Origin of the sequence: Pseudomonas sp. LBUM920, assembly GCF_003852315.1 — a bacterium.
Taxonomy (GTDB): Bacteria; Pseudomonadota; Gammaproteobacteria; order Pseudomonadales; family Pseudomonadaceae; genus Aquipseudomonas.
The window spans coordinates 1,244,168-1,359,510 of record NZ_CP027762.1 but is presented as its reverse complement, the minus strand read 5'-3'; the positions used below and the strand labels follow the sequence as shown (position 1 = coordinate 1,359,510).

Sequence of the window (115,343 nt, the reverse complement as noted above, 5' to 3'; positions counted from 1 at the left end):
GCGCTTTGCAGCATGTAGCGTTCAAAGCCGGGAAACTGTTTGAAATAGCCCATCACATCCCTGAATCCACCCGAGGTGGTCACGCGATGCTCTCGACCGAAAAGTCTGGCGAGCGAGCCTGATAGCAGGACCGTTCGCATTGTGTGGTGTTCGACTGCCAATCCCATGAGTGCTCTCCTGGTCCTTTCAAAACGATGGTTAGAGCTGGTCCTGCGCGTAGATCCCGGCGCTGACCACGGCACTGCCCACCGTCAGCTCGCCATACAGCAAGCCCACCGGGCTGCCTTGGATGCTGGTATTCACTGGCCCGTTGAAACTGTAGCTGGACCGGTTTTCCGGGCGGTCCATGGTGCCCAGCCCCTTGGGCATAGGTGATATCAGTTGCATGACACCGCCCATGGCCATGGACATCCCCATGCTCGCGGCAAAGGACCACCCGGCTGTGGACGTGCCGCCGATCAGGCTTGAACCACCGGCAGCCAGGCCACCGGAGAAGTACGACGCGGCCACGATCAGCGCCACGCCAATAATGGTTTGCATCGACCCTGCGCGCTTGCTGCCCATCAGCACCGGGGCAATACGGATATCCGACGCACCGGCGGGCGCCTTGAGGCGATCGTGGCCAATATTTTCCTGGCCCAGGAAAATCGAATAGCTCACCCCACGGTCCTTGGACTCCATCAGGAAACGCTCAAACCCGGGCACCAGAATGCACAACGCGTGTATCGCTTCCGAGGCATTCCTGACCGCCAACCGATGCACGCGCCCGAAGCTGGCGCCCAGGCTGCCGTAGAGGCGCACCGTCCTGACTTTTTCGTGATGCATGGCATCCTCCAGGCGAATGAACCGCCTATGTGATTAGTGTTTGACCCGCAGGCGATGTCGCCAAAAACTCACCGTCACCTCGCCCCAATAGCCGCCATAGGTGTCGCGCTTGCTGTCGCGACCATAGAGGTGGTGCAGGATCGAGCCGGGGGCCGGGTAATGTTCGGGTTCACTTTGCAGCACGCCATCGGCCAGGTAGATGGCGGCATGGTTGGGCACCGGCGAGCGAATCTGCATCAGCACGATGTCGCCCTGTTGCAGTTGGCTGACCTGCACAAAGCCGGCGGCCGGCAGGTTGTCCAGGTAGAGATTGCCGCCCTTGTCCCACCAACCGTCTTCGCGCTGATAATCACCCAGCTCGATACCCAACTCTCTGCGGTAGTAGTCCAGCACGATGCTCAGGCAGTCATGCACGCCATGGGCAAAGGCGCGACCGATCAAGGGCGCCTGGTAGCCGGTCGGTGTGCAGCTGGCCCATTCACCTGTGCGGACAATTCCGTCGTCGCCACGGCGCACGTCGACAATATGCCAAGGCAACCCGGAGGCTTCACACGCCACGCGATCCGCTTCGCTCGGCGTTGCCGGGCAATCGGGATGGCTGTGCACCACCGCGAGGATTTCGCCGCGCTCTTCGGCGGCTGCATAGTCCTCGGGCGCCAGGCGAAAGTGCTCGCTGGGCGTACTCGCGGTGTTGCGACACGGCACGTACACGCGCTTGCGCCCTTCGCGAATCAGCAGGCCGCAGCATTCGTGCGGGTAGTCGGCCACGGCGTGGCGGGCAATCGCCGCCAGGTTGGTCTTGTTCATGCTCAGCTCCGCAACAGGCCCGCGGCCGGGAAGGAGCCGTAGGGCAGTGGGTTGTTCTCGCCGAAACGCAGCTTGCAACTGGTCAGCCGCCCACCGCATTTGTCCTTGGCCGCGTCCGTGACAATCACGTCGTTGGCATCCGCCACCGGGCCACCGTTGTAGCCGCAATAAGGGCCGCGATAACCGCCGCAGCTGAGCCACCAGCACACGTTGGCGACGATCTGCCGGCGCGGCAGTTGCACGCCGTTAAAGTCCAGTGCGCTGGCCAGTTCGAACTTTACCGTCTCGCTGCTTTCGGCGACCTTGCGTTCGATGTACCAGATGTCCGGCGGCAGTTCCTCTTCCGGGTCCGCCTCGGGTTGGCCATCGAGGTACTTGCCCAGGGTGCGGTGGCGGATCAGCCGCGCGCCTACCAAATCTTCGAAATACAGCACCAGCGCCGTGATGAAACCGCCGACGTTGCCTACAGCCAGGGTCGGTGTGGGCTGCGTGCCCTGCCCCGACATTTCAAACCCTTCGGCCTGGATCGGCCAGGGTGAATATTCCTGGCCCTGCCAGACGATCGACGACGCCTGTGCATAACCGTGAAAACGGTACATCTCGGCGCCCAAGGCGGTGGCGTCGAGTTCAAAAAGCTCTACCCAGGCCCCGGGTTCCAGGGTCTGGATATCTGCGGTAATGGACATGTGATTCTCCGCGCAAAGAAAACCCCGAACTGGGCGGGGTGTGGGCGCCGCTGTTGGCACTAGGGATGAAAGGCCTGCTCGAACGTCGCCGTCAGGGAGTAAAGCCCGGCGCCCATCGGCGTCGGTTGATACCCCTTGCAGCGAAACAGCGCAGGCGTGGCCAACGGCGCGGTCCAACTGAACGCTTTGGCGCCGGCGTGGCGGTCGAGGAACGCGACAATTGCCTTGATTCGCGCCTCGTCACCGACGAACGTCAGTGGCCACGATTGGGTTTTGCTATTGATGCCGTCAGCGGCTGTTTGCTGGTAGCCGTCGCCGAATTTGGCCGTTTTCAGGCGAAACTCGACGCTGCCGACCGGCTCCACTTTGGGCTCCCAGGTGAAGGTTTCTGTGCTCATGTTTTCTCCCGGCGTAAGCCGTTGGTTGTCAGCGGCCGTTAATGGCCGACCAGATTTGCCCGCCCGGTTTGAGGTCGCGTGCAATTTGCTCGGCGGCGCCTTGGCGGGCGGAGCCGGCATAAGCACGGGCGACGTTCTGGGCATTGCCATCGGTGCCGGCACCCTGGCCGTCGGCAACGTTGATGGTTTGCTGGATGACGACCTGGTTGCTGCTGGTACTGCCCGACTGGCCAGCGCCCAAGGCGCGCACGCCCAGGGAACCGTCGGAACCGCGGCTCAGCGGCATGATGGCTTCGGGGCCGGCTTCGCCGAACAGCGCTAAAGGCGCCAATGTCGGGCCAGTGGCGACGCTGTTGGTAAATGCTCCGCCGTTGGCGAACGCTTTGACGCCCGCGTTCCATGCGCTCCCTTTGGCGTTGTAATGAACACCCGCCGTATTGATTTGAGGGGTGAAGGTGTTGCTGAAGGGGCCAACACTGGTAGTCGTCGAAGTGGGCGTGCTGCCCCCGCTCCACCATGCGCTGATCGCCGAACTGGCAAGCCCGAACAACGAACTCAACGCACTCGACGCCGCCGTCTTCGCCGCCATCGTGGCCATGTCCTTGAGCACGGACGTGGCAAAGTCCGAAAAGTTGAATTTGCCTGTGGTCGCAAACGTGAGGACCGCTTGGTCCATTTTTTCGAAAGCACTGGCAAACACCGCTTTCGATTGCTCGGCCGCGGTGCCGGCCTTGTTCGAATACTCTTCGAACGCAGCGCTTGCGCCCTGCTGCCAATCATCCAGCAAACGCGTCATCTCGGCGAAGTTGCCCTTCACTTGGCGAGTTTTTTCATCGTCCAGAAATGCCATCACCTCCTCGTCACCCGAAGGCTTCGGCGCAGGTACATCCCCATACGGCCCACCCGTTGGAAACGTCAAACCCGCCCGCTCGGTATAACTCGACGGCCCATCCAACCCACCAAAAAAGTCACTTTGCGCACCCTGGCTCTGCTTGAGCACCTCCACCAGCTGCGCATTTTTCTGGATAAATTTTTCCGCCGCATCCGTGGCCGGATCATAGGACTTTTGGAAGTCCTTGAACTGGCCGGACGTGACCTGTAGCGCCGCTGCAGCAGACGCGCTGACCTTTTTACCGGCGTCCTCGATCTTCTGCTGCATCTCGCGCATGCTGTTTTCGGTAATCCGTGACGCCTTCGCCAGGGCCTGCTCCAGGCTGCCGAGGTTGAGCGTCAGATTACCCTGGGAAGCAGTTGCCATAGGTTTCTCCGGGTCATGGATAAAACCCGCTTGAGGCGGGTTTCAAGGAAAGTGGCGTCGTCCTTAACGCCACTCGTTCATCGCACGTTCGAGTGATACGCCCCGACGCAGCTCATGGGGCATGAAATCAATCAACTCGGCCGTGCCACCGCCCAGCCGGTGGGTCTGCAGCGCCACCAACGCGCTGCCCGCCTCCAGCCGCCTACCGGCGTGCAGGGAGCCATATCGGTCGATATAGCGGCCCCAGGCCAGGGCTTCGTGGTAGGTCATGCGTTCCTTGGCTTGCGCAATCGTGCGGCCGCCCACTCCGTTCAGCACCAGTTCGTGCCAGAACTCATCGGCGACCGTCAGCTCTTTACGCCGCCACCGCTGGTGCCATTCACCTCATTGACTGCATTGAGGATCACAAACCCCAATGACGGCTCAAGGCCGAAGGCATCGTCGTAACTCAGCGCTTCAGTGCCGTCGTTACCCAACGACACCGAAGCGGCGAGGTAACTGGCATTGCGGCTCTGGGCAGATTCGCCCTGAGTAAAGAGGCGCTCGATCACACCGAACGACTGGCGGCGGATGTGCAGCGTGAAGGTGTCAGTCACTTCCTTGCCGGTTTTGCTGTCCAGGTGCGTCCAGCTGATGTCTTTCTTCACCGGCTGGCCATCAACGATGCCGCCCTTGGCTTTCAGTTGTTTGAGGTTCATGGCTTCTCTCAGGCTTTCTTGATCCAGGCGCTGCCGCCGGTGCGTTGGATGGTGACGGTGGTGGTGACGACCGCGTTCAGTGCGAAGTTGAACGGGAAGTCCGAGACGTAGCCGTCGAACGTGAACCAGGTGCGGGTCGCCGGCAGTTCAAAGCCATCACCTTTGGTGTTGACGGTAGGCAGTACGTCCTTGCCGTCGGACCAGCCCACGGCCCACTTCACGCCGGTGTCACCCTTGGCTTCGGACAGTTGGTGCAGGCGGATATGGCTGGCGTTGGTAGGGTCGGCGTTCAGGCCCAGGCTCGCGGTGCCTGGGGTGCGCAGACCCTTTTTGTAGCTGCGCTCTTCGGCATTCAGGCTGGTGTCTTCGATCTGTTCGGCCGGCGCACCGCCCGGTTCGAACGAGGTGGCGTGCTCGATCTCCAGCACGGTGTAAGGCCCGGTGCCGGAGACCGGCGGGACGAGGGCAAAAATCTGGGTACCTTGGGTAAGAATCGACATCGAGTGTTCTCCATGAACATTAAAAAACCCGCAAAGGCGGGCTGTGGGGTGCAACGGATGCAGGGCTTTGGTCGAGGTGAATCAGGGCGCCGGTTTGCCATCCAGATAAGGCGGAGCATTCGGGTCCGGTTCACGGCTCTTGATCACGTCGACCAATGCCTGGTTGCTCTGGGCCAACAGGCGCAGGGCGGCATTCAGCGCCACCTGGCCGTCGGTTTGGGTTTGCAGGGCGGCGACCAAACGGTTGATTGCGGCCAAATCTTCGTCGTTCATAGGCATCTTGGTTCCTGTCTTGCTTCAGGTAGGCAGTGTGGTGAGAGGGGTTCAAACTTCAATAACGCGTGACGGCGACCATCAAGACGACAACCCGCTGGCTGTGATCGAACTGCGATAGCCCGTCGCCATGTCGCCGACATGGGTCACGGTGGTAATCGACCAACGCCCCTGCATATACGAAGGCCAGGTCTCATCCAGCACCAGCAAGCCCTCGGCCGCCAACAGGGGATTGCCTGGGCAATCGATCAGCAATTTCAAATCTTCACGCCCGACACGACGCAGTTCACTTTCGGCCACGGCACGGGCCTCCGCTTCGTTCTGGTAGCGTTGGCGCAAGGTTTTGAACGGGGCATTTCCCACCTGAACCACGCGCTGCCTGCCAATGGCGGCATCCCACCAGGTGACGCGGCAGCCCTCGTATTTTGCGCGGGACTTTTCGTCGAGCTTGGCCGTGATGAAAGCCTGTTCACCGGGACGGTTGTCTTCGGTCACGGACAACTTCACTTCCGGCAGCATCTGGCCGGAAAGCGACGTGACCCGTCCGGCTTCGGCCAGCACATACAGTTCATTGAAGGGTTTGGTGACCGCGCAATAACGTTTGGCAAGGCGCGTAATGAACGCCATGTCGCTTTCGTTGGACTGGTCGATGTGCGCGATTTGCACCCCTTCAAGCGACGGTGCGACACGCGGTGAAAAGCCATGACGACTGACCAATTGGCGGAACAATGCACCCAACGTCGTGGGCCCATAACTGGCGGACCGACGTTGGCGATAACCGCTTTTGTCGGACATGCTGAACGGCGCAGCCGTGGCCACGATCATCAAACTCATGGGAAACAGCACCGGGGTACGTTGGGTGACGACAAACTCGCCCTTCTCCACCAATCCCGATTCCAGATAACCGGCACGCAAGCCAATCTTGCCGTCGAGGGTGGGCAACCCTTCCAGCCCCTCGATATTAAGGGTCAACTCAAGCCGATCACTTTCAATACCTGCGGTGTCGGTGTGACTCCAGCGCATCAACCGCTGGTTGAGCAGCGCCGCGTTGGCGCCGTAAAACTCCACGATCGGTGTGAATCCCTGTGCCATGCAGCCTCCTTAATCCCAGGCCAGAACAGGTCGCACGGCAGCGGGCCGCGCTTGCATTTCAGGCACCATGACCCACACACCAGCCGGCAGTACCGGACCGTATTCGGCCAGTAAGGGGTTGTGGCGCCAGAGGGTTTCTTCCGCCGCGTCATCGCAACGTCCCAACTCGCGGTAGAGCAGCAGGTTGACCGAATCACCGGCAATACTTCGCACTCTACGCATTGACGAACTCCTCTAATTCCAGGGTCCAGGCCATGTGCATGGCGGTGCCGTCGTCGATCACATTGCTCTGGGTTTCAATCACCGAATTGATCCGCCACAGGCCCCAGTTGCGGCCGATACCATCGACCAGGGGCAATGGCGCCCGCGCATTTTGCAGCGTGCGCAATTCATCCAGCCGCTGCATGCCGATGGCGTACATCGCCGTGCCGCTGAACGTGATTTTTTCCAGCTTTTGCCCGCTCTGTCGTGACAGGGGTTTGCTGGCAATAATCGCCAGGTCACTCCAGCCGCCGTCGCTGGTACGTACCAGCGAGGAATAGGCAAAGCCTCGGGACAGACCAAAAATAAAGTCGCCGAGGACCATCTGTTGTCGCATCAATCACCTCCTGGAGGATCGGCCAGTGCCGCGTTGCGCCGGATCCCCAGGCTGTCGGTGACCATCGGCATGCATTGGAATTGCAAAGCCTGAATCACTTGGTTGACGACCTGCTGGGCATCGGCGGGGTTGACGCCAGTGATCTGGATGCTCGGGGCAATCGTGACTTGCACATTGTCCGTGCGCGCAGCGTTGAGCTCCTTGCTCACCGCAGCGGGCGCAGGCAGGCGATCACTTGAACTGAACAATTTTTCACCGAGCCAGGCGCCCGCCTCACTGCCGAGCAAACCGCCGATTGCACCACCGACAGCCGTGCCGACACCGGGAAAAACCAGCGTGCCGATCGCGGCGCCGGCAGAAGCCCCAGCCCAGGCGCCACTGGCCGTGGTGAGTCCTGCACCGACAGCTTTGGCGTCACCGTTGCGTACGCCCTGCACCACGTCCATAGCGGTGTCGACGTACTTCAGTGGGCCGAGGCGGCGGGCGGCGGACGACTCCAGTTTGCTCATCGCGCCCCACAAGCCTGGAACAGGCACCTTAATTGAGCGGTGGGCCGGGGCTGGCAGACGTTCACGACTGATAGGTTGAGCCTGTGAAAGGGTGTCTCGGTGACCTTCGAACGGCAGGGGCACAAGGCCCCGCTCCAATGCTTCAAGCAGCCCGGGCGCTCTGCCCGAACTCAATCGCTGGGTGGCACTTTTTTTCGTTCGACTGTTTGTCCCGGCCGCGCGCGGCTGTAACCCTGGGGAAATGTCACCCGCAAACCCAAGAGACTGCTGCTTCGGAAACCACCTCGAAAGGCGTTCGCCCACGCCATACAGCGATGCAACCAAACCAACACCTTTTGCACGTGAGCGCTTGGCGGCGGATGGCTTCGCAGCAGGCGTTGGCTTCTTGTGCGAGGTTGGAGACGTCTGCGTTGTTTGAGCCTTTCGTACTGACGCAGACTTTTGTGTTATTTGAGGCTTTCGTTCTGGATGAGACTTTTGCGTTGTTTGAGCCTTTCGCGCTGGCGGGGACGTTCGTGTTGTTTGAGCCTTTCGTGCTGGCTGGGACTTTTTTGCCGCCTGAGACTTTTTTGCCGCCTGAGACTTGGGCTTTCCGGGCTTCTGCTTCCCCGAAGACCCTCCGTGCGCCGAGTCCCTGCTCGAAATTGATTTTTCGCCCGCCGCTGCACAGCAGCATGGCTTGTCTTTTTCAAAGCCACCGTCCTGGAAAAACTTCCCAATCAAGGGAATCTTGCCAAGCGTCACATCCACCACGTTGCCTTTGACTCTGGAGGTGACTGTCTCCGTCAACCCCGAAATCACGGCCTCTGCCGTTTTAACCGTCTTGGCCCCGACCGGCGAGTCGCTGGCCCAGTTATTGGCTTTATCCATTACCTCGGTTTTGGCCTGCAACCATGTCGCTTCCAGCAATATCGGCGCAGGCTCCAGGGTCTTGGTAAGACGACTTGCGCTTTCAGTGGTTTCCTTTCGTAAAACCGTTATCGACTTCTCCGAAGTGGCCTTTGTATCAAACGAAAGATGGGCATTCGAATATCGCTGCGATGCCACCGGGTCGAGAGGTTGCCCAGCGCCCAGCGACATGGATTCACGGGTAAGGCGCAGATCTTCGGATTGGGTCGATGTGAATTCAGCGACCGTCTTCGATTCGCTGTGTTCGTCGGTTTTCAACGGCTGCACATCAGCCGTCTTCAGTGTGGATAAAGACGTTTCAAGCGCGTCCACCCCCTCACGCAGTACCTGCAGGGATTGCGCGAGTTCGTTAAGCCGCAAGTCTGCACTGGCCAACGCCAGGCTAATCCCCGTCGCGCGCTCGGGGGCGAGGGGTGCCAAAGTGCCTGGATTGACGAGACTGGCATCATTTGCGCCATCTGCACTGCCGAAAACACCCTGACCATCCTTGGCCATGGCATACGCGAGCGAATACTTGTCTTGCATCCCGCTTACTCCTGTTTAACGCCAAGGCGAGTGATCGCAATGTCGTAGCGGCGCAATGCTTTGCCGGCGTCCCAGTCGAGGATTTCCGCCTCATTGACCGAGTAGATCAGCGGCACCACATCGAGGATTACTTCGATGTCGCGCTGCGAAAGAAGTCCGCCGGTTGATTTAAAAAATCGTCGATGCGCTCCTGCAATTCCGTCCAGTCGGGCACGCTGAGGCTGGCGAGATCAGGGATCATCAAACCGGTGCAGTGCGCAGTGATGAACTCGGCGCGCTCTTTGTTGGTGGCGAGCTTTTTCATCACTTTAGTGGCGCGCAGGGCGGGCATTTCCAAGGGCAACTCGGTCAGGGTGCGACCGGCTGTATCGAGCGGCAGCAACAGTTGGACCGGCTGGTCGTGGGACGTTTCTTCACGCGCATCCAGGAAGAAAGACGCAGGCCGCGTCGACATTTCATGCACGTACTGAGCGATGCTCACGTAGTCCGGGCGCTTGAGTTGGTCGAGCTCTTTTTCCGACAGGCCGGTGGCGAGTTTCGCCAGTTCAAAAAACTGGTCGTCCTCGTCATCACCGGCCCGGGCCAGCGCGGCTTTTTGCGCGGCGTAGAACAGCGGTTTGAGCTGAACCTGCTGGATCGTCGCGCCGGTGTCGGCGGTGATCGGGGACAGCAGACTGTGCAGCGGTGGCATCCAGGCCATGGGGCAATTCCTTGTAGAGCGTTGTTGAAAAGCAGCGCAGATCTAAAGCTGAGCGCGGTCAATGTGGGAGCTGGCTTGCCTGCGATGGCATCAACTCGGTACACCAGGTACACCGAGTCGCCTGCATCGCGGGCAAGCCCGGCTCCCACATTGACGGTGCCCATTTCAAAGCACGGTCGCCCTTAAGGCATGAGTACCGCTCGGCGCGCATCGCCAAGAATATCGACGCCGTTGAGCACAAATTTCTGGGTGCGCACGTCGATGTCGATCACCGAGATGCCATTTTCCAGACGGTTGTAGGTGCGGCAGGACAATTCCAGGGTGGTGGTGACCTTCTCGCCCATCTTCAGCTTCGCCTCGACCAGAGATTTGAGCTTGCCGCCGACCGTGTGGTAGGTGAAGTAGGTCTTGCCGTCCTGGTCTTGCCCGGCTTCACGCACGTTGAGCAAGATGTCGTCACCTAGGCGCACGCCCAGGGCCAACATGATTTCCGGCCCCGCACCTTGCAGTACCAGCGTGGCACCGAGCACCTTGCCGCTCTTGGCCATTTCTTCGGCAATAAAGCGCCCGCCGGACATGGGCTCCATCTCGAATTCAATCTTCGGCGGATCGAACTCTTCCACCGTCGCGGACAACGGCAGGCCTTGAAGGGTGGCCGCAATGGCCTGTCTTACACGGTTGGTAAACATTAGAGAACGTCCTCCAGGAACTGCTCGATGATTTCGTCGCGAGCATTGAGTTGATAAATCATGTGTTCATTCGGCGCATAGCGGCCGTAGTCGATGACGATGAACCAGGTGCCGTTCTTGTACTTCTCGACACTGTTCAATTCCGGGTGCAGGTACACGCTGCCGCCTGGGATGGTTTCGTCGGCGACCAGGGTTTGCAGCCAGTCGTTGATGCGCTTGACCTCCTGGTCCATGAAGGACTTGGTGAGGTTCTTGGCCATGGCTTTCTGGCCGGCCTTGACCAGCTTGCGGCTGATCGCATCTTCCAGGCCCACGTAGCTGATGAACTTGCCAGTGATGGAGCGGTTACCCAGCAGCGAGAAACCGCCGAGGATGGTGCGTGCGTAGTAGCTCACGCCGTAGCGGTTGAGCAGGTCGCCTTCGGTGGAGGTGTCGAGGATGTTGTACTCGACCACGCGGGAAACGTCCTCGGCGAACGTCACCTGGTTACCTGGGCTTTCCCACTGCTTGACCTTGGCCAGCGCGGCGATGGCCAGCGAGGATGGCGACAGGAACACGTTTTTCTTCGCCGCCTTGGAATACACCGACGGCATGTTGTGCACCAGCAGGCAACGGTCGAAACCGAGGTCGGCACCGCCCAGTTCGCCGCTGTAAGTCACTTGGTCAGCGACAGACGCATCCTTGCCATCCAGCACCACACGCGCCTTGATGCGCTTGCCGAAGGAGGCGAACTCACCCGCCACAGCCTTGGTGCCGGTGAAACCCGGGGCGCCGATGATGGTCAGGTCTTCAGGGACGCTGCTCAAGGCCGCCAGGCCCAGCTTGCGGCCGGTGGTCGGCTCGTTGCCGCCGATCACATTGTTGATCGTATCGGTCGGGGTTGCGCCCTCCTCCACGATGACCACATAGACCGGCACCTTCACCACTTTGAGGATTTGGTACACCGCCTGAAACAACGTGCCCGACTCGGCGCCGGTCGGGTCCAGCAGCGCCTGGGTGGTGAAGCTGTTGATGCGGAACGGCGCGTTTTTAGGGATCGACGCGTGGGCATTCGGCGCAGTGCCAATCAGGCCGATGACGTTATCGCCAAGGCCACCCATGGCCTCCGGGGATTCAGTGGCATTCACGGTGATGCCGTTGTGCTCGAAGTTCAAAACCTCAGCCATGGTTAGTCAGCCTTCTTGGGGGTGGAGTTGAGGACGCTGGTCAGTTCCAGGCGGCCAGCGGTGCGTAGAGCGGATGCTTCGACGTCGAGCAGTTCCAGCTCCTCGCCGACGGTGGACCAATGGCCACCTCCGGTGGGGAATGGGATGAGGACGGTGTAGGTTTGGCGGTTGGCCATAGGTGGATCTCCGGGCATAAAAAAAACCGCAGCGCGGTTTTTTGTTGGGGGAATAGAAAGGAAATTGCCCTGTTAGCACAGGGCGCTTATTGGCTCTGAGTTAAAAACCAAATGGGGCCGAACGGACGGTGGTCAAACAATGGAAAGTGCTCACTTTCCGGCCAGGAGCGCAGCAGACGTCGGTACGTCTGGAGTTCGTTATATTGCTCGGTCGACAAGGTGCTTTTCAAACCGGCCTCCAACTCATCGCGATGCCGTGCTATCACGCCATCGGTTTCTTTAAGCTGTGTATCACGCCAGGCACGCTCATTGATTTCCTGGACCTCGATAGAGGCCGCGAGTTGATCAACAAGAATGGGATACCCAGCGCTATCCGCGGCAATTCGTTTTTGCTTGGACTGCCCTTCAAAAAGCTCAGCGTAAGCATTGACTGAGATTTCAACGGCGCCCTCAGGCACCTCAGAACCTCGCTCGGCCAGCACATCAAAGCCGAGTGTCTTTTCATAAAAATAGATATTCATCTCACTTCCCCCAAACCCGAATGCGCCCCATGATTCCAGGCGCGACTGAAGGGCCGGCCTGCGTCACGTTTCTTACACGAGCAGCAGCAGTCGACAAAGTGCTTGCAGGTGCATCAAACGCCCAAACAGTCACCGTGCTGAGTCCCCAGCCGCTTGGATTTGCCTCGTTGGCGATACCACCGAGAACCGCCGTCGGAAACTGAATCGGCAGTGACACAAGCATGACCCCATTAGCATCAGAGCCTCCGGTGACCCACTGCTCGATCAGACCATTGGGATGTTTTATGTAACCGGAAGCAGCCAAAAGCGCCGTACCGCTGCCACCGAAAGACAACCAGCCCGTTCCCGTGTTAACAAACTCGGACGAAACACCCGCCACCAACTTTATTGATGGGCTTCCGAATACGTCGCTGTTGGAACCACCAAACTGTGAATTAGGCGTAGTCACCGTGATGTAGGCGGCACTCGCGGCTGCCTGGATAATCAACCTAGCGCCTGCAGGGTGAAGAAGCGGATCCGGCAGCGCTAGCACGATGCCCGTTGTCAGCCCTCTGATGTAAAATCCGATGTCCATGGCTGTTAGCGCAGCACTCTGCGAGTAGTCCACATACCCGCGCATGCTGCCCATGGCGGACAGAGGTGTGAAACCTTGAGTAATGTTCTGAAAAACCAGCGCCGTGGCCCCCAGGACAATCACTCCATCCGTGACCAGCTGCCAAATCGTATCGCCAAGCGTCGCACCCTGCTCAACCGACACCGTCATCGCCGATGTCACCTTAGCGTTGGAGTCAGCATCTTTAGCCCGAACCCACGCCGCATTTGACACAACATAAAGCCCGTTGTCTTTCGCAGCAGTCTGGTTTTTGACGAGAACCCGATCACCCGCAACTACGGCAACACCATCAATGGTTTGTGCCGCACTCAGGGAGATATTTGCCGTGGTCGCCACGCGCACCGATTGTTTCGCATCCAGCTTGGCCAACTCATCCGCCACATAACCGGTCACCCAAGCCCGCGTCGCCTTGACCACCGTGTCATCAATCAACAACGTCACCAGCGACGCATTACTGGTCTCGAAAATCGAGCGGATATAAAACTCTTTTCCCGAACCGGACGTCGCCAACACCGGCTTGAACGACTCCGGGTATTTAACGATAGCGTACAGAACCCCGGTGTCCGTCCAAAGCCCGGCTTCGCGTACGTACCAGCCGCCAACCTCGGGTGGAATCGTCACCTCAGCCAGCAACCAGCTCGGGTTTTTCTCATCCTGAAACAGCGCATTCAACGTCCCGCGCCATACTTCTCGCTTTAGCGCTTTTGCAGTGGCGTCGGGGTTGTAGACCGCGCCATTGCCATCACCGACCGAAATCTGCGCGAGTTTGATCGGTACGCCGGCAGCCTTGCAGGCAGTTTCATAAGCAATCCCTGCATTGGTTAGCAGGGTATAAAAATCGGCCATTTAGGACCCCTGTGGATAAATAGTGGCGGTTTCGACGGTGTAATGCCCGGCAGCCATAAAGGCCATGCCAGACACTTCGAGTCCCGCGATAACAATGGGATAAATAGTGGTCAGCTCACCGCAGACAGTCGCAACACCAATGGAATGGCTGCCAAAGGCGCTCAAACCCACCGTGACAGTGAAAACATCGCGCTCGCTTTTGGCTTCCGCCAGGCGCCGGTCCAGTCGTGCATCGATTTCTTCGCTGTAAGGCAGCTCGGAGAAAGCCCTGATCGCAAAGCTGTATGGTTTGCCCTGCGGTGACTGTTCGTACCAGGCCCGCACTTCGGGGATCAGTTGCAGACCTTTGGCCGCGTTCTCAAGCGCTTTACGCGTGCCCGCCTGCCGAGCTGTTGGCCAAGCAAGTTTTACGGTCGCGCGCTTTTCAGCCTCGACGGCGGTAGCGCTCCACTCGTTCACGCCTCGGTCAGCCGCCAGATACGGCAAAAACTCGGCAGGTGTTTGCGTCGGGTCCATCAACTCGGGAAAAGGCAGGGTGATTCGCTCAAGTAATTGGCCGAAGCCTTGATCCAACGCCTTTTCCAGCGGCGAACTATTGGCCGGCAACAAACTCACTTTAGGCTCACTCATAGCGTATGCACCTCCACTTCAACCCCCGTGCAATACGGCGCCTGAAATGCGGTGCAGATGATCGGCGCCAGGGGTTCGAGGATTTGCAGTTGCGCAGCCCCCGCACTGTGAATCGCATAGTCAATCCAGCTCGGGTCCACCCGCCCTTCCAGGCGATGACAGGACTGTGCGTAGTCCTGCAGCAGTTTCTGCGCGGCGACTTGCGTCAGCCCCGAATCCGGGCCGGCGTTGATCTTTGCGACCACGCGGATTTTGTAAGGCAAAATTTGCGCGCCTTGTACGCTGACCAGATCGGTCTCCGGTCGTACATCCGGCCGTGCGAAATGGCGACGCACGCCGTCCAGCAAATCGGCGGATGGTGTTCCGTCGGCTTCCCGCGAAAGCACAGTGACCATGACTTCGCCGGGGGCAGTGCGTCGGCCGTTGCCATCCTTGATCTGTGCCGCATAACCGTCCGGGTCAAAGGTGTAGCTGACGGTCACCACGCCCGGCGTCGCGCTCTGCACTTTCAGCGACGGCCGCTCGCCCAGCGTGAACACCTCACGGCGGTACTGCATGCGCGAGCCCGCCGCCGGCGCATGCGGCGCCAGGTAATAACGCAGGCGAGCGTCGTCGTCGCTTTCCAATGTTGGCGGCACAGGCGGGAAAGCCGCCGGGTCGCCGGGGTCGAGCACTTGGCGTTCCAGGCCCATGTCGGCCAAGCGTGCATCCAGGTTGCTGCCGGTGGCCCACCACGCCAGCATCTGCTTGATGCGTGCATTGTATTTGCGCTCGTGGGTTTGCAGCCTTACGCAAAAGGCTTCCAGGGCCAGGGTCAGCAACTCGCTCTCGTTGTCGAGGCTGACCTTGAGTTTGGCCGCGCTTTGCGGTGCTCGGGCGGCGACGTAATCAACGACAAACGCCTTGAATTCGGCCAGCAACGGCTCGAACTCATCCACCGCGATGATGGCCGGTTCCGCCAGTTGGTTCTGGCCGGGGATCAGCATGCTCATGTCACGACCTCAAAGGTTTGTTGGCGGTTTTTCCAGGTGCCGGCGAAACGCAAGAGCAGGCCGGCGCCTTGGCGGGTGGCGACGATGACCTGGGGTTGAAAGTCGCCGATGCCGTTCTGGGTGTTGTAGAACGCTTGCGCGGCGTGGCTTTGGGCGAGGATCAGCAGGTCATCGCCGAGGTTTTGGCCGAGCAGCTGCGGGATCTGCGAGCCGTACAGCGGGCGTTTTTGGCGAGTGCCCACGGGGGTGGTCAGCGCTCGGGTGGCGCGCTGCACGAATTGCAGCCAGTCATCAACGGCTGCGCCGGTGTTCCTGTCGATTCCGATCATGCGGTGTCCTTATCGGGGGCTGATGACGCGGCCTTGGTGGTCCACTACGGGGCCGCTGAAGTGTGCGCCGCCGGCATCGAGCAACAGGCGGGTGCCGCCGATTTGCAGGGTGATGCCCTGGGCGCTCATGGTCAGGCTGGCGGCGCCGACCTTGACGTCGACCTGCTCGCGGGAGCCGGTAAAGGTGGTGGGGCCGTTGACCCAGTTGAACGTGTGGCTGGCGTCGTCGTAATCGCTTTGAGTGCCGTCCTGATGGCGGCGCCGGGTCAAGCTGGCAACGCTGGAGACCGGCGGAAACTGACTAGTGTTCAGGCCGAACAAGGCCACAGACTGGCCGCCGCCTTCGCCGCCGCCGTAGTTGAGCAACAGGCATTGTTCGCCCACGGACGGAATGCGCGTTTCAGTCTGTGCACCGGCGCTAGGGTTGAAAAAACGGATGGCCGGCGTGAGCAACTCACCGTGGCTGACCTTGCAGGTATTGCTGGCGGCGTCGACCTCCTGACACACGCCAATGCGGCAGAAGCTTTCGGCACGCCGGTAAAGGTCTTCAAGTTGGGTTTCCATTTCCACCAGGCGCTCTACGATCGGCCCCAGTTGCATGCGTAACAGCGCGTCGAACATGGGCTACTCCGCCAGTGGTTTGTATTGATCGGGGTCGTTGATGTTCGAGACTTCCCAGGTGCGAGCGAACAGCGGTTGGCCTGTGGGATCGGTGAGTAATACAGGTCCCAAGTAAAGGGTTTGGGTGAAGGAAACGGTCCAGGTGTCGTAGTCCGTTTCCGCCGTGGTGCGCACAGACGGCGCGGCGACGATATTCATCGGCAAATCACACTGTGACTGCGGCAGGTTCCAGCGGTTATCCAGCACCAGGTCCATCAGTTGGCTGGCCAGGTCGCAGGCATCAAATGGCAATGCCCCGGGCGCAACCATGGCCTTGAGCGAAAGGGTCAACGCGTGAGCCTTGCGCCCTTCTCGGGAGCGAATGCCGGGGCCATTGCCCTCGACCGTGATCAATACGCCGGTGTTATCCCCGGTGCCGTTAAGGTCCTGGTGATTGCCGATCTTCAGGTCCGGGAAGGCCGCTTGCAGCGCCTCGCCAATGGCGAGGGGCAGTTGAGAGGGCTTTTCGATGAGCATCATTTTAAGTAGCGTCCTTGCAACAGTTACTGCGGGTCCTGACGGGAGTTTTCGTTGATTCCGATGCGCTTGGCCGCCCACCGCTCATACAGGCCGATGGCTACATCGGCACCGGCCATGGCAGTCAGGCAACCGATGGCGCCGGCTGTCCAGATCGACATGCCGGCGGCGTAGCACAGCATCAGCGCTGAAACGCCGCACACCATGCAGGCCCCGGAGCGCAGGGCCAGACGGCGGATCAGCGACCAACCCCGTGCGCCCTCTTTGTCGGCGCGCCACATTTCACCGGATACCCCGCCGATCACTGCCAATACGATGACCAGCCAGATAGGCATTTCCGCTAACGCTTGCTGTTCATTTGTCATGTCACGCCTCCTGGCTGAGCAATAGATAGTCCGTTTTTCATTTACAAATGCTTCGATAGGTAGGCATTCCAAAAAGCCCGGTCGCCCGGGCTTTTCAGTAATGCGGTCCAGATTCGGTCTTTCGGCGCTACTGGCGCGGTACGGACCTTTCCTCAATGTTTTTCCGACCACGATCCCTGTCTGCCGGATAACTGCTTCTGGTGCTTTACGCTGCACACCCGGGTCAGTTGCCAACCCTCTGAACCGTTATTAGGCCGGTTCATCGCTGCCTGTTTTGAAAAGTTGAAACTAAAGAGCGTCGGCATCCTTGCCGGTGTTGCCTGGCATCCCTGCCATCGCTTCGATGGCGTCCTTGCCCATGTTGCGTGCCGTCCTTGGCACCTTCCTTGGCAGCATCCTTGCCGCCTCCACCACCTTGTTGGCTGGCTTGAGACGAAGAATATGCATGTATGCATATACAGTCAATGCACAAATGCATTTATTTTTGCCATGGAAATGCATGCGTGCATTCGCGGCCTTGCGGGCAAAGGGCTTGGTGGTTTTCTGCAGGCGAAAAAAAGCCCGCGCAATGGCGGGCGTTGTCTTACGTAAGGAGGTTAACGGGCGTACATGCCCCACCAGAACACATGACCGAGGATGCTGATCTGCTCATCCTGGATATCCTGGAAACTGTAGTCCTCGTCCGGGTGTTCATCGCGATTGAAGCTGCGCAGGCGAATCCCGGTAGGCAGACGGTAGAGCTGTTTCACCCGCAACTGGCCATTGTGGTTGATGGCATACAAATCGCCATCGACGATATCGCCAATGCCACTCTTGCCTGCGTTCACCCCGACCGTGGCGCCGTCGCGCAGCACCGGCAACATACTGTTGCCGCGCACCGTCACACACTTGGCCTGATCGAACTGCACCCCGTTATGGCGCAGGCTGCGCTTGCCGAACCGCAGGCTGGCCTTCTCGCTTTCCTCGATGACGAATCTTCCTGATCCAGCAGCCAATTCAACCTCGCGCAGAAAGGGGATCGACACCTCGTCATCATTAACGGGCGTGTCGTCGTCCCACAGGCTTATGTCCTTGAGTTCCGAATGCATCGGGTCGCGCCCGTCATCGCGCAAAGCCCCCGCCGCCGCGCGCCCGCGCAGGTGGTCGGTGCTGACGCGAAAGTACTCGGCGATGCGCGAGATGTGCTTGTCCGACGGGTCAACGATCTTGCCGCTGAGGATCCGCGAGAGTGTGGATTGAGGCACGCCGGTACGCCGGTGAAGCTCCGTGGGGGAGATCCGGTCGCGGTCCAGCAGTTCTCTTAAGACGATAGAAACGTTGCGTTTTTGCATAACGCGGATAGTGCCGGGAGTTTTAGGGGTTGGCAAATGCTAATTTGCATAATTTATGCAAATCAGAAAGCGACAGCCAAAAGGAGTCATTCATCTGATCTTCAAACAAGAGGTATTTATACGGAGAACGACAATCGAGAAATTATGAGGCACCGGCGGTCGGACTCGTCTCAAGCACCGCTCTGGAAGGCCGATACCACAGGTGTTAATTTGCGCGGCTCCGGCCACGAACCGGAACCGCAGACAGGGATGTTTGGACGTCTTTCACGCCCAACCAGGCGTGCCTAATTTCTGTCATGAGTATCATCCGATGCTGCAAAGATCCCTAAGAACCCAAATTCTCGCGCTGCTGAGCGGCAGCCTGTTGGCGATGTTGCTGATTGCTTTGGCATGCTTTCATTTCCTGTCCAGCGGGGTGCAAAACTACGCCAACCTAATCGAAGGTCCGCTGCACACGTCGCAATTGATCGACGAGGCCAACCTGCAATTCAAGGTGCAGGTGCAGGAATGGAAAAACGTATTGCTACGGGGAAAGCAGCCGGCAGACCTGGATAAATACTGGAAGCAATTCGAAGAACGTCAGCGCGACGTACAGGGGATTCTCGGCGAACTGGCTAACCAGAAAGGCCTGGACGGCCAACTCAAGGCCCGCATCGAACGCCTGCGTGACGAACACCGTCAGCTGGGAAGCGCTTACCAGAAAGGTCGCGATGCCTATATCGCCGCGGGTGCAGACCCCACTGCTGGCGACGCCGCCGTTAAAGGCGTCGACCGTGCTACCAGCGACCAGATGAGCGAACTTGTCGGCGAACTGCGCAAACAGGGCGCCGAGCAATCGACGCTGATCAGCGCTGCTGCAAAACGCACGGTGATGCTGGGGATTATCGTAATGCTCACCTCGGGTCTGTTGATCGGCCTGTTGAGCCTGTGGCTCATCAACCGCAACTTGGTTGACCCCATCCGCAAGCTGATCGACTACGTGGCGCAACTGAGCCAAGGCAAACTGACCGAACGCGTGGTCAGTAGCCGTGAAGACGAGTTGGGCAAACTGGCCATGGCCGCCAACACCTTGCGCGACTTTCTCGCCGAAACCTTCAACCGCTTGCAGCGCAGCGCCAAGGATCTGGACAGCGCAAGTGGCGAGTTAAACGCCATCGCCGGTCTCATGGCCAGCGGTACCAACGAGCAGTTCAACCGTACCGATCAGGTGGCTACGGCGATGAACGAAATGTCCGCCACCGCCCAGGAAGTGGCTCGTCACGCAGCCGATGCCGCACGCGCTGCCGATGATGCCGACCAATCCGCGCAGCAGGGCGAAAAAGTCATGCGGGGCACCATTCACACCATCACCCAAATGCGTGGCGAGATCGCCAACACAGCCACGGTGATCCGTCGCCTGGAAACCGACAGTGGCCGCATCGGCAAGGTGCTGGAAGTGATACACGGCATCGCCGAACAGACTAATTTGCTGGCGCTGAACGCGGCGATCGAAGCGGCCCGCGCCGGTGAAGCCGGACGCGGTTTTGCGGTCGTGGCCGACGAAGTGCGAAGCCTGGCCCAGCGCACAGCGGCGTCGATCATCGAAATCAACCAGATCATCCAAACGGTGCAAACCGGCGCGGTGGACGCGGCTCAGGCGATTGAAAGTGGCCAGTCGCGCAGTGAAGAAAGTGTCGCGCAAGTGAATGAGGCCGGCGCCATGCTGGAGCGCATCACCCATGCCGTGGAAGCCATTCGCGACATGAACCGCCAGATTGCCACCGCCGCCGAAGAGCAAACCTCGGTGGCGGAAGACATCTCGCGCAACCTCACCGAAATCACCACGATTGCCAGTACCAACCTGGACAGCATGCAGCGCACCGAAGCGGCAAGCCGCAACCTTCACGGGTTGTCAGGGCAGTTGAATGAAGTGACGGCACGCCTGAGTGCTTAGCCGGACCGTTAGCCGTTAGATCGGCTTCGGGCTGAGCAGACATGTTGGAAGACCGAGCCCCGTATTTAGTCATAGCCTTACACGGGGCAATGCTCAGACCAAAGACTCTCAGCATTTGCGTGACCTTGCGGCGGTGATACCTAATCGACGAAACGTAGGCTTTTTTTGCGGGCACGCTGGACAGCTTTTTTGCCAGGCACTTTTGGCAGCAACTGCGTTAGATCCGATAATTGCGTCTCCGCTTTTTCGAGCGCGTTGATTGAGTAGCGCTGCCAAACCTTTTCAACTGGCCACAGGTCAGGTTCAGTCGACCTCTCGCGACGGGCATCTTTTGTCCGTTTCCACTTGATCAGTCGATTGATCGGTAGTGGCCTAAAGCTGCTTTCACCTTTAAGCCACTGACCAGGGCTCTTATCTTCAGGTGATCATTGGCGGGGCGTATCCCCCCGCATGGGCCCGCTGGCAAATGGCAAAGCAAAGAGGCCCCCCTTTTCCCAGTTGCACCCACCCCAGCACCACGCTACCCTCCTTCCCGTCGCTGCCAATTCAGCGATCGGGCCTGAGAACCCGGCAAGATGCAGGCGCACCAAGCGCCCCCAAACCCGATTTGCAGGCGTTTTTTTTCGCCTCACAATTCGTGCAATGGCGGCTGTGCGTGGGAGACCTTCGGGTCTGCCGGGTTCCTGTATCTCCGGTTTCTCAGCCTGCGCACAGCTGCCACCCATTCGCCTGAGAACGAACGTGGTAGCTCTCCACTGATATGGGAGTTTTACCGATGACCGCTACAGATCCGTCTGCGTTAACCACCCTCGGCGTCACCCCCTTCTCCTTTCATTCCGACCAACCGCTATTCCGTGTAAACAGCGGTGTTTCCCTGCACGAAGCCTTGCACCATGCCTCCGACCTCCTCCATGTCGCCAAGCAGCTCGCAGAAGATGCGGCGATGACCAGGGAGACGGACCGTTACGCCTGGGCGTCGCATTACTTGCAGGAGATGGTGAAAGCGGTGGTTGATGATGCAGTGAAGGTGTTGGATTCGCCCGGCAACATTCAGTAAGGGGCAACCGTAAAAAAGGGCGGTGCTTTATATAAAGGCGCCGCCCTTTTTTGTGTTTTACCTGGCCGTTTGCGACCTGCGAAGGGCCGACTTCACGTGTTAACCTTGCGCCCATCGCAACAAATGCTGGGCCAAGCGCCCAATGCCGTTTAGTTAAGCGCCCCCGATTGGGCACGATGTTGAGCTTTCGATCTTCAGCGATGCAGGGGCTGCGGCCTGCAGGTACAGCGCGGCGATCCCTTCGCAGCCTCGCTAAGGCTCGACAGCTCCCACATTCGGCCTGCGTCGTTTGGAAGCCTGCGCTGCGCAACTGATCGACACTGGACCACGCGCGCCCTTTGCCCCATCACTTTCAACGAATTTGCCTACTATCCAATGAGTAAAAACACCGCCGATCTGTCCTCCCACACGCCGATGATGCAGCAGTACTGGCGTCTGAAAAACCAGCACCCTGATCAGTTGATGTTCTATCGCATGGGCGACTTCTACGAGATCTTCTACGAAGACGCGAAGAAGGCCGCCAAGTTGCTGGACATCACCTTGACCGCGCGCGGGCAGTCGGCGGGGCAGTCGATTCCGATGTGTGGGATTCCTTACCATTCGTTGGAAGGCTACTTGGTCAAGCTGGTGAAGCTGGGCGAGTCGGTGGTGATCTGTGAGCAGATCGGCGACCCGGCGACCAGCAAAGGGCCGGTGGAACGTCAGGTGGTGCGCATTATCACGCCGGGCACGGTGAGTGATGAGGCGTTGCTGGACGAGCGTCGTGACAACCTGATCGCGGCGGTGTTGGGCGATGAGCGGTTGTTCGGCCTGTCGGTGCTGGACATCACCAGCGGCAATTTCAGCGTGCTGGAGATCAAGGGCTGGGAGAATCTGCTGGCGGAGCTTGAGCGCATCAACCCGGTGGAGTTGTTGATTCCGGATGATTGGCCGAAGGACTTGCCGGCAGAAAAGCGTCGTGGGACCAAGCGTCGTGCGCCGTGGGATTTTGAGCGTGATTCGGCGCTGAAAAGTCTGTGCCAACAGTTCTCGGTGCAAGACCTCAAAGGCTTCGGCTGCGAAACCCTGACCCTGGCCATCGGCGCCGCCGGTTGCCTGCTCGGTTATGCCAAGGAAACCCAGCGCACCGCCCTGCCGCATTTGCGCAGCCTGCGCCACGAGCGCCTGGACGATACCGTGGTGCTCGATGGCGCCAGCCGGCGCAACCTGGAGCTGGACACCAACCTGGCCGGTGGCCGCGATAACACGCTGCAATCGGTGGTGGACCGTTGCCAGACCGCCATGGGCAGCCGCTTGCTGACCCGCTGGCTGAACCGTCCGCTGCGCGACCTGAGCGTGCTGCAAGCGCGCCAAACCTCTATTACCTGCCTGCTGGATGGCTATCGCTTTGAAAAGCTGCAGCCGCAGCTGAAGGAAATCGGCGATATCGAGCGCATCCTGGCGCGGATTGGCCTGCGTAATGCGCGGCCGCGTGACTTGGCGCGTCTGCGCGATGCCTTGAGCGCCCTGCCGCAGCTGCAAGTGGCGATGACCGAGCTGGACACTGCGCACTTGCAACAACTGGCCGTGACCGCCGGCACATACCCGGACCTCGCGGCGCTGCTGGAAAAAGCCATTATCGACAACCCGCCGGCCATCATCCGTGACGGCGGCGTGCTGAAAACCGGTTACGACACCGAGCTGGATGAACTGCAATCGCTGAGCGAAAACGCCGGGCAATTCCTGATTGATCTGGAAGCCCGCGAAAAGGCCCGCACCGGCCTGGCCAATTTGAAGGTCGGTTACAACCGCGTGCACGGCTACTTTATTGAGTTGCCGAGCAAGCAGGCCGAGTCGGCGCCGATCGACTATCAGCGTCGTCAAACCCTTAAAGGTGCCGAGCGTTTCATTACGCCGGAGCTGAAAGAGTTTGAAGACAAGGCGCTGTCGGCCAAAAGTCGCGCTCTGGCGCGCGAGAAAATGCTCTATGAAGCGCTGCTCGAAGACTTGATCAGCCGCCTGGCGCCGCTGCAGGACACCGCCGCGGCCCTGGCGGAGCTGGATGTGTTGAGCAACCTGGCCGAGCGCGCGCTGAACCTTGATTTGAACTGCCCGCGGTTTGTCAGCGAGCCGTGCATGCGTATCGTGCAGGGTCGTCACCCGGTGGTTGAGCAGGTGTTGACCACGCCGTTCGTCGCCAACGACCTGTCGCTGGATGACGACACCCGCATGCTGGTGATCACCGGTCCGAACATGGGCGGTAAATCCACCTACATGCGCCAGACCGCGTTGATCGTGCTGCTGGCGCATATCGGCAGTTTTGTACCGGCAGCCAGTTGCGAGCTGTCGCTGGTCGACCGCATTTTCACGCGGATCGGTTCCAGCGATGACCTGGCCGGTGGCCGTTCGACCTTTATGGTGGAAATGAGCGAAACCGCCAACATCCTCCACAACGCGACCGAGCGCAGTTTGGTGCTGATGGACGAAGTCGGCCGCGGCACCAGCACCTTCGACGGGCTGTCGCTGGCCTGGGCGGCGGCCGAGCGATTGGCGCATCTGCGCGCCTATACCCTGTTCGCCACGCACTATTTCGAGCTGACCGTGCTGCCGGAAAGCGAGCCGCTGGTGGCCAACGTGCATCTCAATGCCACTGAGCACAACGAACGTATCGTGTTTCTGCACCACGTGCTGCCAGGGCCGGCGAGCCAGAGTTACGGCCTGGCCGTGGCGCAATTGGCCGGTGTACCGGGCGATGTGATCACCCGCGCTCGCGAGCACCTCAGCCGCCTGGAAACCACGGCCTTGCCCCATGAAACCGTGGTGGCAAGCCCGAAAAAAGCCAGCAGCAAACCCGCTGCGCCACACCAGAGCGACATGTTCGCCAGCCTGCCTCACCCTGTCCTGGATGAGTTGGCCAAGCTGGACCTGGACGACATGACGCCGCGCAAAGCGCTGGGAATGCTCTATGCACTAAAGACACGGGTCTAACGCAGACGCTTGCAAGCTGATAGAATCTCGCGCGGTTTGGGATGCTGCGGGCTTTTAGCCTGGCCTGCAGACTATCGCTCCCGAACCTCGCGAGCCCCACCACAAGGGGTTTCGCTGCCGCCGCCTGAGGAGAGAATTAGAAATGACCTTCGTCGTTACCGACAACTGCATCAAGTGCAAGTACACCGACTGCGTCGAAGTGTGTCCGGTGGACTGCTTCTACGAAGGCCCGAACTTCCTGGTTATCCATCCGGATGAGTGCATCGACTGCGCCCTGTGTGAACCAGAATGCCCGGCCGTCGCTATTTTCTCCGAGGACGAAGTCCCGGCAGAGATGCAGGAATTCATTCAGTTGAACGTCGAATTGGCGGAAATCTGGCCCAATATCACCGAACGCAAGGATCCGATGCCGGATGCAGCGGAGTGGGATGGCAAAAAAGGCAAGATTGCAGACCTCGAGCGCTAAAGCGCCGCCGCCCAATAAAAAAGGCCCCTTGCGGGCCTTTTTGCGTTTCTGCAGTGCAGGTTTCACTTTTCTGCAGGCAAAAAAAAGGGGCGGTATGACCCGCCCACATTTTTTCCCTAGTCCCTGTATTCCTTTTTCATCATCCTGATGAATCGCATCCTGCGACGTTCCTTCAACCATCGTTCCTTGATGGCTGTGTCAATCCGTGGACACAGGGCTGATCTTAGAGAGTTCCAAGGGAAGTTCAACGGGATCCAACGGCTGGGCTGAAGAGCTTCATCGCTAAAACAACAATAAATAATTGTTATATTTCAACAAGATAGAAAATTCTCTCTCCATTTCGAGATGTCCACGTCCGGTAAAAAACCCAAACACTTACGAAAAAGTAAGTGAATGCTTACACGCGCCAATGCGTAAAAGCGCAACAGCGCCCGGTTGACCTTCCTGCGGACAAGAAAAAGCCCCGACACTGTCGAGGCTTCTTTTCCTTCAGGCTGATCAGTCGTCGCTGACCGTAATCGTCGGCATTGCCGGCGCAGCCGCTTCCTGCAGGACGATGCGCGCGCCTACATGACGGGCCAACTCCTGATAGATCATAGCGATCTGCCCGTCGGGCTCAGCCGCCACGGTCGGCTTGCCGCCATCCGCCTGTTCACGAATCTCCATCGCCAGCGGCAATGAAGCCAGCACTTCAACGCCGTATTGCGTGGCCAGCTTCTCACCGCCGCCTTCGCCGAACAGGTGCTCGGCATGCCCGCAATTGGAGCAGATGTGCACCGCCATGTTTTCCACGACGCCCAGCACCGGGATGTTGACCTTGCGGAACATCTCGACGCCTTTTCTCGCATCAAGCAGCGCCAGATCCTGGGGCGTGGTCACGATCACCGAGCCGGCCACCGGGACTTTCTGCGCCAGGGTCAGCTGAATGTCGCCGGTGCCTGGCGGCATGTCGATCACCAGGTAATCCAGGTCGCCCCAGGCGGTCTGAGTGACCAATTGCAGCAAGGCGCCGGACACCATCGGCCCGCGCCACACCATCGGCGTGTTGTCATCGGTGAGGAAGGCCATGGACATGACCTCGACGCCCAGCGATTCAATCGGCACGAACCACTTCTGATCCTTGACCTTGGGACGGGTGCCTTCGGCGATACCAAACATCACGCCTTGGCTTGGGCCATAAATGTCGGCGTCGAGAATGCCAACGCGGGCCCCTTCGCGGGCCAGCGCCAGTGCAAGGTTGGCGGCCGTGGTGGATTTGCCCACGCCGCCCTTGCCGGATGCCACGGCGACCACGTTCTTGACGTTGGCCAAACCCGGAATCTGCGCCTGGGCCTTGTGCGCGGCGATCACGCACTGGATGTCGACCTTGGCCGAACGCACACCGTCGAGACCCTCGATGGCCATTTGCAGCATCTGCGCCCAACCGCTCTTGAACAGGCCGGCGGCATAACCCAGCTCCATCTGGACCGAGACCTGGTCGCCCTGGACGTCGATGGTGCGTACACAGCCGGCGCTGACCGGGTCCTGGTTCAAATAGGGGTCGGTGTATTGGCGAAGAACGGCTTCCACCGCTGCGCGATTGACGGCGCTCATGGGCTACTCCCGAAAAAAGACTGACTGAAACAGGCGGCTATCCTAACCGTTCCAGCCGCCAAGCGGCATGCTTTCGCGCCCCGGGAGGATTCAGAAACAGCGCCACGGGGTGAAATATATTTCCCGGCGCTTTATAGTGGCCGACCTCCGTTTCATCAAGTAGCCGAGCCCCATGTCCGAGCCACGCAAGATCCTCGTCACCAGCGCCCTGCCCTATGCCAATGGTTCTATCCATCTTGGCCATATGCTTGAGTACATCCAGACCGATATGTGGGTGCGCTTCCAGAAGCATCGCGGCAATCAATGCATTTATGTCTGCGCAGACGACGCCCACGGATCGGCCATCATGTTGCGCGCCGAAAAGGAAGGGATCACCCCGGAACAACTGATCGCCAATGTGCAGGCTGAACACAGCGCCGACTTTGCCGAGTTCCTGGTTGATTTCGACAATTTCCACTCGACCCACTCCGATGAAAACCGCGAGCTGTCGAGCCTGATCTACACGCGCTTGCGCGACGCCGGGCACATTGCCACGCGTTCGATCACGCAATATTTCGACCCGGAAAAGAAAATGTTCCTGGCCGACCGCTTCATCAAGGGCACCTGCCCGAAATGCGGCACTGAAGACCAGTACGGCGACAACTGCGAGAAGTGCGGTGCCACTTATGCACCGACTGACCTGAAGAACCCGCGCTCGGCCATCTCTGGCGCCATTCCGGTGCTCAAGGATTCCCAGCACTTCTTCTTCAAGCTCCCGGACTTCCAGCAGATGCTGCAAACCTGGACGCGCAGCGGCACCCTGCAAGACGCCGTGGCCAACAAGATCGCCGAATGGCTGGATGCCGGCCTGCAACAGTGGGACATCTCCCGCGATGCGCCGTACTTCGGTTTCGAAATCCCGGACGAGCCAGGCAAGTACTTCTATGTGTGGCTGGACGCGCCGATCGGTTACATGGCCAGCTTCAAGAACCTGTGCGACCGCACGCCGGAGCTGGACTTCGATGCGTTCTGGGCCAAGGATTCCACCGCCGAGCTGTACCACTTCATCGGCAAGGACATCGTCAACTTCCACGCCCTGTTCTGGCCGGCGATGCTTGAAGGGTCGGGCTACCGCAAGCCAACCGGCATCGCCGTGCACGGCTACCTGACGGTCAACGGCCAGAAAATGTCCAAGTCCCGTGGCACCTTTATCAAGGCGCGCACCTACCTGGACCACTTGTCGCCGGAATACCTGCGCTACTACTACGCCTCCAAGCTGGGCCGTGGCGTCGACGACCTCGACCTGAACCTGGAAGACTTCGTACAGAAGGTCAACTCGGACCTGGTGGGCAAAGTCGTCAACATCGCCAGCCGTTGCGCCGGGTTTATCCACAAGGGTAATGGCGGTTTGTTGGTGGCCGAGAACGCCGCACCGGAACTGACCGAGGCCTTCCTGGCCGCCGCGCCAAGCATTGCCGACGCCTATGAAGCGCGCGACTTCGCCCGCGCCATGCGCGAAATCATGGGCCTGGCCGACCGTGCCAACGCGTGGATCGCCGACAAGGCGCCGTGGTCGCTGAACAAGCAGGAAGGCAAGCAAGCTGAAGTCCAGGCGATCTGCGCCACGGGCGTCAACCTGTTCCGCCAGTTGGTGATCTTCCTCAAGCCGGTGTTGCCATTGCTGGCCGCCGACGCCGAGGCGTTCCTCAACATCGCGCCGCTGACCTGGAATGACCACGCTACCTTGCTCAGCAACCATCAATTGAACGAGTTCAAGCCGCTGATGACCCGTATCGACCCCGTCAAGGTGCAGGCGATGACCGATGCTTCGAAAGAAGACCTGGTCGCCAGCCAGACCGACACCGGCGAATCGGCACCGGCCGGCAACGGCGAGTTGGCCAAAGACCCGCTCTCCCCGGAAATCGACTTCGACGCTTTTGCCGCCGTTGACCTGCGCGTTGCGCTGATCATCAAGGCCGAAGCCGTGGAAGGTGCCGACAAGCTGTTGCGCCTGACGCTGGACATCGGTGATGAGCGACGCAACGTATTCTCCGGAATCAAGAGCGCTTACCCGGACCCCTCCAAGCTCGATGGTCGTCTGACCATGATGATTGCCAACCTCAAGCCACGGAAAATGAAGTTCGGTATTTCCGAAGGCATGGTGATGGCGGCGGGCCCTGGCGGTGAAGAGATCTACCTGTTGAGCCCCGACAGCGGTGCCAAACCGGGTCAACGGATCAAGTAAAACGATGTGGCAAGCAGCGTTGTTGTGGCGAGCGGGCTTGCCCCGCGTTGGGGCGCGTAGCGGCCCCTGAACCAAACACCCGGTTCTACCTTTGGAAACCGGGTGGCCTTGGTGGGGCCGCTTCGCAGCCCAACGCGGGGCAAGCCCGCTCGCCACAACAGCCCGGCTCGCCATAGAAAAGCCGCCCGGGCTCACCCCTACAGGCCCTGTTTGTCTAACCGGCATGCCAATGATCACCCCATGACTCTGATCCAACGTATCGACGCGCTGCTGCCGCAGACCCAATGCGGCAAATGCGGGCACCCGGGCTGCAAGCCTTACGCCGAGGGCATTGCTCAGGGCGAGGCGATCAACAAGTGCCCGCCCGGTGGGCAGGAAACCATTGCGGGCCTTGCGCAGTTGCTGCGCGTGCCGGTGCTGGAACTGGACACCAGCCGAGGCGAGGCTCCCGCTCAGGTCGCCTATATTCGCGAGGCCGAGTGCATCGGCTGCACCAAATGCATCCAGGCTTGCCCGGTGGATGCGATTGTCGGCGCCGCCAAGTTGATGCACACCGTGATCATTGATGAGTGCACCGGTTGCGACCTGTGTGTGGCGCCCTGCCCTGTCGATTGCATTGAGATGCGCCCAGCGACGAGCGTGCTGCCGATTGTCGGCGGCCTGGCTGCCAATGATCAGCAGCGCCATGCGCGTGCCCTCAAGCGCGACCGGGCGCGGCGGCGCTATGAGCAACGCAACGCGCGGCTGCAACGCGAAGATGCACATAAACTCGCCGAGCGCCTGGCGCGAGCCAAACGCCCGATACCCAGTGTGCCTGTGCACACCGACAGTGCTCAGGTAGCCCAGGATGCAGCGGTCAAGAAAGCCAAAATCACCGTGGCAATGAGTCGTGCCCAGTTGCACAAATCCTTAAAGGCATTCGGTCATCCGCCGACGTTTGAGCAACAGTCGCAGCTGATCGTCCTGCAGCAGCAGTTCGAAGCGGCAGAGCAGGCGCTCAGCGCACTGGAGGCGAACTGTCCGCCTCCACCGCCGACCGCCAAAGACCCTGAACTCAAGCGCGCGAAAATCCAGCTGGCGATGCGCCGCGCCGAATTGAAGAAGGCCCAGGACCGCAATGCTGACGAGCAGCAATTGGCAACCTTGAGTGCCGCGCTGGCCACCGCGGAGCAAACCCTGCATGACGCCGAGGCTGTCAGGGAGCAGCCAAGACCTGAGTTGCAGCGTGTGGAAAAACGCCCCATCGACACTCAGCTGCGCCAGCTGAAAACCGCCTTGGCGTACGCGCGCGCGGACGCCAGCAGGTTGCTACGCCAGCCGCAAACCACCGCGGATGAGCTCAAAGCCGCACAACACACGCTCGAGCAAGCGCAGCGCCAAGTGGACGCGCACACCGGCGATTGATCCGCGACAGTCGCTGCCGGGCAGAGTGGCGATGGTTTATCCTGCAACGCCTGCACTTTTGAAACTACGACGACAGCCTGCAAGGAAATACCCGCCCCATGAACGCCGCAAAACGCCTGGAAATTTTCCGCAGGTTTCACGAAGACAATCCGGAGCCCAAAACCGAACTGGCCTACTCGTCGCCATTCGAGTTGCTGATTGCGGTGATTCTGTCGGCCCAATCCACGGACGTTGGCGTCAACAAGGCCACCGCCAAGCTATACCCGGTGGCCAATACGCCAGAGGCTATTTATGCACTGGGTGTGGACGGGTTGTCGGAGTACATCAAGACCATCGGTTTGTACAACAGCAAGGCCAAGAATGTCATCGAGACCTGCCGCCTGCTCGTCGAGCTGCATGGCAGCGAGGTGCCCCAAACTCGCGAAGCCCTTGAAGCGCTGCCGGGTGTGGGTCGCAAGACGGCCAATGTGGTGCTCAACACTGCGTTTCGGCAACTGACCATGGCAGTGGACACGCATATTTTTCGTGTCAGCAACCGAACCGGCATCGCTCGCGGCAAAAACGTCGTTGAGGTGGAAAAACAGCTGATGAAGTTCGTGCCCAAGCCCTATCTTCTCGACTCCCACCATTGGTTGATCCTTCATGGACGTTACGTTTGCCAGGCCCGCAAGCCTCGCTGCGGCAGCTGCCGGATCGAAGACCTGTGTGAATACAAGGACAAGACGTCCGACGATTGAGCAATCATTGGTTTTCTCGATCAGTCGATTGAAAAAATCTTTTTTACCCGTTCATGGATTATCGTTATAAGGAGCGCCAATGGCAGTCTTAGCCTGGAGTGAACCTTATGAGCACTGGCAAAGAACAACTGGATGTAGAAGACGACCTCGTTGCAGAGTCGGATGACGATGGGGACGCACCTGTTGCAGAGGTGGCCAAGACCAATTTGAGCAAACGCCGCACTATCGATAACCTTCTGGAAGAGCGACGCTTGCAAAAACAACTGGCCGATTACGATTTCGACCTCTGATCAGCCCGTTCACGACCGGAAGCCTCCCTGATGGAGGCTTTTTTTTGCCGACTATTTCTGCGCCCCGCCCTAGACCAGGCCGTTGCGTTGAGCCAGCTCGATCAGGTCCACAAGGGACCGGGCATTGAGCTTGAGCAACAGGCGAGTCTTGTAGGTACTGACGGTCTTGTTGCTCAGGAACATGCCGTCGGCGATTTCCTTGTTGGTTTTGCCACGGGCCAACTGCTGCAGCACCATCATTTCGCGCCCCGACAAGCGCTCGACCATGTCCGCCTCGCTGGCGTTGCCCATGGTTGAACGCACGGAATTGAGCGCCTGGTTGGGGAAATAGCTGTAGCCGGAGAGCACGGCCTTTATCGCGCTCAGCAATTCGGTCAAATCCTGCTGTTTGCACACGTAGCCCGCCGCTCCCGCCTGCATGCAGCGCATCGAAAAATGCCCGGGCGCCTGGGACGTCAGCACCAACACCTTGAAAGGCGCGGGCTGCTTGGCAGACGCCAGGCGGCAAATAACTTCCAGCCCATCGAGTTTGGGAATCCCGATATCCAGTATGACAATGTCCGGTACATGTTCCCGTGCAAGTTGCAACGCATCGACACCGTTATCAGTCTCGGCAACGACTTCATAACCATGACGCTCCATTAGCATGCGCACAGCAAGACGAATGACGGGATGATCATCCACGATCAGCACTTTATTCATGAGAAAGTCCAATTTCGCTGTTCGAATTATTTAGAGCAAGCACAATAGCGTAGTCGTTTCCTAGTTGGCATAGCATTACCCCCCAAGCAACAGCAAGCAGAGACCCACCCCACAGCGATATAGGAATTAACCTACAAAAAAACATTAACTCGGACAGTTTGGGCTTTATGGCGCCTTTCAGAACTTTCCGGGGGCTGACATGTTTTGAGTGAAATAACCGCCGCGCAAGGGGTTCAGGGTAAACGTGCCGCACAGGACTTTCAGGAAATACCCATTGCTCATCACCCACAAGCGAATGAGCAGACGCAAAAAAACCGCCTGCATTAGTTCCTTTGAACATATTCATTTACACCCCTGCTTCCTACAGAACTTTCCATGCCTTACATACCTTTCTTACTTGTGTAGTGAATTTTCTGTAGGACATAGTTCCTAGTCAGGTGTTAAAAATTCATTCAACAACGCAAAACATGAATTCGAACTGAAAAATAAACCCATCAACTTTCCTGACCGACAAAAACTTAAACATCCCCCTGAGTTTTTAAACATTGTGTTCGGTTCAACCCCCGCGACTTAATCGGCAGGCAAAAAAAATGGCCCCTTAACAGGGGCCATTTCTAACAACGCAGATCACTCAGAACAGCTTGCGACCCTTGTTGGCAGCAATGCGCATGCGCAGTGCGTTCAACTTGATGAAGCCTGCAGCATCCGCCTGGTTGTAGGCGCCGCCGTCTTCTTCGAAGGTAGCAATGTTGGCGTCGAACAGCGACTCATCGGACTTGCGGCCGGTGACGATCACGTTGCCCTTGTACAGCTTCAGGCGGACAACGCCGTTCACGTGGGCCTGGGAGGCGTCGATCATCTGTTGCAGCATCAGACGCTCAGGGCTCCACCAGTAGCCGGTATAGATCAGGCTGGCGTACTTGGGCATCAGCTCGTCTTTGAGGTGAGCCACTTCACGGTCCAGGGTGATGGACTCGATGGCGCGGTGAGCGCGCAGCATGATGGTGCCGCCTGGGGTTTCGTAGCAACCACGGGACTTCATGCCCACGTAACGGTTCTCGACGATGTCGAGACGGCCGATACCGTGTTCGCCACCGATACGGTTCAGGGTCGCCAGCACGGTGGCCGGGGTCATTTCGACGCCGTCCAGCGCGACGATGTCGCCGTTGCGGTAGGTCAGTTCCAGGTACTGTGGCTTGTCAGGAGCGTTCTCCGGGGAGACGGTCCATTTCCACATGTCTTCTTCGTGCTCGGTCCAGGTGTCTTCCAGCACGCCGCCTTCATAGGAGATGTGCAGCAGGTTGGCGTCCATCGAGTACGGGGACTTCTTCTTGCCGTGACGCTCGATCGGGATCGCGTGCTTTTCTGCGTAATCCATCAGCTTTTCACGGGACAAAAGGTCCCACTCACGCCACGGAGCAATCACTTTCACGCCTGGTTTGAGCGCGTAGGCGCCCAGTTCGAAGCGCACCTGATCGTTGCCCTTGCCGGTCGCGCCATGGGAAATGGCGTCGGCGCCGGTTTCGTTGGCAATTTCGATCAGGCGTTTGGCGATCAGCGGACGTGCGATGGAAGTACCCAGCAGGTACTCGCCTTCGTAGACGGTGTTGGCGCGAAACATCGGGAAGACGAAATCGCGGACGAATTCTTCGCGCAGGTCGTCAATGTAGATCTCTTTCACGCCCATGGCTTGCGCCTTGGCACGTGCAGGTTCGACCTCTTCGCCCTGACCCAGGTCAGCGGTGAAGGTCACCACTTCACAGTTATAAGTATCCTGCAGCCACTTGAGGATCACCGAAGTGTCCAGGCCGCCGGAATACGCGAGAACGACCTTGTTTACGTCGGCCATGCCATCACTCCACGGGGTTGTACGGAAAGGCGTCGATTCTACCGACCAAAACCGTGAATTTACAGAGGCGCGACAGCAAATGAAGATAAAGCGACAGATTATGTCGAGCGGGCGACCGAGGGTCGCACCTTAAGACGTGTGTGCCGGGTTGCTCGGTGCAGTGGCCTGCGGCGCCGGTTTCTCGGGGGCTGCCACGCGTTCCAGCTGGATATTCACGCGGCGATTGCGCGCCCGGTTGGCGGCATTGGTGTTGGGCGCCAGTGGGTAGCTCTCGCCGTAAAACCGCATGGAAATCTGCGATTCCGGGATGCCATTGGCCTTTAAGTAGTCCGTGACCGCCAACGCCCGGCGGCGCGAGACATCACGGTTGGTCAGGCGATTTCCGCTGTTGTCCGAATGGCCGTTCAACTCGACATGGTTGACGGTAGGATCGGCTTTCATGAACGCCACAATCACGTCCAGCTTCTTCTTCGCGGCCGCGTCCAGTTCAATGCCGCCACCGGGAAAGCCGACTTCGGTCTGTTTGACCTGGTCGTAATTCATCGGCAACAGCTTGGTGGTGCACAATTGGTAGTCGTTGTAGGCCTTGTTGAACTTGACCGGCAACAGACGGATTTCCGAGTAGCCGCCTTCGCGCCCGTAATGCCGCACGGTCGGGCTACGTCCTTCCAGCAAACCGGTGAACAGCCGCCCGGCCTGAGCTTGGGAGCTGTTGAACAACACCTCGCCACTGCCTGCACGCACGGCGCCAAGGTTGATGTCCCCGCGGCCCGGCTGCCAGGGCGCAGCGGCGGCCAACAAGGTCGCCGAGCCCGCACCCAGCGCGCCGTTGTAGGCTTTCAGACGAAACGTCGCCTGCTCGCCGGCCCGGCGCACGAACTCACCCGAGCCGAAATCGGTGATCGGTTGGGTCAAGCGGCATTCGAACTGGTCGCCTTCCACCTTCCACTCAATATTCTCCAGACGTGTCTGGAACGTGAGGGCCATCGCAGGCAGGCTGGCGAACACACTGAGCAGGGCTAGATAATGCTGGCGCACGGGAGGCTCCACTGGTTTCTACAACACTTCAAAGCGTCATACGTCGTTAAGGCATACCCAGGGATATCGGTAGCGTCCTGCAAAACTTGATAGCGAGTGCCTGCAAGAGTCTTTTCCGGTAGCATTCCCACCAGATTGACCCGCCTGGAATCCCCAATGTCCGACCGCCTGACCCTGCTGCGTCCCGACGACTGGCATATTCATCTTCGCGATGGTGCTGCGTTACCCCAAACTGTGGCCGATGTAGCGCGCACATTTGGCCGCGCCATCATCATGCCTAACCTGGTACCTCCGGTGCGTAATGCCGCTGAAGCCGACGCCTATCGCCAGCGCATCCTCGCTGCACGGCCGGCCGGCAGCCGCTTCGAACCGCTGATGGTGCTTTACCTCACTGACCGCACCCAGCCTGACGAAATTCGCCAGGCCAAGGCCACCGGCTTCGTGCACGCCGCCAAGCTGTATCCGGCGGGCGCGACCACCAACTCCGATTCCGGCGTGACCAGTATCGACAAGATCCTGCCGGCCATCGAAGCCATGGCTGAAGTCGGTATGCCGCTGCTGATTCACGGTGAAGTCACGCGTGGCGATGTCGACGTGTTCGATCGCGAGAAGGTCTTCATCGACGAGCATATGCGCCGCGTGGTCGAGCTGTTCCCGACGCTTAAGGTAGTGTTCGAACACATCACCACGGCCGACGCCGTGCAGTTTGTGACCGAGGCTTCGGCCAATGTCGGTGCGACCATCACCGCGCATCACCTGCTCTACAACCGGAACCACATGTTGGTGGGCGGGATTCGGCCGCACTTCTATTGCCTGCCGATCCTCAAGCGCAACACTCACCAAGTGGCCTTGCTGGACGCCGCCACCAGCGGCAGCCCGAAGTTCTTCCTCGGCACCGACTCCGCGCCTCACGCTCAACACGCCAAAGAAGCCGCGTGTGGCTGTGCCGGCTGCTACACCGCTTATGCGGCGATCGAGCTGTACGCCGAAGCGTTTGAACAGCGTAATGCCCTGGACAAGCTCGAAGGCTTCGCCAGCCTCAACGGCCCGCGTTTCTACGGCCTGCCGGCGAATACCGACCGCATTACCCTGGTTCGTGAAGACTGGACCGCCCCTGCCAGCCTGCCGTTTGGCGAGCTGACTGTTATCCCGCTGCGCGCCGGTGAAACACTGCGCTGGCGCCTGCTGGAGGAAAGCAAGTGAGTGAAGACCATTACGATGACGAACACGAGCACAGTGGCGGCGGTTCCCGTCACCCGATGGCCGAGCGGTTTCGCGGCTATCTGCCGGTGGTCATCGATGTAGAAACCGGTGGCTTCAACTGCGCCACCGACGCCTTGCTGGAAATTGCCGCGACCACCATCGGCATGGACGAGCAGGGTTTTGTGTTTCCCGAGCACACCCACTTCTTTCGTGTCGAGCCGTTCGAGGGCGCGAACATTGAAGCAGCCGCTTTGGAATTCACCGGCATCAAGCTCGACCACCCGCTGCGCATGGCGGTGAGTGAAGAAGCGGCGCTGACCGATATCTTCCGTGGCGTGCGCAAGGCATTGAAGGCCAATGGTTGCAAACGCGCGATCCTGGTCGGCCACAACAGCAGCTTCGACCTGGGCTTCCTGAATGCCGCCGTGACGCGGTTGGACATGAAGCGCAACCCGTTTCACCCGTTCTCCAGCTTCGACACTGCTACCCTCGCGGGCCTGGCGTATGGCCAGACCGTGCTGGCGAAAGCCTGTCAGGCGGCCGGTATCGACTTTGACGGGCGTGAGGCTCACTCGGCTCGCTACGACACCGAGAAGACGGCCGAGTTGTTCTGCGGCATCGTCAACCGCTGGAAGCAGATGGGCGGCTGGGAAGACTTCAACGACTGAGGCCTGCCCGAGCGCTGTTGTGGCGAACGGGCTTGTTGTGGTGCGGGCTTGTTGTGGTGAGCGGGCTTGCCCCGCGTTGGGCTGCGCAGCGGCCCCAGAACCAAACAACGCGGTCTGCCAGGTAAATCGTGGCGGTCTAATTGGGGCTGCTTCGCAGCCCAACGCGGGGCAAGCCCGCTCGCCACAACTTACTCACTCACCACAACCTACCCACTCGCCACAACAACCCATTGCCACAACAATCCTCCAGCCACTGAACACCAGTCGCCACAAGGTCATTTCCCGCGCATAAAAAAACCGGCCTTCTCAGGCCGGTTTTTTTGCTTCGAACGTGGCTTACAGCTTGCCAGCGTTCTCGGTCAGGTAAGCCGCAACACCTTCGGTGGAAGCGGTCATGCCTTTGTCGCCTTTTTTCCAGTTGGCAGGGCAAACTTCGCCGTGCTCTTCGTGGAATTGCAGCGCGTCGACCAGACGGATCAGCTCTTCCATGTTACGGCCCAGCGGCAGGTCGTTGATGATCTGCGAGCGCACAACGCCCTTGTCGTCGATCAGGAACGCGCCACGGAAAGCCACGCCGCCTTCGGACTCAACGTCGTAGGCCTTGGCGATGTCGTGCTTCATGTCGGCAGCCATGGTGTATTTGACTTTGCCGATGCCGCCATCATTGATGGCGGTGTTGCGCCAGGCGTTGTGAGTGAAATGGGAGTCGATGGAAACGGCTACCACTTCAACGTTGCGCGCCTTGAAATCGTCCATGCGGTGGTCCAGAGCGATCAGCTCCGACGGGCAGACGAAGGTGAAGTCCAGCGGGTAGAAGAACACCAGGCCGTATTTGCCTTTGATGGCTTCAGACAGTTTGAAGCTGTCTACGATTTCGCCATTGCCGAGGACGGCAGGTACGTCGAAATCCGGGGCTTGTTTGCCGACGAGTACGCTCATTGGTTATCTCCTGATGCAGGGGTGACGATTGAAGTAAAAGGACCGGCCCAGTCTGACGCGAATAAGCGACAGCCCTGTGACGCGGTCACGCTTCGTGAAGACCGACCATCATACACTGAAAAAACCGTTCGTCAGCGCACGGGCAGTGCCGGGCAATACCCTACGAATCTACTTTGACAATCATTCTCGTTAACATTAAGATCCATCGCACTTAAGCCTTAACCCGCGATGGTTCTCCCTTATGTATGTCTGCCTCTGCACTGGCGTCACCGACGGACAAATCCGCGAAGCAATCTACGAAGGTTGCTGCAGCTACAAGGAAGTACGTGAAACCACCGGCGTTGCCAGCCAGTGCGGTAAATGTGCTTGCCTCGCCAAGCAAGTGGTACGGGAAACCCTGACGCAGCTGCAAACTGCTCAGTCAGCACTCCCCTACTCAGCAGAATTTACACACGCTTAAATAGCGTGTTTTGAAGAACCGGACTTAGTGTCCGGTTTTTTTATGTCCGCAATTCAATTAGTTAGCGTCAAGACGCGGAACACAAACATTCTTATTCCGATTAATTTTCATTTATTATTCAATAACTTAGGTTTGACACTAGGGATTTCGCCGCTCAAACTCCGCCTTATACACAGCTAATACAGGGCAGGACCCCAGTCATGAAAGGCGACATCTCAGTCATCCAGCAACTCAATAAAATCCTTGCCAATGAACTGGTCGCGATCAATCAGTACTTTCTGCATGCACGCATGTATGACGATTGGGGCCTGGAAAAGCTCGGCAAGCGCGAATACAAAGAATCCATCAAGGCCATGAAAGACGCGGACGCGTTGATCAAGCGCATCCTGTTCCTGGAAGGCCTGCCGAACGTGCAGGACCTGGGCAAGCTGAACATCGGCGAGCACACCCAGGAAATGATCATCAGCGACCTGAAGTTCGAACAAAAGAGCCACAGCGACCTCAAGGCCGCCATTGCGCACTGCGAAACCAAGGGCGATTTCGGCAGCCGTGAACTGCTCGAAGACATTCTGGAAGACCAGGAAGAACACATCGACTGGCTGGAAACCCAACTGGGCCTGATCGACAAAGTCAGCCTGGAAAACTACCTGCAATCGCAGATGGGTGAATAACCCGTAGTCAACAGGCCATAAAAAAGCCCCGCTCTCTTTCGAGAAGCGGGGCTTTTTATTGACTGACGCACTGAAGGCGCCGGCTAGCCGGCGCCTTCAGGGTTACGCGTCGGTCTTGGCGGCTGCGTTTGCCGCTGCTTCTTTGATCAGCGCTTGCAGCGAACCATCCGCAGCCATTTCAGTGATGATGTCACTGCCGCCGACCAGCTCACCGGCGACCCACAACTGCGGGAACGTTGGCCAGTTGGCGTACTTCGGCAGGTTGGCGCGGATTTCAGGGTTTTGCAGGATATCCACGTAGGCGAATTTCTCGCCGCACTGCATGATGGCCTGGGAAGCCTTCGCGGAGAAACCGCACTGAGGAGCGTTTGGCGCGCCCTTCATGTAAAGCAGAATGGTGTTGTTGGCAATCTGCTCTTTGATCGTTTCGATGATATCCATGGAACACCTCGGCTGGAACTTTGCGACTCACAGGTCGGCACGGTGGCGCATTGTAACGCAAAATTCCAGCCCGGTGGTCGGGCGCCTCAGGCAGCCGCTACCTGCACCGGCACACCGTTGAGCGCAGCATTGCCGGATAACTCGTCCAACTGCCGCTCGTCGGTCAAGTCATTCGCACTCGCCCCCGGCTGCCCGCTGGCAATGCTCATCTGCACGCCTGGGCGTCCATGCCCCCAGCCGTGGGGCAGGCTGACCACGCCGGGCATCATGTCCAGGCTGGCCACTACTTCCACTTCGATCATGCCGATGCGCGAACTGACGCGCACCCGCTGACCATCGCTCAATTGTCGACTGGCCAGGTCATCAGGGTGCATATGCAACTGGTGCCGAGGCTTGCCCTTCACCAGACGATGATAGTTATGCATCCACGAGTTATTGCTGCGCACATGACGACGGCCGATCAACAGGAGTTCATCCAACACCGGCCCGGGGTGTGCTGCGAACCGCGCCAAGTCAGCAAGGATCACCGCTGGCGCTGCCTGCACTCGGCCGTTGGCGGTCTTCAAGCGCGCGGCGAGATTGGGCTTGAGCGGCCCCAAATCCACGCCGTGCGGATGGTCGGCAAGCATCGCCACCGACAACTTGTGATCGGAAGCGTCACCGTAAGCCCCGGCACGCAAACCGAAGTCAATCATCTGCGCCGGCGCCATGGTCGGTTTGAGCGCCACGCCTGTCTGCGCCGCGAAGGCCTTGGCCAGGCCGACAAAAATTTCCCAGTCGTGCAGCGCGCCTGCGGGCTTGGGCAGGATCGCGCGGTTGAACCGAGTGACGTTGCGCACGGCGAACATATTGAACGTGGTGTCGTAGTGATCGTTTTCCAGCGCCGAGGTGGACGGCAGGATGAGGTCAGCGTAACGCGTGGTCTCGTTGATATAGAGGTCGATGCTGACCATGAACTCAAGCCCGTCCAGCGCCTGCTCCAACTGGCGACCGTTTGGCGTCGACAACACCGGGTTGCCGGCCACGGTCACCAGGGCGCGGATCTGGCCTTCGCCTTCGGTGAGCATTTCCTCCGCCAAGGCGGACACCGGCAATTCACCGCCATATTCCGGGCGCCCGGACACGCGACTCTGCCAGCGATTGAAATGCCCGCCACCGGTTGACGCCACCAAGTCCACGGCCGGCGAGGTGCACAAGGCGCCGCCGACACGGTCCAGATTGCCGGTCACCAGATTGATCAATTGCACTAACCAATGGCACAGCGTACCGAAGGCTTGGGTGGACACGCCCATGCGCCCGTAACACACCGCCTTGTCCGCTGCGGCAAAGTCCCGCGCCAGCTGGCGGATCTGTTCGGCAGGCATTGCACATTGGCGGCTCATGGCTTCAGCGGTAAACCCGGCAATCGCGCGACGCACGTCTTCAAGACCGTCGACCGGCAAATGGCTTTCACGCGTCAGGTTCTCGCTAAACAAGGTGTTGAGCAACCCGAACAACAACGCCGCATCGCCTCCGGGCCGCACAAACAGATGCTGATCGGCGATCGCCGCCGTCTCGCTGCGTCGTGGGTCAACCACCACCACGCTGCCGCCCCGCGCCTGAATGGCCTTGAGACGCTTCTCTACGTCAGGCACGGTCATGATGCTGCCGTTGGACGCCAACGGGTTGCCGCCCAGGATCAGCATGAAATCGGTGTGATCGATATCCGGAATCGGCAGCAGCAGGCCGTGGCCGTACATGAGATGACTGGTGAGGTGATGAGGCAGCTGGTCCACCGAGGTCGCGGAAAACCGATTGCGCGTCTTGAGCTGGCCAAGGAAGTAGTTGCTGTGAGTCATCAGCCCATAGTTGTGCACGCTGGGGTTGCCCTGGTACACCGCCACCGCATTCTGCCCATGCCGGGCCTGGATACCCGCCAGGCGCTCAGCGACCAGCGTGAATGCCTCGTCCCATGGGATCGGTTGCCATTCGTTGCCCACGCGCAACATGGGCTGGCGCAAGCGGTCCGGGTCGTTCTGGATGTCCTGCAATGCCACCGCTTTGGGGCAGATGTGCCCACGGCTGAAGGTGTCCAGCGCGTCAGCCTTGATTGAGGTGATCGCCAGGCTGCCGTCGTCGGCCCGGGTGGTTTCCAGGGTCAGGCCGCAGATGGCTTCACACAGATGGCAGGCACGGTGGTGGAGAGTCTTGGTCATGGCCAGTCTCTTTATTGGGCTTTGAGCCAACTATGGCCCGTCACCTGAGCGCGTACCAGTAAGGTTCGCCCCGTGAATCGAGAGGCATCAGGCCAGACCATGAGCAAATGTTTCAAAACCTTGCGAAGAGCCGCCGAAACCGACCCGGCCTAGCCTGCGCCCGCCCCCACGCATTGCAAAAGGTCTCAGCGCCAGTGTACAAATGGCCCGCTGCTGTCAGGAATCAGTCTTCAAAAGCGCTTCAGCGCCCTTCTTGAACACCCTTAAAAACCGTAGCCCTATTGGTAAGACGCGACATTTAATTATAAGATCGCGCCTTCCCCTATTTCGTCGCCCCGTGCGGCTTTCGCCGCAGGTCTCGCCCGTTGTCACAATAAACAAGGCTTTGAGTATCTGCGGTCTGTTGCAAAAAGGTAGTTAATGATGAGCGCAAGGCACTTTCTCTCCCTGATGGATTGCACGCCCGAAGAGCTGGTCAGCGTGATCCGTCGAGGCATTGAGCTTAAAGACCTGCGTAACCGCGGCGTACTGTTCGAGCCTTTGAAAAACCGTGTGCTCGGGATGATTTTCGAGAAGTCGTCGACGCGCACCCGCGTGTCGTTCGAAGCCGGCATGATCCAGCTGGGTGGCCAAGCCATCTTCCTGTCCTCGCGCGATACCCAACTGGGCCGTGGCGAGACAATTGCCGACAGCGCCATCGTGATGTCGAGCATGCTCGATGCGGTGATGATCCGTACCTTTGCCCACAGCACCGTAACCGAATTTTCCGCCAACTCCCGAGTACCGGTGATCAACGGCCTGTCCGATGACCTGCACCCGTGCCAGTTGCTGGCCGACATGCAAACCTTCCTCGAGCATCGCGGTTCGATCCAAGGCAAGACCGTGGCCTGGATCGGCGACGGCAACAACATGTGCAACAGCTATATAGAAGCGGCGATCCAGTTCGACTTCCACCTGCGCATCGCATGCCCGGAAGGCTACGAGCCTGACGCGCGCTTCCTGGAACAGGCCGGCAGTCGCGTCACTGTCGTGCGTGACCCGCGTGACGCGGTGATCGGCGCGCACCTGGTAAGCACCGACGTCTGGACCTCCATGGGCCAGGAAGAAGAAACCGCCAAGCGCCTGGCCCTGTTCGCGCCGTTCCAGGTGACCCGCGCCCTGCTCGACCTGGCCGCGCCGGACGTGCTGTTCATGCATTGCCTGCCCGCGCACCGTGGCGAAGAAATCAGCCTTGACCTGCTCGACGATGAGCGTTCGGTCGCGTGGGACCAGGCCGAAAACCGCTTGCACGCCCAGAAAGCGTTGCTTGAATTCCTTGTCCCGCCGTCGTACCACCACGCATGAGCCAGCCATTACTGCTGAACCTGCGCAATCTGGCATGCGGCTATCAAGACCAACGCGTGGTGCAGAACCTCAACCTGCACCTCAACGCGGGCGACATCGGCTGCCTGCTGGGCTCTTCGGGCTGTGGCAAAACCACTACCTTGCGCGCGATCGCCGGGTTTGAACCGGTGCACGAAGGTGAAATCAGCCTGGCCGGCGACGTGATCTCCAGTGCCGGCTTCACCCTCGCACCGGAGAAACGCCGGATCGGCATGGTGTTTCAGGACTACGCGCTGTTCCCGCACTTGAGCGTGGCCGACAACATCGCCTTCGGCATTCGCAAGCACCCACAAAAAGACCGCGTGGTCGCTGAGTTGCTCGAGTTGGTCAACCTGAAGAACCTGGGCAAACGATTTCCCCATGAGCTTTCCGGCGGCCAGCAACAACGCGTCGCCCTCGCCCGCGCCCTGGCGCCGGAGCCGCAACTCTTGCTGCTCGATGAGCCGTTCTCCAACCTCGACGGCGAACTGCGGCGCAAGCTCAGCCACGAGGTGCGCGACATTCTCAAGGCGCGCGGCACCAGTGCGATTCTGGTCACCCATGATCAGGAAGAAGCCTTCGCCGTGAGCGATCAGGTCGGTGTGTTCAAGGAAGGCCGCCTGGAGCAGTGGGACACGCCCTACAACCTCTATCACGAACCGCAGACGCCGTATGTCGCGAGCTTTATCGGCCAGGGTTATTTCATCCGTGGCCAGTTGAGTTCGCCGGAATCGGTCAGCACCGAACTCGGCGACCTGCGCGGTAATCGTGCCTACACCTGGCCCACCGGCGGCGCGGTGGACGTGCTGCTGCGCCCGGATGACATCGTTTATGCACCGGAAAGCGCGTTGAAAGCGCGGATTGTCGGCAAAACGTTCCTTGGCGCTTCGACCTTGTACCGCCTGCAATTACCGACCGGTGCACAACTGGAGTCGATTTTCCCCAGCCATGCAGATCACCAGGTCGGCGCGGATGTGGGGATCCGAGTGGCGGCTGAGCATCTGGTGTTGTTTCAGGCATCGGGCAGCGTTGCGGCGCAGATTCCGCAGTCCGAGTCCGGGGTAAGGCGTTACAGCCCCGTTAACTGACGAAACCGACTCAACAGGTGGAAGCTGGCTTGTGTGGGAGCTGGCTTGCCTGCGATAGCATCACCTCGGTCTGACTGAAAGACCGAGGCGCTTGCATCGCGGGCAAGCCCGCTCCCACAGTGGATGTCATGCTCTTCAACAGTGAAATTCAGGCCCGGCCAATCGGCGCGAATGTGGCCTGGGTATGCTCAGCCAGCACCGCCGCCGGCAGCTCAACTTCCAAACCCCTCCTCCCGGCACTGACAAAAATCGTCGCGAACGGCTGCGCCGTCACATCAATAAAAGTGCGCAGACGCTTCTTCTGCCCCAACGGGCTGATGCCTCCCAACAAATAACCGGTCGAGCGCTGAGCCGCCGCTGGATCAGCCATTTCGACCTTTTTCACCCCGGCCGCATGGGCGAGCGCCTTTAAATCCAGACTTCCGACGACCGGCACCACTGCCACCAACAATTCCCCTTTCTCACTGCTGGCCAGCAAGGTCTTGAACACCTGCGCGGGGTCAAGCCCCAACTTTTCCGCAGCCTCCAGGCCATAGGAGGCTGCCTTGGGGTCATGTTCGTAACTGTGGATGTGATGTTCGGCACGAACTTTTTTCAACAGGTCCAGTGCGGGGGTCATGGCTACTCCGGGCATGGCAAACAGAGGGCCAATTCTAGGCCAAGCGTAAGCAAAACGCTCTAGTGCGCCACTCCCGCGAGACGTACCAATCGGCGTAAGCGTGATCATTCACCAGAACAATAGTTCGAAAATGACCAATGGTTCACTTTCGACCTTTGACAGCCGTCATTCTTGTCTATATTTTTTCGTTTCCGAATACTGTAGGAATAGCACCTGCGGTACTCCAGCAATAAGCCATGTCCTGGATGGGGATCCTCGCCACGGTGAAAATCGCGCAACAGCCCGTTGAGGCCGCGCGCCAAACAAGAACAACAATTGAGGTTTTCCATGACAACTGCTCTTCAACAGCCTTCACTTTCGAGCCAATGCATGGCCGAATTCCTGGGGACTGCGCTTCTGATCTTCTTCGGTACAGGATGTGTCGCTGCGCTCAAGGTCGCGGGTGCCAGCTTTGGGTTGTGGGAAATCAGTATCATCTGGGGGATCGGCGTCAGCATGGCGATCTACCTGAGCGCCGGTATTTCCGGGGCTCACCTCAATCCGGCGGTGAGCATCGCCCTGTGCATTTTTGCCGATTTCGAAAAACGCAAACTGCCCTTCTATATCCTCGCCCAGGTCGCCGGCGCCTTTTGCTCCGCCGCGCTGGTGTACACGCTCTACAGCAATCTCTTTTTCGATTACGAACAAACCCACCACATGGTTCGCGGCTCCCAGGCCAGCCTGGAGCTGGCGTCGGTGTTCTCCACCTACCCGCATGCCCTGCTGAGCACAGCCCAGGCGTTTCTGGTGGAAATGGTCATCACCGCCATCCTGATGGGCGTGATCATGGCCCTTACCGACGACAACAACGGCCTGCCACGCGGCCCGTTGGCCCCGCTGCTGATCGGCCTGTTGATCGCGGTGATTGGCAGTGCCATGGGCCCACTGACCGGCTTTGCGATGAACCCGGCGCGGGATTTCGGGCCCAAGCTGATGACCTTTTTCGCCGGCTGGGGTGAAATGGCCTTTACCGGTGGCCGCGATATTCCTTACTTCCTGATTCCGATTTTCGCGCCGATTGTCGGCGCCTGCCTCGGTGCTGCGGCCTATCGCGGGCTGATTGCCCGTCATCTGCCGAGCGCCACACCTGCTATAGATGAAACACCTGACACGGCTGTCAACGGCAAGACGCGTATTTCCTGATAGCGCCAGCCTGGTCCCTCTGCCCCTTTGCGGCCCAGGCTGATTCCTTACTCTCTTATTTTCCGTCCAAGGCAATCGACATGACCGATATTCAGAATAAGAACTACATCATTGCCCTTGATCAGGGCACCACCAGTTCGCGGGCGATCATCTTTGACCGTGACGCCAACGTGGTCTGCACCGCCCAGCGCGAATTCACTCAGCATTACCCGCAAGCCGGCTGGGTCGAGCATGACCCGATGGAAATCTTCGCCACCCAAAGCGCGGTGATGGTCGAGGCCCTGGCACAAGCCGGCCTGCACCATGACCAGGTCGCTGCCATCGGTATCACCAACCAGCGTGAAACCACCGTGGTCTGGGACAAGATCACTGGCCGTCCGATCTACAACGCGATCGTGTGGCAATGCCGGCGCAGCACCGAGATCTGCCAGCAGCTCAAGCGTGATGGTCACGAGCAGTACATCAATGACACCACCGGCCTGGTCACCGACCCGTACTTCTCCGGTACCAAGCTCAAGTGGATCCTCGACAACGTCGAAGGCAGCCGTGAGCGTGCGCGCAACGGCGAGCTGCTGTTCGGCACCATCGACAGCTGGCTGATCTGGAAATTTACCGGCGGCAAAACCCACGTTACCGATTACACCAACGCCTCGCGCACCATGCTCTTCAACATCCACACCCTGGAGTGGGATGCGAAGATGCTGGAGATTCTCGACGTGCCGCGCGAAATGCTGCCGCAAGTCAAATCGTCTTCGGAAATCTACGGCCGTACCAAAAGCGGTATCGCCATCGGCGGCATCGCCGGTGACCAGCAAGCGGCCCTGTTCGGCCAGATGTGCGTAGAAGCGGGTCAGGCCAAGAACACTTACGGCACCGGCTGCTTCCTGCTGATGAACACCGGCGACAAGGCCGTCAAATCCCAGCACGGCATGCTCACCACCATCGCTTGCGGTCCCCGCGGCGAAGTGGCCTACGCCCTGGAAGGCGCGGTATTCAACGGTGGTTCCACCGTACAGTGGCTGCGTGACGAGCTGAAGATCATTGCCGATGCAACCGACACCGAATACTTCGCCGGCAAGGTCAAAGACAGCAACGGCGTATACCTGGTCCCGGCCTTCACCGGCCTGGGCGCGCCTTACTGGGACCCGTATGCGCGTGGCGCGCTGTTCGGCCTGACCCGTGGCGTACGGGTTGATCACATCATTCGTGCAGCCCTGGAGTCGATTGCCTACCAGACCCGCGACGTATTGGACGCCATGCAACAGGACTCCGGCGAACGCCTCAAAGCCCTGCGTGTGGACGGTGGCGCAGTCGCCAACAACTTCTTGATGCAGTTCCAGGCCGACATCCTCGGCACTCGGGTCGAGCGCCCGCAAATGCGCGAGACCACCGCGCTGGGCGCCGCTTACCTGGCCGGCCTGGCCTGTGGTTTCTGGGGCAGCCTTGACGAGCTGCGCGGCAAGGCCGTGATCGAGCGTGAATTCGAACCCACGCTGGACGAAGCCGCCAAAGAAAAACTCTACGCCGGCTGGCAGAAAGCGGTAAGCCGTACCCGCGATTGGGAACCGCACGAAGGCGCTGAATAAGCCAAGCGCCGGACCCACATAGGGTTGTAACTGGCGGGGAGCGGCGTGCTGCGTCATCATGGGCCACTTTTGTATGGCAGCCCAAAGGACGCCCCATGAATCTGCCTCCCCGCCAGCAACAAATCCTCGAACTGGTCCGCGAACGCGGCTATGTCAGTATCGAGGAGATGGCGCAGCTATTCGTTGTCACCCCGCAAACCATCCGCCGCGATATCAATCAGCTGGCGGACGCCAATCTGCTGCGCCGCTACCACGGCGGCGCGGCCTATGACTCCAGTGTCGAGAACACCGCGTACGCCATGCGTGCCGACCAGATGCGCGATGAGAAACAACGCATCGGTGAAGCCATTGCCGCACAAATTCCTGATCATGCCTCGCTGTTCATCAATATCGGCACCACCACCGAGTCGATCGCGCGCGCGCTGCTCAATCACAATCACCTGAAAATTATCACCAACAACCTCAACGTCGCCACCATGCTCAGTGCCAAGGACGACTTCGACGTACTGTTGACCGGCGGCAATGTGCGCCGTGACGGTGGTGTGGTCGGTCAGGCGAGCGTCGATTTCATCAACCAGTTCAAGGTCGACTTCGCCCTGGTGGGCATCAGCGGTATTGACGAAGACGGCAGCCTGCTCGACTTCGATTACCAGGAAGTGCGGGTTTCCCAGGCGATCATTGCCAATGCGCGCCAGGTGATCCTGGCGGCCGACTCAAGCAAATTCGGGCGCAATGCCATGATTCGTTTGGGGCCGATCAGCCTGGTGGACTGCTTGGTGACCGATCAGCAGCCGGTGCCGGCGCTGGTGCAGTTGTTGAACCAGCACAAGGTTCGGCTGGAAGTCGTTTAGCGCCGTTACTGGCGCTATCGAGGGCAAGCCTCTCCCACACTGGAATGCGATCAATCTGTGGGAGGGGGCTTGCCCCCGATGGCGATCTATCTGCCACCCTCATGTTCACAAATTTTCCCTTTGCCCCCCTTCGATGAGTTTTTTCAATCGAAGTTGGCTGGCTGTGCGCGCGTTTATCAGCTACCATTTTCGCAAATGAACATTAATGTTCGAATTCCAAGACGAAAAGATCGCGAGGCTAGCCGATGAACCCTTCCACCTTGCCTGCTCCACCGCTTGCCGAAGTCTATGACGTTGCCGTAATTGGTGGCGGGATCAATGGCGTCGGCATCGCAGCAGACGCAGCCGGTCGCGGTTTGTCGGTATTCCTTTGCGAAAAGGACGACTTGGCCAGCCACACGTCCTCGGCCAGCAGCAAGCTGATCCACGGTGGCCTGCGTTACCTCGAACATTACGAATTCCGCCTGGTGCGCGAAGCCCTGGCCGAACGTGAAGTGCTGCTGGCCAAGGCCCCGCATATCGTCAAGCAAATGCGTTTTGTGTTGCCACACCGCCCGCACCTGCGCCCGGCGTGGATGATTCGTGCTGGCCTGTTCCTGTATGACCACTTGGGCAAGCGTGAAAAACTCGCCGGTTCCAAGAGCCTCAAGTTCGGCCCTGACAGCCCGCTGAAAAGCGAAATCACCAAAGGCTTCGAATACTCCGACTGCTGGGTCGATGACGCCCGCCTGGTGGTGTTGAACGCCATGGCCGCTCGCGAAAAAGGCGCGCATATCCACACCCAGACCCGTTGCATCAGCGCGCACCGCAACAACGGCATGTGGGAAATGAACATGGAGCGCGCCGATGGCAGCCTGTTCTCGATCCGCGCCCGCGCCCTCGTGAACGCCGCCGGCCCATGGGTCGCCAAGTTCATCAAGGAAGACCTGAAGCTGGATTCGCCTTACGGCATCCGCTTGATCCAGGGCAGCCACCTGATCGTGCCGAAACTGTATGAGGGTGCCCACGCACACATCCTGCAGAACGAAGACCAGCGCATTGTCTTCACCATTCCGTACCTGAACCACCTGACCATCATCGGCACCACCGACCGCGAATACACAGGCGACCCGGCGAAAGTAGCGATTACCGAAGGTGAAACCGACTACATGCTTAAAGTGGTGAATGCCCACTTCAAGAAGCAGTTGAGCCGCGACGACATCGTCCACACTTACTCCGGCGTGCGCCCGTTGTGCAACGACGAGTCGGATAACCCGTCGGCCATTACCCGCGATTACACCTTGTCGCTGTCTGGCGGCACTGGCGAGGCGCCAATCCTGTCGGTGTTCGGCGGCAAGCTGACCACCTACCGCAAACTCGCCGAGTCGGCGATGGCGCAGCTGGCGCCGTTCTTCACCCAGATGCGTCCAAGCTGGACGGCCACGGCCAGCCTGCCGGGCGGCGAGAACATGACCACGCCAGAAGCGCTGGCCGAGGCAATTCGCGCCAAGTTCAACTGGGTTCCGGCCGAGATCGCGCGTCGTTGGTCCACCACCTACGGCAGCCGCACCTGGCGCTTGCTCGAAGGTGTGCAGTCGCTGGCTGACCTGGGCGATCACCTGGGTGGCGGCCTGTACACCCGCGAAGTCGATTACCTGTGCGCCGAAGAATGGGCAACGCAACCGCAGGACGTGTTGTGGCGCCGTACCAAACTTGGGCTGTTCACCACCCCAGAGGAACAGGCCAACGTGCAGCGTTACCTGTCCAAGGTCGAGCAGAACCGCGCGAAGATCGAAGCGGCCTGATCAAGCCGTCGTGAAAAGCCCCTGTGCCGAAAGGCCAGGGGCTTTTTTTATGCCTGCAGCGCCTGGCGCTGATACCGCAGGCCCATGTCACGAATGCCGCTGAGGGCGGAGCCCAGCAACACCGGATAAGCCGCCTGCAAAAACCCGGGTGTTGCCGTCGCCAGTGCGCGCTCCAGCCACAGGCAGGCCTGCGACTCATCGCCGGTTTCGGCCAGCTCGGCAGCGTGGTTGTATTGCCCGCGAAAATCGCCCGCCTCGGCTGAGCGCTGATACCACTGCCGCGCCAGTTGCACATCCTTGGACACCACGACGCCTTCATGGTGGAACCGCCCCAGCAGGTTCATCGATTTGGCATGCCCTTTGGCCGCCGCCTGCTCGAACAACTCATACGCGGCGACAAGGTCGCGCTCGACACCGCGACCGCGCGTCAGCAACTGGCCGTAGTTATACAGCCCCCAATCCAGCCCAAGGTCGCCCGCTTTGCGGTAATGCTCGGCGGCGTCCGGCAGGTCGATTTCGCAGCCCCAGCCGTTTTCAAGGCAGCGCCCGATCATGTTGATGGCCATCGGGTGGTCCTGACGTGCGCTGATGCGAAACCAGCTCAGCGCCAACGCTTCGTCCTTTTGTATGCCCCGACCCTCCAGCAACAACTGACCCAAGGTCGCCTGCGCATCGGCATCACCCAATTGCGCAGCGTGCATCACCCATCGCGCATACGCGCGCGGGTTATCACCGATTTCACCCGATTCATTGCCTGGCCGCGCGCTCTGCATGCTCGTCTGCACTCTCTCAAGCTGACAAAAATTTCATGAATCATCCTGTTACAAACTATTACATTTGAGATCGTTTATCAATTACGATCACCTCTCAATTCCAACAACACGAGACTATTCAATGGCTACCGGGATCAGTTCTGCCCCTCATTCATCGCGGCATTTGCTCGCATCGGCGGTGGGTTTGGCAGTGGCTGCGCAAGGAGGATTCAGCTATGCAGCGGAGACTGCAGATGACGGCACAGGGGTAATTCAGCTCGGCGCGACCAGTATCGAAGGTCAGGCCCCAAGCCAGAGCGTTTACAACCCCGTAGCGCCTTCCTCCCCCAAGTACACCGAGGCGCTGCGTGATACACCGCAGACGATTACCGTGGTGCCCAAGGAAGTCATTCACGATCAAAACCTGCTGACCCTGCGCGACGTGCTCAGCACCGTGCCAGGCATTACCTTCGGCGCCGGCGAAGGCGGCAGCGGTTACGGCGACAGCATCAACCTGCGCGGTTTCTCGGCCAGCGGCGACATCTACGTCGACGGCGTGCGCGACAGCGCGCAGTACAGCCGCACCGACCCGTTCAACCTGGAACAGGTCGAAGTCGTCAGCGGCGCAAGTTCGGTGTACTCAGGTTCCGGCGCGGTCGGCGGCACCATCAACCTGGTGTCCAAGCAGCCGGAATTACGCGACAAAACCACGATCAGCGCCGGCATCGGCACCGATAACTACAAGCGCACCACGCTGGATACCAATCAGCAACTCAACGACACCACAGCGTTCCGGCTCAACCTGATGGCGCATGGTAACGATGTGCCGGGCCGCGATTATGAAGATTACTCGCGCTGGGGCATTGCACCCTCTATCGCCTTTGGCCTGGGCACGCCGACCCGCGTTACCGTCAGTTATGAACACCAGAAAGATGACAACACGCCGCAGTACGGCATCCCCATCTACAACGGCAAGCCAATGCCGGGTGTGGGTTGGAGCGACTATTACGGTTACCACAACATCAATGACCAGCAAATCACCTCGGACGCGTTCAGCCTGAAACTCGAACACGACTTCAACGACGCCGTGTCAGTGCGCAACTTCACCCGCGTCGAGCGCGTGCGCCAGGACCTGCGCGCCTCCGGCCCCGAAGGTGCCCAGGCCGGCTGCCTGGCCAGCGGCACCCAGATAACGGGCGCGCCCTGCGCCACCGGCCTCAAGCCTGGCTATTTCCAGCCAAGCGGCGGTTCGCTGGGCAACGAGCGCAACACCCAGAACAAAATGTTCACCAACCAGACTGACGTAACCAGTCACTTCAGCACGGGCTTTATCGACCACACACTGGTGACCGGCATCGCCATCAGCCGCGAGGAATACGAGGCGGATACCGGAAAATGGCTGACCAACAGCAACGGCAGCACGATCGTTCCACCGCCGGTCAGCTTCAGCGACCCCAACTCGGACTGGACCGGCCCCGTCAACTTCACCCGCGCAGCCCACGTTGACGGTGCGCTGAACAACCGCGCCGCCTACGCCTTCGACACGCTCAAACTTAATCCGCAATGGGAAATCAACGGCGGTTTGCGTTACGAGCACAATGCCGGCAGTTCGGTCACCAATGCCTACTCCAGCACCGGCGTGGAAACGCCCGGCGTTCGCTACGGCCAAGCGGATGACCTGACGTCCTATCGCCTGGCGCTGGTGTACAAACCGGTGGAAAACGGCAGTTTCTATATCGCCTACGGCAACAGCAAGACGCCGTCGCAAGCCAGCGTCAATGGTGGCTGCTTCACCCCGGCGAAAACGTCCAGCGCGCCCACCAACAACTGCAACGTTGCCCCGGAAACCGCCGTCAGCTATGAGATCGGCACCAAATGGGACTTCCTCGACAATGCCTTGTCGGTCACCGGCGCGATCTTTCGCAATGACCGCACCAACTACAAAGTCGCCGATCCCGACCCGACCAACCTGAGCGGCACGCAATCGCTCGACGGCAAAGCACGCGCAGACGGCGTGGCACTCGGCCTGAGCGGTGCGATCACGGATAAGTGGAAGGTCTTTGCCAACTACACCTACCTGGATACCCGCGTGTTGCGCAGCGCCAGCGACTTCACCCTGGCCACCACCGGCTTCGACGCGCAGAAAGGCGAGCCGCTGCCGTTTACGCCGAAACATGCGGCCAGCCTTTGGACGGTGTACGACCTGCCCTACGACTTTCAGGTGGGCTACGGCATCACGGCGCAATCCAAGCAGTACCTGGTCAGCGCCGCCGGGGCACCGACTGCGCCGGGCTACGCCGTGCAGCGCGCGATGCTCGGCTACAAGGTCAACAAACAGTTGAACCTGCAGTTGAACGTTAACAATCTGTTCGACAAGGAATACCTGACGCGCATCCGTAACAACGGTTGGGCGGTGCCGGGTGATGGGCGTGCGGCGGTTGTTTCGGCTGACTATACGTTCTGATTGTGGGGGGTGTTTTGGGGGGCATATCCGTTGGTTGGGTGATGGCGGGTATGGGTTCCGCCCTTACGGCGGGTCACTTTGGAAAAGCCCCAAAGTAACCAAAGGGCTCTTGCCCCACCACTCGGCACCTCGCCTGGGCTCGGTGTGCCCTCACTCCGGTACTACGGAGCGGGCCGCCGCGACGGGGCGTCCCTGCCCCGTCGCGGCTAAACCGGCGTCCTGCCGGTTTACCCGCTCCGTACTACCTGCGTTCGGCCAGCGTGGTTTAACGGGGCGCCTAAGATCAAGATCAAGATCAAGATCTACAGCACGGCGGCCTAGTAGCCGACCTGAGTGGTAGAAGCAAAAGCAAAGCCGAGGCGGCCTGACAGCCGACCTGATTCTCGAAGCTGTACTCAATCAAATGTGGGAGCTGGCTTGCCTGCGATGGCATCGACTGGGTGTTACTGATACACCGAGTTGCCTGCATCGCAGGCAAGCCAGTTCCCACAGAAAAGCCAAGCAGTGCGGTGGTGGCGGTCTGTACTCGGTCAAACTGTGGGAGCGGGCTTGCTCGCGAAGGCGGTGGGTCAGTCAACTCATGTGTAGCTGAAACACCGCATTCGCGAGCAAGCCCGCTCCCACCTTTGGATCTCTGTGCATCAGACAGAGATGTGTTGCTGTGCTTTTGATCCGCTTTTGCTTCAACCACTCAGGTCGGCTACTAGGCCGCCGTGCTCTGCTTTTGATCTTGCTCTTGATCTAACAGGCCCCGTCAACCACGCTGGCCGAACGCAGGCTTGAATTCGTGGGTAACCCGGCAGGACGCCGGGTTAGCCGCGTTGGGCCATGGATGGCCCGTCGCGGCGGCCCACGGATTCAAGCCGGAGTGAGGGCACACCGAGCCTGGGCGAGGTGCCGAGTGGTGGGGCAAAGACCTTTTGGTTACTTTTGGGGCGTTTGCCAAAAGTGACCCGCTGTAAGAGCGGAACCCTAAGCCGCCGTGACCGCAGCAACGGATATACACCCCCCACCGCAGCCATTCGGTTTTCCGAACACCACACCCCAAACCATTCGGTTTGCCGGACCAAACCGCCAAACCCCTCCCGTCATACAAACTTAATACCCATATAAATCAACCAGATAACCTTTTATCCCTGGTATGGCACGACTCATGCTCTACACTCCCTGACGATTGCCTGCGACGCTTCAGGAGCCGTCACGGGCATTCGCTGTACAAAAGAGAGCCGTCTAGCCGGCTTCATAAAAAAAACAAATGTCGAGGAAGTATTGATGCGCATCGTTCCCCATATCCTGGGCGCAGCTATCGCTGCTGCTCTGATCAGCACTCCAGTTTTCGCCGCCGAACTCACCGGCACACTGAAGAAAATCAACGACTCCGGCACCATCACTCTCGCTCACCGCGACAGCTCCATTCCGTTTTCCTACATCGCGGACGGCTCGGGCAAACCCGTGGGCTACTCCCACGACATTCAACTGGCCATCGTTGAAGCCCTGAAAAAAGACCTGAACAAACCCGATTTGAAGGTCAAGTACAACCTGGTCACCTCGCAAACCCGTATCCCGCTGATCCAGAACGGCACCGCGGATATCGAATGCGGCTCCACCACCAACAACGCCGAACGCGCTCAACAAGTTGATTTCACCGTCAACATGTTCGAAATCGGCACCCGCCTGCTGGTCAAGAAAGACAAGGATGGCAAGCCGTCCTACGCTGACTTTGCCGACCTGAAAGGCAAAAACGTCGTGACCACCGCTGGCACCACGTCCGAGCGCATCATCAAAGCGATGAACGCCGATAAGCAAATGAGCATGAACGTCATCTCCGCCAAAGACCACGGCGAATCCTTCCAGATGCTGGAAAGCGGCCGCGCCGTCGCCTTCATGATGGACGACGCCCTGCTCGCAGGCGAAGAAGCCAAGGCCAAGAAGCCGGACGACTGGGTCATCACCGGTACGCCACAGTCTTTCGAAGCCTATGCGTGCATGGTGCGTAAAGACGATCCAGCCTTCAAAAAAGCTGTCGATGACGCCATCGTCGGTCTGTACAAATCCGGCGAAATCAACAAGATCTACAGCAAGTGGTTCGAGAGCCCGATTCCTCCAAAAGGCCTGAACCTGAACTTCCCGATGAGCGACAAGGTTAAGGAGCTGATCGCTAACCCAAGCGACAAACCAGCCCCTGACGTAAAAATCTGATACCTGACTAAGCTTATCTCCTGAGGGAGCCAACCCTCCCTCAGGCGTCTGTTACTACCTGCTGGCTTTAATTTGGAACACTCGACCTGGCGGTTTTCGAGCCGATCGCGTGTGCCTGGCGTTCAACGTCGGGCGGGAAAGGATCTTCCCCAAGCGGGTGCTTGTACATCGATCGATCTCGAGGGGAGACCCTAATGAATTACAACTGGGACTGGGGCGTGTTCTTCAAGTCCACTGGCGTGGGCAGCGAGACTTATCTCGACTGGTACATCGCCGGCTTGGGCTGGACCATCGCCATCGCTGTCGTGGCATGGATTATCGCCTTGTTGCTGGGGTCCATTCTGGGCGTCATGCGCACCGTGCCAAACCGCATCGTATCGGGCATCGCGACCTGCTACGTGGAACTGTTTCGTAACGTGCCGCTGCTGGTTCAGCTGTTTATCTGGTACTTCCTGATACCCGATCTGCTGCCGCAAAACCTGCAGGACTGGTACAAACAAGACCTCAACCCGACCACCTCGGCCTACTTGAGCGTCGTCGTGTGCCTGGGCCTGTTCACCGCCGCCCGTGTGTGTGAACAAGTGCGTACCGGCATCCAGGCGCTGCCACGCGGCCAGGAATCTGCCGCACGCGCCATGGGCTTCAAGCTGCCGCAGATCTACTGGAACGTGCTGCTGCCTCAGGCTTACCGCATCATCATTCCGCCGCTTACCTCGGAATTCCTCAACGTGTTCAAGAACTCCTCCGTGGCGTCCTTGATCGGCTTGATGGAACTGCTGGCGCAAACCAAACAGACTGCCGAGTTCTCGGCCAACCTGTTTGAAGCCTTCACCCTGGCCACGCTGATCTACTTCACCCTGAACATGAGCCTGATGCTGCTGATGCGCGTGGTCGAGAAGAAAGTCGCGGTGCCCGGCCTGATCTCCGTGGGGGGTAAATAATGGACTTCGATTTCAGCGGCATCATCCCCGCCATTCCTGGCCTGTGGAACGGCATGGTCATGACCTTGCAGTTGATGGTCATGGGTGTGATCGGCGGTATCGCGCTGGGTACGATGCTGGCGCTGATGCGCCTGTCGTCCAGCAAACTGCTGTCGCGTCTGGCCGGCGCCTACGTGAACTACTTCCGCTCGATCCCGCTGCTGTTGGTGATCACCTGGTTCTACCTGGCGGTGCCGTTCGTGTTGCGCTGGATCACCGGCGAAGACACCCCGATTGGTGCGTTCACCTCCTGCGTCGTGGCCTTCATGATGTTCGAAGCCGCGTACTTCTGTGAAATCGTGCGGGCCGGCGTACAGTCGATCCCCAAGGGCCAGATGGCCGCCGCACAGGCGATGGGCATGACCTATGGCCAGACCATGCGTCTGATCATCCTGCCCCAGGCGTTCCGGAAGATGACCCCGTTGCTGCTGCAACAGTCGATCATCCTGTTCCAGGACACCTCGCTGGTTTACACCGTGGGCCTGGTGGACTTCCTCAACTCCGCCCGCTCCAACGGCGACATCATTGGCCGCTCCAATGAGTTCCTGATCTTCGCCGGTGTCGTCTACTTCATCATCAGCTTTTCCGCCTCGCTGCTGGTCAAGCGTCTGCAAAAAAGGTTTGCCGTATGATCTCTATCAAGAACATCAACAAGTGGTATGGCGACTTCCAGGTGCTGACCGATTGCAGCACCGAGGTTAAAAAAGGCGAAGTGATCGTGGTGTGCGGGCCGTCCGGCTCGGGTAAATCCACCCTGATCAAGTGCGTCAACGCACTGGAACCGTTCCAGAAAGGCGACGTGGTGGTGGACGGCACGTCTATCGCCGACCCGAAGACCAACCTGCCGCAACTGCGCTCGCGCGTGGGCATGGTGTTCCAGCACTTCGAACTGTTCCCGCACCTGACCATCACCGAAAACCTGACCATCGCGCAGATCAAGGTGCTTGGCCGCAGCAAGGAAGAAGCCACCAAAAAGGGCCTGCAACTGCTTGAGCGCGTCGGCCTTTCGGCACACGCGCACAAGCACCCGGGCCAGCTTTCCGGCGGCCAGCAACAACGGGTGGCGATTGCCCGCGCCCTGGCCATGGACCCGATCGTCATGTTGTTCGACGAACCGACCTCGGCGCTCGACCCTGAGATGGTCAACGAAGTGCTCGACGTGATGGTGCAACTGGCCCACGAAGGCATGACCATGATGTGCGTAACCCACGAAATGGGGTTTGCGCGCAAAGTGGCCGACCGTGTGATCTTCATGGACGCCGGCAAGATCATCGAAGACTGCCCGAAGGAGGAGTTCTTCGGCGACATCAGCGCCCGCTCCGAACGCGCGCAGCACTTCCTTGAGAAAATCCTGCAGCACTAAGCCCTACAGAGCTTCCACTGCAAAAAACCGAGCCCATGTGACTGTGGGCTTGTGTGGGAGCGGGCTTGCTCGCGAAGGCAGAGTGTCAGTCGGTACATTTTTCATTGACCCACCGCATTCGCGAGCAAGCCCGCTCCCACACTGGACTGAGCAGGCCGACAAGCTCTGGTTGACCCAAGGCAACTGTGATGAAATGCGACCCCAACCAATTTCGCGCCGCACCGCCATCACTTGCCGTGAAACCTCGTCTGATTCGCCAACTGTTCCTGCCGCCGTTGATCATCGCCCTGATGATCGGCTTGGGTTATATCGGCTTCTGGGTCAGTGAGTACTATGGCATTCGCACCCTCAGCGACAACGGCGAACGCCAGTTGGAGCTGCACGCGCGCACCGTCGAAAGTGAACTGAGCAAATACACCTACCTGCCCAGTCTGCTGGAGCTCGAATCCAGCGTGTCCACGCTGCTGGCCGACCCGAACCAGGAAACCCGGCAGACAGTCAATGATTACCTCGAAGGCCTGAACCGACGCAGTCGCAGTCGGGCCATCTACGTGATGGACACCACCGGCCGTGTGCTGGCCACCAGTAACTGGCGCGATGCCGACAGCTACCAGGGTGAAGACCTGTCCTTTCGCGCCTATTTCCAGAATGCCGTGCGCGGCCAGCCGGGCCGCTTCTATGGCATCGGCAGCACCAACGGCGAGCCCGGCTACTACCTGGCCCACGGCCTGGAAGAACACGGCAAGATCATCGGCGTCGCCGTGGTCAAAGTGCGCCTCGAAGCCCTCGAAGAGCGCTGGCAGCGTGCGCGCCTCGAAGCGTTCGTGAGCGACGAGAACGGCATCATCATCCTCTCCAGTGACCCCGCACGCCGGCTCAAGGCGGTGCGCCCGCTGAGCGACGACACCAAAGAACGCCTGGCCCACAGCCTGCAATATTACTGGGCGACGCTTAACGAGCTGGAGCCGCTGGCCCGTGAGCGACTCAATGAGGGCACCGAAAAGCTGACCTTCCCGGCCAACAGCGAAGTGGTCAACGACGAGCACGAGGTCAGCTACCTCGCCCAAACCCGCCCGCTCAACGACACACCGTGGAATTTCACCCTGCTGACGCCACTCAATGACCTGCGCCGCGCGGCGATCAACCAGGGCATTCTGGTCGCTGTTGCATTCGGCCTGGTGGCGTTTTTGCTGATCGCCTGGAACGAGCGCCGCAAGGTGATCGCCACCCGCCTCGCCGCGCGGGAAGCCTTGCAGGAAGCCAACAGCCAGCTGGAGCGTCGGATTGCCGAACGCACCGCCGACCTGCGTGCCAGCAACGAACGGCTCAAGGGCCAGATTCGCGAACGGCGCCAGGCCGAAGAAACCTTGCGCCGCGCCCAGGACGAACTGGTGCAAGCGGGAAAACTCGCTGCCATCGGCCAGATGTCCACCAGCATCGCCCACGAGTTGAACCAGCCGCTGGCGGCACTGCGCACGCTGTCGGGCAACACGGTACGTTTCCTCGAACGTGGCGCCCTCGACACTGCCAGCGCCAACCTCAAGACCATCAACGAACTGATCGACCGCATGGGCCGCATCACCGCTAGCCTGCGCTCCTTTGCCCGGCGCGGCGATGACCAGGGCGAAGCCAACCTCGGTAAAGCCGTGGACGCCGCGTTCCAGGTGCTCGGCGCTCGTCTCGACGGCCTGCCGTTGACCGTGCACCGCGACTTCGCCAACGCTCAATTGCAAATCGACCAGACGCGCCTGGAGCAGATCCTGGTCAACCTGATCGGCAATGCCCTGGACGCGATGCAGGCGCAACCTGCGCCCGAACTGTGGTTGGATGGCCACGTGTTTGAGGGCAAGTACCGCCTGCACGTGCGCGACAACGGGCATGGTATCGACCCCGAAACGCGCAAGCATTTATTCGAACCGTTCTTCACCACCAAACCCGGCGAACAAGGCCTGGGCCTGGGCCTGACCCTTTCCGCCAGCCTCGCGGCGGCCACCGGCGGCAACCTTGCCGTGGAACACCCGGCCAGCGGTGGTACTGCCTTTGTCTTGTGCCTGCCGCTGGTGGGCACTCAAAAAGCTGAGTCGACATGAATACAGACACCACAGCCGCAAAAGACGAACTCACCGTTCTGATCGTCGAGGACGATCCCCATGTGCTGCTCGGCTGCCAACAGGCCCTGGCGCTGGAAGACATTCCCAGCGTGGGCGTGGGCAGTGCCGAAGAAGCCCTCAAGCGCATTGGCGAGAACTTTGCCGGCATCGTCATCAGCGACATTCGCCTGCCGGGCATCGACGGTCTGGAGCTGCTGACACGCCTCAAAGCGCTGGATAAAAGCCTGCCGGTGGTGCTGATCACCGGGCACGGCGATATTTCGATGGCCGTCGGGGCCATGCGCAATGGCGCCTACGACTTCATGGAAAAGCCCTTCTCCCCCGAACGCCTGGTCGACGTCGCGCGACGCGCCCTGGAGCAACGCGGGCTGGCGCGAGAAGTGTGGTCGCTGCGCCGCCAGCTGGCCGAACGTGATTCGCTGGAGGGCCGCATCATCGGCCGCTCGCCGGCGATGCAGAACCTGCGCGAACTGATCGCCAACGTCGCCGACACGTCGGCCAACGTGTTGATCGAAGGCGAGACCGGCACCGGCAAGGAACTGGTCGCGCGCTGCCTGCATGATTTCAGCCGGCGCCATTCCCATCAGTTCGTTGCCCTGAACTGCGGCGGCTTGCCGGAAAACCTGTTCGAAAGCGAGATTTTCGGCCACGAAGCCAACGCCTTTACCGGCGCCGGCAAGCGTCGCATCGGCAAGATCGAGCACGCCCACGAAGGCACGCTGTTTCTCGACGAAGTGGAAAGCATGCCGATCAACCTGCAGATAAAACTGCTGCGGGTGTTACAGGAACGCACCCTTGAACGGCTGGGCTCGAACCAGAGCGTGGCCGTGGATTGCCGGGTGATCGCCGCCACCAAATCCGACCTCGATGAGCTGAGCCGCGCCAGCCAATTTCGCAGCGACCTTTACTACCGCCTCAACGTGGTAACCCTGGAACTGCCGCCGTTGCGCGAACGTCGCGAAGACATCCTGCAGTTGTTCGAGCATTTCCTGCAGCAATCCTCCCTGCGCTTTGATCGCACCGCGCCTGAGCTGGACAACCAGACCGTATCGACACTGATGAGCCACGACTGGCCAGGCAACGTGCGCGAACTGCGCAACGTCGCCGAGCGCTTTGCCCTGGGCTTGCCCGCCTTCAAGAAAAGCGGCAACGGCAACAGTAACCACGGCCTGGCCTTCACCGAAGCGGTGGAAGCCTTCGAGCGCAACCTGCTCAACGATGCCCTGCAGCGCAGCGGCGGCAACCTGACCCAGGCCAGCTTGGAACTGGGAATGGCCAAGACCACCCTGTTCGACAAGGTCAAGAAATACGGGTTGAGCCACTGATGGATCTATTCTTGAAGGCCGCCATTGGCGCGGCGGTGGTGTTGGTCCTGGCGGCGTTGGCCAAGACCAAAAACTATTACATCGCGGGGCTGGTGCCGCTGTTCCCGACCTTTGCGTTGATTGCGCACTACATCGTCGGCAAGGGCCGCTCGGTGGAGGACCTGAAGACCACCATCGTGTTTGGGATGTGGTCGATCATTCCGTATTTTGTGTATTTGGCGACGCTGTATGTGATGGTCGACCGCCTGCGCCTGGAGGCGTCACTCGCCGTGGCGGCGGTGGCATGGTTAATGGCAGCGACGGTGTTGGTGAGCGTGTGGGTGCGCCTGCATAGCTGACAACCGCGGTCAAAAATGGGCAAGGGTGACCTGACACACCTCAATTAAAAATGTGGGAGCGGGTTTGCTCGCGAAGGCGGCGCGTCAGTCGATATATCCGCTGACTGAATCACCGCTTTCGCGAGCAAGCCCGCTCCCACATTCAGAGGTGCGAATCACCCGAATCTCAGCGGACGATCTTGTCGACCTGAATCCCCAGCTTTTTCAACCGATACCAGAAGCTCCTTTCTGAAATCCCGATTTTCGCCGCCGCGGCAGCCTGCACGCCGTTGCTCTCGTGCAACGCCGCCAGGATGTAGGTTTTCTCGACGTCCGCCAGCGCCGCGTCCAGGTCCGCAGGCACGCCAGGGTTGTCCCCAAGCAACGCCGTGACGCCGTCCTCTGCCGGTTTTGAAGCAAACAGGTAGGCCGGCAGGTCGATGTCTTCGATCACCGGTTTGGCGGCGACGATGGTTGCGCGCTCCACACAGTTTTGCAGCTCGCGGATATTCCCCGGCCAGCTGTACGCGGCCATGGCCTGCAAGGCCTCCGGGCTGAACCCGGTGATGCGTTTGCCGGCGGTGGCGCTCAGAGTCTGGGCGAAGTGCCGGGCCAGGGGCACGATGTCCTCGGCGCGTTCGCGCAGGGCCGGCAGCGGGATCGGGAACACATTCAGGCGGTAATACAGGTCTTCGCGAAACTCTTTATTGGCCACCGCGTCCAGCAGGTTTTTGTTGGTGGCGGCGATCACCCGCACATCCACCTTGCGCTCGCGCGGGTCGCCCACCGGCTCGATCACCCGCTCCTGCAACGCGCGCAGAATCTTGGCCTGCAACGCCAGAGGCATGTCGCCCACCTCATCCAGAAACAGCGTGCCCTTGTCAGCCTGCATGAAGCGCCCGACCCGATCCGCCACGGCGCCGGTAAAGGCGCCCTTGCGATGGCCAAACATTTCGCTTTCCAGCAAGCCTTCCGGAATCGCCGCGCAGTTGACCGCTACAAATGGCTTGTCGGCACGGCTGCCATGCTTGTGGATCGCGCGCGCGACCATTTCCTTGCCGGTGCCGCTTTCGCCAGTCAGCAGGATAGTGGCGTTGCTGTCACGCACCGAATCGATTGCATGCAGCACCTGGCGAAACGCCGGGCTGTCACCCACCAGGCTGTCAAACTGCGCATGGTGATCGAGTTCGGCGCGCAGCCGCGCGTTGTCGCGCATGATGTCGCGAAACTGCAAGGCCTTGGCTACGGTGATGTCCAGTTCGTCGATGTCGAACGGCTTGGCAATGTAGTCATAGGCGCCGTTGCGCATCGACTGCACGGCGTTTTTCACCGTGCTGTAGGCGGTCATCACGATCACCGGCAAGTCCGGAAAACGCACCTTGATCTCGGCCAGCAGCGCCGGGCCGTCCATGCCGGGCATGCGCCAGTCACTGATCACCAGGTCGATGTCTTCCTGTTCCAGCACCTTGAGCGCGTGCAGGCCGTTGCTTGCGGTAAATACCTGAATGCCGTTCTGGCTCAGGGCCGACGACAGCAAGTCGCAGAGCTTGGGCTCGTCGTCCACTACCAATACGTTATGCGTCATGACCATCCTCATCGTCGCCGTCGTCATCACCCTGGGCCGGAATGTACAGGCTGAAGGTGGCGCCGGCATCTTTCTCACTGGCACATTCAATGCTGCCGTCGTGACTTTCCATGATCGAATAGACTTTTGCCAGGCCCAGGCCCGTGCCCGAGGCCTTGGTGGTGACGAACGGTGTGAAGATCCGCTCGATCATATCCGCCGGGATGCCCTGGCCGGTGTCGGCGATGCTGATCACCGTGTTGCCGTCGACACTGCGAATGCCCAGGGTCAGACGCCCGCCTTCGGGCATCGCGTCGATGGCGTTGAGAATCAGGTTGAGGCACGCCTGCTTGAGTTGTTTGGCATCGGCATAGATCGTCGCACCGGGTGCCTGGTCGTCAATCTGCGCGTCAATGTTATGCGTGGACAGTTCCGGGCTGCAGAAACCGAGGATCTCTTCCACCAGCGCACGCGCCGGCTGCTGCACACGCAGCGGCGGGTTGGGTTTGGCGAAATCAAGGAATTCGGTGATCAGGTCGTTGATGCGGCTGACCTCGCTGATCACGTATTCCAGGTGGCGCTTGTCGGTTTCCGCCAGGTCGGCGCGACGGTGCAACAATTGGGTCGCGGTTTTGATGATGCCCAGCGGGTTGCGGATCTCGTGAGCCAGGCCCATGGCGACTTCGCCCAGGGCGTGCAGCCGATCGCGACGGCGCAACTGAGCTTCAAGGTGATGCAGTTCGCCCAGGCGCTCGGTCATGTGGTTGAAGGTGCTGCTCAACTGCGCCAGCTCATCGCCGCCAGTGACCAATACGCGGTGTTCGTAATGACCCGAGATCACCGCGTCCACGCCTTGGGACAAATCGCGCAGCGGTTTGGTCAGGCGCCGCGACACCAGCACCCCGGCGCCCAGGGACAACGCCGAGCTGAGCAGGAAAATCAGCACGAACAGGTTGCTCTGATTCACCAGCCCGACCAGGCTGGTATGGCGTAGCAGACCGCTGAAGATCACCCCTTGCAGGTCGCCGGCATCATTGAAGATTGGCCAATACAGACCGCTGTAGTTGTTGGTGAACTGCTCGCTCGGCTGCTTGGTGGCGCGCATGGCCGTTTCGACGTCCTTGGGAATGCGCGAGGGGTGATTTTCGAAACGCTGGGTCGAGAAGATTTCGTTAAAGCCCGACGGGTTGGCCAGGTACAGGCGCAGGTCGAGTGAATGCACATCGGCCACGCTGGTGAGGAAACTGCTGTCCAGGTACGTCGCCACCAACAGCAGGTAGTCGACGCCTTCCTGGGTGGTTTCGAAGGTCGAGACCACGAGGCCCGTACTCACGCCCGCCACCTGCACGGTTTGCAGCACCGCGTTGCTGGTCAGGTCGATCTGCTTGACCACATCGTCGGAGGCCGTGCTGAACACGACCTTGTGATCACTCACGCGAATCAGCGCGACCACGTCGATGTCCGTGGCGTCGGCAATGTCGGCGGTCAGCCGGTCGTGCTTGGCGGCCTGCTTGGTCGAAGGCGGGCTGGTGTAGCGCAGGAACAGCTTGGCCATGCGCGCGTTGTCATGAAGGATGTCGCCGATTTCGTCCTTGACGATCTTGGTCGACTCTTGCAGCCAGATACGCACGTTACTGTCGAAAATCTGCGACAGCGTGGTCGCCGCCAGCTCGGCGGCGATCATGGTGGGAATAACGCTGACCAGCCAGAACGCCAGCACCAGCTTGCGCTGGACGCTCCAGCGCGAAATGGCAAAGGGGCGGGCTTTCTGGCGGGTTTTGGTGATCATCAGGTTTCGCTTATCGCAGCAGCCATGGCAGGGTCGGAACGGTCCGGTCTCAGGTACATTTTCACGAGCTTGAGCAGGCTGTTGACCAGCCGGTTACGGTGACGGAAGAACATGCTGTTGCCTTGGAACTCGCACCCCAGGCGCAGCTTACTGGCATACCCTTCCTGACCGCACTCGTACACAGGGATTTTGTGCTGAATACAGTAGTCGACGTTGGTCAGCCAACTGCGAAAGTACAGGTTGTATTCGCGGCTGAATGCCATGTCGTGCCCAAAGAACTTGTCGATCAGGCGGTGCTGGTCCAGCAGGATCAGATTGAACGCCACCAGGTGCTCGTCCACCCAATAAAGAACACAGACCGCACGCCCTTCAAGCCGTTCGAGGATGCCGGTGAAGTAACGCGCCGGCAAACGTTCGAACTGCAGCTGCGAGCGCGCGAGCGTGGCCTCGTACAAGCGCATGACCTGCGGCAATACATCATCAATATTGCGCCGCCACTCCACGCGCGGGCCCGGCGCACGCAGTTTACGGCGCAGGTCCTTGCGCGTCGATTTGCACAACGAGCCAAGGTAGGCGTCTACCGAACCGTAGGGCACCGTCAGCAGACCGCTGGGCAAGCTCGGCATGCTCTGGAAACCTGCGCTGCGGCAACTGGTTGCCCAGTGCGGGTCGTCGGTCGGTACATCTTTGACCGCCACCAGGCCAATCCCGAAGGCATTGGCATCCTGTCGCGCGGCTTGCAGCAACTGCTTGAGCAACACTGGGCGCCGCGCCTGGGGTATGGCGCTTGCAATACCAGCGTCGCAACGCTCGGCTATCGGCGAGCCAATGGCATACAGCGGCAGCCGCAAAACACCCGGCCACAGTCGCTCCAGGCGTTCGGTAAAACGCTTGCCGGCACCCGACACCGTGGTGTCGAGGCGATAATGGGTGATGAACGCAGCGGCCACTGCCACCAGCGTTTCATCTTCGTAAACGGCCAGGTAACGCCATTTGAAGTCATCAATGGCCGCGTTTTCCACGGCGACGTAAAAATCCCAATCCTCCAGGGCACCGGGAAAACAGTCGTTCCAGGCACTGCGCTGGATGGCCCGGATAGTCGAGAAGGCTTGAGCGGTGATCACGGGTTTCCCTTTTTTTCTATTTCTTGTGGCGAGCGGGCTTGCTCCGCGGTGGGCGGAGCAGCCCCAAACCCAGGCACCTCGGTTCTAACTGGAAGCATGCAGTGTCAGTGATGGGGCGGCGGCGCCACCCACCGCGGGGCAAGCCCGCTCGCCACTGGCAGCGCGCGTGCGACTGACGCAGGCATGTTGCTCGACAAACTCGGCGCTCAACTCGATCACGCGTCGGTATTGCAGGTCGACGGTGATCATGTGGTAGCAGTTGTCCAACAGGATCTTGGTCACGGGGCCGCCCAAATGGCGCTCCACGTAATCGGCGTTCCAGCGGCTGGTGATGTCGTCCTCGATGGAGTGCAAAACCAGCGCCGGTACCTTGACCTCGGGCATGCGTTTCTTGACCACGGCGTTCATGCGGTGCAACTCGCGCACCGTAATGCCTTCCATGGTCAGCAAACCGGCTTCGCTGCTCTCCCCTTCCTTCATCTGACGCTCGACGATGGCCCGCAGGCGCTCGTTCTTGATGCCGTAAGGCGGCTTCTCTTCGAAGCGACAGATGTGTACGCCGAACGGAATCTTCATCAGCAGTGGCGTGAGAAACGCCAGCTTGTGAATACTCCAGCCGTCATATTTCAAGGTCGTGGAATACATCAACAGCCCGGCGACTTGCCCAGGGTGTTCGGCGGCCACGTACATCGACATCACCGCCCCCATGGACAAGCCACCGACAAATACCTGCTCGTGACGTTGCTTGACCTGCACGAAGGTATTGCGCACGCCTTCGTACCAGTCCAGCCAGCCGGTGGCTTGCAGGTCGCCGTTGTCGCCGCAATGCCCAGCCAGGGTGGGCACGTACACCGTGCAGTTACCCGCCTTGGCCAAGCCTTTGGCGACTTGACGCAATTCCGTCGGGGTGCCGGTCAGGCCGTGGATCAACAGGATCCCGACCGGACCTTCACCGAGAACGAAGCCGGCATCACCTTCACCGAGGTCGATCCCGGAAGTGCTCACCGTTTAGTCGCTCGCACCAGCAGTTGCTCGAGCAACTTCAAGCCCAGGTCGATTTCCGGGTAGCTGATTTCCAGCGACGGCGCCAGGGTGATCACGTTTTTGTAGTAGCCGCCCACGTCGAGGATCAAGCCGAGTTTCTGGCCATCGACGACCATGTCGCCCTTCATGCCTTCTTCAACCATGTAGTCCAGGGTCGCCTTGTCTGGCGTGAAGCCATCCGGGCCACAGATTTCGCAGCGCAGGGCCAGGCCCAGGCCATCGACGTCGCCGATGATCGGGAAACGTTTCTGCAGGTCCTGCAGGCCTTCCAGGAAGTATTTGCCCTTGGCCATGACCATCGCGCCGTAGTCGACTTCGCTGGTCATCTTGAACATTTCCAGGCCAACCGCCGTCCCCAGCGGGTTGGAGGCGAAGGTGGAGTGCGTCGAACCTGGTGGGAAGATCTTCGGGTTGATCAACTCTTCACGCGCCCAGATGCCGCCCAGCGGGTTCAGGCCGTTGGTCAGTGCCTTGCCGAAGACGATCACGTCCGGCTGCACGTCGAAGTGCTCGATCGACCACAGCTTGCCGGTACGGTAGAAGCCCATCTGGATTTCGTCGGACACCATGAGGATGCCGTGCTGGTCCAGTACATGCTTGAGTTCGCGGTAGAAGTTCATCGGCGGGATCACGTAGCCGCCGGTGCCCTGGATCGGCTCGACGTAAAACGCTGCGTATTCGCTCTGGCCGACTTTCGGGTCCCACACGCCGTTGTATTCGGTCTCGAACAGGCGGGCGAATTGCTGCACGCAGTGGCTGCCGTATTCTTCCTTGGTCATGCCTTTGGGGCCACGGAAGTGGTACGGGAACGGGATGAACTGCGCGCGCTCGCCGAAGTGGCCGTAGCGGCGACGGTAGCGGTAGCTGGAAGTGATCGACGACGCGCCGAGGGTACGGCCGTGGTAGCCGCCTTCGAAGGCGAACATCAGGCTTTTGCCGTTGGTGGCGTTACGCACAACCTTCAGAGAGTCTTCGATGGACTGCGAACCGCCGACGTTGAAATGCACGCGACCGTCGAGGCCGAATTTCTTCTTGGCATCGACCGCGATCATTTCCGACAGCTCGATCTTGCCTTTGTGCAGGTACTGGCTGGCGATTTGCGGCAGGGTGTCGATCTGCTGTTTCAGCGCGTTGTTCAGGCGCGGGTTGGCGTAGCCGAAGTTGACGGCCGAGTACCACATTTGCAGGTCGAGGTAGGCCTGGTCTTCGGTGTCCCACACGTAGGAGCCTTCGCAACGGCTGAAAATACGCGGCGGCTCGATGTAGTGAACAGTGTCGCCGTAGGAGCAGTACTTGGCTTCTTTATCCAGAAGGATCTGGTCTTCGGCAGTGGCGATACGGATATCAGACATGGTGGAAGAGTTCCTGGTTGTCAGCAGTAAAGGTGGTAGCGTTGGCCGCGATGCCCTGAGGCAGCTTGGCCAGCAATGCGCTCACTTCGGCGAAGGTGTCGAAGCGCGCGTGAGGAATATTGTTGGCCTGGCAATAGTCGGCCAGGCTGCCCTTGGCGAAGACGAAGTCGGCGGTGGAGGCCACGCACATGTCGGACTTGCCGTCGCCGATCACCAGCACGCGCTTGTTGCGCGGGGTGGATTTGCACTTGCAGTTGCCGGAAGCGGCACGGCAGGCATCGCTGGAATACGGGAAGTCGATGCGCCAGCTGTTCTGGTCGACCTGGCGCAGGCGGTTGGCGAGGATCGGCAGCAAGGTCACGTAGTTGCGCGACAGGATGCGCGCGATGCCTTGTTCGATGCCGTCGCTGACCACTTCGATGGTCGCGCCCAGGCCCATGACGTGATCGACGAAGTCCGGAAAGTCCGGGTCGATCTCGACGCTGTCGAAGTACGCCAGCAGTTCAGCCGGGGTTGCTTTGATCAGCGCCAGTTGACGGCTCAGGCATTCGCGGGAACCGATATGCCCATCCAGCCATTCCTGTTCGATGGTTTCCCACTCGGGGCCGGCGAAGCGTTGGAGGACGTTGTCGATGACGTCGGTTGGGGTGATGGTCCCGTCGAAGTCACACACGATATGCCAGTGGATCATTGCCTTTCCTTGAGTTGGAGGGCTTGAAGAAAATCGCGCTCTTTGCGCTTGCAGGAGGGGTAGAGCAGGGATTGTGCCAACTGGCTAAAAGCCCGCAGGGCTGGGGTTTTGGCCGATAGCCCAGGTGTTTTGTGTCGCAGGAGCTACAATTTTTGTAGCTTGCTACAAACAAGATGAGTGCTTGCGTCAGGGACGCCCTTCGCGCGTGAATGCGCGCATGTTCAGATAAGGAAATGGCTCCATGTTCAAGGTTACTTCTGCTGTATTCGCCGGTTTGCTCGGGCTATGGGGCTTTTCCAGCACGGTATGGGCCGACGGCATTACCGGCGAAGTGGGCGCGGGTGTCAGCTATCAACCCCACGACCCTACCGGCAGCCGCTACGAAACCCGGCCGATTCCCTACTTCGATCTGGACTGGGGCAGTGTCAGCCTGGGCACCGACGACGGCCTGACCTGGAGCGTGCTGAACACCAACGGCATTACTGCCGGCCCTTACATCAATTACCTGTCGGGCCGCACGGCCAATGGCTCACTGCGCGGTTTGCGCGATGTGTCGGACATGGCGGAAGTCGGCGGTTTCATCCAATACGCTCCGGCCGAGTTCTGGCGCGTGTACGCGCAGGTTGGCCAGGCCGTGGGCGGCGGGCGTGATCAGAGTGGCGTGTTGGGCAAGCTCGGCGGTGAGTTGGGTTACCCGTTGGGTGGCGGCATCATCGGTAGCACCGGCCTGATGGCGCACTTTGCCGATGCGCGCCAGACGCAGACTTTTTTTGGTGTGGATGACAAGGAGTCGGCGGCTTCGGGCATTCGGGCCTATAACGCCAGCGCGGGTTTCCAGAACCTGACGCTGACCCAGAGTTTTGAATTTCCGCTGGATACGCATTGGTCGTTATTGACCAGCGCCAGTTGGACGCACCTGGTGGGGTCGGCGGCCAACAGCACGATCGTCAAGCAGACGGGTGATGTGAACCAGGGGCAGGTGCAGACGGCGATCAGTTACAAGTTTGAGTGATGGGTTGGTTCTGGGTGGCTGGCGGCCGTCCCGCCGCCTTCGCGAGCGAGCCCGCTCCCACACTTGAAGCTCAGTGCATCAGGTGTACTCGGTCAAATGTGGGAGCTGGCTTGCCTGCGATAGCATCGACTGGGTGCGCCTGATGTATCGAGGTGCCTGCATCGCAGGCAAGCCAGCTCACACAGAAAAACAGATCTGCTGTTGCTGCAATCACTCAGGATAGGTACACAAGGCCCCGAAGACCTATCAGCCCTTGGCCTCACTGATGATCTGACGAATCGCCCCAACAAAAGCCTCAGCCGGCTGCCCCCCACTGACCGCATACTGGTCGTTAAACACAATAGTTGGCACCGAAGTCACCCCTCGGGAAATCCACAGTTGCTCTTGCTCACGCACCTCTGCGGCGTATTCATCAGAGGCCAGAATCTGCGCAGCACGCGTGACATCCAACCCAACACTTTCAGCAATAATCGCCAAGGTCGCAGGGTCGGACGGGTCTTGCCCATCACTGAAATAAGCCTTGAACAGTGCTTCCTTCAGGTTGTACTGCAACCCTTCCAACCCAGCCCAATGCAGCAAGCGATGCGCATCAAACGTGTTGTAGATACGACTCTGCCCGTCAGTGCGAAACGCAAAGCCCAACGCCGCACCCAAGTCACGAATACGCGCACGGTTAGCCTGCGATTCCTCTGCCGTGGAGCCGTATTTTTCAGTGATGTGCTCAACGATGTTCTGCCCGATAGCCGGCATATTCGGGTTCAGCTCAAACGGCTGGAAATGAATCTCGGCCTGCACCTCAGCGCCCAGCTGGTCCAACGCCTCAGTCAGCCCACGCAGGCCGATAATGCACCAGGGGCAAGACACGTCGCTGACGAAATCGATTTTCAGGGGAGTACTCATGGTAGGCAACCTCGCTGGCATTGATGCGCCGTAAAAGTTGCACGATACACCAACTTCACAACACCTTCGAAGGCTGCCCCAAATCAATCTGCGCCCAGTGCGCGGCATCTTCGCGATGGGCTTGCAGGTACGGCAACACCGCCGCCAGCAACGGCGCCTTGAACGCCTCCTGAAAACGATGCGCCAGGCCGGGAATCAACTTCAACTGGCTGCCCTGGATATGCGCGGCCAAATGCACACCGTGCATCACCGGCAGCAACGGGTCGGCAGTGCCATGCACCACCAGCGTTGGCACACGCAATTGATTGAGCAGCGGCACACGACTGGGCTCGGCGAGGATCGCCATGATCTGGCGCTTGACCCCGTCCGGGTTGAAGGCGCGGTCGTAGGACAGCGCGGCCTGATGCAGCAATACCTGGCGATCGTCCTTCACATTCGGGCTGCCCAACGCCGCCAGCAAGTCGGCCTGTTGCTCCAGCGCCACTTCACGGTTGGGCGCGCTGCGCCGCGACAGCAACTGCACCAATGCAGCACTCGGCGCCGGCAAGCCTTCGGCGCCGGAGCTGGTCATGATCAACGTCAGGCTCTCGACCCGTTGCGGCGCCATGGCCGCCAGGTGCTGGGCGATCATGCCGCCCATGCTCGCACCCAGCACGTGGAATTGGCGGATCTGCAACGCGTCCATCAAGCCCAGGGCGTCGTCGGCCATGTCGGTCAGCGTGTAAGGCGCCGCCACCGGCAGGCCGAGTTTGTAGCGCAGCACTTCGAAGGTCAGGTTGGCACTGGCCGGTGCCTGGCGCCACGTGGACAGGCCGACGTCACGGTTGTCGTAGCGAATCACCCGAAACCCTTGTTCGCACAGCGCCACGACAACTTCGTCCGGCCAGTGGATCAACTGCCCGCCCAGGCCCATGACCAGCAGCAATGCAGGGTCGGACGCACGGCCGATGCTCTGGTAGGCAATGCTCACCTGAGCCAGGTCGACCGTTTGCGTCGGGACATTGACGTCACATCGAGAAGCCGCAAAAGACGGCAGGCCGAACAATAGAGCGGCCAGTAAACACAACACGCGCATGAAAAACACCGAAACACAGAACCCCAGTAGAGCGCGAGTCTGATGAAGTTTGTTCAAGCGCGCTGCCACAGTTGCGTGACAGTTTGATGAACGGCGCCCAGCGGTCATGATCGACACGCCTTGCAACATGAGACAAACTCACGCCATTGCCGTTTTTCACAAATCGTCTTCATGGAGAGCCCGTGCTCGAAATCCGTCACCTCAAGACCCTGCACGCCTTGCGCGAAGCCGACAGCCTGGTCGAAGCCGCCGAGCGCCTGCACCTGACGCAGTCGGCGCTGTCCCATCAGTTTAAAGAGCTGGAAGAGCGCTTGGGCATGCAGCTGTTCGTGCGCAAGACCAAGCCACTGCGCTTTACCAGCGCCGGTCTGCGTTTGCTGCAACTGGCCGACGCCACCCTGCCCTTGCTGCGCGGCGCCGAGCGCGATATTGCGCGTCTCGCCGGCGGCACCGCCGGGCGTTTGCACATGGCCATTGAGTGCCACAGTTGCTTCCAGTGGCTGATGCCGACCATCGACCAGTTCCGCGATGCCTGGCCGGAAGTCGAGCTGGACCTGGCCTCCGGCTTCGCCTTCGCGCCACTGCCGGCGCTGGCGCGGGGCGACCTGGACCTGGTGGTGACTTCCGACCCGCTGGAATTGCCGGGCATCACCTACGTGCCGCTGTTCACATACGAAGCCATGCTGGCCGTGGCCAACCAGCACGCACTGGCGAACAAATCGTACATCGTGCCCGAAGATTTGCTCACCGAGACCCTGATCACCTACCCGGTGGAACGCGATCGGCTGGACATTTTCACGCGCTTTTTAGAGCCGGCCGACGTGGAACCGGCCCAGGTGCGCACCTCGGAACTCACGGTCATGATGATGCAGCTGGTGGCCAGCGGCCGTGGTGTGTGCGGCATGCCGCATTGGGCGCTGCATGAGTACAGCTCGCGCGGTTACGTGAAGGCCAAACGGTTGGGCGAGAAAGGGCTGTTCGCAACGTTGTATGCGGGGATTCGTGCAGACATGCTGGACGCGCCGTACATGCGCGACTTTCTGCTGACGGCCAAGGACACGTCGTTTTCCACGCTCGATGGCGTCAGCGCCGTTCGCTGAACGACACAGATTAAAAATGTGGAAGCTGGCTTGCCTGCGATGCAGACGACGCGGTCTGACTGCAGCACCGAGGCGATGTTATCGCAGGCAAGCCAGCTCCCACATTGGATTGAGTTCCCACCTGGGATAGCAGACGACGCGGTCTGGCTGCAGCACCGAGGCGATGTTATCGCAGGCAAGCCAGCTCCCACATGGGATTGAGTTCCCACCTGGGATTTCAGTCGACCTTGAGTTCACGCCACATGTGGATCTTGTCGAAATAATCCTCGCCCACCCGCACCGCCAGTGGCTCCAGGCCGTACTGGATGAAGCCGCAGCGCTGGTACAACGCGAAGGCGGCGTCGTTGCCAGCGGTGACGGTCAGCTGAATCAGTGTGAGGTGCGGATGTTCACGCGCCTCGGCGAGCGCCGCCTCCACCAACTGGCGGCCCAGGCCTCGGTGCTGGTACGCCCGGTTCACGTACATGCCGAACAAGGTCACCTTATGGCGCGCTTTCTCACGCGGCTCGAACGCCAGGCCGACAATGCCCACCAATGCGTCCCCCTCAAAAGCCCCGAGCAGCCGATCCAGCGGGCTGTCGACGCGCTTTTCCCACCAGCTCAAGGGCATCAGCGCGCGCTCCGCCACGCTGGAGGTGAACGCCTGCGGATAAGCGCCGTACGCCTCAAGCATCAACGCCCGATAAGCCTCGGCGTCGTTGGCGCCAAGTGAACGAATCATCATGCGTCGCAGGTCAGCGATGCGCGGTAAAACGGCAGGATCACGTCGCGCGTCAACGGCGCCAGTTGCAGGCCACCGTCACCGGCAGGGTCGATCCAGCGCACTTCTTCGATTTCGGCCGCGGGCGTCACCGCTACGTCGATGTGCACCTGGAACAGCTCGGCGTCCACGGTGAACCCAGGCTCATTGGCGGCGGGGGCCGAGAAGTGGCCAAGATAGACAGCCTGGCTTGGCTCGATGCGCAGGTCGAGTTCCTCAAACAGCTCACGGGCCAGGGCTTGGGCCGGTTGTTCGCCGGCGTCGATCTTGCCGCCCGGTTGCATGAACGCCTGGGTGCCGCGCTTGCGCACCAGCAGGGTTCGGCCGTCGCTGCCAATCAACAGCGCAGCGGCGATGCGGATAGTGGATGTCATGTAAAAACTGCCTCGAATGCAAAGGCGCAAGGATCACAGATAGCGCGTTATTCGCAAAGCAATCCTTCATGCCGCTCTTTGATAAACACGCTGTACCTGGCACCTTCCATGGTCTCAAAGGCAATCAACTTGTCCACCAGCGGCAGGTTCAGCACCTTGCCGGCGTTGAGCAACAACATGCCGTTATCGGCGTTGAGGTTGCGCGCCAGCACCATGCCCTCCTCCAGCTCGCGGGCGCCCAGCACCCTGACACTGGGGTCGCCCAGGGTCACGTCATTGAGGTACGTGGCGCAGACTGAAACAAAACTTTCCACCATGTCGGGGTCGTAAAGGCGACCGGCGTATTTGCGGATATAGAGCAGCGCTTCGTCGCTGTTCATCTGGCGTTCGAGGATCAGGCCCTTTTGCAGCTCGATAAAGTCCACCGCCAGTTTCAACAGGCGCGAACCTGCGGGAATCGCGTCACCCTTGAGGTGATCGGGAAAACCGCTGCCGTCCCAGCGTTCCTGATGATGGCGGATAAGCCGCGCTGCGTCTTTCATCGGTTCCAGAGTCATCAGCAACGATTCGCTTTGGGTGGCGTAAGCGCGATAACGCTCACGGTCGCTGCTGTGCAACAGGTCTGAAGGCGAGGCCATCATGCTGTCGCTCCAGCTCAATTTGCCGATGTTGTAGAGCGCGGCAGCCATGGTCAGGTCGCGGTTACTGGCCTCATCTACGCCATGGGCCACACACCAGGTGCGCACCAATTCGATGATTTGCCGGTTGGTTTGCTTGGCGCGCGGTAAGCGCAGGTTGGCCAACAACGAGAACACCTCGGTGCCCGTGGCGTAGCTGTGTTTGAGCTCTTCGTAGGCCAGGTCGAGCATATCGGCGGTTTGCTGCAATTCACTGGTGCGAGAGGCAACACGTTTTTCCAATGTGGCGTTGAGCTGCTTGAGTTCATCGTTCTGCGCCTGGATCAGCAGCTCCAGGCGCCCACGCTCGCGCTCCGAATGCTGATGGGCCAAGGATTGACGCAGGGCCAGCAGCAGTTCTTCATCGTTCCAGGGCTTGCTCAGGTAACGGTAGATCTGGCCTTCGTTAATGGCTCTGACGATCAGCGTCAGGTCGGTCTCGCCGGTCAGCAGAATGCGCACCGTGTGCGGGTGGTGTTGGTGGATGTGCGCCAGCAACGAGGCACCATCCATGTCCGGCAGACGCGCGGCGCTCATCACCAGGTCAATGGGTTGAGTGGCGAGAATGCCCAGGGCATCAGCGGCGCAGGTGGCGCTGTGCAGTTCGAAGGGCTCCAGGCTGAGCAATCGCTTGAGGCTGTGCAAAACGTCCGGGTGGGCGTCGATCAACAGCAGCACTGGACGGTTGGCATCGATAAAGGTCACTGACTCTCCCATGGGACACCTCGGATCGTCGATCTGCGTTCCTTACGGTCTGGGACAATGCCTCCTGGCGATTACCCGGTAGTTTAGTTGGTTTTTACCAGGTGATGGCCTTGCGATATCAACGCATAAAAAAAGCCGCTCCAAATGCTGGAGCGGCCTTTGAGGTGAAACGTGAATCCCTCACGCCTCGGCGTTTTTCGGGCTGGTGCCAAACGACGCAAAACGCTTGTTGAACCCGGCAATCCGGCCTTCGACCTGAGTCTTGCGTTGCTGGCCGGTGTAGATCGGGTGCGAGGCGCTGGAGACGTCCAACGGAATGTAAGGGTACGTGTTGCCATCGCTATGTGTGTGGGTGCGATCACTGTCGGCCGTGGAGCCGATCAGGAAGAACACGTCGGCGGCGGTGTCGTGGAACAGCACGGTGCGGTAGTCGGGATGGATACCAGTTTTCATAGTGCCTCCGGGGCGTTTGAGTGCAATCAATGTGTTACACAGTAACACAAATCATGCACCCAAACGAGAACCGATTGCAATAAGGATAGACCTGTGGCGTCTATGCAGCTTCCTGAAAGTCCATTTCCGGCGGCTGTTGCGAGAAGCCGCGCGTCAGGAACCCCAGGTAAACCAGGCCGATCGCCAACCACACCACGCCCAGGTAAATCGCCAGATGATCGAGGCTGACCATCAGCCACACGTCCGCCGCGAGGCCGATGGCCGGGAACAGCAGGAACAACATCAACTCACGCACGCCACGCGCTTTCGCGCCGATCCAGTAGTGAAAGATCACCGACAGGTTCACCAGGCTGAACGCCAGGAATGCACCGAAGTTGATGAACGAGGTGGAGGTGGTCACATCCAGCTTCAATGCCAGCAACGCCACAACCGCACACAACAGGATGCTGTTGACCGGCGTGCCGAAGCGCGCATGCAAGGTGCCAAAGAACGACTTGGGCAACACGCCGTCGCGCCCCATCGCGAACAACAAGCGCGAACCGCTGGCCTGGGCCGACAGCCCCGAGGCGAACTGGCCGACGATCAAGCCGATCAGGAAGATCGACACAAACAGGTCACCGCCGACATTGCGCGCAATTTCATAGGCCGCCGAATCCACATCGGCAAACTCGAACGACGGATGCGCGATCTGCACGAAATACGACACGCCAACGAAGATCAACCCGCCGATCAAGGTGATCAGCATGATCGCCCGCGGAATGGTCCGGCGTGGGTCGCGGGTTTCTTCAGTCAAGGTACTGACCGCGTCAAAGCCCAGGAACGAATAGCAGGCAATAGCCGCCCCGCTCATGATCAGCGGCATGTGCATCTGGCCGTTGAAGAACGGCGCGACGGTCCACAGCGGCTTGCTCGCGTCGCCCCCGATGTAATGGATGCACAGCGCGACAAACGCAATCAGCACCAGAAACTGCACCAACATCAGCAGCGCATTAATGCCGTTGGCCAGTTTCAGACCGATGATATTGATCGCCGTGGTGACGCCGATAAACGCCAGCACCCAGATCCATTGCGGCACCGCAGGGAATGCCGAATGCAGGTACGCCGCCCCGATCAACCAGATGGCCATGGGCAAGAACAGGTAGTCGAGCAACACCGCCCAACCGGCGATAAAGCCCAGTTTCGGGCTGATCGCCTTGCGCACGTAGCTGTAGGCGGAACCGGCCACCGGAAAGGCCGACGCCATGCGCCCGTAACTCATGGCGGTAAAGAACATCGCCACCAGGGCGGCCAGGTAAGCGGCCGGCACCATGCCGCCAGTGGATTGCGCGAGGATGCCGAAGGTGCCGAGCACAATGATCGGCGTCATATAGGCGATGCCAAACAGCACCACCGACCCTAACGACAGGGTGCGTTGCAAACGAGCCATGAGCGATTCTCCGCTGATTTATTAGATTTATGGCAGAACTGAAGTCGGTGAAGCGGATGTCATTTTTCTTATGATCAATCGTATTTACTGTGGCGAGCGATGCTTGATGTGGCGAGCGGGCTTGCCACAACAGCCCGCTCGCCATAGGAATTCTCAGGGTTTAGGAATCAGCAGTTCACGCGTCCCATCCGTGCGCTCGATCACCTCACCCGGCAATTTCAAGCGCTGGTCGTCGAGGTAGCGGTAGTCCTTGCGAGCCGCCACCAATTGGTCAAGGTCCAGCTCGACGGTAAATTGTCCTTCCTCGCGCCCGGCTTCGAACAGCAGCGTGCCAATCGGGTCGACCAGGGCACTGCCGCCGGCGAACAACAGGCCGCCATCGCCTTCTTCCACCCGATTGACCATCAGTGCAAACGCCTGGTTTTCCTGGGCGCGCGCCATGATCGCGGTGCGGTGCGTGGGACCGTAAGGGTCCATGTTGCCGTTGGTGACAATCAGCAGTTCGGCGCCCAGTTGCGCGTTGGCGCGGGCGGTTTCCGGGAACTCGATGTCGTAGCAGATCAACAGGCCGACACGCACACCGTTCCACAAGCAAGTGGCATAGCGGTCACCGGGCGTGAACACGCCGCGATCCGAGGCCCACAGGTGGGTCTTGCGATACCGCAGGGCAATGCCTTCGGGGGTGATCAGCAACGTGGTGTTATAGAATTGGCCGGCGTCGCTCTCGGCCATGCCGATCACCACGGCGATATTGCCTGCGCGAGCCGCCTCGATAACGGCCTGCACGGTCGGGCCATCCACCGGCTCGGCGATGTCGGCGACGGTCTCGGCTGACGGGAAGCCCATCAGATGGGTTTCCGGAAATACGATCAGTTGCGTGTCGGCGGCGCAGGCAGCAATTGCCGCCAAGGCGCGCTCAAGGTTGTAAGCTGTGCCGTTATCACGACCTGCCAACTGGGCAAATTCGACCTTCATGGGAAGTCCTGTTGTTTTATCTGTGGCGCAGTATGCGCAGCCGCACCCGTCGGGGAAATCACGCCGCCGGGGTAACCCTATGGGGGTAGACGAATGACAGTCTCGCTACAAGACATCGCCTGGCACCGTTCGGTGGGGCAAATGATAGACGCCCTCGACCAGGCCAACTTCTGGACCCAGCTCGTGCGCTTGCTGGACAACTACGTGCCGTTCGACAGCTGGGTGGTATTGCTGTTCAGCAGCGCGCACCGCCCGCTGGTGTTCGCCGAATGCCCGGGCGTCGACGGCACGCCGGACCAGTTGTTCCAGGACTACCTCAACGGCCTGTACCTGCTCGACCCCTTCTATATCGCCAGCCGCGAACACTCGCGCACCGGCCTGTTTCGCCTGGCCGAAGTCGCGCCGGAGCACTTTGAACTCACCGAGTACTACCAGCGCTACTTCCGCCTGAACGTGGTGGCCGATGAAATCCAATTTAATTGCCAGTTGGCGGATGGGCGTACCCTGTGCCTGTCCCTGGGCTCGAAACAGCGTTTTGACCCGCAGCAGATCGCTTTGCTGTCGCTGATCCAGCCTTGGGTGCTGAGCCTGCTGCGCCAGCGCCTGCCCTTTGAACTCAAGCAGGTCAGCGCACCGCAGCCGCCGATTCAGAATGATGACTGGGGCGCGCAACTCACCGCCCGCGAGCTGGATGTGGGCCGCTTGATGCTCAGCGGTTGCTCCAGCAAGGAAATCGCTCGTAAGCTGGAAATCTCTGTTGAAACCGTGAAAGTCCATAAGAAACACATGTACAGCAAGCTAGGGATCAAATCCCAGTCGGAGCTGTTCTCGATCTTTCTACAGGCGCAAAACGCCTAGCCGATGAGTGAACCCAAGGAAAACCGTATGAGCCTGTCGTTACTAAGCCGTTACGCCTTCTTTGCCGTGTGCGTCATTTTTACCCTCGCCAGCCTCCCCTTTATCGAACATGAATGGCTGTGGCCAATCACCGTGGTCACCGGCGTGCTCAGCTTGATCGGTCTGTTCGATCTGCTGCAAAGCCCCCACGCGGTGCGCCGCAACTACCCGATCCTGGGCAATATCCGTTACCTAGTGGAGGCCATCCGCCCGGAAATCCGCCAGTACCTGCTCGAATCCGACAGCGACGCGCTGCCCTTCTCACGCGCGCAACGCTCACTGGTTTACTCGCGCGCCAAGAACGAAACCGCCGACAAACCCTTCGGCACCCTGATCGACGTGTATCAATCGGGCTTCGAATTCATCGGCCACTCCATGCGCCCTGCGCCGTTGAGTGACCCGAGCGCGTTTCGCGTGATGGTCGGCGGCCCGCAGTGCAAGCAGCCGTACTCGGCGTCGGTGTTCAATATCTCGGCCATGAGCTTCGGCTCGTTGAGCGCCAACGCCATTCGCGCATTGAACCAGGGCGCCAAGCTCGGCAACTTTGCCCACGACACCGGCGAAGGCAGCATCAGCCCTTACCACCGCGAAAACGGCGGCGACCTGACCTGGGAACTGGGCAGTGGCTACTTCGGCTGCCGCACCAGCGATGGCCGCTTCGACCCGGAACGCTTCGCCGCGCAGGCGCAGAACCCGCAAGTACGCATGATCGAAATCAAGATGAGCCAGGGCGCAAAACCCGGCCATGGCGGGATCCTGCCCAAGCACAAGGTCACCAAGGAAATTGCCGAGACGCGCGGCATCATGATGGGCGAAGACTGCATCTCGCCGTCGCGCCACAGCGCGTTTTCCACGCCGATTGAAATGATGCAGTTCATCGCCCAACTGCGCGAACTGTCCGGCGGCAAACCGGTGGGCTTCAAGTTTTGCCTGGGCCACCCGTGGGAGTTCATGGGCATCGCCAAGGCCATGCTCGAAACCGGCATCCTCCCGGACTTTATCGTGGTCGACGGCAAGGAAGGCGGCACCGGCGCCGCGCCGGTGGAGTTCACCGACCATATCGGTGTGCCGCTGCGTGAAGGTCTGCTGTTTGTGCACAACACGCTGGTAGGCCTCAATCTGCGCGACAAGATCAAGCTCGGCGCCAGCGGCAAGATCGTCAGCGCGTTCGATATCGCCAGCGTCCTGGCCATCGGCGCCGACTGGGCCAACTCCGCGCGCGGCTTCATGTTTGCCATCGGCTGCATCCAGTCGCAGAGCTGCCACACCAACAAATGCCCGACCGGCGTCGCCACCCAGGACCCGCTGCGCCAACGTGCGCTGGTGGTCCCGGACAAAGCCCAGCGCGTGTTCAACTTCCACCGCAACACCCTCAAGGCCTTGGCGGAAATGCTCGCCGCAGCCGGTCTGGATCATCCCTCGCAGCTGTCGGCCAAGCACCTGGTGCGACGCATGTCGGCGACTGAAATCAAACTGTTCTCGCAACTGCATGTGTTCCTCAAGCCCGGTGAACTGCTCACCGGTGAAGTGAACGGCGAGTTCTATTCGCGCATGTGGCAGATGGCACGCGCGGACAGTTTTGAGCCGAATGAGCTGGTAGCCGCGTAACCCGATGAAAACTATTCACTGCTGAACCGGACCACCGACGGCATCGTTGAAACCAGGAGATTCACATGCCCTTACTCGACTTCGCCGCCCTCGCCGGGCAACTGCCTGACAGCTGGAAATCCACGCGCCTGGGCCAGGTAGGCCCGGCGCGGATCAAGGTGTTGCGCATGGATGAGCAGGCCTACGAGGCAGAAACCCACGCTTACAACGAAGGCCTGCTGGTGATCAACGGGCTGCTGCGCTTGAGCATCGGTGACGAGGAAATCCGCGTGGAAGCCGGCCAGATGTACCTCGTCCAAGCCGGTATCGCCCACGCGGTCCTTGCCGGTAGCCAAGGCACGTTGGTGATCATTGATGTCTAGAGACATTCAGTAATACCCAGCCTTTGCAATTGCTTATAAATACCGCCAACCTGCGCCCGCCCGACGTGCGGCGTGCGACAACGTTGCCGTGCACCTGTCATTACTAAACTATTTGTTCAAGAGCCCGCTGCCATGCTGAACGGACGCGACCCGCGCATCGATTTTTTTCGGGGCCTGGCGTTGATCTTCATTTTCTGGGATCACGTCCCCCACAATCCCCTCGGCCAGATCACCCTGCGCAATATCGGGTTCAGCGACGCGGCTGAAGTCTTCGTGTTCCTTGCCGGCTACGCCTCGGTGCTGGCGTACGGCAAGGTCCTGCAGCGCGAAGGCTACTGGATGGCCTGCTTGAAGATCCTGCGGCGCACGTGGGTGCTGTACGTGGTGCACATCTTCCTGCTGGCAATGCTGATGGGCATTGTGTTCTTCGCCAACAGCCATGTCGAAACCCGCGACCTGGTCGAAGAGATGGGCCTGACGCATTTTGTCACCCATCCTCAGCAAGCGCTGGTGGACGAATTGCTGTTGCGCTTCAAGCCGAACCTGATGGACCCGCTGCCCCTGTATATCGTGCTGTTGGCGGGCTTGCCGCTGGTACTGCCACTGCTGCTGCGCAAGACCTGGGCGGTGGTCGCGGTGTCGATGGCGGTGTACCTGCTGGCGCCGCACCTGGGCTGGAACCTGGCCGCCATTGCTGACGGCGTGTGGTACTTCAACCCGGTCACCTGGCAGTTTCTGTTTGTGCTGGGTGGCGCGGCGGCCATTCACGGGCAACAACCCCGCGCACAGGATAATCGGCCACTGCTGCGCCAGCCGTTGTTCGTCACGGCGGCGGTCTACGCGCTGGCGGCGGGTGTGCTCACCCTCGCCTGGCGTTGGCCTGAGGTGCACGATGCATTGATGCCAGCGGCCTTGAGCGAACTGCTCTACCCGATCAGCAAGACCGACTTGTCACCGGTGCGACTGTTGCACTTCCTGGCGCTGGCCTACGTCACCGCCAAACTGTTGCCTGGGCGTGCCTGGACACAAAATTGGCTGGCCCGGCAGACCTGCCGGATGGGGCGTTATTCGTTGGAAGTATTCTGCCTGGGCGTCTTACTGGCGCCGTTGGCGGACATGCTCAACGCCCTGGCTGGCGATGCCTTCACCATGCAAATCGTCACCGCACTGGTCGGCGCCGCCCTGATGGCCGCGCTGGGCGCCTGGCTGGAATTCAACCAACGCCTGAGCCAATCGCCTCGCGTGGCCACCGCCTGAAAAACAAAAAGCCCGATCCCGGGGCTTTTTGTTGTGCGCCTGAACGTCAGGCTTGAGCACGCGCCGCAGCCTGGGTGGGCTGCAACTTGAACACGTAGAACAGCACTGTCAGCAGCACCAGGAACACCGGGCCGACATACAGCGCGACACGCGTGTCCGGGAAGTACGCCATCAGCCCTACCACCAGCACCAGGAACGCCAGCGCCAGGTACGAACTGACCGGGTACAGCCACATGCGGTACTTGAGGCCGGCTGCCTCGGCCGGGCTCAGGCTTTTACGGAACTTGAGCTGAGCCAGCAGGATCATCAGCCAGGTCCAGATCGCGCCGAAGGTGGCGATGGACGTCACCCAGACGAAGACTTTCTCGGGAACCATGTAGTTGAGCAACACGCCCAGCAGCAGCACGAAAATCGACAGCAGCAGCGCCTTGCGCGGCACGCCATTGCTTGAGGTGGTGCCGAAGGCGGCCGGGGCCTGACCGTTCTGCGCCAGGCTGTAGAGCATGCGGCCGGTGCTGAAGATGCCGCCGTTGCAGGAGGACAACGCAGCCGTGATCACCACAAAGTTGATGATGCCGGCGGCGGTCTTGATGCCCAGTCGCTCGAAGGTCATCACGAACGGGCTGCCCTGAGTGCCGATTTCATTCCATGGGTAGATCGACAGAATCACGAACAACGCCCCCACGTAGAACAGCAGGATGCGCCAGAACACCGAGCCGATGGCGCTCGGGATAGTCTTCTGCGGGTTCTTCGCTTCACCGGCGGTAAGGCCGATCATTTCCACGCCCAGGTACGCGAACATCACCATTTGCAGGGACATCAATACGCCGGTCACGCCATTGGGCATGAAGCCGCCGTGGGCCCACAGGTTGGAAATCCCCAGTGCCACGCCGTCGTTGCCAAAGCCGAACGCGATGATGCCGACGCCGCCGATTACCATGGCAATGATCGTGACGATCTTGATCAGCGCGAACCAGAACTCGAACTCACCGAATGCCTTGACCGCAATCAGGTTGATCGTGCCCATGCTGACCAGCGCCGCCAGTGCCCAGATCCAGCGCGGCACATCGGGAAACCAGACGCCCATGTAGACGGCAACGGCGGTGATTTCTGCCACGCAGGTCACCAACCACAGGAACCAGTAATTCCAGCCGGTAAGAAAGCCCGCCAGCGGGCCGAGGTAGTCCTGGGCGTAACGGCTGAACGAACCGGCGACGGGGTTATGCACCGCCATTTCGCCGAGCGCGCGCATGATCACCAGGATCGCCAGGCCGCCAATGATGTAGGAGAGCATGATCGCCGGACCGGCCATTTCGATGGCCTTGGCGGAACCCAGGAACAGGCCGACACCGATACAGGCGCCGAGGGCCATCAGGCGAATATGCCGTTCGCCCAGTTCACGTTTCAGCGGGCCGCCCTGAGCGGTCTCGCCATGGGGCAGGTGATTGCCAACTGGCATAGGGGTACAACCTCGTCTTGTTATTGGATATGAACCACCGAGCGTTGCGCACGCCAAGCCGGTAAGCCGGGGGCGCACTTCAACCAGGCCTGTTTCGTGGACAGGCACGTCCGGCAGCGCACAGCCTGCGGGATCGGCGGGGGTGCAGTATAAAAAGCCGACACTAGGGTCTTTCACTCTAAAAATGACTAAATTCAGCGATAAGTCTGGGTAAATGAGCCTTTTACAAGGAAGCATTACCTGCCTTTACGCATTTATCAGGTCATCGCGAGGGCAGCGAGTATTGCACAGTGATGGTGCAGCGTCATGCCTGGGCCGACGCCCTCCGCCCGTCAACGAAGGCTCTGGCCCAAGGCTTCGAGCTCGGCCACAGGTAAATCGGAACTGTCACGATCCCCCTGCCAACGGCACTCCCTCAGGATGAGGGAACAGCCTCCATGCACAGGGAAAATCAATGGACACGCCTACCGAACGACTCGAGCAGGGCCGCACCCGACGCCAGGAGGGTGATCAGCACATGGTCACTGCCCTGATCAATCATTTGAATGGCACCAGCGCCGCGCCGCTGCTGCTACCGCCCCATTCTTCGCCAGGTTGCTGGCTGCAACTCTGGCGCCAGGCCATTAACCGCCCGCGCTTCATCGCCTGGGCCCGGCAACGGAACATCGACCTCGCCAGCCTGACCCTGGCCAATGGCACCCTCACAGACCAGACCCAAAAAACCTGGACCCTGTGGGACGACGCGCAAGGGTGCGCCCTGGCCCTTCCCCTCCTGACCATCGCCGACATCCTGGACCCAGCGGCCAGCGGCCTGCCGTACGGGCCGATGACTGCCGGCGAGAACACGCTGCAATTGCCCGCCAGCCAAGTGCTGCGGTTCTACGGTTACCCTCAGCCGCAGACCCGGGGCCAGCGAATGATCGTCATCCAGGCCCTCGATCAACTCAACCCTTTCGCCAGCGCCAGTCCAACGCTGGCGCGTGATTTCGAACGGCTGAACCAAGACCTGCTGCAGCTGGCCTACAGCCTGGAGGCTGCCGCGAGCGAAGCGGGTTTCAACCCACAAACCGCTCACCGCAACAGGCTGACCCTCGACTCCGGCTCTTTTGCAGCCAACGCCCAACAAGCCGGCGCAGCGCTGCTGGGTTACATCACCCGTCATCAAGACTTCCTGGCGCTGGAGCCGGTTCAAGGCCTGCAGCCCGGCCACTACACATTCGATCCCGACACCCGCCAGCTCATCGGCCAGCGTGCAAATGGCGCACAGGTGGCACTCGGCATCGAATGGCTGTTGCCGCTGCCACTGGCAGGCCGTCTCGAACAACTGGTCAGTGTGGCGCAACAGCTCGGCACCTCTGTTCACCAAAGCGGCCAGTTCAGCGTGGCGCAGTTGCTGCAGTGTCATGACCTGGCGGTGCCCGCCACGTCAGACGCGGCCAGGGCGCTGAGCCTGCGCTTGCGCGCGTCGCAGCCCCTGCACGTGCCGCCCGTCTGCGACTTCGCCGAGGCCGATATTGCGCTCATGCAGCAACTGCACTGGCAGCGTCTGGACCATGACCGCGACCATGCCGCGACGGCTTTGCGCACGCTGCTCGAGGGCAAAGCCGCTGACGCCGTGATTGCCACGCACTCGACGTTGCTGCAGGCCTGGGCCGGCGACGCCCATTTGCATCCGGCGCTCGCACCTGCGCCGCGCACCGAGGCGCGCAGCCTCGCCCAGCATCTACAAGGCCACGGTCTGGCCGTTCCGCGTACCGCCGGCGACGCCCTGGGTACGCTGCAAATCCTCGAAATGACCCTGCCGCGCAGCACTCAACACGCTGACTATCGACAGGGTTTGCCGTTAACGCCCGACCAGCGTGAGGCCGTGCGAACGCGGGTCAACGCCTGGCTGCCGCGCACGAGCAGCAGGCTGTTGGAGTATCTGGCGGGGCCGTTGTTGACCGAGCTGTCCCGAACCGCGATTCGCACCCAGGCCGACCGGTTGCTCAAGCTCATGCTCAGGCGCCCTCCTGCCCGGCAACTGGGCCGACGGTTGCTGGAGGCACTGGGCGGGTACGGCCAGCATCCACACGAACACACCAACAGCGCCAGCCTTGAAAACCTGGTGCTGGCCGCGCTGATGATCGAGCTTGATCCGCTGCCGGATGAACAGCGTTACGTCGTCGCGGGGTTCAACCTCGCCCAAAGCAGCCAATGGGGCCGTTCCCACGCGGCCCTGCGTGAAGACCTGGAACTGCACCTGATACGCAGCGCCGTCGTCTCGGCTGAGGCCACGCCGCTGGCGGCCCACCTGCTGCTCGCAGGGGCAGCACCGGAGTTTCTGGTGCGGGAACTGCCGGACACGTTGCGCTTCATGACCTCCACCCAGTGGCTGGTGTTCAGCCAAGGCGTGGCGATGGCGCAGAGGATCGCGCCCGGCTCACCGCAGCAACTGAGCTACAACGATGTCATCGCCTTGGCGTCACGGGAGGACACCTCGCCCGAGCAGCAACAATGGCGCGAATACACCGCAACCCAAGGCCTGCTCGATTGGGCTGTCGCCCAGGGTGAACTGACGCAACAGGCCGACGGACGCTACCCGATCGGCGCGATCAACGCGGCGAAAGCCCGACTGCAGGCGCGCCTGGAGGCACTGAAAAGTGCCTTCATGACGTTCGCCAGCGACCCTCCGACGCGCCGGTCGGTGGCGTTCGATGACCTGCGAAACGTCTTCCCGGGCCACCCCCGCATCAATACGCCCGACCTGCGCTGGGCGTTGGCGTCGCGCTTGCAACTGAACCTCGGCCTGGCGTCCAGCGGCCCGCCGCGTTGGCACAACGTGCCTTACCTCAGCCAGCACTCCCTCGTGGACTTGCACAGCCAGGGCTGGCTGCAGCCTTTTTCGCGCCACTGGGCGTCGGTTCACCCACACCTGGACCTGAACCTGATGCGCAGCGCGTTCAGCCGCCTGGGGCATGTGAATACGCTGTTCGAGGCCGCCTTCGACGCCCACATTGACCGCCTTAAACAGGCGTACGCCACCACCCTTCAGGACCTGCTGGCACAATTACCGCTGGCCGAGCGTGCCCGGCTGCCCATCGGCAAGCTGCAATTGCTGGTGCTGAGCAAAGAGGCCACCAAGGCCGAAACCCTGGAAACCCGCGAGGAAAAAAGAGCCCGCGTCGGGCGCTTCGGCATCATCCTGCGCTGCACCCTGCCCCACGCCACCCACGATTACGAGTTGTTCCCACTGCTCAACCGCCTGCATAAACGCAGCGGCCCCGCCCTGGTGTTTGACCTGGGCGGCAAGCCCCTGTCGGTTACCACCGGCCGACCAGGCTCGGTTCAACCCGTCAGTGTCTTGCACACCGGCAATCCACTGGCCATCGACTGGCAAGCCTACGAAACCGGCAGCGCGCCGCGGCCGAACGTGTTCTCCACGGTGGTCGTCGAGCAGCTATGGCAGCAGGGCCCTACACCCGCCGAAACCGCCACCCCGCGGTTCGGTTCGGCGATCCTGCGCAGCATCACCCAGGCCATCGTCGAGCGGCATTTTTTCCTCGACGTCGAAGCTGCGCGACAACAGGCGCGCGGCGCGTCCGCCGAAGAGGGCTTCGAACACCACCACGACGCGTTGACCCAACGCCTCAAAATCCTGGTGCCGTTGTGGTCGTGCGGCCAGGACATCGCCTCGGGCGACCCCCACCGCATGACGTATGGCAGCTACCAGTGCCTGCTCGACCTGTTCGGCCTGCTGATGCCCGCCCGCGCCTACTCGTCGGCCGGCCTGGCGGTACTGAAAAGCACCGCACCGCTGCCAATAAAACTGCTGCAACTGAGCAAATTGAGCACGAACCTGCTGCAGACAACCCTCAACCCGCTCGACCTTACTCCCACACTCGCCAGGTTGGCCCGTAATGGCCTGATCGCTCTGGGCAAGGCCGCGTGGCACACCCTGAGGGAAGCCATCGAGCAAGCACAACGCTGGACCGCCAACACGCCGTTGCGCGAGTACGTGCGCTGGCTGTCCAGGGCCGACATCGGCATCGGTGCCGTACTGGGTGGGAGCGACTTTTCGCGCATTGTCGCGATAATGCGCGAAAGGCAGTGGTACGCCTTCGACCCTTTCAGCGCGCGGCCCTATGGGCCACCGCTGCCCAACTTTCGCCTGGACAGCGCCCTGAGCGTGACACCGGTGCACTGCGTCAACGGTTACCAGGCGCGCGTCACCGAGCGGCTGTTTGACACCCCGCCATTGCTCATTCCTCGCGCCACCGCCACGGATTTACTGGTTGACGGCAAGGTCATGCGCCTTGAACACAGTGCACCGACCCACCTGGACGACCTGGCATCGCCTGCTCATTTTCGCGTCGAACACCATTTCGACACCCGCTGCACGCCCACCCGAAGCAAACGCAACGCGCCCCCATTCATTTGCTTCACCAAAAGGCTCTCTGCGTTTAACCACTCCATTCATCAACGCCGCGTGCAAGCGCTGGAGCATATCCGGATCATTCCCGCGCCCAGTCAGGACGGTGCGAAGCAGCGACTGGTGTATCACCACACCGTTTACGAAGTCAGCCGTGACGAAGTTGCCTTTGAGCTGACCCAGGTCCCGGCACCGCCCCTGATCTATCGCCGTCGCACGCTGGGCACGCTTTTCGACGAACCGCAATTCGGATTGCCCGACGACCAACTGGACAACCTGCTGGGCCATGAAACCCGGGTGGTGGAACTGCAAGGTATCGCCGAAGGCATTGATGACACGCGCGTCATGCGGGCCATGGTGTTCGAACTCTCCCGGCCTGGGCCGATCCCGGGCCCACGCTGGGTTGTCGAGGCCGACACCGGTGTGTTCTTTGAAGTTATCCAGACCGCCAACCCGCCTGAACTGGTCTTCGATTACCTGGACTTCAGCCAGGGCGGCGAAGCCGCGCGGCTGATCCACGCTTTCTGCGATTACAAGCGCGATTACCTGGACATTGCCGAACTCATGCCCACGCAACCGCTGGTGGCACTGCCGACGCTGGAGGTGCTGTACCGGCAACTGGCAGCCCGCGGTTTTTCTGACGGCACCCTGGCAAGGCTGCGCCATACCGCCAGTACCCTGACCCCCCTCAAACAACGGGAATTATTGTTGAACGCGTCCAGCCAGGGACAGCGTCTGGATGTGCATGTCGCCGCCAAACCCTTGCAGCTGGACATATGGCCGCCACGCCCGGTGGTAGCCGGCGGCCCCAGCGCCGCGCAGATCAACGAGTACCTCGCGCAGAAGGCCCACGCCAGCACGCTGGCGTTGGTCGAAAGAACCGGAGTCGGCGCCGCCAACCTCGTTACCGATGCCGTTGACGACCTGGCGCGGTTGCGGATCGCAGCGCCTGTGGTGCTGTGGCAATACACCCTGGTCGGGCAGCCCGACTACACCGAGATCATCCTCAAGACCGGGGCCGGCAATTGCGACCAGATGGCCCATGTCGCCCATGAACTGATCCGCACCAACGGCGGCGTCTCGCAGATATGGGGCTCACGTCCGCCTACCCATGCCTTTGTGGTGGTCGGCAAAACGCCGTCAAGCCTGGTCGAGACCCAGGACTTCACGGAGGACGACTGGCAGGGTCTGTGGATCTGCGACCCCTGGGCCAGGATTGCCTGCCCGGCAAACCAGTACCTGAACGCGTTCAACGAACGGGTGCGTGACTGGTCCGGCCAGCACATGTCGGTGTACTACAAGGGCCAATGGGAGCGAATCGAAAACTCCAACTGGCTGGCGGACTGGAAACGCGGCCTGAAACTTTCATGGCGCTAGGCAGCCCGCACACAAAATCTTCACGGCGCATCACCAGCGACTAAGCTTGAACCAAGTCCGATCAATCTGCGTGAATGGATCAATCGACTATGGGCGCTTTATGGCAGACCGATTCGAAACCCGCTGTGGTCCAGACCGACAGTGCGGATCCACCGCCATTGCCACAAAGCCCCCGCTCTCGACGCCTGTGGTGGCGGCTGATGGGGCTGGTGCTGATGCTTGCGTTGGTGGCCCTGGGGTGGGCCGCCAGTCGGGAAATACGCACCTCGCGCCTGCAGGCTGAACACCTGAGCCCTTTTGCCGCATCACTGAGCTACCGGGTGGAACCTGGCGCGAGTGATGCGATGGTGTATCCCGGCGAGGGTCCTTTTGACCGGCGCCTGGGCTACAGCGCGCTGAATGAGTTCTTGCCACGCCTGCTCAAACGCAACTACGTGATCCAGGCACAGTCGCGGTTTTCCCCGGCGCTGATGAGCTACGCCGAGCACGGCCTGTTCGTGCCCTACGCCGAAAAGGTCCAGGCCGGCCTGACCATCACCGACTGCCGCGCGGCGCCGCTGTACGCCTTCAGTTACCCACAGCAACTCTATGCCAGCTTTGCCTCCATTCCACCGCTGGTGGTGCAGAGCCTGTTGTTTATTGAAGACCGCGACCTGCTGGACCCCAAGCGTCCGATGGCCAACCCGGCGGTGGACTGGCCGCGCTTTGCCAAGGCCGCCTGGTCGCAGGTGGCCAAACTGCTGCATCTGCCAGGGCAAACCGCCGGCGGCAGCACCCTGGCCACCCAGCTCGAAAAGTATCGCCATTCGCCCGACGGCCTGACGCTGTCCGGTGGCGAAAAAATCCGCCAGATGATGTCTGCCAGCGTCCGCGCCTACCAACCGGGGCCGCAGACCCTGGACAGCCGGCAGAACATCGTGCGCGACTACCTCAATAGCGTGCCGCTGTCGGCGGTGCCGGGCCATGGTGAGGTGCACGGCATGGCTGAAGGTCTACGCGTGTGGTACGGCGCCGACTTCAACCAGAGCAATGCGCTGTTGAGTGGTAACGCGCCCAAGGACCTTCCAGCAAAAGGCCTGGCGCTGCGCGAAGTGCTGTCGCTGATGATTGCCCAGCGCCGCCCTTCGCATTATCTGACCAAGGGCCGCGATGAGCTGGCGCAATTGACCGACAGCCATATCCGCCTGCTGGCACAGAACAACGTGATCGATCCGGCGCTGGCCAAGGCCGCCCTCGCCAGCCATGTCACTTACCGCGACTGGCAGCAACAACCGACGCTCCAGCCGGTGGAAACCAACAAGGCGATCAACGTTGCACGCAGTCGCCTTGCCAGCCTGCTCAACCGTCCGCTGTATGACCTCGATCGCCTCGACCTGTCGGCCACGAGCACGCTGCAATACGACCTGCAAACCCAGGCCACCGACTATCTCAAGCACCTGGCCGACCCCGCTTTCGCAGGGCAAATGGGCCTGCTCGGCCCGCGCTTGCTCACCCCGCAAAGCACGCCGCAAGTGCGCTACAGCTTCACCCTGTTCGAACTGACGCCCGACGGTGCACGGGTGCGGGTGCAAACCGACAACACCGACCAACCCTTCGATATCAACGAAGGCAGCAAGCTGGAACTGGGCTCCACCGCCAAGCTGCGCGTGCTGACCACCTACCTGCAAATCATCACCGAGCTGCATGATCGCTACCGCGCGCAAACACCAGCCGAGTTGAAAAAAGTCGAGGTTCCCGAACAGGACCCACTGTCACGCTGGGCGCTGGACTACCTGATCCAGAACCCTGACCGCGACCTGTCGAAGATGCTTGACGCGGCCCTCAACCGCACCTATTCGGCCAGCCCCGGCGAAGCGTTTTTCACCGGCGGCGGCTTGCATCACTTCCACAATTTTCGCAATGAAGACAATGGCCGCAGCCCGACCCTGCGCGATGCGCTGCGCGAGTCGATCAACCTGCCGTTCATTCGCCTGATGCGCGACCTGGTGCGCTACACTACCTACTCCGGCGAAGACAACAGCGCGCGCTTGCTCAAAGATGACAACGATCCGCGCCGTCAGGAATACCTGGCCAAGTTCGCCGACCACGAAGGCACCGCGTTCCTGCTCAAGTTCTGGAAAAAGTACCGCAACAAAGACACGCAGACGCGCCTCGACACCTTTATGGATGGCCTGCACCCCACCGCGATTCGCCTGGCTGCCGTGCACCGCTACTTGCTGCCGCAGGCCAGCCAGGAGAGCTTCAACCGTTTTGTGCGCTCCCATCTGAAGAACCCCAAGACCCCCGAAAAGCTCACGGACGAGCGTCTCCAAAAGCTCTACCAAAGCTACGGCCCCGGCGCCTACGACCTGCCGGACCAAGGCTACATTGCCAAGGTGCACCCGCTCGACCTGTGGCTGCTGGGCTATCTGCTCAACCACCCCGATGCGACCTTCGGCGAGATCGTCAAGGCCAGCGAATTCGAACGCCAGGAAGTCTACAGCTGGCTGTTCAAGAGCCGGCACCAGAGCGCGCGCGACAGCCGCATCCGCACCATGCTGGAGATCGAAGCGTTCCTGGAAATCCATCAGCGCTGGCAGGCTGTCGGCTACCCGTTCGACCACCTGGTACCGTCGCTGGCGACCGCCATCGGCAGCTCCGGCGACCGCCCCGCCGCCCTCGCCGAACTGATGGGGATCATCCTCAACGATGGCGTGCGCATTCCGGTGCTGCGCATCGACAGCCTGCATTTTGCCGCCGGCACGCCGTATGAAACGCTCGTGATCAACGACCCCAACCGCGGCAAGCGCGTGATGCCCAGCGAAGTCGCCACGGCGCTGCGCGGTGCACTGTCGCAGGTGGTGGATGCGGGCACGGCGAAACGCGTGGCCGGCAGTTTCAAACTGGCCGATGGCGCGCCGCTGGCCATGGGCGGCAAGACCGGCACCGGCGACAACCGCATCGAAGCCATGGGCGCGGGTGGGCGCATCCTCAGCTCCAAATCGATCAACCGCACCGCAACGTTTGTGTTCTACATCGGCGAGCATCACTTCGGCACGCTGACCGCCTTCGTCCCTGGAGCCTCGGCCGAGCATTTCACCTTCACGTCGGCTTTGCCCGTGCAAGTGCTCAAAGGCATGGCGCCGATCCTCACGCCGTACCTGCAGCCGGGCACGCAGACGCTGTGCGTGGCGCGCTGAATCCAGGGTGTCAGTTATGTATTTTTCACCCTCGAATTGTTGACCGTTAAGCGCCTTAAAACCCGCGTAAGCCACTATTTTTAAAGCTTATTTTAGCCTCGACGCGTGAATAGACTCAGGGAGTCTCCACTCTCTGTTCAGGTTCACACCATGCCTACCGATTCCTGCGCCCTGCCGTTCCAGGGCCGTCATTTCGAGTTGATCCAGAACGCATTGCCCGCTTGGGTAAAGGGCACCACAGCGGCGCGAATTGGCGCGCTCAAACGCCAGGGTCTTCCATCTGCGGCGCCTTACCCCGATACCTCGCCGGCGCAGCACGTGTCACTCAAGCGCGCCGTGGCTGACCATTGGCACGCCCAGGCGCCGCTGGACAAACGCCTGGGCCCGCTCAACGACTTGCGCGCCTTTGCCGAGCCGCTGCTCAAGCGAGCGCTGTTCACGCACTACGGCGAGGTCGATGTGCGCAACACCTGGCTGCGGGTGTACGTAGACGGCTCCAATGCCTGGTGGGTGATTGACGTCAGCCGAGGCGTACAGAGCAAAACCCTGTCGTTGCTGGACATGGCCCTGCATAACTTCGCCGCCGGCGACACCTTCGTCGACCACGCCTTCCTGGGCCCGGAAGACGCCCGTGGGCAGCGCGACAGCCTGTCGATACGGGGCCGGCCCGGTGGGCCGCTACTCACGGCGCAGCGCTTCAAGGCCGTGTGTCGGTCCCTGGACATCGGCGGCCTTTACCAGGCCCGCCTTCAAGCCGCGCTGGGGTTCGATCAGCCGGCGCTGGCCCGCACCGTGCGCGACGAAGTGGTCAGCCAGCTCAAGGCGGATTTGCGCAGCAGTGCCCATCTGGGCTTGCACAGCGGTCATCTGGCAAACGACGCCCATCACGCGTTGCTGAGGTTCATCGCCACGCCGCTCGGCCTGTCACTCGATGGCCACACCTTGAAGTGTCACACCCTGAGCCTGGCAGGCTGCCAACTGAGCGGGATTGTGCTGTTCGCCACGCCTGCAGAGCAGGGCTCCGCCCGTGGGCGGCTGATTGCCTGGGTGCCCCAGGACCCCGAGCATCCGCTCAAGCAGTACCCTTCGCCGATTGCCTTCGTCGAAGAGCTGACGCGTCAATTGCACAGCGGCCCGGCGTATCAGGCGTTTTTCAGTCAATTTGTGGCGCACGCCGAGCGCGGCGTGTTTTTCTCGCGGTTGCAGTCGCGTGCACACCTGCCATTGCGCCTGCTGGACATTGACCGGGATTACCCCAACCGCGCCGCCGACCCGGCGCGAGACGACCCGTGGAACTACCTGCACCGGGTCAAGCTCAACAAGATCGTCAACGACGCCCGCGAGCTGGCGGTATCCACTGCCTACGTCGACCGGCTGGCCCGCTGGGCCTGGTGGGACAACCTCGAGCAGATACTCTCGGACGTCCTCAATGCGGCCTTGCTGGTGGTCACTCCTTTTGTGCCGGTGGTGGGCCAATTGATGCTGGCCTACAGCGCCTATCAACTGTGCGACGACGTGTTTGAAGGCCTCCTCGATTGGGCCCAGGGCAATGCACAGGAGGCTGGCGAGCATGTGTTGGGAGTGGCTGAAAACCTGATTCAGCTCGCCTTGTTTGCCGGTGCGGGAAAAATCGGCGAGGTCGCGCGCCTCAAACTGTCGGCGTTCGTCGAAGGCCTGCACCCGGTGCAACAGGCTGACGGCACGCTCAAACTGTGGAACCCGGACCTTGCACCCTACGCCCAATCCAGCACCCAGGGGCCCACGGACAAAACCCTGTTGCCGCTGGAGGACCGGCATTATCACGTGCGCCACGATGCCAGGGCCGACGAGCACCGCGTGGTGCACCCGACGCGTGAACAGGCGTATCAGCCCTGGGTGAGGTTCAATGCCGACGGCGCGTTTTTGCACGAGGGCGAACAGCCGCAACGCTGGGACAGCCAGACCCTGATGCGCCGAATTGGCCCGCGCGTACAAGACTTCAGCGACCAGCAACTGGCCGACTTGCGCATCGCCAGCGGCACCGATGAGGACGTGCTGCGCGCGATGCACCTCTACAACCAGCCGCTGCCGCCGCTGTTGGCCGCCAGCCTTGGCCGCCTTGGAGCCCAGCGCTATCCCGAAGCCATCAGTCGTAAGGTTCGTGCAGGCGCGCCGCTGCCAAACGGGCCTTCATCGGATTGGTTCCCACAGCTCATCACCGAGCTGCCCGGCTGGCCACAGGACCACGCCCTGAAGGTGTGCCTCAATGATGATCTGTCCGGACCGGCGCTTACCTTCGGCAACGTTAACGCGACCCAGGCCAGGACGCTGACCTTGAGCCTGTCTCAGACGCTGTCCGGGACCCTGCCTGAACAGGTGCTGGCTTTTCTCGACGACGCCGCGCTACGCAACATGCTCAACGGCGATGTCCCCAAGGACCTTCGGCTCACCACCCTGCGCGATCAATTGGCCGACCGGGTGCTCAGCAACGCCCCCGAGATTGCCGACAAGGTCTACAAGACCCGGGAAATCACCGACAAGCCGAGCCTTGCAACCCTGCGCAAGCCCTTCGAGTACCTGGACTCCAACGCCGCCATTGCCCTGCTCTGCAGCGCCACCGGCGAAGAACGCCAGGCGCTCGCCCAACGACAACTGCCGCTGCGCCTGCATAACCAGGCGCGTGAATTGGGGTTTGCCAACCAATCGGTGCTGGCCTTTCAAGGGTTTGACTGGCCTTCGCCGCTGCCGACCCCGACCGAGAGACTGGTGCTCAACACCTTGAAGGTTCACAGCGACACGTTTGCTCGGTTGCGCATCGAAATCCGCGAACAGGCGGTAACCGGTCGCGTGCTGTGTGAGGCCGGGCCGGCGACAGCCGAGACCACACGCGTGCTGATTCGCAAGGCGCGCGGTTATGCGGTACTCGACCCGACGACTTCACGGCCGTCAGCGCTCATCGACCTTTACGAGGCGATCCTGCAAGCCCTGCCCGCTGACCGGCGCGACGCATTGGGTGTGCAAACGGGCGAAGGTGAAACGCTCAAGCAATGGCTCAAACAGCGCGTGGCGTCCATGGCCGAGCGCCGCAAAGTCCTCGCGCAACCGCCCGTGCCGATGGTCCAGGGCCGCGAAACCAGCCGCCTGCTGGGTGGGCCGGCGGCCAGCCGCTGCTCCGCGTCACCCGCGCGAACCCACACCGAGCACGCCCGGCAAACCCTGCAACTGTTGTTCCCAGGCTTGAGCGAAGCGCGCATGAACCGATTTCTGCAGGAGATTCCCCAGGCACAACTGCGCACTACCCTGAACACGCTGGTGGTGGAAAAACAGCAACTGCATGTGGACCTGATGAACTGGCAGAACTCCGTCATCCTCGGCATCACCGACGCCGCCGATAATCACGAAGTACGGGTGTCCAGAAAGCACCTGGCCCACCTGATCATGCGCTGCTGGGGTGACCGGTTTGCTGAATACACGGACGGCCGCGGCGCTGTCCAGCAAGGCGCCGCACTCAACTTCAAGGGCTTGCGCCTGCCGCCCAGGCTCCCCACGCTGAGCGCCAGTTTCGAACACGTGACATTTCTGGACGCCAGCCAGTGCGGCTTCGGCGAGCGCCACAGTGACTTCCTCAAGCACTTCCCTTCCTTGCGTGGCCTCAACCTGGCTGACAATCGCCTCACGCAGGTGCCTCAGGCGCTGGAACAGATGCGTTTTCTCAAGGCGTTAAAACTGGCAGGCAATAGACTTGCACTGACGACGGACGACGTGGCGCGGTTAAAAAAAATGCGGCGCCTGAAGAGCCTCGACTTGAGCAACAACCCATTGACGCTGGCGCCCGACATCAGCCATATGCCCGGGTTGCGCCTGCTTTACCTGAGCGGCACGCACCTGGCTACCTGGCCCGAAGGGTTGTTCGCACACCCGCGCAATGACGCCTTTGTACTCGACCTGCGCGGCACCCGGATCAACCGCCTGCCCGAGGTCGCAGCCGGTTCCCCGCAGGGCAGAGTGGTGGCCCGCGCACGCCTGGATCGGCGCACCCTGAGGGACGAGCAACGCCTGCGCTATGAAGATTTGCGCATGGCCGCAGGCCTTGATCCCAACCGCACGTATGAGCCGCTTGGTCACAACGCGTTCTGGATGCAGGGCCTGCAAGGCGCCGACCTTCAGGACGCTCAAGCCCTGTGGCAAGCGGTGGAGCAGGAACAGGGTTCCCAGGGCTTTTTTGAAGTCATTGAAGCGCTGGAGATCGAGGGCATTTTTGAAACTGACGCCGATCGCCAACGCTACACCGTCAACCGCCCACTGCTGACCCAGCAGGTATGGCGCCTGCTGTGGGCGGCCTATGACGATACCGAGCTGCGTGAGCGCCTGTTCAAGATGGCCAGTTTTCCCGGCCTGTGCCCGGATGCCGGGGCGCAGATTTTCAATGAAATGGGGATCGAGGTCATGGTCAGCGAGATCCGCCGGGATACCGCAACCGCCGCCGAGCTGGAAAGCTGCCTCGTCACGCTGGCCAAAGGCAGCGCCCACCTCAAACAACTGGCGAAGGCCGTGGGCCAGGAAATCGCCCGACGCCTGCGCCCGGTGGCCGAGGGCGGGCTTGGGCAGCGGTTCAGATCGCAAGTGCGCGACGGGGTGCCCGGCGAGGTTGATGAGGTGGACATTCACCTGGCCTACCAAACCGCCCTCGCCAGCCGTCTTGACCTGCCCTGGCTGAATGATCACATGCTTTACCGGGTCAACGCGGCGGTCAGCGCCGTCCAGATCGAGCAAGCCTACAGCGCGGTGCTGGCGCTGGATGAAGGCGACGGACTGGTCAACCAGATGCTGCTCGAACCCTGGTGGGAACAGCACCTGCGTGACACTTACGACAGCCAGTACCGTGACAACGAGCGTGAGTACGGCGAGCGCTTCCTGGCGCTGGATGATCTGCAAACAGCGCAGGCGCAATGGGCCAATGCCCAGGCGTTGCCGGAGCCCGAACGCGAGCGCCTGCGCGCATCGCTCAAGCAATTGGCCGAGGCGGTGCAGGTGCCCGAAAGCGTGGTGTTCACCGACGACCCCTTGGACGACGCGCACTACAACCGCCTGCTCAACGACCTGGGCTACAACGAACAGGAATGGATGCGCCGTCTGACGCGCCGGGCGCTCAACGAGGCGACGGGGCGCCGCAACCGTTCCCGATGAGAAAGGTGGCGGCGGCGCGAAGAGGTTTTTCTCGCCACCGCCCCAGCGCTTGAAACGGGTCGGTGGCTCGATAAAACCAGCAAGCGAATGCCTGTCTCTCGGCAAGCGGCGGTCACCCGTGAGCGGTGCACGCTCAGCTCAAGGTGCCAGGAAGTCGAACACGATCTGCACCGTGCCGTAGTAGTCCCCGGCCACGTACCCGTCGACGGGCTTGATCGCGGCGATTTCCAACTCCGCGCGCCGCCCCACGCGCGCCTCGGCGGCGTTGACCACTTCGGTACTCTCCAGGGTCAGCGGCACCTTGTTGAACAGCACTTGCAGATCAATCCGCTGGCGACCGCTGAACAGATAGGGCTCGGCCCCCAGCCGCGCAGCCACTGCGCCGGTAAGGTTTTTAACATCAAAATTCTTGCGCAGGCGGCTCAGCTCAGCGGTCACCAGGTTCCAGGCGAGCACTTGATCATGCCCCATCCAATCGGGCTCGGAAGGCAGCACGTAGGCATCGTGCACAGGTATCGTCACCGACACATCGAACGCGTGACGGGACTCAATCGCCCAGGCCTGGGCGGCCACCAATACCAGCACTGCAAACAGCGCCAACCTTGTCAGTTGCTTGACCATCGTCATCACCCGTTGCTGTTGACTGTGACCGGTTTTTTGTTCTGCCCTTCAATCAGCTGAAAGCCGTAGGTGCGGCCGGTTTTTTTCTCGAACACCAGCTGGCGCCCCGGCAGGATGTGATGCTTGGTGGTTGGCAGGCAGTCGCTTTTTGCGGTGAGCGAACAGTCACGAAACTCATCCAGCACCACCACGCTGTTGCCGTTGTTACGCAGCTGGTATTGGTTGGCTGTCTGGTTGATCTGCGTATCGAAACGCGTGGCTTTGGGTCGCACGAAAAACACCGTGCCGTAACCCGCCATGACGTTGATTCCGGCCGCGAGGCTGTCCTTGTAGTCGGCCCGTTCTTCGTCGGTGATAGCGAAGTTATCGTCCTTCTCCGGCACTACGGGAATAAAGCGCACACGGAAATAACGCTCCTTGTCCCTTGCCCCCATGTACAACAGGCGCGTGCCCTGGCGCCCGTTGGCCGGAACGATCAGCCGCGCCGGGCTCGCCATCAGGCCGTCGCGTCGGGTGGCATTGCCATCGCCGTCGGTGAGCGATGCAACCGGCACCTCGCGATGGGTGCCATCGGCGTTGTAGACGATCTCCAGCACGTCGACGCGGATGAACGCCGTGCTCGTGCCGGTGTTGGACACGCGCTTGAGATAGGAACTGCGATCCTGCTCGAGGTAGTCATACACCACGCCGACGTTGATCGCCGGGGCCGCTTGGGCACCGAGGGCACAAAGGAACAACCCGATCCATAACACTGCCTGTTTCATGTTTGATTACGCCTCGATAATTGAACACGGCCCGCGCGATACCCACGGGCCGGGAATGCGGATGGCCGTCTAGACCTGCGAATCCCAGACCACGGTCACCACGCCCGAATAGGTACTCCCGGGCCGCTTGAGCATTTCGCTCATGTCGTCTCGCTGCACCTCGAAGTGCAAGGTGCCGGGCCGGTCATTGATGTAATGCAACGGCTGAAACAGCTCGCTGCCGACGCCATCCAGACGCAGCGCCAGTTTGTTCACCGTTTGTGCGTACTGATCGACCAGGCCGCTGGGCAAGGTCACCGCGACCTGCAGCGGCACTTCATCGCCCTCGGCATTGCGCAGCCCGCAGGTGTTGCCCATGACGATCGAGCATTCGAGCTGCATGTTGAAACGCGAACTGGTGGCGATGCGGAACGTCTGGTCACGGTACAAACGCGCCGGTGCCCGCCCCTGGTTGAGCCAGGCTTGCCAGCCGCCCTGGGGGATCAGCTCGACGCGGTTGCCACCGGGCGGGATATCGACCTTGAGCGCGTGCTCCACGGTGAGCTGGAAGTTGAAGGTGGCGACGGTGTCGCTGGTTTGCATCACATCGCCGATGTCGAAATCCCCACCTGGCCCGAAGGTGTAGGTGAGGCTGCCGGCGTAATCACCGGCCCTCATGGTGAGCGGGTTCGGGGTCCTGAGTTCGTAGGCGTATTCAAAATTGCTGTAGTACATCCAGGGTATGTCAGTGCCGGCCGTCACACTGCAGGCACCGGCATTCTCGGGGACGATCCAGAAAAACAACGCAAAGGACGGCGAGGCCGCCAGGTAATTCACGCCCTGGCAAGGCGCTGGCGCATGCTGCCAGTAGTACGACCACTGAGGCATGCTGGTCGTCGCCCAGCCACTGACTCCCGGTGGGTAGGTGACATCCCAGCGCGCGCCCACTCCGGCTATACGCATCTGGACCGTCTCGGTTTCACCGGTGGCCTGGTGGGTGACCTGAAGGTCTCGCCAGGCCGAGGGCACTTTGAAATAAGCGCCTTTGCGCGGCTCGGCATAAGCCAGCACGGGCTCGCTTGACGCCGCCGAGAAGGGCCTGCGAATGGTGAAAATATTCATCGCCTTGCATCGCGCGGGAATATGCCCGGGGCAAATCCCGCTTTCCGGCGTGGTGTTTTCGAATTTGTTGACCATCGGGTTGCCCGGGTCGGGACGGAACACGGCGGTGATCTCTTCGACAAACGCCTGCGCCGGTGTGCTGAACAAACCCATGATCAGGGCCAGCGCACGGCACGGCCCCAAGGCGCTTCTGGTTGCAGCGACTGACTTCATACATTCTCCGGTTCAAAGGTGCGGGCAGCCATCAGCCGGCGGTTTCCACGCTGAAGTTGGCATCGGCCAGCGTGTCGGGGGTGCAACGCAGGTCGCCGATCATCAGCACGTCGTTTTCGTTCGGGGCGTTGGCCGGGTCGAGGCGGAACTGGCAGAGCAACTGGTTCTGGTAGCGCACTTGCAGGGTGGGCGAGCTGGCGCTCATTTCCATCGAGAAGAATCCGTCCACCTCGCTGACCCCACGGCTGGCGTGGTTGATCACGTGATGCCCCTTGAGCGGCCGACCCTGGGCATCGAGCAGACGCCCCAGCACCGACACGGTTTTCAGCACGGTGACCTTGCGGTAGTCCACACCGCCCTTGTTCAAGTGATACGTAGTGCGCGCCGGTTGGATGTTGGCGGCGGGCGGATGATTGCCGTCGAAATCGAAGTTGACGCTGCTGCTTTTGTAGGCGGCCAGCGGCACAAAATTGCGACCGGGGCGCAAGACCGCGCCACCGCCACTGACGTCATCGGCGCGCAGAGTGATGGCGTCGAGGTCTGTCTCGACATCGATGATCATGCCCGCGCCCGTGCCGTGGTACTGGCTGGTGAGCAGCGCCTTGTCGGCGCCGGCCACGAACGTGCTATTGAGGTTCAGGCCGCCGGTGAATTTATTGTTGAACGAGCTGCGCTGCAGGAAGCCGTCGCCGCTGACCGTGTCGGTACTGAAGCTGGCCGTGCTCGACAGGCCAACGCCATAAGTGTCGGTGATGGCAGTGGCCGAGACGCTTTGCAGCAGGTGGTCGGTGAGGTCCTGGCGCAAGGTGATCGAGGCATTGTTGTCACGGCCGCCATCACGCGCCGTGCGAGACCCGACACTGCCTGAGACTTGGCGACCATCGGTGCCCAGCGCCAGGCTCAACGTGACGTCGATGCCACGGTTGCGCTGATCGTCAGTGCCGTTGGTGCCCGGTCGGTCGAACGCCGAGAAGCGCCAGTTGGCGTCGCTGCCCATCAAGGTACTGCGCCGGTTCCAGCCCAGGTCCAGGCCGGCGCCTTCGACATTGCCCTGGCTGTGGGACAGGCGCACGTTCCAGGAGTTGAGCGCATCGACGCGGTGGTTGACCGACAACGCGGTGTTGCTCGTTTCGCCGACAAAGGTGTTGCGCCGCAACCGCGTGCCGTCGGGCAGCGTGTCGTAGGTGTCGCGGGTGTCGAGCCAGCTGCGGTTGTGGCTGAACACCAGGTTGGTGGTGCCCAGCGTGTAAAGCGCCTGCAGGTCCATCCCGGTGCCGTGTTCCTGTGTCTCATACACGTTGGCGTAAACGCTGGTGTTGTTGGCGACGGTCCAGTCCACCGAACCGCCGTATTGCAATTGCTCACGCACTTCACGTGCCGACAACCCAAGAATCACCCGAGGGTGCAACAGGTAGTTGACGGAGGCGCCGGTGGTGATGGCGCCGGAGGCCTGGTCGTCCCAGTTGCTGAATAATTTGGTTTCCCTGCCGGCAAACACGTTGTAGCGCCAGCGGTCGTCGGCATTGCGCCAGTTGCTCGGTTTGTACACCAGTTCCTGGGAAGTACTGACAGTCACGCCGTCTTCCACCAGCCTCACTTGCACCTCATAGATACCGCCGGGCAGTGGGCGGGTGTCGAGCGTCTGCAGGCCGGCCGCCACTGACTGGCTGTTGAGCAGCAGGCCATTGCGGTAGATCTCCACGGACGCCTGACGATTGGCCGTGACGTAGATCGGATAGACGCTGGCCTTGGCGTTGTTGATCGCCAGCGTGTCGGAGCTGCCGTACATCACGCCCAGGGCCGTGTCGGGGCTGGCGCCAAAACTGCGCAGCTGTCGGGTCAGGCCATCGGAATTGGGCGTGAAATGGCCCAGGCGCAGAAAACGTCCTTCGAGCTCGCGCTGGGTATACAGCTCGTGGATCGCGTGGCGCAGGTGTTCTTCGTCGCCACTCTGGCGAGCCAGTTGCAGGTTGAACACCTGGCTCCAATTGCCCAGGCTGGCGCTCGCCTGCAAGCCGTAACGCCCGCCGAGGTCTTCGTCCTGGCCGCCATTGAGGTTCAGTTGATTGTTGACGATCAAGCCACGGCTGCCGCCTTCCGGCTGCGCGTAGTAGCGCGGGGCGTCGTCGGCGTGTTCGACGTTTTGCGTGATGATCGAAAGCTGCGAGCTCTCGAGGCTGTAGTGGGTAGACAGCATCTGCGCGGGGCACGCCTGGCTGCATGCGCCCAGCGCCACACCTTTTTCAAGGATGGCCTGCCAGGTGTCGCGGGTCGCCAGTGGGACTTTGCTGTCGCCCACGTCGGTAAATTCGAGCAGGGTGACGCGGTCATCCCGGGACAACACGATTAACGCTTCGCCGAGCAACTGCTGGTCAAGGTCGACCCGCACGGCCAGCGGTACATCGAAGAAGTGATCACTGAACCCGGTGGGCAGGCCTTGGGCCTGAGCGATCAGACTGCCAGGGTTCTCAACACCGGAATTCGGCGCCGCCAGGGCACCCACACAAAAAAAAAGCGCAAGCGCCGCCGCGATGGGAGTCATCGGGAACATGAACACATACTCTGAATGCCAAATGACAAGAATGAAAATCAGGCCGGCGGCCCCTGAACAACCAGCCGGCCTGCTGACGCGATGCCCACGAGCACGAGGCTCAAGGGGCACTCATTGCCATCAAAGAGCTGGCAGCACCGCGTCAAATACCAGCGGCATGACGCTGGTGTAGTTGCCACGCTGAGTCGCCGAAGGTTTGGCGGCGTCGATACGCAGTACGGCGCCCAGGCCCGGCGTGGCATCAGCTTCGTTGACAACTTCCTGAGGCGTGCCACTGAGCACCACACCATTCAAGGTGGCGGTCAGTGGAATGTTTTGCGTGGCATCACCGTTGAACAGCACTGCCGGGCCGCCATCGATATAAGCGTGAATAGACCCGTTGGTGTTGCGCATGTCGTAGACCGCAGACAACGGCGCCAACTCGCCATTGGCCAGGTTATAGGCCATGGCCTCGTCACGGCCCCAGTTAGGGTCGCGCGGCTGCACATGGAACACGGTGGTCGGGATGCTCGCCTTGATATTGACAGTGTGATTGGCCTCACCGGCCGCGAACGCCATGGAGGACAGCGCCATGGCAGCCAAAGGGGCAGCGATTGCGAACTTCTTGAACATAGTCGACACCTGTTATTTGCATTGAGATATATCGCTGAACGTTGAACACCAGACACGGCACAACGTGCGAAGGGCATTACGCGCTTATCAGTGTTTGAAAAGCACCGTAATGATCACGCAATTCAAATAACCAGGATGCCCGCCATTTCTTATACGCCTGTGGCTTTAATTAATAATTTTTGAGGGAAAAAGATGGCACATTGCCAAAACTTTTAATTGATCCGTAAGAACAGGACTACACGTCTATATTCGCAACTTAACTGTGGAATAAAAGTCCGTCAGAACAGTACCACAACAGTCATGTTGTGGATAAACATCGACACTTAAAAAGTTGAGCATTAACTCTACCTGTCATTCACACCTCTGGCCGCTGTCTTGAAAAGACCAGACCGCTGGCCACCGACCGTTGGTCGCCTCAGTCTTTCGCCGATCAAAGATATATCTTACGTTGTATCTTAACCAAAGCGGAGAAAGCGAAAATGAGAGAGCATCCCCACCAACGCGACCACGGTGATGGCCGTGACGGTTTTGAAAAACGCCCCGGCCGCGAACGCGGTGGTCGTGGTCCACGCGTGTTTGCCCCTGGCGACCTGAAATTGCTGCTGCTGGCCTTGATCGGCGAACAGCCCTGCCACGGCTACGACCTTATCCGTCAGATCGAAGGCCTGTTCGACGGCGCCTACAGCCCCAGCCCCGGCGTGATCTACCCGACCCTGACCTTTCTTGAAGAAAGCGAATTGGTGACCGGCGATACCGAAGGTGGAAAAAAACGCTACACAATTACCGACGCTGGTCGTCTTTCCTTAAGTGAGCAGGCGATTGCCCTGGAAGGCGTGCGCATGCGCATCGACGTCAGCAAACGCTCGCTGCGCGGCCATGATCGCCCGCCCGAAATCCATGAGGCGGTGCACAACCTGCGCCATGCCTTGCAGCTGCACCACGGGCGCTGGAGCCCGGAAGAAATCGCGCGTGTCGCGGCGCTGCTCAACAGCACCGCCCAAGCCATTGTCGACGGCCCGGCCGTTCAACCAGTCCAGGGGAAAGCTCAATGAATACGCAAGCCATCCACCGCGTCACCCACGAGATCAAGCGCCGCCGCCTGGAAGTGCTGCGCGTGACCGACATCACCCCGCGCATGCGCCGCATCACTCTGGGTGGGCCCGAGCTGGCAGGTTTTATCAGCCTGGGCAGCGACGACCACATCAAGCTGCTGTTCCCGCAGAACGCCGCCGAACAGGCCGCGCTGGAAAGCCCGAACTTCAGCATCAAGGGCGAGGGCCCACAACCGGCCATGCGCGACTACACGCCACGGCGTTTCGACCTGAACACCGGTGAACTGGACATCGACTTCGTGCTGCACGGCGATGGCCCTGCCTCTACCTGGGCCGAGCAGGTGCAGGTCGGCCAGCACCTGTACATCGGTGGGCCACGCGGTTCGATGATCGTGCCGGATATGTTCGACAGTTACCTGTTGATCGGCGATGAAACCGCCCTGCCCGCCATCGCCCGGCGCCTGGAAGAATTACCGGCGGGCCGCAAGGTGCTGGCAGTGATTGAAATCGCCAATGCCGCAGAACAGCAAGTGCTGAACAGTGCCGCCGATGTGCAAGTGATCTGGGTAATACGCGGCCAGGACGACCTGCTAGAGACCGTTCGCACACTGACGCTGCCGAGCGGCTCGCTGTACAGCTTCGTGGCGACGGAAACCAAGCTGTCGCGCCAAGTGCGCCGCGTGCTGCTGGACACGCATCAGGTCAATGAAGCGTTTCTCAAGGCTGTGGGTTACTGGCGTGCAGACGGCAGCGAAGAAGAGTAAGCCAATCGAGGTCAAAATGGTGGGCGCGGACTTGCCCGCTCCCACCCTTAGGTTCGCGGCGGCTTTAAGCATTTATCCAGCCCCACCACTGCCAATGAAATCCCGATAAACCCCGCCAGAATCCCCCCGGCATTCACAAACACTTGTGGATAACCGAGCGTGTCCACATCAATGAACGGGTACTGATACTGCCCGAGCAAATGCCCGCGCAGCAGCACATAGCCGAAGTACACCAACGGGTAGATCACCCAGGCGCCGATGTGGTTGAAACGCAACGTGCCCTTGGGCACACACCGCCACCAATAAATCACAAACAGCACCGGCATGACGTCGTGCAGCAATTCATCGGCGACGAACTGAAAGCCTGTGGGGCTCCACAAATGCCGCAGCAGCAAGCTGTACGCCAGGCTCACCACGACGATGCTCGCAGCAATCGCGCTACTGACCCTGGGCGCCAGAAAAAACCGCTTGGCGGCTGAATCCCGACTGACCAGCGCATAGCTGAGCACCACCACCACCAACGTGTTGGTCAGCACCGTGAAGAAACTGAAAAAGTTGATCAACCCGCCCAGCAGGCTGGCGCCCGCGGTCCAGCGCGAATAGAAAATCAGGTATTGCTGAATCGCCAACCCTACCCAGCCGGCCAGTGCCGCAGCCGCGATGAAACGCTTCATGGGCTCAGTCCAGTGGGCGTTTGGTACGCATCAGCTTCACGTACAACCCTTCGACTTTCTCCCGCGCCCATGGGGTTTTGCGCAGGAACGTCAGGCTCGACTTGATGCTCGGATCGCTCTTGAAGCAGCGCACATCAATGCGTTCGGCCAGGCCTGCCCATTCGTAGTGTTCCACCAGGGTGGTGAGGACGTGTTGCAGGGTCACACCGTGGAGCGGGTCGTTGCTTGTCGCGGTCATGCCGGGCCTTTTGCACTAAGAGGAAACACAGCCGCGCACCTTAGCCGACGGGGCGTACAGGTGGAAGCACTGCATTGAATATAGACCCTGGAGAAAAGTTCCCCTTTTCAGCGAAAAGGGAGATGTTATATTGTAACGATAAATATCAAAAGTAACTGACCCGATACCGTTTCAGCCTTCTCTTTTTTGTGCCGTTTTGCCAAGGAATGTTCGATGTCCCTCTCTTCTCTCTGGCGCTTGACCCCACTTGCCGCCGCTCTGCTGATCTGCTCCAAAGCCCACGCCCTGGAACTGCAACCCCAAGTCATCACCGGCAATCCATTGGGCAGCGAACAGCTCGCCTCACCGACCACAGTGCTGGAAGGTGATGACCTGACCCTGCAACAAAAAGGCAGCCTCGGCGAAACCCTGAACAAGCAACCGGGCGTGTCCTCGTCCTACTTCGGCCCGGGTGCCAGCCGGCCGATCATTCGGGGCCAGGATGGCGACCGCATTCGTATCCTGCGCAACGGCGTGGGCGCGCTGGACGCCTCGTCACTGTCCTACGACCACGCCGTGCCGCTGGACCCGGTCAACGTCGAGCGCATTGAAATCGTGCGCGGCCCGGCCGCCCTGCTGTACGGCGGCAGCGCCATTGGCGGCGTGGTCAATACCTTCGACAACCGCATCCCCACCGAAGCCATCGAAGGCATCCATGGTGCCGGTGAATTGCGCTACGGCGGCGCCGACACCACCCGCAGCAGCGCCGGCAAACTGGAGGCCGGCAACGGCTCCTTCGCCTTGCACCTGGACGCGAACGCGCGGGAATTCAACGACCTGAAAATCCCCGGTTTTGCGCGCAGCCGCCACGCCCCGGACACCGAAGATGGCCCCGGCAAAAATGGCCGCCTGGGCAACAGCGACGGGCGCCAGGACGGTGGCGCGGTGGGTGGTTCCTACACCTGGGACGACGGCTACGCCGGCCTGTCCTACAGCAACTACGATGCAAACTACGGCTCACCCGCCGAGCAGGACGTGCGCATCCGCATGAAGCAGGATCACTACGCCTTCGCCTCCGAAATCCGCAACCTGCAGGGCCCGTTCACCTCGGTGAAACTCGACGCGGGCTACACCGACTACGAACACCGCGAAATCGAAGGCGGCGAAACCGGCACGGTGTTCAAAAACAAGGGTTACGAGGCGCGCGTAGAAGCTCGCCATCAGCCAATTGGCCCCTTCGATGGCGTGGTCGGCGCGCAAGTGACCCGTAACGAATTCTCAGCCCTGGGCGAAGAAGCCTTCGTGCCGCAGACCGACACCAACGCCGGCGCCCTGTTTATCCTCGAAGACATGCAGGCCACCGAGCGCCTCAAACTCAGCCTCGGCGCTCGCCTGGAACACACCAGCGTCGACCCGGACGCCAAGGGCAATGCGCGCTTCGCCAATGCGGATAAAACCAATGACTTCACCGCCGGCAGCCTGTCGTCCGGCGCCGTGTACAGGCTCACGCCGGTCTGGTCGCTGGCCGCGACCCTGGGCTACACCGAGCGCGCGCCGACCTTCTACGAGCTGTACGCCAACGGTGCCCACGTCGCCACCGGCACTTATGAGTTGGGCGATGCCAACCTGAAAAAAGAAAAAGCCGTGTCCAGCGACTTGGCGCTGCGTTTCGACAATGGCACCCACAAGGGCAGCTTCGGGGTGTTCTACAGCCGCTTCTCCAATTACATCGGGCTGCTGGGCACCGGACGCACGCTGAACGATGACGGCGAAGAGGACGCGGGCGGCATCCCTGAGTACAGGTACTCGGGCGTGCGTGCACGTTTCGCCGGTTTCGAAGCCCAGGATCACTGGAAACTCGGCGAAAGTGCCTACGGCAAGTTTGCGTTGGAGCTGTCAGGCGATTACACCCGCGCAACCAACCTGGACACCGGCGAAGCCTTGCCGCGTATCGCGCCGCTGCGCTTGAACAGCGGTTTGCTGTGGGAACTGGACCGCTGGCAGGCGCGGATCGACGTCGAACATGCGGCAGGCCAGGGGCGTGTGCCGAGTAACGAGAGCGGTACCGATGGCTACACCACCCTGGGCGCGAGCGCGGGTTATCACTTCAACGTCGGCGCCAGTCAGTGGCTGGCGTTCGTCAATGGCGAAAACCTGACCAACCAGACCGTGCGCTATGCCAGCTCGATCCTGCGCGATATCGCACCGGCGCCGGGGCGCAGTGTGCAATTTGGTGTGCGTACCACTTTCTGACACGCCCTTTGGGATCGTTTTTTGTAGCAAAAGTGCTTCCTGTGGCGAGCGGGCTTGCTCCGCGTTGGGCCGCGAAGCGGCCCTGAAATCAGTCAATGAGCTGTACCTGACACACCGCATTTCTCATTGATCAGGGCCGCTTCGCGCCCCAACGCGGGGCAAGCCCGCTCGCCACGACAAACCAGCACGCCACCCTCTCAATCCAACTTGGGAATTGGGTTTGCGCAGCCATTTTTGCAGCGACGTTCTGTCACTGTTACCAGAACTGAAATGATGCATCTCTCGATTTAGTCTTTCTCAATTCGAGAAGGCGCTTTATCCTTGCCGCAACAAACTGAAACGTTTCATGCCTGCGGTCGATCCCACCTTGCCGAACTTACCCCTCTTCAGAGACAGCGCTGTCTTATACCGACCTGCGCACGGGAATAAATCGCCCGCCTGTGGATAACCCTCTTATCCCCAGAAAAACCGAATTAACGCTGAACCAAGCCCGCGCCGAATCGTCATCTACAGTGAAGCACGGGGTTACATAATTCCAACGTCACGGAGAAACACACTATGAGCACTGATGGTGCTTCAAGCCCAAGCCGCCTGCTGCCCAGGCTGCTGGGGATCTTGCTGCTGATCATGGGGCTGGCCTTGCTGGCCGGCGGCGTCAAGCTGAGCATGCTCGGCGGGTCGCTGTACTACCTGCTGGCCGGTATTGGCATCGCCCTCACCGGCGTTTTGCTGCTGGCCACCCGCCGCGCTGCGCTGGGTCTGTACGCACTGGTGCTGTTCGCCAGCACCGTGTGGGCACTGTGGGAAGTCGGCCTGGATTGGTGGCAGCTGGTGCCGCGCCTGGCCCTGCTGTTCGCCTTGGGCATCGTCTTGCTGCTGCCGTGGTTTCGCCGTCCGTTGCTGCGCGGCCAGCCTGCGCCGCTGGGCACCGGCGCGCTGAGCGTGGCCGTGGTGCTGGCGGGCGCTGCCGCCCTGGCCAGCCAATTCACCAACCCGGGTGAAATGGTCAAGACCGGTCAGCTCGACCGCGACGCCGTGCCTGGCATGGCCAGCGCTGCACCGGCCCAGGCCGATGGCGACTGGAACTCCTACGGTCGTTCGGCCTTCGGTGATCGTTACTCGCCACTGGCGCAGATCACCCCGGAAAACGCCCACAAGCTGGTACCGGCGTGGACCTTCCGCACCGGCGACATCCCTGGCCCGGGCGATCCCGGTGAAACCACCGCAGAAAACACCCCGCTGAAAGTCAACGGCATGCTCTATGTGTGCACGCCGCACAGCCAGGTGATTGCCCTGGACCCGGACACCGGCAAGGAAATCTGGCGTTTCGACCCGAAGATCAGCACCGAAGGTGCCGCGAACTTCAAAGGTTGGGCGCACATGACCTGCCGTGGCGTGTCGTATCACGATGACGCCGTGTACGCTTCCGAGCAAAGCCCTACCGGCAGTGCCAGCACTGCTCCGGTCAGCGCCGTCTGCCCGAAACGCATTTTCGTACCGACTGCCGACACCCGTCTGATCGCCCTGGATGCCGACACCGGCAAAATGTGTGAAGACTTCGGTGACAAAGGCCAGGTCGACCTGCGTGCCAATATCGGCAGCTTCGCCCCAGGCGGTTACTACTCCACCTCGCCACCGGCCGTGACCAAGAACCTGGTCGTGATCGGCGGTCACGTGACCGACAACGTTTCCACCGACGAGCCTAGCGGCGTGATCCGCGCGTTCGACGTGCACACCGGCAAGCTGGTGTGGAACTGGGACAGCGGCAACCCGGACGACACCACCCCGTTGGCCGAGGGCAAGACCTACACCCGCAACTCGCCGAACATGTGGTCCATGTTCAGCGTCGATGAAAAACTCGGCATGCTCTACCTGCCGATGGGCAACCAGATGCCTGACCAATACGGCGGCGACCGTACCGAAGATTCGGAAAAATACAGCGCCGGCCTGACTGCTCTGGACATCGACAGCGGCCACGTGAAGTGGACCTTCCAGTTCACTCACCACGACCTGTGGGACATGGACGTGGGCGGCCAGCCTAGCCTGATCGACATCAAGACCGCACAGGGCGTCAAGCAAGCGGTAATGGCTTCGACCAAGCAAGGCAGCATCTACGTGCTGGACCGCACCAACGGTCAGCCTGTGGTGCCGATCAACGAAATCCCTGTACCGCAAGGCGCAGTGGCCGGTGATCACACCTCCCCTACCCAACCGAAGTCCGACCTGAACTTCATGCCGCCGCCGCTGAAAGAACGCGACATGTGGGGCGTGACACCGTTTGACCAGATGCTGTGCCGGATCGATTTCAAATCCATGCGCTACGACGGCCCGTTCACCCCGCCATCGCTGCAAGGCTCGATCGTTTACCCAGGTAACTTCGGCGTGTTCGACTGGGGTGGCATTTCTGTCGACCCGGTTCGCCAGATTGCCTTCGTGAACCCAAGCTACATGGCGTTCAAATCGAAACTGATCCCGGCTGCCGACATTGCCAAGCAAGGTCCACGCGTCAGCGAAACCGAAGGCGTACAGCCGAACAAAGGCGCGCCGTACGGCGTGATCCTCGAAGCGCTGCTGTCGCCTCTGGGCCTGCCGTGCCAGGCTCCGGCGTGGGGTTATGTGGCGGCGGTCGACCTGACCAACCACCAGACCATCTGGATGCACAAGAACGGCACCGTGCGCGACAGCTCGCCGGTTCCAATCCCGCTGACCATGGGCGTGCCTAGCCTGGGCGGGACATTCACCACCGCCGGTGGCGTGTCCTTCCTCAGCGGCACCCTCGACCAGTACCTGCGTGCCTATGACGTTAAAAACGGCAAGCAGCTGTGGGAAGGCCGCCTGCCAGCAGGCGCGCAAACCACACCGATGACCTACACCGGCAAGGATGGCAAGCAGTACGTGCTGGTCATGGCTGGCGGTCACGGCTCGCTGGGCACCAAGCAGGGTGACTATGTGATGGCGTTCAAACTGCCGGACTAAGTGTTAACCGGCGGTAAAACAAAGGCGGCTACCTGATGGGTAGCCGCCTTTTTTTGTGCCCATGTTCACTCAATGTGGGAGCTGGCTTGCCTGCGATGGCGGTGCAACAGAAACAGATTTTTTGACTGCCACACCGCCATCGCGGGCAAGCCCGTTCCCGCAGGGTTCAGGGGTGTTCAGGCGAGTGGGTTTACAGGGCAATCCGCTCTCGCCGCATCCACATCTCAAACGCCATGGCATTCAACGGCTTGCTGATCAGGTGACCCTGCGCCGTGTCGCACTTCCACTGCCTGAGCAGCTTCAGGCTGGGCTCGAACTCCACACCTTCGGCCACCACCTTGAGCCCCAGGTTGTGGCTCATTTCGATGGTCGAACGCACAATCACGCCGTCTCCGCTGGCGCTGTCGAGGTTGCGGATGAACGACTGGTCGATCTTCAATTCCTGCACCGGCAAACGCTGCAACTGCGCCAGGGATGAATAGCCGGTGCCGAAGTCGTCCACCGACAGGCTGATGCCACAGCTGCGCAATTGCTCCAGCACACTGAGCGCCTGTTGCGGGTTGTGCATGATCGCGCTCTCGGTGATCTCGAAGGTCAGTTGCTGCGCCGCGACGCCGTATTGCATCAGCAAGGCGGTGACGCGAATGGCCAGGTCGTCATCGGCCAGGTCGTCCACCGAAATGTTGACCGACAGTTGAATGTGCAAACCGCGCCCTGCCCACTCGGCGATCTGCCTGATCGCCTCCTCGATCACCCACAGCGTCATGCTGCGCATGCTGCCGGTGCGTTCGGCCAAGGGAATGAATTCGGCGGGCGACACCTGGCCCAGCGTCGGATGCTGCCAGCGCAGCAAGGCTTCCGCCTGGCGTACGTGGCCATGAATGAGGTCGAGTTTGGGCTGGTAGCACAGGAACAATTCGCCTTCGACGACCGCGCGGCGCAGGTCGCGGATCAGCGTGATCTGGCGCTGGTGCGCCAGGTCGCGGTCTTGCTGGTAGATCTGCAGATGCCCGGGCAGGCTCGCCGCATCATGCCGGGCGATGGCGGCGCGGCTGATCAATTCTTCAACCTGCTGGCCGTCGGCCGGGTAGGCGGCAATGCCGATGCTGACTTCATGCCGCACTTCGTCGTTGCCGATGCGCTGGGGCTCGGTGAGCAGCGCATACAGGCGGTCGGCGCGGGCGACCGCGCGGTCGATCTCGGTGTTTTCCAGCAACAGCAAAAACTCGCTGCCGGCGATCCGCGCGGCGGTGTCACTGGCCAACAGGCACATGGACAGGCACCGGCTGGCCTCACGCAACATTTCTTCCACGCCCTGCGGCCCGAAGCCTTCGTTGATCACTCGGTAATTTTCAATCCCCAGGTACAGCAACACCACCGGGCGCTGTGCACTGATCGCACTGCCCAGGCGCTCCATGGCCAACGCGCGATTGGGCAGGCCGGTGAGCGGATCATGCAGGGCGTTATGGGCCAGCTGCCGCTCGCGCACGGCGATGCCGCTTTGCATTGCATTGAAGGCCTGGGCCAGCAAGCCGAATTCATCGTGACTGCGCACCCGCACCGGTGTTCGATAATCACCGGCCCCAATCCGCTCGGCCGCTTCCACCAGGGCATTGAGCGGGCGTGACACGCGGCGCGCCAGCAACAACGCGGCGGCCAGCGACACCAACAACACCGCCAGGGCGATGCCGAGGAACTGCCGGTCCAGCGGCGCAAAAGACTCAAGCGCATGGTCCAGCGGGCTTTGCAGCAACACGCGCACCTCATCGCCCTCGCCGGTGTTGGCCAGCGGCAGCACCTGGCTGAGCACGCGTTGCCCATAGAACAGGTTGATCTGCGCATCGGGGTTGAGGTGCGCCTGGTGCAGCGTATCGATGATGGTGGCCCGGTAGGCCTCTGGCTGGGTGCTGAACAACTCGCCGACCTGGCCGTTCTGCACGCTGAGGAACGACACTTCAAGGTTGCTCATGGAACGCAGTTCGTTGGCGAACAGCTTGTCCATGGGAAAGCCCATCACCACGCGGGCGATGGGCTGCGGGTCGAGGACGACATCCTGCACAAGCAGATAGGGCTGGCCGTCCATCGCGACGATAAGCATCTGCAAGCCGCTGCGGCGCGCATGACGCAAGGCCTCGTCGTATGGGAATAGCTGGCCGTGTGTCAGCACCGGCAAGGTACTGACCATCACCTTGCCATCCAGGCCCAGCACAAACACTTCGCTGGAACGCAGGCCGGTGCCATGCCGTTGCAGCGCGGCCATCACCGTTTCGGGGTTGCCCTCGGCGACCGCCCGTTTGAAGGGGCCGTCGGCGGTGAGCCAATCCAGCCCGTATTGCAGACGACGCCCGCGCAGGTCGAGCAAACGTTCGAACACTTGGCTGCCCGTGTTGAGCTGAACCTGGGCCTGGTTCTCCACGGCGCGGGTGGTGGCGGCCTTGACGGCGAAGTAGGTCGCGGCCACGACCACCAGCAGCAATAGCGCCAACACCCCGGCAATGCGGGTCTGAAATGTGTGGCGCCACTTCATTGCCGTGGCCTCTGGCAGCACGCGCCTCTCTGTGCCGATCCGTCCCTTTGTCATACGCATTCCTGGCGGCTGCTGACCTGGCGTCAAAAAAACATCCGTTTTTAATGAATGGTTGGTTCAAGCAGATTAGCTGGGGGCTGGGATATGTACACCCAACAGGGACGGGGATGTGCCTGTCAGTTTATTGGCGGCAAACGCTTGGCTTGGAGGGCTGCAGGGGCATTACCCTGAGGGAATGACGGGGGCGTACTGATCACACACGTGCGCGCATGAAGTCCCCCCACCGCCGCACCAGATAATTGTGCTCATCCATCACCGAGTTCCACACCGCAATGTGGCCCATGCGCTGCTCATAGGAGCCACCATCGCGCACCTCGCCGACGTCGATCAACGGCAAGCCATCACTGCCGAGCAGCTCCTCACGGGCGGGCTTGCCGGCATACCAGTAATCCCACTCGGCGCTGCTCAAATGATCGCGGGTGCGCGCCGGGTTACCGATGTAATAGCCCTGACGCGCCATCACCGCCCCCGGCCAGCCGGATAACCACCAATTGAGATAAGCATAAGCCGCATCCAGCACCGGCCCCTGGGCATGGCGCGACAACGACAACCCACCAAACCATCCGCGGTACCCTTCACGGGGCACCGCCAGCCGATACTTCACGCCTGCCCGGTGCAAGCGCATCAGGGTCGGCGACCACAGACTCTGGATATCAATGCTGGGGCTCAGCATCAACTGCGCGGCCTCTTCATCATCCGACCAGAACGCCGCAAAGTGCCCCTCCTTCTGCTTGCGCACCAGAATGTCAGCCAGTACATCGATCTCTTCGATGCTCATATTGCCGATGTCCCTGAACTGCGCCAGCCCTGCCCCCTGCACCGCCAATG

Annotated in this window: 100 protein-coding genes and 1 pseudogene (2 of these 101 running past the window's edge); 40 read left to right on the top strand and 61 right to left on the bottom strand. The window is 60.6% G+C overall.

What is annotated here, in order from left to right; all coding sequences use genetic code 11:
• From C4J83_RS06115 to C4J83_RS05980, 28 genes are all read right to left on the bottom strand, one after another.
• Nucleotides 1-167, bottom strand: partial view of a tail assembly protein gene (locus C4J83_RS06115; protein ID WP_124416568.1) — the 5' end (the start) only. 442 nt of this gene lie to the left of the window's left edge; 167 of the gene's 609 nt are visible here — the first part of the coding sequence; the start codon lies at nt 165-167; the stop codon falls past the left edge of the window.
• 31 nt (nt 168-198) lie between these two features.
• On the bottom strand, nt 199-825 hold the full coding sequence (locus C4J83_RS06110) for a tail assembly protein (protein WP_124416567.1): 627 nt from the start codon (nt 823-825) through the stop codon (nt 199-201).
• A 33-nt stretch (nt 826-858) separates the two neighbouring features.
• Nucleotides 859-1,632, bottom strand: a complete 774-nt coding sequence (locus C4J83_RS06105) for a C40 family peptidase (protein WP_124416566.1) — start codon at nt 1,630-1,632, stop codon at nt 859-861.
• A 2-nt stretch (nt 1,633-1,634) separates the two neighbouring features.
• Entirely contained in the window at nt 1,635-2,318 is a 684-nt protein-coding gene (locus tag C4J83_RS06100) for a phage minor tail protein L (RefSeq protein ID WP_124416565.1), read from the bottom strand.
• Between the two features lie 59 nt (nt 2,319-2,377).
• On the bottom strand, nt 2,378-2,716 hold the full coding sequence (locus C4J83_RS06095; RefSeq protein WP_124416564.1) for a phage tail protein: 339 nt from the start codon (nt 2,714-2,716) through the stop codon (nt 2,378-2,380).
• A gap of 28 nt (nt 2,717-2,744) precedes the next feature.
• Nucleotides 2,745-3,974 carry a phage tail tape measure C-terminal domain-containing protein gene (locus tag C4J83_RS06090; protein ID WP_124416563.1) on the bottom strand — a complete coding sequence of 410 codons (1,230 nt, stop codon included), beginning with the start codon at nt 3,972-3,974 and terminating at the stop codon, nt 2,745-2,747.
• A gap of 63 nt (nt 3,975-4,037) precedes the next feature.
• On the bottom strand, nt 4,038-4,292 hold the full coding sequence (locus C4J83_RS06085; protein ID WP_094949899.1) for a hypothetical protein: 255 nt from the start codon (nt 4,290-4,292) through the stop codon (nt 4,038-4,040).
• Between the two features lie 29 nt (nt 4,293-4,321).
• Nucleotides 4,322-4,672, bottom strand: a complete 351-nt coding sequence (locus C4J83_RS06080) for a phage tail assembly chaperone family protein, TAC (protein ID WP_124416562.1) — start codon at nt 4,670-4,672, stop codon at nt 4,322-4,324.
• 8 nt (nt 4,673-4,680) lie between these two features.
• Nucleotides 4,681-5,172: a phage tail tube protein gene (locus C4J83_RS06075; protein ID WP_104995658.1), complete on the bottom strand. Its 492-nt coding sequence runs from the start codon at nt 5,170-5,172 to the stop codon at nt 4,681-4,683.
• An 81-nt stretch (nt 5,173-5,253) separates the two neighbouring features.
• Complete coding sequence (locus tag C4J83_RS06070; protein WP_124416561.1) at nt 5,254-5,445, bottom strand: hypothetical protein; 192 nt, start codon at nt 5,443-5,445, stop codon at nt 5,254-5,256.
• 81 nt (nt 5,446-5,526) lie between these two features.
• Entirely contained in the window at nt 5,527-6,537 is a 1,011-nt protein-coding gene (locus C4J83_RS06065) for a contractile injection system protein, VgrG/Pvc8 family (protein ID WP_124416560.1), read from the bottom strand.
• 9 nt (nt 6,538-6,546) lie between these two features.
• A complete protein-coding gene (locus C4J83_RS06060) occupies nt 6,547-6,759 on the bottom strand; it encodes a tail protein X (RefSeq protein ID WP_124416559.1) in 213 nt (70 codons plus the stop codon).
• Nucleotides 6,752-7,135, bottom strand: a complete 384-nt coding sequence (locus C4J83_RS06055; RefSeq protein WP_124416558.1) for a phage tail protein — start codon at nt 7,133-7,135, stop codon at nt 6,752-6,754. Before C4J83_RS06055 ends, C4J83_RS06060 begins: the two co-directional genes overlap by 8 nt.
• Nucleotides 7,135-9,078 carry a glycine zipper domain-containing protein gene (locus tag C4J83_RS06050; protein WP_124416557.1) on the bottom strand — a complete coding sequence of 648 codons (1,944 nt, stop codon included), beginning with the start codon at nt 9,076-9,078 and terminating at the stop codon, nt 7,135-7,137. The genes C4J83_RS06055 and C4J83_RS06050 overlap by 1 nt, the downstream gene beginning before the upstream one ends.
• Nucleotides 9,079-9,205: 127 nt before the next feature.
• Nucleotides 9,206-9,778: a phage tail assembly protein gene (locus tag C4J83_RS06045; protein WP_124416556.1), complete on the bottom strand. Its 573-nt coding sequence runs from the start codon at nt 9,776-9,778 to the stop codon at nt 9,206-9,208.
• Nucleotides 9,779-9,960: 182 nt separating this feature from the next.
• Entirely contained in the window at nt 9,961-10,467 is a 507-nt protein-coding gene (locus C4J83_RS06040) for a phage major tail tube protein (RefSeq protein ID WP_124416555.1), read from the bottom strand.
• On the bottom strand, nt 10,467-11,633 hold the full coding sequence (locus tag C4J83_RS06035; RefSeq protein WP_124416554.1) for a phage tail sheath protein: 1,167 nt from the start codon (nt 11,631-11,633) through the stop codon (nt 10,467-10,469). Before C4J83_RS06035 ends, C4J83_RS06040 begins: the two co-directional genes overlap by 1 nt.
• 2 nt (nt 11,634-11,635) lie before the next feature.
• Nucleotides 11,636-11,827 (bottom strand): hypothetical protein, encoded by a 192-nt coding sequence (locus tag C4J83_RS06030; protein ID WP_124416553.1) that lies wholly within the window; start codon nt 11,825-11,827, stop codon nt 11,636-11,638.
• A 68-nt stretch (nt 11,828-11,895) separates the two neighbouring features.
• Complete coding sequence (locus C4J83_RS06025) at nt 11,896-12,330, bottom strand: tail fiber assembly protein (protein ID WP_064450999.1); 435 nt, start codon at nt 12,328-12,330, stop codon at nt 11,896-11,898.
• 1 nt (nt 12,331) lies between these two features.
• The gene (locus C4J83_RS06020; RefSeq protein ID WP_082895834.1) at nt 12,332-13,789 is read right to left on the bottom strand and encodes a phage tail protein; all 1,458 of its coding nucleotides are present in this window, start codon (nt 13,787-13,789) and stop codon (nt 12,332-12,334) included.
• Entirely contained in the window at nt 13,790-14,419 is a 630-nt protein-coding gene (locus C4J83_RS06015) for a phage tail protein I (RefSeq protein WP_064450998.1), read from the bottom strand.
• Nucleotides 14,416-15,411 (bottom strand): baseplate J/gp47 family protein, encoded by a 996-nt coding sequence (locus C4J83_RS06010; RefSeq protein WP_124416552.1) that lies wholly within the window; start codon nt 15,409-15,411, stop codon nt 14,416-14,418. Before C4J83_RS06010 ends, C4J83_RS06015 begins: the two co-directional genes overlap by 4 nt.
• Nucleotides 15,408-15,740, bottom strand: coding sequence for a phage baseplate protein (locus C4J83_RS06005; protein WP_124416551.1), 333 nt, complete (start codon nt 15,738-15,740; stop codon nt 15,408-15,410). The genes C4J83_RS06010 and C4J83_RS06005 overlap by 4 nt, the downstream gene beginning before the upstream one ends.
• 9 nt (nt 15,741-15,749) lie before the next feature.
• The gene (locus C4J83_RS06000) at nt 15,750-16,361 is read right to left on the bottom strand and encodes a phage baseplate assembly protein V (RefSeq protein ID WP_124416550.1); all 612 of its coding nucleotides are present in this window, start codon (nt 16,359-16,361) and stop codon (nt 15,750-15,752) included.
• A gap of 3 nt (nt 16,362-16,364) precedes the next feature.
• Complete coding sequence (locus tag C4J83_RS05995) at nt 16,365-16,880, bottom strand: hypothetical protein (protein ID WP_119738635.1); 516 nt, start codon at nt 16,878-16,880, stop codon at nt 16,365-16,367.
• Between the two features lie 23 nt (nt 16,881-16,903).
• On the bottom strand, nt 16,904-17,242 hold the full coding sequence (locus C4J83_RS05990) for a phage holin family protein (RefSeq protein WP_106577252.1): 339 nt from the start codon (nt 17,240-17,242) through the stop codon (nt 16,904-16,906).
• A 288-nt stretch (nt 17,243-17,530) separates the two neighbouring features.
• On the bottom strand, nt 17,531-17,860 hold the full coding sequence (locus C4J83_RS05985; protein ID WP_124416549.1) for a hypothetical protein: 330 nt from the start codon (nt 17,858-17,860) through the stop codon (nt 17,531-17,533).
• Complete coding sequence (locus tag C4J83_RS05980; RefSeq protein WP_119738633.1) at nt 17,839-18,573, bottom strand: LexA family transcriptional regulator; 735 nt, start codon at nt 18,571-18,573, stop codon at nt 17,839-17,841. The genes C4J83_RS05985 and C4J83_RS05980 overlap by 22 nt, the downstream gene beginning before the upstream one ends.
• 310 nt (nt 18,574-18,883) lie before the next feature.
• Here C4J83_RS05980 and C4J83_RS31040 point away from each other — a divergent pair.
• The 5 genes and pseudogenes from C4J83_RS31040 to fdxA all read left to right on the top strand — a co-directional run.
• Nucleotides 18,884-19,573: pseudogene (locus tag C4J83_RS31040) on the top strand (methyl-accepting chemotaxis protein); the annotation flags it as partial.
• A 54-nt stretch (nt 19,574-19,627) separates the two neighbouring features.
• A complete protein-coding gene (locus C4J83_RS31035) occupies nt 19,628-20,506 on the top strand; it encodes a methyl-accepting chemotaxis protein (protein WP_372239322.1) in 879 nt (292 codons plus the stop codon).
• Nucleotides 20,507-21,281: 775 nt separating this feature from the next.
• On the top strand, nt 21,282-21,563 hold the full coding sequence (locus C4J83_RS05970; protein ID WP_119738629.1) for a DUF3077 domain-containing protein: 282 nt from the start codon (nt 21,282-21,284) through the stop codon (nt 21,561-21,563).
• 375 nt (nt 21,564-21,938) lie between these two features.
• Nucleotides 21,939-24,530, top strand: a complete 2,592-nt coding sequence (gene mutS, locus C4J83_RS05965; protein ID WP_124416547.1) for a DNA mismatch repair protein MutS — start codon at nt 21,939-21,941, stop codon at nt 24,528-24,530.
• Between the two features lie 142 nt (nt 24,531-24,672).
• Complete coding sequence (gene fdxA, locus C4J83_RS05960; RefSeq protein ID WP_003208688.1) at nt 24,673-24,996, top strand: ferredoxin FdxA; 324 nt, start codon at nt 24,673-24,675, stop codon at nt 24,994-24,996.
• Between the two features lie 498 nt (nt 24,997-25,494).
• Here fdxA and apbC read toward each other — a convergent pair whose 3' ends face one another.
• A complete protein-coding gene (gene apbC, locus C4J83_RS05955; protein ID WP_124416546.1) occupies nt 25,495-26,589 on the bottom strand; it encodes an iron-sulfur cluster carrier protein ApbC in 1,095 nt (364 codons plus the stop codon).
• 172 nt (nt 26,590-26,761) lie between these two features.
• Here apbC and metG point away from each other — a divergent pair, with 172 nt between their 5' ends.
• The 4 genes from metG to C4J83_RS05935 all read left to right on the top strand — a co-directional run bounded on the left by metG (nt 26,762) and on the right by C4J83_RS05935 (nt 31,244).
• A complete protein-coding gene (metG, locus tag C4J83_RS05950; RefSeq protein ID WP_124416545.1) occupies nt 26,762-28,813 on the top strand; it encodes a methionine--tRNA ligase in 2,052 nt (683 codons plus the stop codon).
• A gap of 240 nt (nt 28,814-29,053) precedes the next feature.
• Nucleotides 29,054-30,217: an electron transport complex subunit RsxB gene (gene rsxB / locus C4J83_RS05945; protein WP_124416544.1), complete on the top strand. Its 1,164-nt coding sequence runs from the start codon at nt 29,054-29,056 to the stop codon at nt 30,215-30,217.
• Between the two features lie 98 nt (nt 30,218-30,315).
• The gene (gene nth / locus C4J83_RS05940; RefSeq protein ID WP_106577263.1) at nt 30,316-30,954 is read left to right on the top strand and encodes an endonuclease III; all 639 of its coding nucleotides are present in this window, start codon (nt 30,316-30,318) and stop codon (nt 30,952-30,954) included.
• 107 nt (nt 30,955-31,061) lie between these two features.
• Nucleotides 31,062-31,244 carry a PA3496 family putative envelope integrity protein gene (locus C4J83_RS05935; RefSeq protein WP_106577264.1) on the top strand — a complete coding sequence of 61 codons (183 nt, stop codon included), beginning with the start codon at nt 31,062-31,064 and terminating at the stop codon, nt 31,242-31,244.
• 69 nt (nt 31,245-31,313) lie between these two features.
• Here C4J83_RS05935 and C4J83_RS05930 read toward each other — a convergent pair whose 3' ends face one another.
• The 3 genes from C4J83_RS05930 to C4J83_RS05920 all read right to left on the bottom strand — a co-directional run bounded on the left by C4J83_RS05930 (nt 31,314) and on the right by C4J83_RS05920 (nt 34,833).
• Complete coding sequence (locus C4J83_RS05930; protein WP_106577265.1) at nt 31,314-31,946, bottom strand: response regulator transcription factor; 633 nt, start codon at nt 31,944-31,946, stop codon at nt 31,314-31,316.
• Between the two features lie 631 nt (nt 31,947-32,577).
• Nucleotides 32,578-33,795 (bottom strand): argininosuccinate synthase, encoded by a 1,218-nt coding sequence (locus tag C4J83_RS05925; protein ID WP_017738284.1) that lies wholly within the window; start codon nt 33,793-33,795, stop codon nt 32,578-32,580.
• Between the two features lie 129 nt (nt 33,796-33,924).
• On the bottom strand, nt 33,925-34,833 hold the full coding sequence (locus C4J83_RS05920; RefSeq protein WP_106577266.1) for a flagellar protein MotY: 909 nt from the start codon (nt 34,831-34,833) through the stop codon (nt 33,925-33,927).
• Nucleotides 34,834-34,989: 156 nt separating this feature from the next.
• Between C4J83_RS05920 and pyrC the strand changes: the two genes are divergently transcribed.
• Together pyrC and rnt are read left to right on the top strand one after the other, a co-directional pair.
• Nucleotides 34,990-36,036, top strand: a complete 1,047-nt coding sequence (pyrC, locus tag C4J83_RS05915; RefSeq protein ID WP_106577267.1) for a dihydroorotase — start codon at nt 34,990-34,992, stop codon at nt 36,034-36,036.
• Nucleotides 36,033-36,704 carry a ribonuclease T gene (rnt, locus tag C4J83_RS05910; protein WP_017137041.1) on the top strand — a complete coding sequence of 224 codons (672 nt, stop codon included), beginning with the start codon at nt 36,033-36,035 and terminating at the stop codon, nt 36,702-36,704. The genes pyrC and rnt overlap by 4 nt, the downstream gene beginning before the upstream one ends.
• Before the next feature lie 336 nt (nt 36,705-37,040).
• On the opposite strand, the gene C4J83_RS05905 is transcribed toward rnt, so the two are convergent.
• Nucleotides 37,041-37,643 carry a peroxiredoxin gene (locus C4J83_RS05905; protein ID WP_057724790.1) on the bottom strand — a complete coding sequence of 201 codons (603 nt, stop codon included), beginning with the start codon at nt 37,641-37,643 and terminating at the stop codon, nt 37,041-37,043.
• Between the two features lie 241 nt (nt 37,644-37,884).
• On the opposite strand from C4J83_RS05905, the gene C4J83_RS05900 reads away from it, so the two are divergent.
• Both C4J83_RS05900 and bfr read left to right on the top strand, forming a co-directional pair.
• Nucleotides 37,885-38,103, top strand: a complete 219-nt coding sequence (locus C4J83_RS05900) for a bacterioferritin-associated ferredoxin (protein WP_078047118.1) — start codon at nt 37,885-37,887, stop codon at nt 38,101-38,103.
• A gap of 200 nt (nt 38,104-38,303) precedes the next feature.
• On the top strand, nt 38,304-38,774 hold the full coding sequence (bfr, locus tag C4J83_RS05895) for a bacterioferritin (protein ID WP_106577268.1): 471 nt from the start codon (nt 38,304-38,306) through the stop codon (nt 38,772-38,774).
• 102 nt (nt 38,775-38,876) lie between these two features.
• On the opposite strand, the gene grxD is transcribed toward bfr, so the two are convergent.
• On the bottom strand, nt 38,877-39,215 hold the full coding sequence (gene grxD / locus C4J83_RS05890; protein ID WP_106577269.1) for a Grx4 family monothiol glutaredoxin: 339 nt from the start codon (nt 39,213-39,215) through the stop codon (nt 38,877-38,879).
• A gap of 86 nt (nt 39,216-39,301) precedes the next feature.
• Entirely contained in the window at nt 39,302-41,410 is a 2,109-nt protein-coding gene (locus C4J83_RS05885; RefSeq protein ID WP_124416543.1) for a molybdopterin oxidoreductase family protein, read from the bottom strand.
• A 423-nt stretch (nt 41,411-41,833) separates the two neighbouring features.
• Between C4J83_RS05885 and argF the strand changes: the two genes are divergently transcribed.
• Together argF and C4J83_RS05870 are read left to right on the top strand one after the other, a co-directional pair.
• Nucleotides 41,834-42,754 (top strand): ornithine carbamoyltransferase, encoded by a 921-nt coding sequence (gene argF, locus C4J83_RS05875; protein ID WP_124416542.1) that lies wholly within the window; start codon nt 41,834-41,836, stop codon nt 42,752-42,754.
• A complete protein-coding gene (locus C4J83_RS05870; RefSeq protein ID WP_124416541.1) occupies nt 42,751-43,860 on the top strand; it encodes an ABC transporter ATP-binding protein in 1,110 nt (369 codons plus the stop codon). The genes argF and C4J83_RS05870 overlap by 4 nt, the downstream gene beginning before the upstream one ends.
• Nucleotides 43,861-44,008: 148 nt before the next feature.
• Here the strand turns inward: C4J83_RS05870 and ybaK are convergent, their stop codons facing one another.
• A complete protein-coding gene (gene ybaK / locus C4J83_RS05865; protein WP_124416540.1) occupies nt 44,009-44,479 on the bottom strand; it encodes a Cys-tRNA(Pro) deacylase in 471 nt (156 codons plus the stop codon).
• A 327-nt stretch (nt 44,480-44,806) separates the two neighbouring features.
• Between ybaK and C4J83_RS05860 the strand changes: the two genes are divergently transcribed.
• The 4 genes from C4J83_RS05860 (at nt 44,807) to glpD (ending at nt 49,882) form a co-directional block, all read left to right on the top strand.
• A complete protein-coding gene (locus tag C4J83_RS05860; RefSeq protein ID WP_119738609.1) occupies nt 44,807-45,661 on the top strand; it encodes an MIP/aquaporin family protein in 855 nt (284 codons plus the stop codon).
• An 80-nt stretch (nt 45,662-45,741) separates the two neighbouring features.
• Nucleotides 45,742-47,247, top strand: a complete 1,506-nt coding sequence (gene glpK, locus C4J83_RS05855; protein ID WP_106577274.1) for a glycerol kinase GlpK — start codon at nt 45,742-45,744, stop codon at nt 47,245-47,247.
• A 95-nt stretch (nt 47,248-47,342) separates the two neighbouring features.
• On the top strand, nt 47,343-48,098 hold the full coding sequence (locus tag C4J83_RS05850; RefSeq protein ID WP_010212755.1) for a DeoR/GlpR family transcriptional regulator: 756 nt from the start codon (nt 47,343-47,345) through the stop codon (nt 48,096-48,098).
• A gap of 245 nt (nt 48,099-48,343) precedes the next feature.
• Complete coding sequence (gene glpD / locus C4J83_RS05845) at nt 48,344-49,882, top strand: glycerol-3-phosphate dehydrogenase (protein WP_106577275.1); 1,539 nt, start codon at nt 48,344-48,346, stop codon at nt 49,880-49,882.
• A 47-nt stretch (nt 49,883-49,929) separates the two neighbouring features.
• Here glpD and C4J83_RS05840 read toward each other — a convergent pair whose 3' ends face one another.
• Nucleotides 49,930-50,655 (bottom strand): tetratricopeptide repeat protein, encoded by a 726-nt coding sequence (locus tag C4J83_RS05840; RefSeq protein ID WP_124416539.1) that lies wholly within the window; start codon nt 50,653-50,655, stop codon nt 49,930-49,932.
• A 121-nt stretch (nt 50,656-50,776) separates the two neighbouring features.
• On the opposite strand from C4J83_RS05840, the gene C4J83_RS05835 reads away from it, so the two are divergent.
• The 8 genes from C4J83_RS05835 to C4J83_RS05795 all read left to right on the top strand — a co-directional run bounded on the left by C4J83_RS05835 (nt 50,777) and on the right by C4J83_RS05795 (nt 61,414).
• Nucleotides 50,777-53,098 (top strand): TonB-dependent receptor, encoded by a 2,322-nt coding sequence (locus C4J83_RS05835; RefSeq protein ID WP_119738603.1) that lies wholly within the window; start codon nt 50,777-50,779, stop codon nt 53,096-53,098.
• Nucleotides 53,099-54,370: 1,272 nt separating this feature from the next.
• Nucleotides 54,371-55,297, top strand: coding sequence for a glutamate/aspartate ABC transporter substrate-binding protein (locus C4J83_RS05825; protein ID WP_106579409.1), 927 nt, complete (start codon nt 54,371-54,373; stop codon nt 55,295-55,297).
• A gap of 194 nt (nt 55,298-55,491) precedes the next feature.
• Complete coding sequence (locus tag C4J83_RS05820) at nt 55,492-56,238, top strand: amino acid ABC transporter permease (RefSeq protein ID WP_003208731.1); 747 nt, start codon at nt 55,492-55,494, stop codon at nt 56,236-56,238.
• Complete coding sequence (locus C4J83_RS05815) at nt 56,238-56,909, top strand: amino acid ABC transporter permease (RefSeq protein ID WP_106579410.1); 672 nt, start codon at nt 56,238-56,240, stop codon at nt 56,907-56,909. Before C4J83_RS05820 ends, C4J83_RS05815 begins: the two co-directional genes overlap by 1 nt.
• Nucleotides 56,906-57,640, top strand: a complete 735-nt coding sequence (locus tag C4J83_RS05810) for an amino acid ABC transporter ATP-binding protein (protein ID WP_012722475.1) — start codon at nt 56,906-56,908, stop codon at nt 57,638-57,640. The genes C4J83_RS05815 and C4J83_RS05810 overlap by 4 nt, the downstream gene beginning before the upstream one ends.
• A 188-nt stretch (nt 57,641-57,828) precedes the next feature.
• On the top strand, nt 57,829-59,730 hold the full coding sequence (gene aauS, locus C4J83_RS05805; protein ID WP_124416537.1) for a two-component sensor histidine kinase AauS: 1,902 nt from the start codon (nt 57,829-57,831) through the stop codon (nt 59,728-59,730).
• A 65-nt stretch (nt 59,731-59,795) separates the two neighbouring features.
• Entirely contained in the window at nt 59,796-61,076 is a 1,281-nt protein-coding gene (gene aauR, locus C4J83_RS05800) for a two-component response regulator AauR (protein ID WP_237266767.1), read from the top strand.
• The gene (locus tag C4J83_RS05795) at nt 61,076-61,414 is read left to right on the top strand and encodes a GlpM family protein (RefSeq protein WP_106579413.1); all 339 of its coding nucleotides are present in this window, start codon (nt 61,076-61,078) and stop codon (nt 61,412-61,414) included. Before aauR ends, C4J83_RS05795 begins: the two co-directional genes overlap by 1 nt.
• A gap of 166 nt (nt 61,415-61,580) precedes the next feature.
• On the opposite strand, the gene C4J83_RS05785 is transcribed toward C4J83_RS05795, so the two are convergent.
• The 6 genes from C4J83_RS05785 to C4J83_RS05760 form a co-directional block, all read right to left on the bottom strand.
• Nucleotides 61,581-62,978: a sigma-54-dependent transcriptional regulator gene (locus C4J83_RS05785; protein WP_106579414.1), complete on the bottom strand. Its 1,398-nt coding sequence runs from the start codon at nt 62,976-62,978 to the stop codon at nt 61,581-61,583.
• Nucleotides 62,968-64,746, bottom strand: coding sequence for a sensor histidine kinase (locus C4J83_RS05780; protein ID WP_106579415.1), 1,779 nt, complete (start codon nt 64,744-64,746; stop codon nt 62,968-62,970). The genes C4J83_RS05785 and C4J83_RS05780 overlap by 11 nt, the downstream gene beginning before the upstream one ends.
• Entirely contained in the window at nt 64,746-65,870 is a 1,125-nt protein-coding gene (locus C4J83_RS05775) for a GNAT family N-acetyltransferase (RefSeq protein ID WP_119738596.1), read from the bottom strand. The genes C4J83_RS05780 and C4J83_RS05775 overlap by 1 nt, the downstream gene beginning before the upstream one ends.
• 84 nt (nt 65,871-65,954) lie before the next feature.
• Entirely contained in the window at nt 65,955-66,875 is a 921-nt protein-coding gene (locus C4J83_RS05770) for an alpha/beta hydrolase (protein WP_124416535.1), read from the bottom strand.
• Nucleotides 66,872-68,266: an aspartate aminotransferase family protein gene (locus tag C4J83_RS05765; RefSeq protein ID WP_106579418.1), complete on the bottom strand. Its 1,395-nt coding sequence runs from the start codon at nt 68,264-68,266 to the stop codon at nt 66,872-66,874. Before C4J83_RS05765 ends, C4J83_RS05770 begins: the two co-directional genes overlap by 4 nt.
• Complete coding sequence (locus C4J83_RS05760; protein WP_119738594.1) at nt 68,259-68,957, bottom strand: MtnX-like HAD-IB family phosphatase; 699 nt, start codon at nt 68,955-68,957, stop codon at nt 68,259-68,261. Before C4J83_RS05760 ends, C4J83_RS05765 begins: the two co-directional genes overlap by 8 nt.
• A gap of 241 nt (nt 68,958-69,198) precedes the next feature.
• On the opposite strand from C4J83_RS05760, the gene C4J83_RS05755 reads away from it, so the two are divergent.
• Nucleotides 69,199-69,969, top strand: a complete 771-nt coding sequence (locus tag C4J83_RS05755; protein WP_124416534.1) for a MipA/OmpV family protein — start codon at nt 69,199-69,201, stop codon at nt 69,967-69,969.
• 246 nt (nt 69,970-70,215) lie between these two features.
• On the opposite strand, the gene C4J83_RS05750 is transcribed toward C4J83_RS05755, so the two are convergent.
• Together C4J83_RS05750 and C4J83_RS05745 are read right to left on the bottom strand one after the other, a co-directional pair.
• Complete coding sequence (locus tag C4J83_RS05750) at nt 70,216-70,869, bottom strand: DsbA family oxidoreductase (protein WP_106579421.1); 654 nt, start codon at nt 70,867-70,869, stop codon at nt 70,216-70,218.
• A 55-nt stretch (nt 70,870-70,924) separates the two neighbouring features.
• Nucleotides 70,925-71,944, bottom strand: coding sequence for an alpha/beta fold hydrolase (locus C4J83_RS05745; RefSeq protein WP_106579422.1), 1,020 nt, complete (start codon nt 71,942-71,944; stop codon nt 70,925-70,927).
• Between the two features lie 182 nt (nt 71,945-72,126).
• Here C4J83_RS05745 and metR point away from each other — a divergent pair, with 182 nt between their 5' ends.
• Nucleotides 72,127-73,044 (top strand): transcriptional regulator MetR, encoded by a 918-nt coding sequence (gene metR / locus C4J83_RS05740; RefSeq protein ID WP_057012200.1) that lies wholly within the window; start codon nt 72,127-72,129, stop codon nt 73,042-73,044.
• A gap of 217 nt (nt 73,045-73,261) precedes the next feature.
• On the opposite strand, the gene C4J83_RS05730 is transcribed toward metR, so the two are convergent.
• From C4J83_RS05730 to C4J83_RS05705, 6 genes are all read right to left on the bottom strand, one after another.
• The gene (locus C4J83_RS05730) at nt 73,262-73,768 is read right to left on the bottom strand and encodes a GNAT family N-acetyltransferase (protein WP_106579423.1); all 507 of its coding nucleotides are present in this window, start codon (nt 73,766-73,768) and stop codon (nt 73,262-73,264) included.
• A complete protein-coding gene (locus tag C4J83_RS05725; RefSeq protein ID WP_124416533.1) occupies nt 73,765-74,178 on the bottom strand; it encodes an NUDIX hydrolase in 414 nt (137 codons plus the stop codon). The genes C4J83_RS05730 and C4J83_RS05725 overlap by 4 nt, the downstream gene beginning before the upstream one ends.
• Nucleotides 74,179-74,225: 47 nt before the next feature.
• A complete protein-coding gene (gene nosR / locus C4J83_RS05720; RefSeq protein WP_124416532.1) occupies nt 74,226-75,572 on the bottom strand; it encodes a response regulator c-di-GMP phosphodiesterase, NosR family in 1,347 nt (448 codons plus the stop codon).
• 168 nt (nt 75,573-75,740) lie between these two features.
• Nucleotides 75,741-76,013 (bottom strand): type B 50S ribosomal protein L31, encoded by a 273-nt coding sequence (locus C4J83_RS05715; protein ID WP_106579426.1) that lies wholly within the window; start codon nt 76,011-76,013, stop codon nt 75,741-75,743.
• A gap of 100 nt (nt 76,014-76,113) precedes the next feature.
• The gene (locus C4J83_RS05710) at nt 76,114-77,439 is read right to left on the bottom strand and encodes an APC family permease (protein WP_106579427.1); all 1,326 of its coding nucleotides are present in this window, start codon (nt 77,437-77,439) and stop codon (nt 76,114-76,116) included.
• 153 nt (nt 77,440-77,592) lie between these two features.
• Complete coding sequence (locus tag C4J83_RS05705; protein ID WP_124416531.1) at nt 77,593-78,414, bottom strand: carbon-nitrogen hydrolase family protein; 822 nt, start codon at nt 78,412-78,414, stop codon at nt 77,593-77,595.
• Nucleotides 78,415-78,507: 93 nt separating this feature from the next.
• Between C4J83_RS05705 and C4J83_RS05700 the strand changes: the two genes are divergently transcribed.
• The 4 genes from C4J83_RS05700 (at nt 78,508) to C4J83_RS05685 (ending at nt 82,538) form a co-directional block, all read left to right on the top strand.
• Complete coding sequence (locus C4J83_RS05700) at nt 78,508-79,272, top strand: helix-turn-helix transcriptional regulator (protein ID WP_106579429.1); 765 nt, start codon at nt 78,508-78,510, stop codon at nt 79,270-79,272.
• A 27-nt stretch (nt 79,273-79,299) separates the two neighbouring features.
• Nucleotides 79,300-80,919, top strand: coding sequence for an FMN-binding glutamate synthase family protein (locus C4J83_RS05695; protein WP_106579430.1), 1,620 nt, complete (start codon nt 79,300-79,302; stop codon nt 80,917-80,919).
• A 65-nt stretch (nt 80,920-80,984) separates the two neighbouring features.
• The gene (locus C4J83_RS05690; RefSeq protein WP_124416530.1) at nt 80,985-81,281 is read left to right on the top strand and encodes a cupin domain-containing protein; all 297 of its coding nucleotides are present in this window, start codon (nt 80,985-80,987) and stop codon (nt 81,279-81,281) included.
• A gap of 132 nt (nt 81,282-81,413) precedes the next feature.
• A complete protein-coding gene (locus C4J83_RS05685; protein ID WP_124416529.1) occupies nt 81,414-82,538 on the top strand; it encodes an OpgC family protein in 1,125 nt (374 codons plus the stop codon).
• A 46-nt stretch (nt 82,539-82,584) separates the two neighbouring features.
• Here the strand turns inward: C4J83_RS05685 and C4J83_RS05680 are convergent, their stop codons facing one another.
• Complete coding sequence (locus C4J83_RS05680; protein WP_106579433.1) at nt 82,585-83,997, bottom strand: amino acid permease; 1,413 nt, start codon at nt 83,995-83,997, stop codon at nt 82,585-82,587.
• A 454-nt stretch (nt 83,998-84,451) separates the two neighbouring features.
• Here C4J83_RS05680 and C4J83_RS05675 point away from each other — a divergent pair, with 454 nt between their 5' ends.
• From C4J83_RS05675 to C4J83_RS05665, 3 genes are all read left to right on the top strand, one after another.
• The gene (locus C4J83_RS05675) at nt 84,452-89,785 is read left to right on the top strand and encodes a hypothetical protein (RefSeq protein ID WP_124416528.1); all 5,334 of its coding nucleotides are present in this window, start codon (nt 84,452-84,454) and stop codon (nt 89,783-89,785) included.
• 89 nt (nt 89,786-89,874) lie between these two features.
• On the top strand, nt 89,875-92,964 hold the full coding sequence (locus C4J83_RS05670) for a transglycosylase domain-containing protein (protein ID WP_124416527.1): 3,090 nt from the start codon (nt 89,875-89,877) through the stop codon (nt 92,962-92,964).
• A gap of 150 nt (nt 92,965-93,114) precedes the next feature.
• Nucleotides 93,115-98,130 carry a dermonecrotic toxin domain-containing protein gene (locus C4J83_RS05665; protein ID WP_124416526.1) on the top strand — a complete coding sequence of 1,672 codons (5,016 nt, stop codon included), beginning with the start codon at nt 93,115-93,117 and terminating at the stop codon, nt 98,128-98,130.
• A gap of 138 nt (nt 98,131-98,268) precedes the next feature.
• Here the strand turns inward: C4J83_RS05665 and C4J83_RS05660 are convergent, their stop codons facing one another.
• The 5 genes from C4J83_RS05660 to C4J83_RS05640 form a co-directional block, all read right to left on the bottom strand.
• Nucleotides 98,269-98,751: a CS1 type fimbrial major subunit gene (locus C4J83_RS05660; protein WP_119740765.1), complete on the bottom strand. Its 483-nt coding sequence runs from the start codon at nt 98,749-98,751 to the stop codon at nt 98,269-98,271.
• Nucleotides 98,752-98,756: 5 nt separating this feature from the next.
• The gene (locus tag C4J83_RS05655) at nt 98,757-99,515 is read right to left on the bottom strand and encodes a molecular chaperone (RefSeq protein WP_124416525.1); all 759 of its coding nucleotides are present in this window, start codon (nt 99,513-99,515) and stop codon (nt 98,757-98,759) included.
• Nucleotides 99,516-99,584: 69 nt separating this feature from the next.
• Nucleotides 99,585-100,829, bottom strand: coding sequence for a hypothetical protein (locus C4J83_RS05650; RefSeq protein WP_119738572.1), 1,245 nt, complete (start codon nt 100,827-100,829; stop codon nt 99,585-99,587).
• 31 nt (nt 100,830-100,860) lie between these two features.
• Nucleotides 100,861-103,380, bottom strand: coding sequence for a TcfC E-set like domain-containing protein (locus tag C4J83_RS05645; protein ID WP_124416524.1), 2,520 nt, complete (start codon nt 103,378-103,380; stop codon nt 100,861-100,863).
• Between the two features lie 120 nt (nt 103,381-103,500).
• Nucleotides 103,501-103,992 carry a CS1 type fimbrial major subunit gene (locus C4J83_RS05640; protein ID WP_119738567.1) on the bottom strand — a complete coding sequence of 164 codons (492 nt, stop codon included), beginning with the start codon at nt 103,990-103,992 and terminating at the stop codon, nt 103,501-103,503.
• Between the two features lie 479 nt (nt 103,993-104,471).
• Between C4J83_RS05640 and C4J83_RS05635 the strand changes: the two genes are divergently transcribed.
• Both C4J83_RS05635 and C4J83_RS05630 read left to right on the top strand, forming a co-directional pair.
• Entirely contained in the window at nt 104,472-105,044 is a 573-nt protein-coding gene (locus C4J83_RS05635) for a PadR family transcriptional regulator (RefSeq protein ID WP_106579441.1), read from the top strand.
• Entirely contained in the window at nt 105,041-105,808 is a 768-nt protein-coding gene (locus C4J83_RS05630; RefSeq protein ID WP_124416523.1) for a siderophore-interacting protein, read from the top strand. Before C4J83_RS05635 ends, C4J83_RS05630 begins: the two co-directional genes overlap by 4 nt.
• A 47-nt stretch (nt 105,809-105,855) precedes the next feature.
• Here C4J83_RS05630 and C4J83_RS05625 read toward each other — a convergent pair whose 3' ends face one another.
• On the bottom strand, nt 105,856-106,482 hold the full coding sequence (locus C4J83_RS05625) for a Pr6Pr family membrane protein (RefSeq protein ID WP_124416522.1): 627 nt from the start codon (nt 106,480-106,482) through the stop codon (nt 105,856-105,858).
• 4 nt (nt 106,483-106,486) lie between these two features.
• Complete coding sequence (locus tag C4J83_RS05620; RefSeq protein WP_048720273.1) at nt 106,487-106,720, bottom strand: VF530 family protein; 234 nt, start codon at nt 106,718-106,720, stop codon at nt 106,487-106,489.
• A gap of 213 nt (nt 106,721-106,933) precedes the next feature.
• Here C4J83_RS05620 and C4J83_RS05615 point away from each other — a divergent pair, with 213 nt between their 5' ends.
• Nucleotides 106,934-108,952: a TonB-dependent receptor gene (locus tag C4J83_RS05615; protein ID WP_124416521.1), complete on the top strand. Its 2,019-nt coding sequence runs from the start codon at nt 106,934-106,936 to the stop codon at nt 108,950-108,952.
• Nucleotides 108,953-109,510: 558 nt separating this feature from the next.
• The gene (locus C4J83_RS05610; protein WP_106579445.1) at nt 109,511-111,928 is read left to right on the top strand and encodes a glucose/quinate/shikimate family membrane-bound PQQ-dependent dehydrogenase; all 2,418 of its coding nucleotides are present in this window, start codon (nt 109,511-109,513) and stop codon (nt 111,926-111,928) included.
• Nucleotides 111,929-112,118: 190 nt separating this feature from the next.
• Here the strand turns inward: C4J83_RS05610 and C4J83_RS05605 are convergent, their stop codons facing one another.
• Nucleotides 112,119-114,455, bottom strand: coding sequence for a putative bifunctional diguanylate cyclase/phosphodiesterase (locus C4J83_RS05605; RefSeq protein ID WP_124416520.1), 2,337 nt, complete (start codon nt 114,453-114,455; stop codon nt 112,119-112,121).
• Between the two features lie 253 nt (nt 114,456-114,708).
• Nucleotides 114,709-115,343 carry the 3' portion of an ABC transporter substrate-binding protein gene (locus tag C4J83_RS05600; RefSeq protein WP_124416519.1) on the bottom strand. Its footprint extends 538 nt past the window's final position, so 635 of the gene's 1,173 nt are visible here — the last part of the coding sequence; its start codon lies off the right edge, out of view; it ends in the stop codon at nt 114,709-114,711.

What these genes read in the sequence shown, in the direction of transcription:
- C4J83_RS06105 (WP_124416566.1), bottom strand. Translation starts at nt 1,632, where the DNA reads ATGAACAAGACCAACCTGGCGGCGATTGCCCGCCACGCCGTGGCCGAC.
- C4J83_RS05995 (WP_119738635.1), bottom strand. Translation starts at nt 16,880, where the DNA reads ATGATGCTCATCGAAAAGCCCTCTCAACTGCCCCTCGCCATTGGCGAG.
- C4J83_RS05620 (WP_048720273.1), bottom strand. Translation starts at nt 106,720, where the DNA reads ATGACCGCGACAAGCAACGACCCGCTCCACGGTGTGACCCTGCAACAC.
- C4J83_RS05615 (WP_124416521.1), top strand. Translation starts at nt 106,934, where the DNA reads ATGTCCCTCTCTTCTCTCTGGCGCTTGACCCCACTTGCCGCCGCTCTG.
- fdxA (WP_003208688.1), top strand. Translation starts at nt 24,673, where the DNA reads ATGACCTTCGTCGTTACCGACAACTGCATCAAGTGCAAGTACACCGAC.
- apbC (WP_124416546.1), bottom strand. Translation starts at nt 26,589, where the DNA reads ATGAGCGCCGTCAATCGCGCAGCGGTGGAAGCCGTTCTTCGCCAATAC.
- C4J83_RS05690 (WP_124416530.1), top strand. Translation starts at nt 80,985, where the DNA reads ATGCCCTTACTCGACTTCGCCGCCCTCGCCGGGCAACTGCCTGACAGC.
- C4J83_RS05640 (WP_119738567.1), bottom strand. Translation starts at nt 103,992, where the DNA reads ATGTTCAAGAAGTTCGCAATCGCTGCCCCTTTGGCTGCCATGGCGCTG.
- C4J83_RS05605 (WP_124416520.1), bottom strand. Translation starts at nt 114,455, where the DNA reads ATGAAGTGGCGCCACACATTTCAGACCCGCATTGCCGGGGTGTTGGCG.
- C4J83_RS06060 (WP_124416559.1), bottom strand. Translation starts at nt 6,759, where the DNA reads ATGCGTAGAGTGCGAAGTATTGCCGGTGATTCGGTCAACCTGCTGCTC.
- C4J83_RS06045 (WP_124416556.1), bottom strand. Translation starts at nt 9,778, where the DNA reads ATGGCCTGGATGCCACCGCTGCACAGTCTGCTGTCCCCGATCACCGCC.
- C4J83_RS05900 (WP_078047118.1), top strand. Translation starts at nt 37,885, where the DNA reads ATGTATGTCTGCCTCTGCACTGGCGTCACCGACGGACAAATCCGCGAA.
- C4J83_RS05840 (WP_124416539.1), bottom strand. Translation starts at nt 50,655, where the DNA reads ATGCAGAGCGCGCGGCCAGGCAATGAATCGGGTGAAATCGGTGATAAC.
- glpD (WP_106577275.1), top strand. Translation starts at nt 48,344, where the DNA reads ATGAACCCTTCCACCTTGCCTGCTCCACCGCTTGCCGAAGTCTATGAC.
- C4J83_RS05670 (WP_124416527.1), top strand. Translation starts at nt 89,875, where the DNA reads ATGGGCGCTTTATGGCAGACCGATTCGAAACCCGCTGTGGTCCAGACC.
- nosR (WP_124416532.1), bottom strand. Translation starts at nt 75,572, where the DNA reads ATGGGAGAGTCAGTGACCTTTATCGATGCCAACCGTCCAGTGCTGCTG.
- C4J83_RS05930 (WP_106577265.1), bottom strand. Translation starts at nt 31,946, where the DNA reads ATGAATAAAGTGCTGATCGTGGATGATCATCCCGTCATTCGTCTTGCT.
- glpK (WP_106577274.1), top strand. Translation starts at nt 45,742, where the DNA reads ATGACCGATATTCAGAATAAGAACTACATCATTGCCCTTGATCAGGGC.
- C4J83_RS05980 (WP_119738633.1), bottom strand. Translation starts at nt 18,573, where the DNA reads ATGCAAAAACGCAACGTTTCTATCGTCTTAAGAGAACTGCTGGACCGC.
- C4J83_RS05850 (WP_010212755.1), top strand. Translation starts at nt 47,343, where the DNA reads ATGAATCTGCCTCCCCGCCAGCAACAAATCCTCGAACTGGTCCGCGAA.
- nth (WP_106577263.1), top strand. Translation starts at nt 30,316, where the DNA reads ATGAACGCCGCAAAACGCCTGGAAATTTTCCGCAGGTTTCACGAAGAC.
- C4J83_RS05715 (WP_106579426.1), bottom strand. Translation starts at nt 76,013, where the DNA reads ATGAAAACTGGTATCCATCCCGACTACCGCACCGTGCTGTTCCACGAC.
- C4J83_RS05815 (WP_106579410.1), top strand. Translation starts at nt 56,238, where the DNA reads ATGGACTTCGATTTCAGCGGCATCATCCCCGCCATTCCTGGCCTGTGG.
- C4J83_RS06000 (WP_124416550.1), bottom strand. Translation starts at nt 16,361, where the DNA reads ATGTTCGACGCGCTGTTACGCATGCAACTGGGGCCGATCGTAGAGCGC.
- C4J83_RS06065 (WP_124416560.1), bottom strand. Translation starts at nt 6,537, where the DNA reads ATGGCACAGGGATTCACACCGATCGTGGAGTTTTACGGCGCCAACGCG.
- C4J83_RS05765 (WP_106579418.1), bottom strand. Translation starts at nt 68,266, where the DNA reads ATGTCTGATATCCGTATCGCCACTGCCGAAGACCAGATCCTTCTGGAT.
- metG (WP_124416545.1), top strand. Translation starts at nt 26,762, where the DNA reads ATGTCCGAGCCACGCAAGATCCTCGTCACCAGCGCCCTGCCCTATGCC.
- C4J83_RS06040 (WP_124416555.1), bottom strand. Translation starts at nt 10,467, where the DNA reads ATGTTTACCAACCGTGTAAGACAGGCCATTGCGGCCACCCTTCAAGGC.
- C4J83_RS06095 (WP_124416564.1), bottom strand. Translation starts at nt 2,716, where the DNA reads ATGAGCACAGAAACCTTCACCTGGGAGCCCAAAGTGGAGCCGGTCGGC.
- C4J83_RS05665 (WP_124416526.1), top strand. Translation starts at nt 93,115, where the DNA reads ATGCCTACCGATTCCTGCGCCCTGCCGTTCCAGGGCCGTCATTTCGAG.
- ybaK (WP_124416540.1), bottom strand. Translation starts at nt 44,479, where the DNA reads ATGACCCCCGCACTGGACCTGTTGAAAAAAGTTCGTGCCGAACATCAC.
- C4J83_RS05810 (WP_012722475.1), top strand. Translation starts at nt 56,906, where the DNA reads ATGATCTCTATCAAGAACATCAACAAGTGGTATGGCGACTTCCAGGTG.
- C4J83_RS06020 (WP_082895834.1), bottom strand. Translation starts at nt 13,789, where the DNA reads ATGGCCGATTTTTATACCCTGCTAACCAATGCAGGGATTGCTTATGAA.
- C4J83_RS06080 (WP_124416562.1), bottom strand. Translation starts at nt 4,672, where the DNA reads ATGAACCTCAAACAACTGAAAGCCAAGGGCGGCATCGTTGATGGCCAG.
- C4J83_RS05925 (WP_017738284.1), bottom strand. Translation starts at nt 33,795, where the DNA reads ATGGCCGACGTAAACAAGGTCGTTCTCGCGTATTCCGGCGGCCTGGAC.
- C4J83_RS06090 (WP_124416563.1), bottom strand. Translation starts at nt 3,974, where the DNA reads ATGGCAACTGCTTCCCAGGGTAATCTGACGCTCAACCTCGGCAGCCTG.
- C4J83_RS05710 (WP_106579427.1), bottom strand. Translation starts at nt 77,439, where the DNA reads ATGGCTCGTTTGCAACGCACCCTGTCGTTAGGGTCGGTGGTGCTGTTT.
- C4J83_RS05825 (WP_106579409.1), top strand. Translation starts at nt 54,371, where the DNA reads ATGCGCATCGTTCCCCATATCCTGGGCGCAGCTATCGCTGCTGCTCTG.
- C4J83_RS05745 (WP_106579422.1), bottom strand. Translation starts at nt 71,944, where the DNA reads ATGCGCGTGTTGTGTTTACTGGCCGCTCTATTGTTCGGCCTGCCGTCT.
- C4J83_RS06055 (WP_124416558.1), bottom strand. Translation starts at nt 7,135, where the DNA reads ATGCGACAACAGATGGTCCTCGGCGACTTTATTTTTGGTCTGTCCCGA.
- C4J83_RS31035 (WP_372239322.1), top strand. Translation starts at nt 19,628, where the DNA reads ATGGCCGCCAACACCTTGCGCGACTTTCTCGCCGAAACCTTCAACCGC.
- C4J83_RS06110 (WP_124416567.1), bottom strand. Translation starts at nt 825, where the DNA reads ATGCATCACGAAAAAGTCAGGACGGTGCGCCTCTACGGCAGCCTGGGC.
- C4J83_RS06015 (WP_064450998.1), bottom strand. Translation starts at nt 14,419, where the DNA reads ATGAGTGAGCCTAAAGTGAGTTTGTTGCCGGCCAATAGTTCGCCGCTG.
- C4J83_RS05780 (WP_106579415.1), bottom strand. Translation starts at nt 64,746, where the DNA reads ATGATCACCAAAACCCGCCAGAAAGCCCGCCCCTTTGCCATTTCGCGC.
- aauS (WP_124416537.1), top strand. Translation starts at nt 57,829, where the DNA reads ATGAAATGCGACCCCAACCAATTTCGCGCCGCACCGCCATCACTTGCC.
- C4J83_RS06010 (WP_124416552.1), bottom strand. Translation starts at nt 15,411, where the DNA reads ATGAGCATGCTGATCCCCGGCCAGAACCAACTGGCGGAACCGGCCATC.
- C4J83_RS05650 (WP_119738572.1), bottom strand. Translation starts at nt 100,829, where the DNA reads ATGAAGTCAGTCGCTGCAACCAGAAGCGCCTTGGGGCCGTGCCGTGCG.
- C4J83_RS05795 (WP_106579413.1), top strand. Translation starts at nt 61,076, where the DNA reads ATGGATCTATTCTTGAAGGCCGCCATTGGCGCGGCGGTGGTGTTGGTC.
- C4J83_RS05970 (WP_119738629.1), top strand. Translation starts at nt 21,282, where the DNA reads ATGACCGCTACAGATCCGTCTGCGTTAACCACCCTCGGCGTCACCCCC.
- C4J83_RS06025 (WP_064450999.1), bottom strand. Translation starts at nt 12,330, where the DNA reads ATGAATATCTATTTTTATGAAAAGACACTCGGCTTTGATGTGCTGGCC.
- pyrC (WP_106577267.1), top strand. Translation starts at nt 34,990, where the DNA reads ATGTCCGACCGCCTGACCCTGCTGCGTCCCGACGACTGGCATATTCAT.
- C4J83_RS05755 (WP_124416534.1), top strand. Translation starts at nt 69,199, where the DNA reads ATGTTCAAGGTTACTTCTGCTGTATTCGCCGGTTTGCTCGGGCTATGG.
- C4J83_RS05905 (WP_057724790.1), bottom strand. Translation starts at nt 37,643, where the DNA reads ATGAGCGTACTCGTCGGCAAACAAGCCCCGGATTTCGACGTACCTGCC.
- C4J83_RS06035 (WP_124416554.1), bottom strand. Translation starts at nt 11,633, where the DNA reads ATGGCTGAGGTTTTGAACTTCGAGCACAACGGCATCACCGTGAATGCC.
- C4J83_RS05990 (WP_106577252.1), bottom strand. Translation starts at nt 17,242, where the DNA reads ATGACAAATGAACAGCAAGCGTTAGCGGAAATGCCTATCTGGCTGGTC.
- bfr (WP_106577268.1), top strand. Translation starts at nt 38,304, where the DNA reads ATGAAAGGCGACATCTCAGTCATCCAGCAACTCAATAAAATCCTTGCC.
- C4J83_RS06030 (WP_124416553.1), bottom strand. Translation starts at nt 11,827, where the DNA reads ATGCCCGGAGATCCACCTATGGCCAACCGCCAAACCTACACCGTCCTC.
- C4J83_RS05675 (WP_124416528.1), top strand. Translation starts at nt 84,452, where the DNA reads ATGGACACGCCTACCGAACGACTCGAGCAGGGCCGCACCCGACGCCAG.
- C4J83_RS05730 (WP_106579423.1), bottom strand. Translation starts at nt 73,768, where the DNA reads ATGATGATTCGTTCACTTGGCGCCAACGACGCCGAGGCTTATCGGGCG.
- C4J83_RS05760 (WP_119738594.1), bottom strand. Translation starts at nt 68,957, where the DNA reads ATGATCCACTGGCATATCGTGTGTGACTTCGACGGGACCATCACCCCA.
- mutS (WP_124416547.1), top strand. Translation starts at nt 21,939, where the DNA reads ATGAGTAAAAACACCGCCGATCTGTCCTCCCACACGCCGATGATGCAG.
- C4J83_RS05935 (WP_106577264.1), top strand. Translation starts at nt 31,062, where the DNA reads ATGAGCACTGGCAAAGAACAACTGGATGTAGAAGACGACCTCGTTGCA.
- C4J83_RS05660 (WP_119740765.1), bottom strand. Translation starts at nt 98,751, where the DNA reads ATGGTCAAGCAACTGACAAGGTTGGCGCTGTTTGCAGTGCTGGTATTG.
- rsxB (WP_124416544.1), top strand. Translation starts at nt 29,054, where the DNA reads ATGACTCTGATCCAACGTATCGACGCGCTGCTGCCGCAGACCCAATGC.
- C4J83_RS05725 (WP_124416533.1), bottom strand. Translation starts at nt 74,178, where the DNA reads ATGACATCCACTATCCGCATCGCCGCTGCGCTGTTGATTGGCAGCGAC.
- C4J83_RS05860 (WP_119738609.1), top strand. Translation starts at nt 44,807, where the DNA reads ATGACAACTGCTCTTCAACAGCCTTCACTTTCGAGCCAATGCATGGCC.
- C4J83_RS05885 (WP_124416543.1), bottom strand. Translation starts at nt 41,410, where the DNA reads ATGACCAAGACTCTCCACCACCGTGCCTGCCATCTGTGTGAAGCCATC.
- C4J83_RS05700 (WP_106579429.1), top strand. Translation starts at nt 78,508, where the DNA reads ATGACAGTCTCGCTACAAGACATCGCCTGGCACCGTTCGGTGGGGCAA.
- C4J83_RS06070 (WP_124416561.1), bottom strand. Translation starts at nt 5,445, where the DNA reads ATGAACGACGAAGATTTGGCCGCAATCAACCGTTTGGTCGCCGCCCTG.
- argF (WP_124416542.1), top strand. Translation starts at nt 41,834, where the DNA reads ATGAGCGCAAGGCACTTTCTCTCCCTGATGGATTGCACGCCCGAAGAG.
- C4J83_RS05685 (WP_124416529.1), top strand. Translation starts at nt 81,414, where the DNA reads ATGCTGAACGGACGCGACCCGCGCATCGATTTTTTTCGGGGCCTGGCG.
- C4J83_RS05835 (WP_119738603.1), top strand. Translation starts at nt 50,777, where the DNA reads ATGGCTACCGGGATCAGTTCTGCCCCTCATTCATCGCGGCATTTGCTC.
- C4J83_RS05695 (WP_106579430.1), top strand. Translation starts at nt 79,300, where the DNA reads ATGAGCCTGTCGTTACTAAGCCGTTACGCCTTCTTTGCCGTGTGCGTC.
- C4J83_RS05785 (WP_106579414.1), bottom strand. Translation starts at nt 62,978, where the DNA reads ATGACGCATAACGTATTGGTAGTGGACGACGAGCCCAAGCTCTGCGAC.
- C4J83_RS05635 (WP_106579441.1), top strand. Translation starts at nt 104,472, where the DNA reads ATGAGAGAGCATCCCCACCAACGCGACCACGGTGATGGCCGTGACGGT.
- C4J83_RS05820 (WP_003208731.1), top strand. Translation starts at nt 55,492, where the DNA reads ATGAATTACAACTGGGACTGGGGCGTGTTCTTCAAGTCCACTGGCGTG.
- C4J83_RS05870 (WP_124416541.1), top strand. Translation starts at nt 42,751, where the DNA reads ATGAGCCAGCCATTACTGCTGAACCTGCGCAATCTGGCATGCGGCTAT.
- C4J83_RS05645 (WP_124416524.1), bottom strand. Translation starts at nt 103,380, where the DNA reads ATGTTCCCGATGACTCCCATCGCGGCGGCGCTTGCGCTTTTTTTTTGT.
- C4J83_RS06100 (WP_124416565.1), bottom strand. Translation starts at nt 2,318, where the DNA reads ATGTCCATTACCGCAGATATCCAGACCCTGGAACCCGGGGCCTGGGTA.
- C4J83_RS05610 (WP_106579445.1), top strand. Translation starts at nt 109,511, where the DNA reads ATGAGCACTGATGGTGCTTCAAGCCCAAGCCGCCTGCTGCCCAGGCTG.
- C4J83_RS05655 (WP_124416525.1), bottom strand. Translation starts at nt 99,515, where the DNA reads ATGAAACAGGCAGTGTTATGGATCGGGTTGTTCCTTTGTGCCCTCGGT.
- C4J83_RS05680 (WP_106579433.1), bottom strand. Translation starts at nt 83,997, where the DNA reads ATGCCAGTTGGCAATCACCTGCCCCATGGCGAGACCGCTCAGGGCGGC.
- C4J83_RS06050 (WP_124416557.1), bottom strand. Translation starts at nt 9,078, where the DNA reads ATGCAAGACAAGTATTCGCTCGCGTATGCCATGGCCAAGGATGGTCAG.
- C4J83_RS05705 (WP_124416531.1), bottom strand. Translation starts at nt 78,414, where the DNA reads ATGAAGGTCGAATTTGCCCAGTTGGCAGGTCGTGATAACGGCACAGCT.
- C4J83_RS05750 (WP_106579421.1), bottom strand. Translation starts at nt 70,869, where the DNA reads ATGAGTACTCCCCTGAAAATCGATTTCGTCAGCGACGTGTCTTGCCCC.
- C4J83_RS05630 (WP_124416523.1), top strand. Translation starts at nt 105,041, where the DNA reads ATGAATACGCAAGCCATCCACCGCGTCACCCACGAGATCAAGCGCCGC.
- C4J83_RS06005 (WP_124416551.1), bottom strand. Translation starts at nt 15,740, where the DNA reads ATGATCGGAATCGACAGGAACACCGGCGCAGCCGTTGATGACTGGCTG.
- grxD (WP_106577269.1), bottom strand. Translation starts at nt 39,215, where the DNA reads ATGGATATCATCGAAACGATCAAAGAGCAGATTGCCAACAACACCATT.
- C4J83_RS06075 (WP_104995658.1), bottom strand. Translation starts at nt 5,172, where the DNA reads ATGTCGATTCTTACCCAAGGTACCCAGATTTTTGCCCTCGTCCCGCCG.
- C4J83_RS05625 (WP_124416522.1), bottom strand. Translation starts at nt 106,482, where the DNA reads ATGAAGCGTTTCATCGCGGCTGCGGCACTGGCCGGCTGGGTAGGGTTG.